This window comes from Pseudogemmobacter sonorensis, assembly GCF_042762395.1.
Lineage (GTDB): Bacteria > Pseudomonadota > Alphaproteobacteria > Rhodobacterales > Rhodobacteraceae > Pseudogemmobacter > Pseudogemmobacter sonorensis.
In genome coordinates this window covers 1-111936 of sequence record NZ_JBEFZE010000010.1, presented here as the reverse complement: position 1 = coordinate 111936, position 111936 = coordinate 1, and the positions used below count along the sequence as shown (strand labels likewise).

At 68.9% G+C, this 111936-nt stretch carries 111 protein-coding genes, 1 tRNA gene and 4 pseudogenes (1 of these 116 only partly in view); 48 read left to right on the top strand and 68 right to left on the bottom strand.

Annotation, left to right across the window (positions count from 1 at the left end; all coding sequences use genetic code 11):
• Positions 1-521: the final stretch of a DNA polymerase I gene (gene polA, locus ABNX41_RS10125; RefSeq protein WP_438669606.1), read on the top strand. It extends 2293 nt beyond the left edge of the window; the window shows 521 of its 2814 coding nt (coding positions 2294-2814); the start codon falls outside the window, past its left edge; its stop codon occupies positions 519-521.
• Between the two features lie 247 nt (positions 522-768).
• A complete protein-coding gene (locus ABNX41_RS10120; protein WP_438669605.1) occupies positions 769-2766 on the top strand; it encodes a methylmalonyl-CoA mutase family protein in 1998 nt (665 codons plus the stop codon).
• A 22-nt stretch (positions 2767-2788) separates the two neighbouring features.
• Here the strand turns inward: ABNX41_RS10120 and ABNX41_RS10115 are convergent, their stop codons facing one another.
• From ABNX41_RS10115 to ABNX41_RS10070, 10 genes are all read right to left on the bottom strand, one after another.
• Positions 2789-3925 (bottom strand): ABC transporter ATP-binding protein, encoded by a 1137-nt coding sequence (locus ABNX41_RS10115; RefSeq protein ID WP_438669604.1) that lies wholly within the window; start codon positions 3923-3925, stop codon positions 2789-2791.
• A 165-nt stretch (positions 3926-4090) separates the two neighbouring features.
• A complete protein-coding gene (locus ABNX41_RS10110) occupies positions 4091-5308 on the bottom strand; it encodes an ABC transporter substrate-binding protein (RefSeq protein WP_438669603.1) in 1218 nt (405 codons plus the stop codon).
• A gap of 48 nt (positions 5309-5356) precedes the next feature.
• On the bottom strand, positions 5357-6229 hold the full coding sequence (locus tag ABNX41_RS10105) for a carbohydrate ABC transporter permease (protein WP_438669602.1): 873 nt from the start codon (positions 6227-6229) through the stop codon (positions 5357-5359).
• A 13-nt stretch (positions 6230-6242) separates the two neighbouring features.
• Positions 6243-7127: a carbohydrate ABC transporter permease gene (locus tag ABNX41_RS10100; RefSeq protein WP_438669601.1), complete on the bottom strand. Its 885-nt coding sequence runs from the start codon at positions 7125-7127 to the stop codon at positions 6243-6245.
• Positions 7128-7130: 3 nt separating this feature from the next.
• Positions 7131-8288: a Gfo/Idh/MocA family protein gene (locus ABNX41_RS10095; RefSeq protein WP_438669600.1), complete on the bottom strand. Its 1158-nt coding sequence runs from the start codon at positions 8286-8288 to the stop codon at positions 7131-7133.
• Between the two features lie 138 nt (positions 8289-8426).
• Positions 8427-9341, bottom strand: a complete 915-nt coding sequence (locus ABNX41_RS10090) for an ROK family protein (protein WP_438669599.1) — start codon at positions 9339-9341, stop codon at positions 8427-8429.
• Positions 9338-10525 (bottom strand): N-acetylglucosamine-6-phosphate deacetylase, encoded by a 1188-nt coding sequence (nagA, locus tag ABNX41_RS10085; protein WP_438669598.1) that lies wholly within the window; start codon positions 10523-10525, stop codon positions 9338-9340. The genes ABNX41_RS10090 and nagA overlap by 4 nt, the downstream gene beginning before the upstream one ends.
• A gap of 10 nt (positions 10526-10535) precedes the next feature.
• Positions 10536-11639, bottom strand: a complete 1104-nt coding sequence (locus ABNX41_RS10080; protein ID WP_438669597.1) for an alanine racemase — start codon at positions 11637-11639, stop codon at positions 10536-10538.
• Positions 11636-13141, bottom strand: coding sequence for a M81 family metallopeptidase (locus ABNX41_RS10075; protein WP_438669596.1), 1506 nt, complete (start codon positions 13139-13141; stop codon positions 11636-11638). Before ABNX41_RS10075 ends, ABNX41_RS10080 begins: the two co-directional genes overlap by 4 nt.
• Positions 13142-13143: 2 nt before the next feature.
• Positions 13144-13650 (bottom strand): M48 family metalloprotease, encoded by a 507-nt coding sequence (locus tag ABNX41_RS10070; protein WP_438669595.1) that lies wholly within the window; start codon positions 13648-13650, stop codon positions 13144-13146.
• 259 nt (positions 13651-13909) lie between these two features.
• On the opposite strand from ABNX41_RS10070, the gene ABNX41_RS10065 reads away from it, so the two are divergent.
• The 6 genes from ABNX41_RS10065 (at position 13910) to ABNX41_RS10040 (ending at position 21254) form a co-directional block, all read left to right on the top strand.
• Positions 13910-14860 (top strand): MurR/RpiR family transcriptional regulator, encoded by a 951-nt coding sequence (locus ABNX41_RS10065; protein WP_438669594.1) that lies wholly within the window; start codon positions 13910-13912, stop codon positions 14858-14860.
• A gap of 66 nt (positions 14861-14926) precedes the next feature.
• Positions 14927-15718 carry an SDR family oxidoreductase gene (locus ABNX41_RS10060; RefSeq protein WP_438669593.1) on the top strand — a complete coding sequence of 264 codons (792 nt, stop codon included), beginning with the start codon at positions 14927-14929 and terminating at the stop codon, positions 15716-15718.
• Positions 15719-15761: 43 nt separating this feature from the next.
• On the top strand, positions 15762-17663 hold the full coding sequence (locus tag ABNX41_RS10055) for a beta-N-acetylhexosaminidase (RefSeq protein ID WP_438669592.1): 1902 nt from the start codon (positions 15762-15764) through the stop codon (positions 17661-17663).
• Between the two features lie 60 nt (positions 17664-17723).
• Positions 17724-19160, top strand: a complete 1437-nt coding sequence (locus ABNX41_RS10050) for a M81 family metallopeptidase (protein ID WP_438669591.1) — start codon at positions 17724-17726, stop codon at positions 19158-19160.
• A gap of 4 nt (positions 19161-19164) precedes the next feature.
• Positions 19165-20505 (top strand): MFS transporter, encoded by a 1341-nt coding sequence (locus tag ABNX41_RS10045; protein ID WP_438669590.1) that lies wholly within the window; start codon positions 19165-19167, stop codon positions 20503-20505.
• Positions 20502-21254: a copper homeostasis protein CutC gene (locus ABNX41_RS10040; protein WP_438669589.1), complete on the top strand. Its 753-nt coding sequence runs from the start codon at positions 20502-20504 to the stop codon at positions 21252-21254. The genes ABNX41_RS10045 and ABNX41_RS10040 overlap by 4 nt, the downstream gene beginning before the upstream one ends.
• On the opposite strand, the gene nagB is transcribed toward ABNX41_RS10040, so the two are convergent.
• Positions 21212-21991, bottom strand: coding sequence for a glucosamine-6-phosphate deaminase (gene nagB, locus ABNX41_RS10035; protein WP_438669588.1), 780 nt, complete (start codon positions 21989-21991; stop codon positions 21212-21214). The genes ABNX41_RS10040 and nagB overlap by 43 nt on opposite strands.
• Positions 21992-21994: 3 nt before the next feature.
• On the bottom strand, positions 21995-22387 hold the full coding sequence (locus tag ABNX41_RS10030; RefSeq protein ID WP_438669587.1) for a RidA family protein: 393 nt from the start codon (positions 22385-22387) through the stop codon (positions 21995-21997).
• 216 nt (positions 22388-22603) lie between these two features.
• Between ABNX41_RS10030 and deoD the strand changes: the two genes are divergently transcribed.
• Together deoD and ABNX41_RS10020 are read left to right on the top strand one after the other, a co-directional pair.
• Entirely contained in the window at positions 22604-23320 is a 717-nt protein-coding gene (gene deoD, locus ABNX41_RS10025) for a purine-nucleoside phosphorylase (protein WP_438669586.1), read from the top strand.
• Positions 23321-23757: 437 nt separating this feature from the next.
• Positions 23758-24186: a VOC family protein gene (locus tag ABNX41_RS10020; RefSeq protein WP_438669585.1), complete on the top strand. Its 429-nt coding sequence runs from the start codon at positions 23758-23760 to the stop codon at positions 24184-24186.
• A 371-nt stretch (positions 24187-24557) separates the two neighbouring features.
• Here ABNX41_RS10020 and ABNX41_RS10015 read toward each other — a convergent pair whose 3' ends face one another.
• The 7 genes and pseudogenes from ABNX41_RS10015 to ABNX41_RS09985 form a co-directional block, all read right to left on the bottom strand.
• The gene (locus ABNX41_RS10015; RefSeq protein WP_438669584.1) at positions 24558-25133 is read right to left on the bottom strand and encodes an iron chelate uptake ABC transporter family permease subunit; all 576 of its coding nucleotides are present in this window, start codon (positions 25131-25133) and stop codon (positions 24558-24560) included.
• Between the two features lie 24 nt (positions 25134-25157).
• Positions 25158-25406 (bottom strand): iron chelate uptake ABC transporter family permease subunit, encoded by a 249-nt coding sequence (locus ABNX41_RS10010; RefSeq protein WP_438669583.1) that lies wholly within the window; start codon positions 25404-25406, stop codon positions 25158-25160.
• On the bottom strand, positions 25376-25804 hold the full coding sequence (locus tag ABNX41_RS10005; RefSeq protein ID WP_438669582.1) for an iron chelate uptake ABC transporter family permease subunit: 429 nt from the start codon (positions 25802-25804) through the stop codon (positions 25376-25378). Before ABNX41_RS10005 ends, ABNX41_RS10010 begins: the two co-directional genes overlap by 31 nt.
• A 242-nt stretch (positions 25805-26046) precedes the next feature.
• Positions 26047-26106 (bottom strand): annotated as a pseudogene (locus tag ABNX41_RS10000) (hypothetical protein); the annotation flags it as partial.
• 367 nt (positions 26107-26473) lie between these two features.
• Positions 26474-26896, bottom strand: a pseudogene (locus tag ABNX41_RS09995) (manganese catalase family protein); the annotation flags it as partial.
• Positions 26872-27135 carry a manganese catalase family protein gene (locus ABNX41_RS09990; protein ID WP_438669628.1) on the bottom strand — a complete coding sequence of 88 codons (264 nt, stop codon included), beginning with the start codon at positions 27133-27135 and terminating at the stop codon, positions 26872-26874. The gene ABNX41_RS09990 and the pseudogene ABNX41_RS09995, both read right to left, overlap by 25 nt.
• 49 nt (positions 27136-27184) lie before the next feature.
• Positions 27185-27376 (bottom strand): annotated as a pseudogene (locus tag ABNX41_RS09985) (manganese catalase family protein); the annotation flags it as partial.
• A gap of 198 nt (positions 27377-27574) precedes the next feature.
• On the opposite strand from ABNX41_RS09985, the gene ABNX41_RS09980 reads away from it, so the two are divergent.
• From ABNX41_RS09980 to phnE (ABNX41_RS09900), 17 genes are all read left to right on the top strand, one after another.
• Positions 27575-28063, top strand: a complete 489-nt coding sequence (locus ABNX41_RS09980) for a LysR family transcriptional regulator (protein WP_438669581.1) — start codon at positions 27575-27577, stop codon at positions 28061-28063.
• Positions 28060-28455, top strand: a complete 396-nt coding sequence (locus ABNX41_RS09975) for a LysR substrate-binding domain-containing protein (RefSeq protein ID WP_438669580.1) — start codon at positions 28060-28062, stop codon at positions 28453-28455. Before ABNX41_RS09980 ends, ABNX41_RS09975 begins: the two co-directional genes overlap by 4 nt.
• Before the next feature lie 75 nt (positions 28456-28530).
• Positions 28531-29250, top strand: coding sequence for an ABC transporter ATP-binding protein (locus ABNX41_RS09970; protein WP_438669579.1), 720 nt, complete (start codon positions 28531-28533; stop codon positions 29248-29250).
• 14 nt (positions 29251-29264) lie between these two features.
• Complete coding sequence (locus tag ABNX41_RS09965; RefSeq protein ID WP_438669578.1) at positions 29265-30374, top strand: SufD family Fe-S cluster assembly protein; 1110 nt, start codon at positions 29265-29267, stop codon at positions 30372-30374.
• Positions 30374-31207 carry an iron uptake transporter permease EfeU gene (gene efeU / locus ABNX41_RS09960; RefSeq protein WP_438669577.1) on the top strand — a complete coding sequence of 278 codons (834 nt, stop codon included), beginning with the start codon at positions 30374-30376 and terminating at the stop codon, positions 31205-31207. Before ABNX41_RS09965 ends, efeU begins: the two co-directional genes overlap by 1 nt.
• Positions 31208-31211: 4 nt before the next feature.
• Positions 31212-32390, top strand: coding sequence for an iron uptake system protein EfeO (gene efeO, locus ABNX41_RS09955; protein WP_438669576.1), 1179 nt, complete (start codon positions 31212-31214; stop codon positions 32388-32390).
• Positions 32391-32396: 6 nt separating this feature from the next.
• The gene (efeB, locus tag ABNX41_RS09950) at positions 32397-33731 is read left to right on the top strand and encodes an iron uptake transporter deferrochelatase/peroxidase subunit (RefSeq protein ID WP_438669575.1); all 1335 of its coding nucleotides are present in this window, start codon (positions 32397-32399) and stop codon (positions 33729-33731) included.
• Position 33732: 1 nt separating this feature from the next.
• The gene (gene efeO, locus ABNX41_RS09945) at positions 33733-34551 is read left to right on the top strand and encodes an iron uptake system protein EfeO (protein WP_438669574.1); all 819 of its coding nucleotides are present in this window, start codon (positions 33733-33735) and stop codon (positions 34549-34551) included.
• A gap of 247 nt (positions 34552-34798) precedes the next feature.
• The gene (locus ABNX41_RS09940; RefSeq protein ID WP_438669573.1) at positions 34799-35008 is read left to right on the top strand and encodes a TOBE domain-containing protein; all 210 of its coding nucleotides are present in this window, start codon (positions 34799-34801) and stop codon (positions 35006-35008) included.
• On the top strand, positions 35001-35462 hold the full coding sequence (locus tag ABNX41_RS09935) for an SAM-dependent methyltransferase (RefSeq protein ID WP_438669572.1): 462 nt from the start codon (positions 35001-35003) through the stop codon (positions 35460-35462). Before ABNX41_RS09940 ends, ABNX41_RS09935 begins: the two co-directional genes overlap by 8 nt.
• Entirely contained in the window at positions 35459-36520 is a 1062-nt protein-coding gene (locus ABNX41_RS09930) for an ABC transporter substrate-binding protein (RefSeq protein ID WP_438669571.1), read from the top strand. Before ABNX41_RS09935 ends, ABNX41_RS09930 begins: the two co-directional genes overlap by 4 nt.
• Positions 36513-37505: a FecCD family ABC transporter permease gene (locus ABNX41_RS09925; RefSeq protein ID WP_438669570.1), complete on the top strand. Its 993-nt coding sequence runs from the start codon at positions 36513-36515 to the stop codon at positions 37503-37505. The genes ABNX41_RS09930 and ABNX41_RS09925 overlap by 8 nt, the downstream gene beginning before the upstream one ends.
• On the top strand, positions 37493-38275 hold the full coding sequence (locus ABNX41_RS09920) for an ABC transporter ATP-binding protein (protein WP_438669569.1): 783 nt from the start codon (positions 37493-37495) through the stop codon (positions 38273-38275). Before ABNX41_RS09925 ends, ABNX41_RS09920 begins: the two co-directional genes overlap by 13 nt.
• Before the next feature lie 155 nt (positions 38276-38430).
• On the top strand, positions 38431-39384 hold the full coding sequence (gene phnD, locus ABNX41_RS09915) for a phosphate/phosphite/phosphonate ABC transporter substrate-binding protein (protein ID WP_438669568.1): 954 nt from the start codon (positions 38431-38433) through the stop codon (positions 39382-39384).
• Between the two features lie 79 nt (positions 39385-39463).
• Positions 39464-40291 (top strand): phosphonate ABC transporter ATP-binding protein, encoded by an 828-nt coding sequence (gene phnC, locus ABNX41_RS09910; protein ID WP_438669567.1) that lies wholly within the window; start codon positions 39464-39466, stop codon positions 40289-40291.
• Positions 40288-41091 carry a phosphonate ABC transporter, permease protein PhnE gene (gene phnE / locus ABNX41_RS09905; protein ID WP_438669566.1) on the top strand — a complete coding sequence of 268 codons (804 nt, stop codon included), beginning with the start codon at positions 40288-40290 and terminating at the stop codon, positions 41089-41091. Before phnC ends, phnE (ABNX41_RS09905) begins: the two co-directional genes overlap by 4 nt.
• A complete protein-coding gene (gene phnE, locus ABNX41_RS09900) occupies positions 41088-41891 on the top strand; it encodes a phosphonate ABC transporter, permease protein PhnE (RefSeq protein ID WP_438669565.1) in 804 nt (267 codons plus the stop codon). The genes phnE (ABNX41_RS09905) and phnE (ABNX41_RS09900) overlap by 4 nt, the downstream gene beginning before the upstream one ends.
• 25 nt (positions 41892-41916) lie before the next feature.
• On the opposite strand, the gene ABNX41_RS09895 is transcribed toward phnE (ABNX41_RS09900), so the two are convergent.
• The 8 genes from ABNX41_RS09895 to cyoA form a co-directional block, all read right to left on the bottom strand.
• Positions 41917-42933 (bottom strand): ChuX/HutX family heme-like substrate-binding protein, encoded by a 1017-nt coding sequence (locus ABNX41_RS09895; protein WP_438669564.1) that lies wholly within the window; start codon positions 42931-42933, stop codon positions 41917-41919.
• A gap of 27 nt (positions 42934-42960) precedes the next feature.
• Positions 42961-44706, bottom strand: a complete 1746-nt coding sequence (locus ABNX41_RS09890; RefSeq protein ID WP_438669563.1) for a sulfite reductase subunit alpha — start codon at positions 44704-44706, stop codon at positions 42961-42963.
• 5 nt (positions 44707-44711) lie between these two features.
• A complete protein-coding gene (locus ABNX41_RS09885; protein WP_438669562.1) occupies positions 44712-50198 on the bottom strand; it encodes a glutamate synthase-related protein in 5487 nt (1828 codons plus the stop codon).
• A gap of 272 nt (positions 50199-50470) precedes the next feature.
• Positions 50471-51226 carry an SURF1 family protein gene (locus ABNX41_RS09880; RefSeq protein WP_438669561.1) on the bottom strand — a complete coding sequence of 252 codons (756 nt, stop codon included), beginning with the start codon at positions 51224-51226 and terminating at the stop codon, positions 50471-50473.
• A 4-nt stretch (positions 51227-51230) separates the two neighbouring features.
• On the bottom strand, positions 51231-51602 hold the full coding sequence (cyoD, locus tag ABNX41_RS09875; protein ID WP_438669560.1) for a cytochrome o ubiquinol oxidase subunit IV: 372 nt from the start codon (positions 51600-51602) through the stop codon (positions 51231-51233).
• Between the two features lie 13 nt (positions 51603-51615).
• Positions 51616-52245 carry a cytochrome o ubiquinol oxidase subunit III gene (gene cyoC, locus ABNX41_RS09870; protein WP_438669559.1) on the bottom strand — a complete coding sequence of 210 codons (630 nt, stop codon included), beginning with the start codon at positions 52243-52245 and terminating at the stop codon, positions 51616-51618.
• 18 nt (positions 52246-52263) lie between these two features.
• Entirely contained in the window at positions 52264-54270 is a 2007-nt protein-coding gene (gene cyoB / locus ABNX41_RS09865; RefSeq protein WP_438669558.1) for a cytochrome o ubiquinol oxidase subunit I, read from the bottom strand.
• Between the two features lie 25 nt (positions 54271-54295).
• Positions 54296-55417: a ubiquinol oxidase subunit II gene (cyoA, locus tag ABNX41_RS09860; protein ID WP_438669627.1), complete on the bottom strand. Its 1122-nt coding sequence runs from the start codon at positions 55415-55417 to the stop codon at positions 54296-54298.
• A gap of 393 nt (positions 55418-55810) precedes the next feature.
• On the opposite strand from cyoA, the gene ABNX41_RS09855 reads away from it, so the two are divergent.
• The gene (locus tag ABNX41_RS09855; protein WP_438669557.1) at positions 55811-57121 is read left to right on the top strand and encodes an MFS transporter; all 1311 of its coding nucleotides are present in this window, start codon (positions 55811-55813) and stop codon (positions 57119-57121) included.
• A gap of 102 nt (positions 57122-57223) precedes the next feature.
• Here the strand turns inward: ABNX41_RS09855 and ABNX41_RS09850 are convergent, their stop codons facing one another.
• From ABNX41_RS09850 to ABNX41_RS09835, 4 genes are all read right to left on the bottom strand, one after another.
• Complete coding sequence (locus ABNX41_RS09850) at positions 57224-59665, bottom strand: pyrroloquinoline quinone-dependent dehydrogenase (RefSeq protein ID WP_438669556.1); 2442 nt, start codon at positions 59663-59665, stop codon at positions 57224-57226.
• Between the two features lie 158 nt (positions 59666-59823).
• Positions 59824-60150 (bottom strand): hypothetical protein, encoded by a 327-nt coding sequence (locus ABNX41_RS09845; RefSeq protein WP_438669555.1) that lies wholly within the window; start codon positions 60148-60150, stop codon positions 59824-59826.
• Positions 60147-62648, bottom strand: a complete 2502-nt coding sequence (gene ctaD, locus ABNX41_RS09840) for a cytochrome c oxidase subunit I (protein ID WP_438669554.1) — start codon at positions 62646-62648, stop codon at positions 60147-60149. Before ctaD ends, ABNX41_RS09845 begins: the two co-directional genes overlap by 4 nt.
• The gene (locus ABNX41_RS09835) at positions 62645-63349 is read right to left on the bottom strand and encodes a cytochrome c oxidase subunit II (RefSeq protein WP_438669553.1); all 705 of its coding nucleotides are present in this window, start codon (positions 63347-63349) and stop codon (positions 62645-62647) included. The genes ctaD and ABNX41_RS09835 overlap by 4 nt, the downstream gene beginning before the upstream one ends.
• Positions 63350-63469: 120 nt before the next feature.
• On the opposite strand from ABNX41_RS09835, the gene ABNX41_RS09830 reads away from it, so the two are divergent.
• Positions 63470-63988 carry a DUF2231 domain-containing protein gene (locus ABNX41_RS09830; protein WP_438669552.1) on the top strand — a complete coding sequence of 173 codons (519 nt, stop codon included), beginning with the start codon at positions 63470-63472 and terminating at the stop codon, positions 63986-63988.
• Here ABNX41_RS09830 and ABNX41_RS09825 read toward each other — a convergent pair.
• From ABNX41_RS09825 to ABNX41_RS09785, 9 genes are all read right to left on the bottom strand, one after another.
• Positions 63970-64533: a CopD family protein gene (locus tag ABNX41_RS09825; protein ID WP_438669551.1), complete on the bottom strand. Its 564-nt coding sequence runs from the start codon at positions 64531-64533 to the stop codon at positions 63970-63972. The genes ABNX41_RS09830 and ABNX41_RS09825 overlap by 19 nt on opposite strands.
• Entirely contained in the window at positions 64530-65264 is a 735-nt protein-coding gene (locus tag ABNX41_RS09820) for a cytochrome c oxidase assembly protein (protein ID WP_438669550.1), read from the bottom strand. The genes ABNX41_RS09825 and ABNX41_RS09820 overlap by 4 nt, the downstream gene beginning before the upstream one ends.
• Positions 65265-65420: 156 nt before the next feature.
• Positions 65421-65642 (bottom strand): hypothetical protein, encoded by a 222-nt coding sequence (locus ABNX41_RS09815; RefSeq protein WP_438669549.1) that lies wholly within the window; start codon positions 65640-65642, stop codon positions 65421-65423.
• 157 nt (positions 65643-65799) lie between these two features.
• Complete coding sequence (locus ABNX41_RS09810; RefSeq protein WP_438669548.1) at positions 65800-66321, bottom strand: MgtC/SapB family protein; 522 nt, start codon at positions 66319-66321, stop codon at positions 65800-65802.
• A gap of 90 nt (positions 66322-66411) precedes the next feature.
• A complete protein-coding gene (locus ABNX41_RS09805) occupies positions 66412-67011 on the bottom strand; it encodes an exopolysaccharide biosynthesis protein (RefSeq protein ID WP_438669547.1) in 600 nt (199 codons plus the stop codon).
• Positions 67012-67256: 245 nt separating this feature from the next.
• Positions 67257-67331: transfer RNA gene (locus ABNX41_RS09800), tRNA-Thr, on the bottom strand.
• A 58-nt stretch (positions 67332-67389) separates the two neighbouring features.
• Positions 67390-67923 carry a molybdenum cofactor biosynthesis protein B gene (gene moaB, locus ABNX41_RS09795; RefSeq protein ID WP_438669546.1) on the bottom strand — a complete coding sequence of 178 codons (534 nt, stop codon included), beginning with the start codon at positions 67921-67923 and terminating at the stop codon, positions 67390-67392.
• Between the two features lie 3 nt (positions 67924-67926).
• The gene (locus ABNX41_RS09790) at positions 67927-68559 is read right to left on the bottom strand and encodes a LysE family translocator (protein ID WP_438669545.1); all 633 of its coding nucleotides are present in this window, start codon (positions 68557-68559) and stop codon (positions 67927-67929) included.
• Positions 68556-69413, bottom strand: a complete 858-nt coding sequence (locus ABNX41_RS09785; protein WP_438669544.1) for a uracil-DNA glycosylase — start codon at positions 69411-69413, stop codon at positions 68556-68558. The genes ABNX41_RS09790 and ABNX41_RS09785 overlap by 4 nt, the downstream gene beginning before the upstream one ends.
• A 117-nt stretch (positions 69414-69530) precedes the next feature.
• On the opposite strand from ABNX41_RS09785, the gene ABNX41_RS09780 reads away from it, so the two are divergent.
• From ABNX41_RS09780 to ABNX41_RS09745, 8 genes are read left to right on the top strand one after another with little or no spacing between them, the layout of a single operon-like run.
• The gene (locus ABNX41_RS09780; RefSeq protein WP_438669543.1) at positions 69531-70493 is read left to right on the top strand and encodes an aspartate carbamoyltransferase catalytic subunit; all 963 of its coding nucleotides are present in this window, start codon (positions 69531-69533) and stop codon (positions 70491-70493) included.
• Entirely contained in the window at positions 70486-70929 is a 444-nt protein-coding gene (locus ABNX41_RS09775) for a hypothetical protein (protein WP_438669542.1), read from the top strand. The genes ABNX41_RS09780 and ABNX41_RS09775 overlap by 8 nt, the downstream gene beginning before the upstream one ends.
• Positions 70926-71051 carry a hypothetical protein gene (locus ABNX41_RS09770; protein WP_438669541.1) on the top strand — a complete coding sequence of 42 codons (126 nt, stop codon included), beginning with the start codon at positions 70926-70928 and terminating at the stop codon, positions 71049-71051. The genes ABNX41_RS09775 and ABNX41_RS09770 overlap by 4 nt, the downstream gene beginning before the upstream one ends.
• Before the next feature lie 4 nt (positions 71052-71055).
• On the top strand, positions 71056-71694 hold the full coding sequence (locus ABNX41_RS09765; protein ID WP_438669540.1) for a hypothetical protein: 639 nt from the start codon (positions 71056-71058) through the stop codon (positions 71692-71694).
• On the top strand, positions 71691-72353 hold the full coding sequence (locus tag ABNX41_RS09760; RefSeq protein WP_438669539.1) for a hypothetical protein: 663 nt from the start codon (positions 71691-71693) through the stop codon (positions 72351-72353). Before ABNX41_RS09765 ends, ABNX41_RS09760 begins: the two co-directional genes overlap by 4 nt.
• The gene (gene pyrC / locus ABNX41_RS09755; protein WP_438669538.1) at positions 72350-73684 is read left to right on the top strand and encodes a dihydroorotase; all 1335 of its coding nucleotides are present in this window, start codon (positions 72350-72352) and stop codon (positions 73682-73684) included. Before ABNX41_RS09760 ends, pyrC begins: the two co-directional genes overlap by 4 nt.
• Position 73685: 1 nt before the next feature.
• Positions 73686-74300 carry a glycerol-3-phosphate 1-O-acyltransferase PlsY gene (gene plsY / locus ABNX41_RS09750; protein ID WP_438669537.1) on the top strand — a complete coding sequence of 205 codons (615 nt, stop codon included), beginning with the start codon at positions 73686-73688 and terminating at the stop codon, positions 74298-74300.
• Positions 74301-74306: 6 nt separating this feature from the next.
• Complete coding sequence (locus ABNX41_RS09745; RefSeq protein ID WP_438669536.1) at positions 74307-74843, top strand: NYN domain-containing protein; 537 nt, start codon at positions 74307-74309, stop codon at positions 74841-74843.
• A 55-nt stretch (positions 74844-74898) separates the two neighbouring features.
• Here the strand turns inward: ABNX41_RS09745 and ABNX41_RS09740 are convergent, their stop codons facing one another.
• From ABNX41_RS09740 to ABNX41_RS09730, 3 genes are all read right to left on the bottom strand, one after another.
• Positions 74899-76245 carry a glutamate--cysteine ligase gene (locus ABNX41_RS09740; RefSeq protein WP_438669535.1) on the bottom strand — a complete coding sequence of 449 codons (1347 nt, stop codon included), beginning with the start codon at positions 76243-76245 and terminating at the stop codon, positions 74899-74901.
• A 120-nt stretch (positions 76246-76365) separates the two neighbouring features.
• Complete coding sequence (locus ABNX41_RS09735) at positions 76366-76932, bottom strand: hypothetical protein (protein WP_438669534.1); 567 nt, start codon at positions 76930-76932, stop codon at positions 76366-76368.
• Positions 76929-77675 (bottom strand): 16S rRNA (uracil(1498)-N(3))-methyltransferase, encoded by a 747-nt coding sequence (locus ABNX41_RS09730; RefSeq protein WP_438669533.1) that lies wholly within the window; start codon positions 77673-77675, stop codon positions 76929-76931. The genes ABNX41_RS09735 and ABNX41_RS09730 overlap by 4 nt, the downstream gene beginning before the upstream one ends.
• Before the next feature lie 182 nt (positions 77676-77857).
• Here ABNX41_RS09730 and ubiA point away from each other — a divergent pair, with 182 nt between their 5' ends.
• The 5 genes from ubiA to ABNX41_RS09705 all read left to right on the top strand — a co-directional run bounded on the left by ubiA (position 77858) and on the right by ABNX41_RS09705 (position 82858).
• Positions 77858-78832 carry a 4-hydroxybenzoate octaprenyltransferase gene (gene ubiA, locus ABNX41_RS09725; RefSeq protein WP_438669626.1) on the top strand — a complete coding sequence of 325 codons (975 nt, stop codon included), beginning with the start codon at positions 77858-77860 and terminating at the stop codon, positions 78830-78832.
• Between the two features lie 87 nt (positions 78833-78919).
• On the top strand, positions 78920-81097 hold the full coding sequence (locus ABNX41_RS09720) for an OmpA family protein (protein ID WP_438669532.1): 2178 nt from the start codon (positions 78920-78922) through the stop codon (positions 81095-81097).
• An 18-nt stretch (positions 81098-81115) separates the two neighbouring features.
• Positions 81116-81445 (top strand): hypothetical protein, encoded by a 330-nt coding sequence (locus ABNX41_RS09715; RefSeq protein WP_438669531.1) that lies wholly within the window; start codon positions 81116-81118, stop codon positions 81443-81445.
• Positions 81446-81493: 48 nt separating this feature from the next.
• Entirely contained in the window at positions 81494-82309 is an 816-nt protein-coding gene (locus tag ABNX41_RS09710; RefSeq protein WP_438669530.1) for a TIGR00282 family metallophosphoesterase, read from the top strand.
• Between the two features lie 147 nt (positions 82310-82456).
• The gene (locus ABNX41_RS09705) at positions 82457-82858 is read left to right on the top strand and encodes a hypothetical protein (RefSeq protein ID WP_438669529.1); all 402 of its coding nucleotides are present in this window, start codon (positions 82457-82459) and stop codon (positions 82856-82858) included.
• Positions 82859-82898: 40 nt separating this feature from the next.
• Here the strand turns inward: ABNX41_RS09705 and folD are convergent, their stop codons facing one another.
• From folD to ABNX41_RS09605, 20 genes are all read right to left on the bottom strand, one after another.
• A complete protein-coding gene (gene folD / locus ABNX41_RS09700) occupies positions 82899-83798 on the bottom strand; it encodes a bifunctional methylenetetrahydrofolate dehydrogenase/methenyltetrahydrofolate cyclohydrolase FolD (protein WP_438669528.1) in 900 nt (299 codons plus the stop codon).
• A gap of 3 nt (positions 83799-83801) precedes the next feature.
• Positions 83802-84125 (bottom strand): chorismate mutase, encoded by a 324-nt coding sequence (locus ABNX41_RS09695; protein ID WP_438669527.1) that lies wholly within the window; start codon positions 84123-84125, stop codon positions 83802-83804.
• 159 nt (positions 84126-84284) lie between these two features.
• Positions 84285-85961, bottom strand: coding sequence for a formate--tetrahydrofolate ligase (locus ABNX41_RS09690; RefSeq protein WP_438669526.1), 1677 nt, complete (start codon positions 85959-85961; stop codon positions 84285-84287).
• A gap of 69 nt (positions 85962-86030) precedes the next feature.
• Positions 86031-86804: a methyltransferase domain-containing protein gene (locus ABNX41_RS09685; RefSeq protein WP_438669525.1), complete on the bottom strand. Its 774-nt coding sequence runs from the start codon at positions 86802-86804 to the stop codon at positions 86031-86033.
• A gap of 272 nt (positions 86805-87076) precedes the next feature.
• Positions 87077-89020: an ATP-dependent zinc metalloprotease FtsH gene (gene ftsH / locus ABNX41_RS09680; RefSeq protein ID WP_438669524.1), complete on the bottom strand. Its 1944-nt coding sequence runs from the start codon at positions 89018-89020 to the stop codon at positions 87077-87079.
• A gap of 76 nt (positions 89021-89096) precedes the next feature.
• A complete protein-coding gene (gene tilS / locus ABNX41_RS09675) occupies positions 89097-90476 on the bottom strand; it encodes a tRNA lysidine(34) synthetase TilS (RefSeq protein WP_438669523.1) in 1380 nt (459 codons plus the stop codon).
• Positions 90467-91402 carry a tetratricopeptide repeat protein gene (locus tag ABNX41_RS09670; RefSeq protein ID WP_438669522.1) on the bottom strand — a complete coding sequence of 312 codons (936 nt, stop codon included), beginning with the start codon at positions 91400-91402 and terminating at the stop codon, positions 90467-90469. The genes tilS and ABNX41_RS09670 overlap by 10 nt, the downstream gene beginning before the upstream one ends.
• Before the next feature lies 1 nt (position 91403).
• Complete coding sequence (gene pal / locus ABNX41_RS09665) at positions 91404-91934, bottom strand: peptidoglycan-associated lipoprotein Pal (protein WP_438669521.1); 531 nt, start codon at positions 91932-91934, stop codon at positions 91404-91406.
• A 148-nt stretch (positions 91935-92082) separates the two neighbouring features.
• Positions 92083-93417, bottom strand: a complete 1335-nt coding sequence (gene tolB / locus ABNX41_RS09660) for a Tol-Pal system beta propeller repeat protein TolB (RefSeq protein ID WP_438669520.1) — start codon at positions 93415-93417, stop codon at positions 92083-92085.
• A 105-nt stretch (positions 93418-93522) separates the two neighbouring features.
• Entirely contained in the window at positions 93523-94692 is a 1170-nt protein-coding gene (gene tolA / locus ABNX41_RS09655) for a cell envelope integrity protein TolA (RefSeq protein WP_438669519.1), read from the bottom strand.
• 7 nt (positions 94693-94699) lie between these two features.
• A complete protein-coding gene (locus tag ABNX41_RS09650) occupies positions 94700-95176 on the bottom strand; it encodes an ExbD/TolR family protein (protein WP_438669518.1) in 477 nt (158 codons plus the stop codon).
• A 3-nt stretch (positions 95177-95179) separates the two neighbouring features.
• Complete coding sequence (gene tolQ / locus ABNX41_RS09645) at positions 95180-95875, bottom strand: protein TolQ (RefSeq protein ID WP_438669517.1); 696 nt, start codon at positions 95873-95875, stop codon at positions 95180-95182.
• Between the two features lie 188 nt (positions 95876-96063).
• Positions 96064-96480, bottom strand: a complete 417-nt coding sequence (gene ybgC / locus ABNX41_RS09640; RefSeq protein WP_438669516.1) for a tol-pal system-associated acyl-CoA thioesterase — start codon at positions 96478-96480, stop codon at positions 96064-96066.
• The gene (locus tag ABNX41_RS09635; protein WP_438669515.1) at positions 96477-97124 is read right to left on the bottom strand and encodes a hypothetical protein; all 648 of its coding nucleotides are present in this window, start codon (positions 97122-97124) and stop codon (positions 96477-96479) included. The genes ybgC and ABNX41_RS09635 overlap by 4 nt, the downstream gene beginning before the upstream one ends.
• A gap of 29 nt (positions 97125-97153) precedes the next feature.
• Positions 97154-97339, bottom strand: a complete 186-nt coding sequence (locus ABNX41_RS09630) for a zinc-finger domain-containing protein (protein WP_438669514.1) — start codon at positions 97337-97339, stop codon at positions 97154-97156.
• 82 nt (positions 97340-97421) lie between these two features.
• The gene (locus ABNX41_RS09625; RefSeq protein ID WP_438669513.1) at positions 97422-98195 is read right to left on the bottom strand and encodes a hydroxypyruvate isomerase family protein; all 774 of its coding nucleotides are present in this window, start codon (positions 98193-98195) and stop codon (positions 97422-97424) included.
• 25 nt (positions 98196-98220) lie between these two features.
• The gene (locus ABNX41_RS09620; RefSeq protein ID WP_438669512.1) at positions 98221-98847 is read right to left on the bottom strand and encodes a DUF1285 domain-containing protein; all 627 of its coding nucleotides are present in this window, start codon (positions 98845-98847) and stop codon (positions 98221-98223) included.
• 56 nt (positions 98848-98903) lie between these two features.
• Positions 98904-100010 (bottom strand): glycosyltransferase family 61 protein, encoded by a 1107-nt coding sequence (locus ABNX41_RS09615; RefSeq protein ID WP_438669511.1) that lies wholly within the window; start codon positions 100008-100010, stop codon positions 98904-98906.
• 6 nt (positions 100011-100016) lie between these two features.
• Entirely contained in the window at positions 100017-100718 is a 702-nt protein-coding gene (locus ABNX41_RS09610; RefSeq protein ID WP_438669510.1) for a DUF599 domain-containing protein, read from the bottom strand.
• Positions 100719-100782: 64 nt separating this feature from the next.
• Positions 100783-101196, bottom strand: a complete 414-nt coding sequence (locus tag ABNX41_RS09605; RefSeq protein ID WP_438669509.1) for a CopD family protein — start codon at positions 101194-101196, stop codon at positions 100783-100785.
• A gap of 429 nt (positions 101197-101625) precedes the next feature.
• On the opposite strand from ABNX41_RS09605, the gene ABNX41_RS09600 reads away from it, so the two are divergent.
• Both ABNX41_RS09600 and ABNX41_RS09595 read left to right on the top strand, forming a co-directional pair.
• Positions 101626-102474, top strand: a complete 849-nt coding sequence (locus tag ABNX41_RS09600) for a trypsin-like serine peptidase (protein ID WP_438669508.1) — start codon at positions 101626-101628, stop codon at positions 102472-102474.
• 307 nt (positions 102475-102781) lie between these two features.
• Entirely contained in the window at positions 102782-103258 is a 477-nt protein-coding gene (locus tag ABNX41_RS09595; RefSeq protein ID WP_438669507.1) for an Hsp20 family protein, read from the top strand.
• Between the two features lie 79 nt (positions 103259-103337).
• On the opposite strand, the gene ABNX41_RS09590 is transcribed toward ABNX41_RS09595, so the two are convergent.
• From ABNX41_RS09590 to ABNX41_RS09570, 5 genes are all read right to left on the bottom strand, one after another.
• Positions 103338-105353, bottom strand: coding sequence for a vWA domain-containing protein (locus ABNX41_RS09590; protein WP_438669506.1), 2016 nt, complete (start codon positions 105351-105353; stop codon positions 103338-103340).
• Positions 105350-105886, bottom strand: a complete 537-nt coding sequence (locus ABNX41_RS09585; protein ID WP_438669625.1) for an RNA polymerase sigma factor — start codon at positions 105884-105886, stop codon at positions 105350-105352. The genes ABNX41_RS09590 and ABNX41_RS09585 overlap by 4 nt, the downstream gene beginning before the upstream one ends.
• A 221-nt stretch (positions 105887-106107) precedes the next feature.
• Positions 106108-106587, bottom strand: a complete 480-nt coding sequence (locus ABNX41_RS09580; protein WP_438669505.1) for a peptidoglycan-binding domain-containing protein — start codon at positions 106585-106587, stop codon at positions 106108-106110.
• A 319-nt stretch (positions 106588-106906) separates the two neighbouring features.
• Positions 106907-108385, bottom strand: coding sequence for an NAD-dependent succinate-semialdehyde dehydrogenase (locus ABNX41_RS09575; RefSeq protein ID WP_438669624.1), 1479 nt, complete (start codon positions 108383-108385; stop codon positions 106907-106909).
• Between the two features lie 157 nt (positions 108386-108542).
• Complete coding sequence (locus tag ABNX41_RS09570) at positions 108543-108929, bottom strand: MerR family transcriptional regulator (protein ID WP_438669504.1); 387 nt, start codon at positions 108927-108929, stop codon at positions 108543-108545.
• 279 nt (positions 108930-109208) lie between these two features.
• On the opposite strand from ABNX41_RS09570, the gene ABNX41_RS09565 reads away from it, so the two are divergent.
• The 4 genes and pseudogenes from ABNX41_RS09565 to ABNX41_RS09550 form a co-directional block, all read left to right on the top strand.
• Positions 109209-109682: a PaaI family thioesterase gene (locus tag ABNX41_RS09565; RefSeq protein ID WP_438669503.1), complete on the top strand. Its 474-nt coding sequence runs from the start codon at positions 109209-109211 to the stop codon at positions 109680-109682.
• Positions 109675-110205 carry a PaaI family thioesterase gene (locus tag ABNX41_RS09560; RefSeq protein WP_438669502.1) on the top strand — a complete coding sequence of 177 codons (531 nt, stop codon included), beginning with the start codon at positions 109675-109677 and terminating at the stop codon, positions 110203-110205. The genes ABNX41_RS09565 and ABNX41_RS09560 overlap by 8 nt, the downstream gene beginning before the upstream one ends.
• 79 nt (positions 110206-110284) lie before the next feature.
• Positions 110285-110740 (top strand): universal stress protein, encoded by a 456-nt coding sequence (locus ABNX41_RS09555; RefSeq protein WP_438669501.1) that lies wholly within the window; start codon positions 110285-110287, stop codon positions 110738-110740.
• A 218-nt stretch (positions 110741-110958) separates the two neighbouring features.
• Positions 110959-111936: pseudogene (locus ABNX41_RS09550) on the top strand (hypothetical protein); the annotation flags it as partial.

The following is a 111936-nucleotide window of genomic DNA, read 5'->3' as shown; positions in this document are numbered from 1 at the left end:
CGAAAGCCATCAACTTCGGGGTGATCTACGGGATCTCCGGCTTCGGCCTGGCGCGCAACCTGCGCATCCCGCGCGCCGAGGCCCAGGGCTTCATCGACCGCTATTTCGAACGCTTCCCCGGGATCCGCAGCTATATGGACGACACCATCGCCTTCGCCAAGGCCAACGGTTTCGTCCAGACCCTGTTCGGCCGCAAGATCCACACGCCCGAGATCAACGCCAGGGGCCCCGGCGCCGGTTTCGCCCGCCGCGCCGCGATCAACGCGCCGATCCAGGGCACCGCCGCCGATGTGATCCGCCGCGCGATGATCCGCATGCCCGCCGCCATCGCGGGGATCGATGCCGACATGCTGTTGCAGGTCCATGACGAACTGCTGTTCGAAGTGGCCGAGGATCAGGTCGACCGGCTGATCGAGACCGCGCGCGCGGTGATGGAGAACGCCCCCGATCCCGCGGTGAAGCTGGATGTGAAGCTGGTGGTCGACGCCGGGCGCGGAGTGAACTGGGCCGCCGCGCATTGATCGCAAGCCCTGGCCCCGGGCAACCGGCCTCCAGACCGCATGCATATCCCTGGCGACAAGGCCCCCCCTCCTTGATCCCCCATCGGCCCCAAGGGCCGGTGAAGGCCCCCGCGCCCTCTCCTTCATCTTGGCAAAAATATCCCCGCCGGAGGCTCCGCCGCTGCAATGCGGCGATCACGATTGACATATACTTTCCAATCGTTAGATATATTCGCAATAATATTTCCTACTCGCCCCAGGGATTCCCATGACGCAGCCCGAGACGCCCCGCCCCCTGCCCGATACCCCGGCGAAAGACGCGCCCTGGCTGTTCCGCACCTATGCCGGCCATTCGACGGCGGCGGCCTCGAATGCGCTCTATCGCGGCAATCTCGCCAAGGGGCAGACCGGGCTCTCGGTCGCCTTCGACCTGCCGACCCAGACCGGCTATGACAGCGACCACGAACTTGCGCGCGGCGAGGTCGGCAAGGTCGGCGTGCCGATCTGCCATCTGGGCGACATGCGGGCGCTGTTCCAGGACATTCCGCTGGAGCGGATGAACACCTCGATGACGATCAATGCCACCGCGCCCTGGCTGCTCGCGCTCTATATCGCGGTGGCCGAGGAACAGGGCGCCGATCTCTCGAAGCTGCAGGGCACGGTGCAGAACGACATCATCAAGGAATATCTCTCGCGCGGGACCTATATCTGCCCGCCCGCGCCCAGCCTGCGGCTGATCACCGATGTCGCGGCCCATACCGTGCGGCATCTGCCGAAATGGAACCCGATGAACGTCTGCTCCTACCACCTGCAGGAGGCAGGCGCGACGCCAGAGCAGGAACTGGCCTTCGCGCTGGCCACCGCCGTCGCGGTGCTCGACGATCTGAAGGGCAAGGTGGCCGAGGCCGATTTCCCGAAAATGGTCGGCCGGATCAGCTTTTTCGTCAATGCGGGCATCCGCTTCGTCACCGAGATCTGCAAGATGCGCGCCTTCGTCGACCTGTGGGAAGAGATCCTGCGCGACCGCTACGCGATCACCGATCCGAAATTCACCCGTTTCCGCTATGGCGTGCAGGTCAACAGCCTTGGCCTGACCGAGCCGCAGCCGGAAAACAACGTCTATCGCATCCTGATCGAGATGCTGGCGGTGACGCTGTCGAAACGCGCCCGCGCCCGCGCCGTGCAGCTTCCGGCCTGGAACGAGGCGCTCGGCCTGCCCCGGCCCTGGGACCAGCAATGGTCGCTGAGGATGCAGCAGATCCTGGCCTATGAGACCGATCTTCTGGAATACGACGATCTCTTCGACGGCAACCCCGCGATCGACCGCAAGGTCGAGGCGCTGAAGGCGGGCGCGCGGCAGGAACTGGCGCAGATCGACGCCATGGGCGGCGCCGTGGCCGCGATCGAATACATGAAATCGCGGCTGGTCGAGGCCAATGCCGAACGCATCGCCCGGATCGAAAGCCAGGAAACAGTGGTCGTCGGCGTGAACCGCTGGCGCGAGACCGAGCCTTCGCCCCTGACCACGGGCGAGGATGCGATCATGGTGGTGGATGCCGCCGCCGAGGCGGACCAGCTTGCCCGCCTGGCCCGATGGCGCGCCGAGCGCGACGAAGCCGCGGTCGCCGCCGCGCTGGCGGCGCTGCGCGAGGACGCGCGCACGGGCCGCAACGTCATGCCCGCTTCGATCGCCGCCGCGAAGGCGGGCGCCACCACCGGCGAATGGGGCGAGGCGGTGCGCAAGACCTTCGGCCAGTATCGCGGCCCGACCGGCGTGTCGAAAAGCCCGTCGAACCGCACCGAGGGGCTGGAGCCGATACGCGAAGCGGTTCAGGCGGTCTCGGGCCGCCTGGGCAGGCAACTCGCCTTCCTTGTCGGCAAGCCCGGGCTCGACGGCCATTCCAACGGCGCCGAGCAGATCGCCTCCCGCGCCCGCGATTGCGGGATGGAGATCCATTACGAAGGGATCCGCCTGACCCCCGCCGAGATCGTCGCGGCGGCGGCAGCGGCCCGGGTCCATGTCGTCGGGCTTTCGATCCTGTCGGGCAGCCACCTGCCGCTGATCCGCGAGGTGATGGAGCGGCTGCGCGCGGCCGATCTGGGGCATCTGCCGGTGGTGGTCGGCGGGATCATCCCCGAAGAGGACGCCGCCCGCCTGCGCGCCATGGGCGTCGCCGCGGTCTATACGCCCAAGGATTTCGAACTGAACCGGATCATGCTCGACATCGTGGCGCTGGTCGATCCGGCCGCGGTGGCCGCCCAATAGCGCCCGGCTGGGTGGGCGCGCCTTAGCCCAGGGCGGGCGCGACCGACATGGCGGCAAGGTCGATCCGGCGCTCCAGCGCCTGGCCGTCGGCATCGAAAAGATGGCCGTCCGAGGCCAGAAAGCCCATGTCGAGCGGCTTGTCGTCCTCGATCACCCGCGTCCCCGGCAGGACGAAGCAGAAGGTCTCTTCCTGCCCGGGCAGGCTGGAATAGCCGATGGTCTGCTGGCCAAGCTGCTCGACCACCGAAGGGGTGACGCGCAGATCGACACCCCCCGCCGCATGGGCCGGGCCAAGCGCGACATGTTCGGGCCGGATGCCCAGGGTCAACGGCGCGCCCTCGATGCCCGGGCGGGGCTCGACCGGCAGGGTCAGGCGCTGGCCCTGGTAATCCACCTCGACCCCGGCGGCCGAAGCCCCGACGCAGGTGACCGGCAGGAAATTCATCCGGGGATTGCCGATGAAAGCCGCGACGAAAGTGTTCTGCGGCTTGTGGTAAAGCTCCAGCGGCGGACCGACCTGGGCGATGAACCCCGCGTTCAGCACCACGATCCGGTCGGCCATGGTCATGGCCTCGATCTGGTCGTGGGTGACATAGATCATCGTCGCGCCCAACTGCTTGTGCAGCCGGGTCAGTTCGATCCGCATATCGGCGCGCAATGCGGCGTCGAGGTTGGAAAGCGGCTCGTCGAACAGAAAGATCTGCGGCTCGCGCACGATGGCGCGGCCGATGGCCACGCGCTGGCGCTGCCCGCCCGAAAGCATCCCGGGCTTTTGTTGCAGGCGCTGGTCCAGATGCAGGATCTCGGCGGCTTTCCTGACCTTGGCCTCGACCACATCGCGGGGCGCCTTTTCGACCCGCAGCGGGAAGGCGATGTTCTCATAGACCGACATATGCGGATAAAGCGCGTAGGACTGGAACACCATGGCGATGCCGCGCTTGACCGGCGGCAGGTCGTTGACCCTTTTGCCGTCGATCACGATATCGCCCGCCGTGGTATGTTCCAGCCCCGCGATCATGCGCAGAAGCGTGGACTTGCCGCAGCCCGAGGGGCCGACGAAGACGACGAATTCGCCATCCGTCACATCCAGCGAGACGCCCTTGACGACCTCGAAATTGCCGAAGGTCTTGACGACATTCTTCAGGGAAAGCTGCCCCAAGGCCAGGGTCTCCTTATCGACGCGGGGTGAAGGCTCGCGGCGGCCCCGGTCCCCCATGGGCCGCCGCGAGGAGGGATCCTGTCCGCGGGAGCGGCGGCGGATCCCCTAAGGGCCGATACCCCCGCCTGTGACGGCGGGGGCCTATACCGGCAGAGGCCGGGCCGCTTACTTGTATTCCTCAAGCGCGGCGGCGGCCTTGGTCAGCGCATCGGCGGGCTCGGCCGCGCCGGTGACGACGGATTGCACCATCTCGATCATCACGTTCTGCAAGCCCTTGTAATCGGTGAACAAGGGCTCGGGCCCGCCGAATTCGATGCCGTCGATGAAGGGCTTCCAATAGGGCGCGCCTTCCAGCATCGCATCCACCGCCGGGCCGGGGCGCAGCGGCGTCAGGCCGGCGGCACCGCCGCCCTCATAGGCCTCCTGCACTTCGGGCGAGGTGATGTAGCGCGCGAATTCCACCGCCTTTTCCTCGACGCCCGAACCCGCGAAGATCGCAAGGCTGTCGGTGATCAGAAGCGTGCCCGGCCCCTGGGCCGAGGGCCCGAGCGGCAGATCCGCGACGCCCCAGTCGATATCGGTATCGGCCAGACGGAAGGCGGCGCCCACGGCGGCCTGGATCATGCCGACCGAACCGTCGAGGAAGACGGCGCGGATCTCGTTCTGCTCATAGGCGGTCGCGCCTTCGACCGACCAGGGCACCAGCGCCTTGTAGGTTTCCAGCGCCGCCAGGTTCTCGGGGCTGTCGAGGGTGATGTTGCCCTCGGCGTCGATCACGGTGCCGCTGTTGGTATAGACCCAGTGCAGGAACTGGTGCATCGTGTTGTCGAAGGTCTTGGCGGGCAGGCCGTAGCCTGCGGTGCCGGTCTTCTCCTTGATGGTCTTGGCGAATTCGATGGTTTCGGCCCAGGTCTTGGGCGGCACTTCGGGGTCGAGGCCCGCCGCCTCGAACAGCCCCTTGTTCCAGTAGAGCGCCTTGGTCGAGAACGCGATCGGGATGCCCCATTGCGTGTCCTCGAAGGTCACGGTGTCGACGATATGGGGGTAATAGGCCGCCTTTTCCTCGTCGCTCATCGGCACTTCGACGATCAGCTCGTTCAGCGCGAATTCCTTCAGCGTGCGCGAGCCGACATAGGCCATGGCGGCGGGCGATCCGGCGACGGCCAGCGTGGTGGCCTTGTCCTGGCACTGGCCCCAGCCGACCACCTCGGGGGTGACGGTCCAGCCCTCGTTCGCGGCCTCCCATTCGGCGATGTATTTCTCGTGCACGGGGTCGATGGAATCGCCGCAGTAGATCCAGCTGATGTCCTGGGCCATGGCGGGCAGCGCCGTGGTCGAGGCAAGCGCCGCGCTGATCAGGCTTTTGCGGAACAGGGTCGTCATGATGGTTACTCCCGGTTGTTGACTGGCGTTATTGGTTGTTGACTGGCGTTATTGTTTCACCGCGCCCGCGGTAAGCCCGCCGACGAGATAGCGTTGCAGGAAGAAGATGATGACCAGCGCGGGCGCGATGCCGATGAAGGCGGCGGCCATCAATTCGTTCCAGATCACCTCCTGCTTGCCGAAGAAGGCGAACAGGCCGATGGGCAGCGGCATGTATTCGGTCTTGGAATTGAAGGTCAGCGCGAAGATGAACTGCTGGCTGTAGGCGCCGATGAAAGTGACGATGGCGACGACGATGATCCCCGGGCTGGCGATCGGCAGGATCACCCGGCGGAAGGTGTAGAACTGGCTGGCGCCGTCCATATAGGCGGCCTCGTTCAACTCGGTCGGGATCCGCATCATATAGGTGCGCAACAGCCAGATCGCCGAAGGGATCAGGAAGGCCGCCCCCGGCACGATCATCGCCCAATAGGTGTTGAGCATGCCAAGCGTCCGCATCAGCCGGAACAGCGGGATCAGCAGCACCGCGCCCGAGAACATCGACACCGCCAGGAACCCCGCCAGCACCAGGCCCATGCCACGAAATTCGAAGCGCGCGAAGGCATAGGCGGCGGGCACCACCAGAAGCAGCACGATCACCGTCGAGACGGTCGAGATCAGGAACGAGTTGAAGACGTAGCGCGCGAAATGCGGCACCCTGTCCCACATCGTCGAATAGGCGGCAAGCGAGCCGTTCTCGGGCCAGAAGGAATAGGGCGTCGAGAAAAGCTGCGACAGCGGTTTCAGGCTGACCAGGAACCCCTCGATGAACGGGGCCAGCATGAAGAAGAGAAAGACGAAAATCCCGGCATAGATGCCGATCACCTCCCACCAGCGGTAGCGGTCGATCATCGGGGTGTCGTCGTTTTTCCAGAACGCCATGGTGCCGCCCCCCTTACGACTTGCCGACATTCTGCAACCGCCGCGTCACGCGGAAATAGGCGATGCAGAAGATCGAAAGGAAAATGCAGATCACCACCGCCCGCGCCGCGCCCTCGCCATAACGCTTGGAGCCGATGGCGGTGTGGTAGGTATCGATGATCATCGTCGTGGTCGAACCCGAGGGCCCGCCCTGGGTCAGGATCCAGATGATGTCGAAACTGTTGAAGGTGGCGATCAGCGACAGCATCGACATGGTGATGACGGCGGGCATCATCAAAGGCAAGGTGATGCGGCGGAACCGGGTCCAGCGTCCGGCGCCATCGGTCCAGGCGGCCTCGTAAAGGTCCTTCGGGATCGACTGGATCGCGGCCAGGAAATAGATCGTCACCATCGGCACGCCGATCCAGACGTCGGTGACGATGGTCGCCCAATAGGCGGTGTTGCCATAGGCTAGGAAGGCCACCGGCCCGTCGACCAGCCCGAAGCGCTGCAGCAGGCCCGAGATCATGCCGAACTGGCCGTTGTACATCCAGCCCCACATGAAGATGCCGATGGCCATCGGCACGATCCAGGGCGGCATGGTCAGGATGCGGAAGACATGCCGCCCGGGCACGGCGGCGTTCAGCAGCACCGCGCCAAAGGTGCCGATGATCATCTTCAGCGCGACCGAGAAAAAGGTCCAGGTGAAGGTGCGCCAGATCACGCCCGCGAAGGTCTCGTTGAAGATCTTGGCGTAATTTTCCCAGCCGACGTAATCCCATGTGCGGCGCAGGCTGGTGTTGGTGAAGGACAGGCGGAAGGTCTCGACCAGCGGCCAGGCCACGATGATCAGCACGTAGATGATGGCGGGGGCCAGAAGCGCCCAGGCAAAGATCAATGCGGATCGTGACTTGATCATGCGTCAGGCAGCCTTTTTCAGCAAAGCGGCGTCGTAGCGGTCCCAGACCGGGCGAAGGTCGATGACCTGGCGGGCGCGGCGGGCCTCGTCGGTGGCAAGGGCCAGGATCCCGGCTTCCAGCGCGTCCAGCGGGCTGACCGGCAGGGGCCCGCCCCGCATGACATGGCTGACGATGCCCGAGGCCATCTCCTCATCCGCGCCGTAGTGCTGCGACAGCGCCGTGGCCTGATAGGTCTTGTCGATCAGGGTCTTCTCGGACAGCACATCCGTCACCTTGAAGAAGGCGCGGATGAAATCACCCTCGGCCTGGCCCTTGGTGCCGAAGACGGCAAAGCGGCGGAACTGGTCGGGGGCGTTGAGATTGGTGTGGAAGTTCATCCCCACGCCATTGGCGTATTCGATGATCGCGACCTGATAGTCGATGATGTCGCCGTCGCTGTCGAACACCTTGTCCGAGCCGTTCCACCCCGAGGGCTTGCGGTGGAAGATGTCCAGATCGTTGACGCCCTCAAGCCTGGGATCGTTTTCCGGCACGAAGGTCTTGCGGCCGCCGAACGAGGCCACCCTTTCGGGCCGCGCGCCGATCAAGCCGTTGTAGAGATCGAGGTCGTGGCAGCATTTCTCAAGCATGAAGCTGCCCGACCATTTCTCGTAGCGCCGCCAGTCGCGCATGAAAAAGGCGCCGTGATAGGGGTAGATGTGCTCGGCCGCCTCGATCGAGACGATCTTGCCCAACTGCCCGCCGTCGCGCGCCGCGAGCAGGTCGCGGTAAAGCGGCGCATAGCGCAGGACAAGGCCGACCATCAGGTTCTCGGGCCCGAATTTCGCCAGAAGAGCGGCAAGCGCATAGGTCTGTTCGATGGTCGAGACGATGGGCTTTTCGGAGAACACCTTCACCCCGGCCTCAAGCCCCAGCCGGATATGATCGAGATGCAGGTGGTTCGGCGAACCGATCATCAGCAGATCGAAGCCCCCGGCCTTCACCAGATCCTCGGCCGAGCCATAGGCGGTTCCGGCGCCGATCCCGTGCTGTTCCAGCACCGCCATCCCCGCGGGCGCGGGGTCGAAATACCCCACGATCTGAAAATCGGGGTCCATCTCGTTGAACACATGGCCGAGATAGCCAAGGCGGAAGCCCAGGCCGATAATGGCGACTCGCATTTCCCTCTCCCAGTGGAGAAATTCTTTTTCTCGATCTTGCGCATCGCATGGTGGATCGTCAAGAATTTTTCATGAGCCGTGAAAAAATATGTAATTCGTTTTCACGTCTTGCCCAATTCCCGGCCAGAAGGGCGCATTTCAGGCCAGCGCCCGCCCCCGGCGCGACAGGCCCAGAAGCGCCGCGCCGACCAGGCCGGGCTCGATGGCGCATTCGGCGGGAACGATCAGCGGGCGCTCAAGTCGGCGCAGGATGCGCGCGCGCAGCGCCCGGTCCAGCGCCGCGATCAGCGGGCGCGAGTTCGAAAGCCCGCCGCCCGCCGCCATGATCCCCGCGCCCAGCATGTTCTGCACCATGGCCAATGGCCCGGCGAGAAGTTCGAGCCACAGGCCGATCGTATGCGAAGGCGCGGGCGCGCCCGCCTCCCACCCCGCGACGATGGCCTGGCTGTCCAGCGCCTCGCCGGTCAGATGCAGGTGCAGCCGCTCCATCCCTCGCGCGGAACAGATCGCGTCGAGGCAGCCGGTCTGGCCGCAGCCGCAGGCAAAGGCGGGCAGGACCTGGTCGCCGATGATCCTTTGCGCCACCGGCCCGTGCCCCCATTCCCCGGCGAATCCCCCGGCGGAGTTGATCAACTCGCCCCGCACCACCAGCCCGCCGCCGACCCCGGTCCCCAGGATCAGGCCGAAGACCACATCATGCCCGCGCCCGGCGCCGATCCCCGCCTCGGCCAGTGCGAAGCAATCGGCGTCATTGGCCAGATCAACCGGCAGGCCCAGTTCGGCGGTCAGATCCGCCACCAGACGCCGCCCGGTCAGGCAGGGGATATTGGCGACGGTAGCCCGCCCGGTGTCGGGGTCGATGACCCCCGCGATCGAGATCGCCACCCGCTCGGGCGCGGTGGAGGCATCCGAGACGGCCCGGCGCAGCACGGCGGCGAAGCGGGCGAAATCCCCGCCCGGCGTCGGCACGCGCGCGCCGGGGCGGATGTCGTCGGCGCAAAAGGCCTCGGCGCTCTTGATCGCGGTGCCGCCGATGTCGAAGCAAAGGATCACGCCCGCACCCCCGCGCCCGCCTGCGCCACATCCGCCTGCGCCACGCCCGCGGCGGGCAGGCCGCCGATCCAGGTGCCCAGGGCCTCGACCCCCGGAGAGATGGCGATGAAATCGGCGCGCGCGCCGGGGGCCAGATGGCCCCGGTCCGACAGCCCCATCGCCCGCGCCGGATGCAGCGCGGCCAGCCGAAGCGCCTCCTCCAGCGGCAGGCCGAGCCCGCGATGCACATGCCGCACCGCGTCGATCAGGGCGATGTCGGCCCCCGCGAGCGTGCCGTCCTGCAGCGTCAGCCGCCCGCCCTCGCGCAGGATCCGCCGCCCGTTCAGGGTGAATTCGCGCTGGTCGCTGCCTATGGTCGACATGGCATCCGAGACGAGGAAGATCCCGCCCGAGCGCCCGGCCCCCGCCTTGGCCCTGAGTGCCACCCGCATCACGGTGTCGTCGACGTGGAACCCGTCGGCGATCAGCCCGGCCCAGATCCTTTCGCCGTCCAGCGCCGCGCCGACCAGACCGGGCGCGCGATGGCCAAGCTGGCTCATCGCGTTGAAAAGATGCGTCACCATCCCCGCGCCCGCCGCGAAAGCCGCCCGGGCCGAGGCAGCGTCGCAATTGCTGTGGCCAAGGCTGACCACCGCCCCCGCCGCCGCCAGGTCGCCGATCTGGAGCGCGCTCGCCGCCTCGGGCGCCAGCGTCACGATCAGGTTCGGCAGCGCCCCGGCGGCCAGCACCAGCGCGGCCAGATCCGCCTCGGCCATCGGGCGGATCAGGGCGGGGTCGTGGGTGCCCTTGCGCGAAACCGCCAGATGCGGGCCCTCAAGATGCAGGCCCAGAAAGCCCGGGGTGGCATCCGCCTGCCCGCCGGCCGAGATCGCGGCCGCAGTCACCTCGGGCCGGTCGGTGATCAGCGTGACCATGGTCGCGGTGGTGCCGAACGCGGCATGCGCCGCGCAGATCCGCGCGATGCCGCCGAGGGTTGGGTCGTTGTTGAAGAGGACCCCGCCGCCGCCATTGACCTGAAGGTCGATCAGGCCGGGCACGATCCAGCCCGGAACCGGCACGGCCAGGGGCGCGCCCTCCGCAGGCCCGATCCCGGCGACGCGCCCGCCGTCGATGCGCAGCGCGGCATCCTCGTGCCATTGCACCCCGTCGAAGATCCGCGCCGCGCGGTAAATCCCCTTCGGCATCGCCGCCCCCTTACCAGACCGTTCCGCGCGCCGCGACATCCTCGACCCGGCTGACGCGGCCCGCGCGGTGAAAGACGATCCGGTCGAACAGGTTGGACACGACGCAGGTGTGGTTCGGGATCACCCGGACCCGATCCCCCACCCCGGGCGCGGGCGCCGTGCAGCCGGTCAGATCCACGACCGCATGCTCTTCGGAAAGCGAGGTTATCCGCGCGCCCGGCAGTTCCTCGATCTCGCCGTAATCGGCAAAGCCCAGAAGGTCCGAGGTCAGCGCCTTCGACCCGCAGTCGAGCACCGCGCGCTGCGGCGTCGGGCGCGAGACCACGGTCGCGAGCACATGCATCGCCAGATCACCACGACCGCATTCGCCCGCCCGCAGCATCGCGCGGTCGTTGTAGACATAGGTGCCCGCCCGGTGTTCGGTGGCCGAGGACACCAGATGCGCCTGCCACAGATCCGGGCTGCCGCCGTTCGAGCGCAAAGGGCAGTCGATCCCCGCCGCCGCCAGAAGCGCCATCGCCTCGCGCAGGAAAGCCTCGACCCGCGCGGCGCCCCCCGGCGCGGGATAGGTCACCAGCCCCGCGAAACGCAGCCCGCCCGCGGCCTGGATCCGCTGCGCCAGCGCGAAGGCCGCCTGCGGGTCCTGCACCCCGCAGCGCCCGCCGCCGGTGTCGCATTCCACCGCCACCGCCAGAGGCTTGCCGCCCGCGAAAGCAGCGGCATAGCCCGCGACGGTCTCGGCGCTGTCGGCGACCACCACCAACCGCGCCACCCGGTCGTTCAGCGCGACCAGCCGCCGCAGCCGCGCGGGCCCGAGGATGTTGTAGGTCACCAGGATGTCGTCGAAGCCCGCCCCGGCGAAGACCTCGGCCTCGGTCAGCTTCTGGCAGTTGATCCCCACCGCCCCGGCATCGACCTGGGCGCGCGCCACCGCCGCGATCTTGTGGGTCTTGATATGCGGGCGAAAGCCCAGCCCATGCGCCGCCATATAGGCCTGCGCCCGGGCGATGTTCGCGGCCAGACGGTCCTCGTCGATCACCGGCATCGGTGTCAGCACCTCCTCCAGCGGGGCGCCCGGTTCGGGCCAGGGGAAATTCGGCGGAAGGGGCATCATCTGTCACCTGCGAAAGGATCGTCCACGCGCGGCCAGATATCGGCGCGGACATGGCGATAAGTGGTCCGGGCCGGATCGTTGGGATAGGGCATCCCGGCCGAACAATAGATTATCCCGGAGGCGATCTTCGAGAAAGCCGCATAGAAATGGTTGGTGGACTTGATCACCAGAACCTTGCAGGCGGTCGGGTCGACGCCAAGCGCCTCGAACAGCGAAGGGTCGTAATTCTGCGCCCGCACGGTGTTGAGGATGACCTCGACCCCGGTCTCGGCCCCCTGCGGATCCAGAAGCGCCAGCCGCGCCGCCGGGCCGAAGGGCACCAGGCTTTCGCCGAAACGCATCTCGGCCCTTGCGTTCAGCCGCTCGATCCGCACCAGCGCATCGACCGGATCGCCGGTGAAGGGCGCCGATTTGCCGCCGAAGCGCAGGGGGATCTCGGCCCCCTCGCCCGCGACGAGGCAAAGCTGCACCGCCATCGGGTCCCAGATCGTGCCGAAGACGACGCCGCGCGCGCCGCGCGCCAGCACCTCCTTCAGGATCACCGTGGAATCCCCCGCCGTGCCGCCGCCGGGATTGTCCCACATATCGGCGATCACCACCGGATGGGCGCGCGCCGCCATGGCCTGCGTCACCGCCTCGGCCTCATCGACCGAGGGCATGATATGGCGGCCGCGATTGGCGTAAAGCCTTTCGCCAAGCCGCCTGGCCAGCGCCGCGCCATGGGCCGCATCGCCATCGGTCACCGCGACCATCTTCGTTCCCATCTCGGGCACGTCGCCCGCCATGAAGCCATGGACGGCGGAAAGCGACAGCACCCTGGGATCGGTCCGCTCGATCTCGATCATCTCGTCGACGAAGCCGCGCATCGGCTCGCGCGAGGTAGGGAAGACGTCGATCATCCGGCAGTCGTAGACCGAGACGACCGGGCGCACCCGCCCCTCAAGCGTATCGACAAGGATGCGCCACAGATCCTCGGCCCGTTCGACGAAATCGGTATGGGGGAATTCCTTGAAGAAGACGTAGAAATCCAGCGCCGCCCGACGCTTCGCGGTCAGATGCGAATGCGGGTCCATCTCGGCGCAGATCACCACCTCGGGACCGACGAGGTCGCGGATGCGGGCGGTGAAATCGCCCTCGGGGTCCAGATAGCCCTGCGCCACCATCGCGCCATGCAGCCCCAGCACCACCGCATCCACCGGCAGCGCGGCGGCAAGCTGGCTGAGGATCTCGTCGCGCAGCCCCTCATAGGCTCCGCGCGAGACCAGCCCCGCCGGATCGGCCCAGGCGGCCGAACCCTCGACCAGTTCCCAGCCCTTTTCGGCGCAGACCCGCCGCCCGACCGGGATCGGCGCGGTGCAAAGCGTCGGCGTCGCCGGATGCTGCCCGGGCGGGGCATAGAGCGAATCCTCGAACCCCTTGCGGTCGATCACGATGGGCGAGAAGGTGTTCGTCTCGGTCGCGAGCGCGGCCACGAAGATGCGTCTGCGGGCCGGATCCGGCATGATCACTCCTTGATATGGGGAAGATAACCGACGAAACCCGCGATCTTCCAGCCACCATCCTCGCGACGGCAGATGTAAAGCGTCTGCCAGTTCATCCGATCCGACGTGCCATCAGCCTTCGGCAGGCGGCCGTCGAACTTCTTGCGCACCAGCGCGGCATCGCCGGTGATCTCGATCTCTTCCAGCCGGGTGGCGGCATAGATCGCGGCGCGCGGATCGCCCGCGAAGACGCCCGCCGCCCGGTCGGCGACGAAGACCTCGGCCTGACGCAACCATTCGGCGCGGTAGGCCTCAAGCGTGGGGAAGGCCAGGGTGAAGCCCTGCGGATCGGGCTGGAAGTTCCCCGAAACCCCGGTGAAGTTCCGCGCGATGAAATCCCCGGCGACCGCCGCCCAGTCGGCGCTGGTCCAGGCATCGATATCGCGCGCGACCAGCATCTGCCAGATCGCGCGGCGATCGGGATCGCCCTTGGGGAACGGATTGAGGAACGGGTCGCGTTCTGCCGTCATCTTGGGCCAGCCTTTCGACAGATCATGAAAATCTTTTCAGCATTCATGTATATTCTCTGGAATAATCGCGATGGATATGGCTAAATGTCAAGGAAGAACGAAAATGAATTTCTGGATTCCTGCCAGTGCTTGACCGGACGATCATCTCGGGGTTGGTGGCGGGCACTCTCTGCCCCGACACCCCCTGCCGAGCGCACCGCATCCGAGGCCGCATCCGGCCGGACCTCATCGGAACGGGCTCCAGCCGAACGGGAAATTCATGACCGATCTGAAAGAAACCGCAAGCGAAACGGCGCCGCCTGCCAACCCCGCCCCCCCCGAGGCCTCGGGGGCCACGATGGGTGCCTCGGGCCTGATCGCGGCGCTGACCGATGAGGAGGGCAGGCTCTCCGCGCTGGAAAGACGGCTGGCGCAATCGGTCCTGGCGGATGTGAACTATGCCACCAATGCCTCGATCACCGAGATCGCGGCGCGGGCGGGCGTCTCGCCCCCCACGGTGACGCGGTTCTGCCGCCGCCTGGGCTGCGCCTCGTTCTCGGATTTCAAGGTGCAACTGGCCAAGAGCGCCTATGTCGGGCTGCGCTACCTGAAACCCGAATCGGTGACCTCGACCGCCGCCGAAGTGGCCGAGGATATCGTCACCAAGGCGCAGAACGCGCTGTTCGAGATGCACCGCAACCTCGACCTCGCGGTGATCGAGCGGGCGGCGGCGCTGCTTGCGGGCGCGGGGATGATCTATGCCTTCGGCGCGGGCGGCAATTCCTCGATGATCGTCAACGAATTGCAGAACCGGCTGTTCCGGTTGGGCGCGCGGGTCTCGGCCTCCAACGACCACGGGATGAACCTGATGCTCTCGGCGGCGGCCGAGCCGGGGACCGTGGTGTTCGGCTCCAGCTTCACCGGGCGCAATGCCGAACTGGTGCGCTGCTTCCAGGTGCTGCGCGACCGCGGCGTGCCGACCATCGCGCTGACGCAGAGCGGCTCTCCGGTGGCGGAGGCGGCGGATCTGGTGATCGCCGTTGACCTGCCCGAGGGGCAGAACATCTTCCGCGCCTCCTCGACCCGATATGCCAGCCTCGCGGTGGTGGATATCCTTGCCAATCTGGTGGCCTATGCCGACCGGGTGCGCTCGGCCCGGATCCTGCGCGGCATCAAGGAACAGCTCATCCGCCACCGCGACGGTGACGACCGCCAGCTTCTGGGCGACTGACCCCCGGCCGGGCGCGAAGCGGCCGCGCCCCCGCCGGTTATCCTGTTGCCGCGCAAGGGGATGCCCATGCGGGATACCGACGAGACCGCCGCGCGCGGTCTGGCCATCGTCACCGGGGCCGCCGGCGATATCGGCCGCGCCATCGCGGCAAGGCTGCGGCGCGACCATGATCTGGTGTTGCTGGCCGACCGCGACCTGCCCGCCGCCGAGCGCGCGGCGGCGGAACTGGGGGCGGGATTCACGCCCGTCCAGGTCGATGTGACCGATGCGCAAAGCTGCCTGGATCTGGCCAGGGCGGCCGAGGATCTTGGCGGCGCGCGGACCCTGGTGAACAACGCGGGCGCCGCCCTCTCGCCCAGCCTGCATGCCACCACCGCCGAAAGCTTCGCCGCCGATAGGGCGCTGAACCTCGACGCGGCCTTTCTGGTCTTCTCGGCACTGGCCGCGCAGTTGACCGCGCATCGCGGGGCGGTGGTCAACATCGTCTCGGTCAATGGGATCTCGGTCTTCGGCCATCCGGCCTATTCGGCCGCCAAGGCGGGGATGATCCATCTGACCCGACTGATCGCGGTGGAATACGGCCGCCACGGCATCCGCGCCAATGCAGTCGCACCCGGCACCGTGCGCACCCAGGCCTGGGAGGCCCGCGCCATCGCCAACCCCGAGGTCTTCACCGAGGCCGCCGCGCATTATCCCCTTGGCCGCATCGTGCGCCCCGAGGATGTGGCCGAGGCGGTAGGCTTCCTCGCCTCGCCCCTGGCCGCCGCGATCACCGGGACGGTGCTGCCGGTGGACTGCGGCCTGACCGCGGGCATCCCCGCGCTGGCGCGCACCTTCAGCCAAAGCGACGACTACTGACACCCACCGACCCACACCGACAAAAAGACGACAGGGAAGCGACATGACCCTTTTTCTGGAAAACGCCTGGGCCCCCGAACCCGCCCCCGAAGGCACATGGGAGATCCGGCTGACCAATCTCTCGGATGAGGTGCTGGAGGATTTCACCCTCGCCCTGACCACCATCACCCGCATCATCGACCGCGAGCGGGTCTCGGGCGGGCGTCTGGTGCGAAGGGTGGCGAACTACCACGAATTCGCCCCGCCCGAAGGGTTGCGGCTGGCGCCGGGTGAAAGCTGGCTGGTCCGGGCCGAGGCGCTGAACCGCTCGCCCTTCCATCGCAATGACGCGGCGAAGACCGCCTGGGTCAATCTCGGCGCGCGCCGCCTGGCCGTCCAGGTGGGCGACCTGATCCAGGCCGACGCGCCCCCCGCCCCGCCGCCGCCGCGCATGCCCGCGGGACGGCTGACGCTGCCCTTCGCGCTGCTGCCCTGGCCGAATGCGATCCGGGCCGAGCCGGGCCCTGCCCCGGTCCTGCTGCATGCCGCCCCCGGCACGGCGATGGCCGACCTGCGGCTGATGCTGTCGGTCGATGCGCTGCACGCCCGCCTGTTCCCGGCCGCGCGCAAGCTGTTCCAGCTTTCGCCCGCCCCCGGCACGCGCGAGATCGCCTTCGCCTATGACGCCTCGATCCCGGCCGAGGGCTACCGGCTGAGATTCGGCCGCGGGATCGAGCTTGCCTCCAGTGCCGAGGCCGGGCGCCGCCACGGGCTGGTCGCGCTGGCCCAGATGCTGCACGGCGCCTTCACCGATCCCGCCTTCCGCTTTCCGGCCGAGGGCGTGATCGAGGATGCCCCGCGCTACGGCTGGCGCGGCAGCCATCTGGACGTCTCGCGCCATTTCTGGCGCTTCGATCAGGTCAAGCGCGTGGTCGATATCCTGGCCTGGCACCGGATGAACCTTTTCCACTGGCATCTCACCGACGACGAGGGCTGGCGGGCCGAGATCCTGGCCTATCCCGAACTGACCCGCGCGGGCGCGCATCGCAGCGCCGACACCCCCGCCATGCTGCCGCAACTGGGCGACGGGCCGGGCGTCTCGGGCGGGTTCTATACCCAGGACCAGATGCGCGAACTGGTCGCCCATGCCGGCGCCCTGGGGATCGAGGTCATGCCCGAGATCGAAACCCCCGGCCATGCCGCCTGCGTCGTCGCGGCCCTGCCCTTCCTGGTCGACCCCGACGAGACGCCCGACAGCTATCACCCGGTCCAGGGCTATCCCAACAACTCCTGGAACCCAGCCATCCCCGAAACCTTCGTGGTGCTGGAGCGCATCATCGACGAGCTTTGCGCCATCTTCCCCTCGCGCCATTTCCACATCGGCGGGGACGAGGTGGCGAAGAACGCCTGGCTGGAAAGCCCGAAGGCCCGCGCCCTGATGCAGCGCGAGGGGCTTTCCGGCACGTTCGAACTGCAAAGCTGGTTCCTGCGCCGCGTCAAGGCGATGCTGGACGCGCGCGGGCGGGTGCTGGTCGGCTGGAACGAGGTCGCCCATGGTGGCGGCGTCGCGCCCGAGAACACCCTGCTGATGGCCTGGGAAAAGCCCGAGGTCGGGATCGAACTGGCGCGCCAGGGCTATGACGTGGTGATGACGCCGGGCCAGGCCTATTACCTCGACATGGTGCAGGGCGCGGACTGGCTGGAAAACGGCGCGGGCTGGGCTGGGCCGGTGCCGCCCCGGCAAAGCTACGATTACGAGGCCGAGGGCGATTTCCCCGAAGAGCTCCGCCCCCGGATGCGCGGCATCCAGGCCTGCATCTGGTGCGAGCATTTCACCTCGGACGCCTGGTTCAACGATCTCGTCTTCCCGCGCCTTTCCGCCGTGGCCGAGGCCGCCTGGACCCGGCGCGAGAACAAGGACTGGCTGCGCTTCGCAGCCCAGACCAGGCTTCACCCCACGCTTTGACCCTTCGGGGGGCGCCGGATCCGCGCGCCCCCCTCATCCCCCTTTCGCAGGACAGATCCCATGCGTATCGCCGTCGGCGGCATCCATACCGAATGCTCAACCTATTCCCCCGTCCTGATGCAGGCGCAGGATTTTCACGTGCTGCGCGGCGCGGAACTGCTGTCGCATGAACATTTCGGCTTTCTCGGCGCCTTCCCGCAAGTGCGCATCGCGCCGCTGCTTCATGCCCGCGCCGTGCCCGGCGGCCCGGTCTCGCGCGCGACATACGAGGCCTTCAAGGCCGAGTTTCTCGACCTGCTGCGCGCCGCCCTGCCCTGCGACGGCGTCTATCTTGCCATGCATGGCGCGATGAAGGTCGAGGGCATGTTCGATGCCGAGGGCGACTGGATCTCCGCCGTCAGGGATCTGGTCGGGCCCGAGATGGTGATCGCGACCTCCTACGACCTGCATGGCAATGTCTCGGCCCGGGTGACCGACCAGATCGACATTTTCGCGGCCTATCGCACCGCGCCGCATATCGACACGCCCGAGACGATGACCGCCGCCTTCGCGATGCTGCTGCGCGCGCTGGAGACGGGCACGCGGTCGGGGGTGGTGCGGGTGCCGGTGCCGCTGCTTCTGCCCGGCGAGCGCTCCTCGACCGAGGACGAGCCCGCCCGCAGCCTCTATGCCGCCCTGCCGGGGCTGGAGGGGCCGCAGGTTTGGCGCACCGATCTGATGATCGGCTATGTCTGGGCGGACGAGCCGCGCGCGACGGCCTGCGCAATGGTCACCGGCACCGACCTGGCCGCCTGCACCCGGGCCGCGCTGCGGATCGGCGCCGATTTCTGGACCGCGCGCGACAGGTTCCGCTTCGGGCCGGTCACCGGGCCGCTGGAAGAGATGCTCGACATCGCCGCCCGCGCCACCACCGCGCCGGTGATCCTGGCCGATTCCGGCGACAATCCCACCGGCGGCGGCGTGGGCGACCGCGCCGACGTGCTGGCCGCGCTGATCGCGCGCGGCTGGCAGGATGCGCTGATCGCCGGGATCACCGATCTTCCCGCGCTTGAGGCCTGTTTCCAGGCCGGGCCCGGCGCGAGCCTGACCCTGCGGATCGGCGGCAGCCTAGATCCCGCGGGCGACACGGTCGAGACGCGGGCCCAGGTGATCCGGCTGGTCCCCGGCACCGCCCCCGCCGAGCGCGAGGCCGTGGTCCGCATCGGCGGCATCACCCTGGTCCTGGCCGCGCGGCGCCGCCCCTATCACAACCTGTCCGATTTCGCCCGGCTGGGGCTCGACCCGCGCGCGGTCGGGCTTCTGGTGGTGAAATCGGGCTATCTCTCGCCCGAACTGGCGCCGATCGCCAATCCCAACCTGATGGCGCTCAGCGAGGGCGTGGTCAGCCAGGACATCGCGCGGCTGGAAAACCTGCACCGCCCGCCCGGCACCCTGCCCTTCGAGGCGCGGGCGGATTTCACCCCGGAAGCCGAGCCCTCGGCCCGGTTCCGGGGCTGATCCGATGCGGGCCTGGATCTCGATCCTGCGCCGCCATCGGGTGGTGCGTGCCTCGGCTGCGGCGATCTTCCTCTACGGCTTTTCCGGGGCCGCCACCTCGCCCTATCAATCCGTGATCGGCATCCGGGAGTTGGGGCTCTCCGACCAGGCCTATGCGATGATCGCGCTGGCGGCTTCGGTGGCCAATGTGGTGCTGGCGATCGGGATCGGGCTCATGTCCGACCGCTTTCACAGCTATCGCCGCCCGCTGGCCTTCGTCGCCGCCTTCGGGGTGATCGGCTACGGGCTGGTCTGGGCCTTCCCCTCGGCCTGGATGTTCGCCTTCGCGACGGTGGGGCCGCTTGCGCTTTACCATGCCACCAATTCCATGCTGTTCGGCAATGTCCGCGCCCATACCGACCGTTTCGACCCCGAAGAGGCCCGGATCGCCAACGCCCTGATGCGGATGATGATTTCGCTGTCCTGGGTGCTGGTGCCCGGCGCGGTGGGGATCGCGCTGGCGGGGCGAACGAGCATGATCGGATCCTATCTGATCGCGGCCCTGGTCGCAGGGGGCTGCCTTGCCACCGTCCTGTTCTGGCTGGAGCCCGACCGCCCTCCCGCCCCCGGCCCCAATCCCGCCGCCGCCCCCGATCCCGAGGCGCCGCCCGAAGGCGGCACCGGCACCGCCCGCGTCGCCCCCACCACCGGCCGCCCCGACCGGCCCGCCCAGGTGCGGCTGCCCGGCCCGCCCGCGCTGTCCGATCTGCGCCTGATCCTGGCGCCCGCAACCCTGCTGCGAATCCTTGGCGTGGCGCTGATCAGCCAGGTCCTGCACGTCAATGCCGCCGTCCTGCCCCTGATCCTGACCGGGCAGGCCATGGGCCGGGCCGAGGACATCGGCTATGTTATCGGCATGGTCGCGGCGCTTGAGGTGGTCTTCATGTTCTTCTGGACCGGGGTGCTGCGCCGGGTGCGGCTGACCTCGGCGCTGCTGACCACGGCGGCGCTGTATCTGGTCTATCTGGGCATCCTCGCGCTGTCGGACGCGGCCTGGCAGGTCTATGCCGCCAGCCTGATCGGGGGCTTTGCCGCCGCCGGGATCATCTCGCTGCCGATCTCCTACCTGCTCGACATGATCCGCGACCGGCCGGGGCTTTCGGCCTCGCTGATCGCGGTGAACATGTTCGCGGGGGGGGCGCTTGGCGCCGGGGTCTTCGCGCTTGGCAGCCTGGCCGCGCACGGCGCGGGGGGCGGCCTGCTTGCCAGTCTGGGCGGCTATCCCCTTGCGGCGCTGATCAGCGGCGTGCTCGGGGTTCTGGGCGGCGCGCTGCTGGTGGCGATGGAACGCAGGAGGCCGGGATGAAGGGCCCCCGCATCCTGCTTGAGGTCTGCGTCGAGGATGCCGCCGGGATCCTGGCCGCGGACAACGGCGCCGACCGGATCGAGCTTTGCGCCGCGCTGGCGCTTGGCGGGCTGACTCCCTCGGCCGGGCTGATGGATCTGGCGGTGGCCTCGCCCCTGCCCACCATGGCGATGATCCGCCCCCGCGCGGGCGATTTCGTCTGGAGCGCGGCCGAGCGCCGCGCCATGCGCGCCGAGATCCGCGCCGCCCGCGCGGCGGGGCTGGCGGGGGTGGTGATCGGGGCCTCGCTTCCCGACGGCCGACTGGACGACGAGACGCTGGCCGAGCTTCTGGCCGAGGCGGCCGGGCTCGACGTAACCCTGCATCGCGCCATCGACCTGTGCCCCGACCCGGCCGAGGCGATGGAGACCTGCGCACGGCTGGGCATCCGCCGGGTGCTGTCCTCGGGCGGGGCGGCCACGGCGGCAGCGGGCGTGGCGCGGCTGAAGGCGATGGCGCGTCCCGGCATCACCGTGATGCCCGGCGCGGGGATCGACGCCGGAAACCTGCGCGACCTGGCCAGGCTGGCCTTGCGCGAGGTCCACGCCTCTTGCAGTTCTCCGCGCTCTGCCCCCGGGCTGGCGGCGGTCGAGACCTTCGGCTTCCAGCCGAAGGGCGCCCGCGCCACCGATCCGGCCCGCGTCGCCGCCCTGCGCGCCGCGCTGGATCAGATCTCGGCGTCGCAGCCCGAGGGGTGGACGGCCTCGTAGTAATCCCGCAGCGAGAGCTTCGCCGCCGCCGTTTCGTCCAGCACCACCGTCGCATGGCGGTGGAGTTGCAGCGCCGAGGCCGGGCAGGCCGCCGACAGCGGCCCCTCGATCATCTGCGCCGCCGCCACCGCCTTGCCGGTGCCATGGGCCAGCAGAAGCACCTCCTGCGCACGCAGGATGGTGCCGATCCCCATGGTGATCGCATGGCGCGGCACGTCGGCGGGATCGTCGAAGAAACGGGCGTTGGCCTCGCGCGTGGAATGGGTCAGCGTCTTGACCCGCGTCAGCGAGGACAGGCTCGACGTCGGCTCGTTGAAGCCGATATGGCCGTTGGCGCCCAGCCCCAGAAGCTGAAGCCCGATGTCGCCCGCGCGGACGATCTCGGCCTCGTAGCGGTCGGCCTCGGCCCGCGCGTCGCCGGTATCGCCGTGCGGCAACAAGGTGGCCCCGGGCGCGAAATCGACATGGTCGAACAGATGCGCCCGCATGTAGCGCCAGTAGGAGGCCGGGTGATCCGGCGACAACCCGACATATTCGTCCAGGTTGAACGAACGCGCGGCGGCGAAACTGACATCGCCCGCGCGGTGATGCGCGATCAGCCGGGCGTAAAGCGCCTCCATCGTGCCGCCGGTGGCAAGGCCGAGGACGGTCCGCGGCTGGCGGCGCAACCTTTCGGCGATCAGCCCCGCCGCGCGCTCCGCCGCGGCCGCCGGATCGGGAAGGATCAGAACCCGCATGGCCTAGATCGGCTTCCAGGCGATGGCGTCGATCTCGACCTTGGCATCGACCATCAGCCGCGATTCCACCGTCGAGCGCGCGGGCGGGTTCGGGCCGAAATGCTTCTCGAAGACGGCGTTGAAGCTGGAAAAGTCGCGCGCGTCGTCCAGCCAGCAGGTGACCTTGATCACATCCTCCAGCCCGCAGCCCGCAAGCGCCAGCACCGCCTTGATGTTCTCGATCACCTGTTCGGTCTGGGCGGTGATGCCGCCGGGGATCACCTCGCCGTCGCGGGTCGGCACCTGGCCCGAGACATGGACGTAATCCCCCGCCCGCACCGCCTTGGCAAAGGGCCTGCGCTGCCCCCCCGCCTGCGGATCGGCGATATCGTATCGGATGAGACGGGAATCGGACATGATCGCGCTCCGGCTGCGATGCGGGGAGTATGGGTAATTCATTTTCATTATATCCGGGAGATGCACCGCCCATCAAGCCTTATGCGGCGAGATCCGGCATATTCGTGTAATTAAATTTCTTTGACGCCTCATCTGTGACCGGCCGAGGTGCCCCCTTGCGCCGTAGCGCCGCTTCGGCATCAATGGGGCGGGGCAGCGGATCAGGACGGAACCGGCATGAGCTTTCACATCGGCGCGAAACCCGGCGAGATCGCCGAGACGGTGCTTCTGCCCGGCGACCCCTATCGCGCCCGCTGGGCGGCGCGGACCTTCCTGGACGGTGCGGTCCTGGTCAACGAGGTGCGCGGGATGCTGGGCTATACCGGCACCTGGCGCGGCCATCGGGTGACGATCCACGGCACCGGCATGGGCATGCCGTCGATGTCGATCTATGCCAACGAGCTGATCCGCGACCACGGCGCACGGGTGCTGATCCGCATCGGATCGGCGGGGGCTATGCAGCCCGATGTCGGGCTGCGCGACGTGGTTCTGGCCATGGCGGCCTCGACCGAGGGCTCGCCCTCGCGGTCGCTGTTCCGCGAGGTGAACTTCGCCCCCACGGCGGATTTCGACCTGCTGACCCGGGCACATGCCAAAGCACATGCCGGAGCTGCGGGCCGGGCGAGGGTGCATGTCGGCATGGTGCACTCATCGGACACGTTCTATGACGAGCGGCAGGATCTGTCGGATCAATTGCGGCGCCATCGCTGCCTTGCAGTCGAGATGGAGACCGCCGAACTCTACACCCTTGCCGCCCGCCACGGCGCCCGCGCGCTTTCTGTCCTGACCATTTCTGACCATGTCCTGACCGGAGAGGCGTTGCCAGCCGAAGAGCGCGAGAAGAGCTTCGGCGCGATGGTGGAGATCGCGCTGGCGGCGGCTTTCGGGGGCTAGGGGGCGCTGCCCCCTCGGCCCGTGCCGGGCCTCACCCCCGGGATATTTCCGCAAAGAAGAAAGAGGCGAAGAAATTCGGTGGTTGTGAGAGGGCGGCGCGTCTGGTTACCCGGCCTGTGGCCCCGGTCGGGCGCGGCGGGCATTATCAGATTTGCGTTTCCCGCCTTGCGGGCATGCTGCGGCACGGTGGCGGGGGGGTATGCCCGTGGTGGGGCGGGCGCCCCCTGTAAGATCTGCGGCGGACCCGGCCTGTGAAAAGCAGGGCGGAACGTGCCCGTGCGGATCGGACGGGAGTGTCGGAGCCGGGTCAGCCCGGCGTCGCGGCAACAGGATGGTTTCCGTTGCCGCCTGCATCTGCCATCGTTCCCGCCTGCGGGCCTTCCGGCCCTTGGCCGGGCCGGAGCCCGGGAACAGGCTGCCTTATCTGGAGAGTGATCGTGGAATCCAATCGATTGCATCGCGGCAGGCTGATCGATCACATCCAGCTTGTGGTGCAGGACCTCGCGGCCAGCCAGGCCTTCTACGAAGTCGTTCTCGCGGTGCCGGAGATCCCGGTCGTCGGCACGTCCGACGATTATTTCTGGGCGGACGAGCTTGTGGTCTCCTCGGCACAGAGCCGGGCGGCATTGGGCGTGCTGACCGGCCGCCATCATCTGGCCTTCCAGGCGCGTGACCGCGAGATGGTCGATGCCTTCCACCGCGCCGCACTGGCCCATGGCGGCCGCGACAATGGCGCGCCCGGCGCGCGAGACTATCACCCCGGCTATTACGCCGCCTTCGTTCGCGACCCCGATGGCAACAATATTGAGGCGGTCTATCATGGCGAGGGGCGGCGCAGCGCGCCTTCGGTGGTGATCGACTTCTAGCGACACGCCGGGCCCGGCGCAGAGGCCCGCGCGTCTGGCGGCAAGGGCGGGCGCGCAGCATCCTGGGGCCGTGGGCAATATGAAATCGTGCCTCTGTCGCGGCGATCCGGCATCATCGCAGGGGGATCTGCGGAGCCCCTGCGGACCGGGCGCGCGGCCTTTCGCCTCCCGGCGGCGCGATGCTCGCGCTGAAAGCCGCCGGAGCGGCTGGCCGCCGAGCAGGACCTCGCCCGCCAGTGGAGGCGCCCCCCGCGAGCGCCCGCAGGAGCGTGGATTTCTCGCTGCCGTTCGGCCCGGCCAGCACGGTGAACCGGCCCTCGGGAATGCCAAGCGGCCCCCCTCGCCCAGGATGTGGTGGCAATGGGCCAAAGTCATCCCCTGTGCCCGCGAGGCCTCCAGGACAGCCAGCCGTAGAAGGGCGCACCGGTCTGTGCCACCGCCAGCCCCGCCGGGATCTGCGTCGGTGCGATCAGCCTCCGCCCGACCAGATCGGCGGCGATCAGCAGGGCCGCCCCGATCAGGCCCGCAAGCGGAAGGATCCGGCGGCGATCGCCGCCCGCCAGGCGCCGGGCCAGATGCGGGGCGATCAGCCCGACGAAGCCGATCGGACCGCTGGCCGCGACCACCGCCGCCGCCAGCGCCGCCCGGGGTAGCCACAAGGCAGACACGGCCGGAAAGCCGACCAGCAGCAGCACCGCCGCAAGGTCGGGTCCGCCGTTGATGCCAATCAGCCCCGGCTCAAGCAGCGGGTTGCGGATCACCGCCTGGCAGATGGTTCCGGCAAGCCCCGGGGCCGCCGTCGCCGCCAGCGCGGTCAGCGCGCGCAGCAGGCGCAATTCGCCCAGGATGAAAAGCTGGTCCGCGGACAGGCCCGCGCCCCCGGCCAGCAGGCGCAGAGCTGCCTGCGGCGGGATGATCCGCTCTTCGACCATCAGCGACAGCAGCAAGAGGCCGGGAAGCCAGAAGCCGCGTCATCGCCCCTCCGCCCCGAGGCGCCTGTGGACCAGCCACAGGAAGGCCGACGCCCCGACCAGCACCAGCGCGATGCCGACCGGAATGTCGCGCCCGAACAGGGCGCGCGGCAGGGCATCGGCGACCAGGACCAGCCCGGCCCCGACCAGCATCCCGCAGGATAGCCCGCGCGCAAAGCCCTCGGCCCGGACGATCAGGCGCAGGGCATGGGGCACGATCAGGCCGACGAAGCCCAGGGAGTCGGCCAACGCAACCGCCACGGCGGCCAGCAGCACAGCCAGCCCGATCCCGATCGTCCACACCAGCGCGCCACCGCGAGCCCAAGGCCCGCCGCCACCTCGGGCCCGAGCGCCAGCAGGCTCAGGCGGGCGCGCAGCAAGAGCGCGAGGCCAAGCGCCGCGCCAAGCCAGGGCAGCGCCGCCGCAAGGCCCGCCCGCCCCTGCCCGACCAAGGATCCCACCGTCCATTGCCGCACGGCATCCAGCATGGCCTCGTCCAAGATCAGCAGCACCGCCGTCGTCAAGGCGAGGAAGTCCGAAACGATGACCCCGGCCAGAACCAGCCGCAGCGGGGCGTTGCCCCGGCGGCCGTTGCCCGCCAGCGCATGGACCAGAAGCGCGGCCAGGATGGCGCCGAGGAAGGCCACCCTGCTCGATGTCGAACAGGCTGCGGCTGCCACGCCGCTCGGCGCGTCCGCTCGGGCACTTCCATCAGCGCCCGCGCCGTGCGCTCCAGCCGCAGGCGGTCATGCAGACGCTGCTCGGGCAGCGGCGCGGGATCGGCGCTTTCCTCCAGATCCGGCATGGCGATCTCGATGCGGCCGCGCAACTGGTCGCGGCGCAACTGGTCGATCATCAGGGTGCGCGCGCTGCGAAACAGCAGGGGGCCGGGGTCGCGCCCGTCGTCGCCCTCGCGCGTCAGAAGCCGCACGAACACATCCTGCGTCATGTCCTCGGCCAGATCGGCGGAGGCGCCCCGATGGGTCAAGGTCAGGCAGCGCGCATGCTGGCGGAACAATCCCTGGACATCCCAAGCGACGCCGTCCCGCTCTCCCTTCGTTTCGTAGGCGCGTTCGAGTGCCCGGTTCCCGGCCGACATCGTCGCTCAGTGGGCAAGCCTGCGGCAAGAATGCAGCATGCGAGGCCGGGAATAGATCACATCGGCGCGGAAAGGTTCAGTGCCCCGGACATGTGACCCCGGGCGTTGCGGGCCCGCAACGGCGCGAGCGGCGCAAAAATGACGGGCCGGGCAATTCCCGCCCGGCCCATCGGCACCGACCGGGACAAGGGCACCCGGTCAACGTGCTTTTGTCGTGTCAGGTCGCCTTGGCGTAAAGCTTGCTGGAGGTTTCCAGGATTTCCTCGGGGTGGTAATCGGGGATGAAGGCCGAGGCGACGCCTTCGGCCTTATATTGCAGGCCGCCGGTGGGCGGGCCGTCCACCACCCCAAGCGGGCCGGAGCCGTCCAGCGCCTCGCCCTCCCAGATCACGCCGATCTCGTGGTAGGCGTCGGGGCTGAAGCGGTAAAGCTTGCGGTGCATCCCGCCGTCGAGGAAGGGCTTGCTCTCGCGGGTCGACACGCCTTCGATGTTCGGGATCGGCAGCATCTTCTTCATGTCCACCCCGGTCAGCTTCTTCAGCGCCAGCGCATAGGCATGCACGCCCCCGCGGGTGAACAGGTAACCCAGCATATGCCGCGCCGCCGGGTTGTCGGTCATCTCGTAGGCCCGCGGCTTGGCCGTCCGCGCGCCGTTCTACAGGAAGACGTTGGCAGGAGGTCGAGAAACAGGTTGCCCGAGTTGAAGATATAGTCCCCCCGCCAGGGCTGGCCCAGGGCATTGGTTGCCATCCCCCCATGCGGGCCACTGATGTGGAAATTCGGCCCCGCGCCCGCCGCGCCGCCGAACAGATCCCCGAAGATCGCGTTGCCCTTTTCCAGATCGCCCTTCGGCTCGGCCCCGTGCAGAAGCCCGTTCACCGCCGCGCCCACGAGCTCGATATGGCCCAGATCCTTTGGTCGCGATATTGGCGATCAGCGTATAGAGCGGGCGCAGCTTCTCGCGCTGACGGAAGTTGAAGCTTTGATACATATAGGTGTTGAGCGCGGTCATCTCGCCAAAGCGGCCGCCCATCAGCCCGTTCACCGCCGCGGCGGCCCAGGGGTCGGGATCCTTGGGCAGGGGCATCTCCACCTGAAGCCTGTCGATACGCAGAAACATCGGAACGCCTCCTTGGCAGTTGAATGTCCAAATTCTGACTGTTATGGTCGAGATATGGAAAGATATTGGGTAAGTCGGGCCGATAAGCCGGATTTATCGGGGAAAGCGCCATGTCCTCTTCTCTGGCTGGGCTTTCGCTTCGCGACCTTGAGTATCTGGAAGCCATAGCGGAACATCGACATTTCGGGCGCGCCGCCGATGCCTGCGGCGTGTCGCGCGCCTGCGCTGTCGATCCAGATCCACAAGCTGGAAAACCTGCTGGATGCGGTCATCTTCAAGCGGACGCCGCGCGGCGTGGTGCTGACCCCGAAGGGCAGCCGGATCCTGACGCTGAGCCAGGTGGTGCTGCGCGAGGCGCGGGTGCTGCTGGCCTCGCGCCTGGCGGCCGAGGAAGAACCCGCCGGGCCCCTGCATGTGGGCGCGCTGCCCACGCTGGGCCCCTATCTGCTGCCGCAGGTGATTCGCCCCTTGCGCGCCCGCTTTCCGAAGCTGCGCTTCGTGCTGTCCGAGGACAGGTCGGAAAAGCTGGCAGGCCAGCTTGCCTCGGGCGAGATCGACGCGGCGTTGGCCTGCGACACCGGCGATGGCGGAGCGCTTGCGCAGGAACCGCTGTTCTTCGAGCCCTTCGTCCCGCCCGGCACGACGGTGCCGCCGCCGCGCCGGACCAGCAGGACAGCGATTCGATGATGGCCATCGAAGAGGGCCATTGCCTGCATGACCAGTTGCGCGCGACCTGCGGCCCGGCCCTGCGCGGGGCGAGCAGGCGGGCGTCGAGCCTTGAGATGCTGCGCCAGATGGTCGCCGCCGGGGAAGGCGTGTCGCTGATGCCGGTGCTGGCCGCCCTGTCCTTCGAGCGCGGCGACGGTCTGACCACGCATCGCCCCCTGAACGATCCGCGCGCGGGCCGCGAGGTGGTGCTGTCGCACCGGCGCTCCGACACCCGCGCGGCCTGGTTCGCCGTGATCGCGCGGACGATCCGCGAGGCCGTGACCGGCCAGCCCGTCCGGCCGATGCAGGCGAACCCCGCCCGGGATATTGCGGCAGATCAAGGCAGGCCGCGGATATCCGGGATATCATAGGCATGTTTCCGGCAGGCCACGTCACTCTCGCAGCGGGTCCGGTTTTTCCAAACCACATGAGCAGGAGGAACGCTCGTGGCCGAGACACTCGAAATCCGCAATCTGGACGTCTCCGCCGGAGAGACGCAGATCCTCTCGGGGATCGACCTGACCATCGGGCCGGGGGAACTGCATGTGCTCTTCGGCCCCAACGGCTCGGGCAAGTCCTCGCTGCTGGCGGCGATCATGGGCCTGCCGCCCTTCCGCGTCACCGGGGGGGAGATCCTGTTCCGGGGCCAGCGCATCGACATGCTGGCGGTGGACGCGCGCGCCCGGCTGGGGATCGGCATGGCCTTCCAGCGCCCGCCCGCGCTCGACGGGGTGACGGTCAGCGGCCTCTCCGAGGCGCTCGGCGCCGGGGACCGGCTGGCGGCCGAGGCCGCCGCGCTTGACCTGGAGCGTTTCACCGGACGGGGCATCAACCAGGGCTTCTCGGGCGGCGAGATCAAGCGGTGGGAAATCCTCAAGCTCTTTCTGCAACGGCCCGACCTTCTGCTGTTCGACGAGCCCGAAAGCGGGGTCGATCTGGAACATATCGCTGCGGTCGGATCCGCCATCGACCGGCTGATGCAGGGTCCGAAGGGCCGCCGCTCGGGGCTGGTGATCACCCATACCGGCTTCATCCTCGACCATCTGACGGCGGATGTCGGCCATATCATGTCGGGCGGCCGGATCGTCCATTCCGGCGATCCCCGCGAGTTGTTCCAGCATATCCGCAACCACGGCTACCGCGCGCCCGCCGCGCAGGTGGCGTGAACAGGAGCGATACCATGACCCTCCATACCCCTCCGCTCTCGGCCGAAGAGGTCGCGCGGCTCGCCCGCCTCGGTTATGCGACGGATAGGGAACGTGCCGGGACCTGCATCCTCGTCGATCAGGGTGTGCGCCACATCTCGGTCCAGGACAATCAGGTCGAGATCCTGCCCATCGCCGAAGCGTTGCGCCGCCACGACTGGGTGCAGGGCCTGATGTTCTCGCTGATCGCGCCGGATCATGACGAACATGTCCGCCAGGCGTCCGAGAGCACCGACCCGCCTCTGGGCCATTTCGTCCGGGTGATGGAGGGGGCGAAGCTGCGCCTGCCGGTGCAGCTTTTCGACATGATCGAGACGCCGCAGCAGCGCCAGTTCTTCCACAACATCACCGTGGTCGAAAAAGGCGCCGAGGTCGAATTCGTCACCGGATCCTCGGTGTCGCCCAATGTGCGCGCGGGTCACCATATCTCGATCTCGGAAAGCTTCCTGCGCGAAGGCGCGACCTGCCGCTCGGTCTCGGTCGAACAATGGGGGCCGGAGATGCAGGTTCATTCCTATGCCCGCAGCCGCATCGACAAGGGCGCGCATTCCGTGGCGACCAGCATCATGATGTCGCCCCTGCGCCATCACTATTCCCACAGCCTGACCGAGATCGCCGAGGACGGGTCGTCCGGCGACCAGGCCATCGTCTTCGCGCCCGAGGGCACGACCCGGATCATGGAAAGCGGGATCCGCCTGGCCGGGCGCGGCGCCACATCCGAAACCACGACGCGGATGGTGGCGGCGGGCGGGCATATCACCAACCGCAACCTTCTGGTAGGCGCCGCGCCCGGCACGCGCGGCTTCCTCGGCTGCGACGGGCTGAAGCTGGGCGCGGCGGGCGAGATCGTCTCGGTCCCCGGCCTGCGCGCCGAAAGCGCGGAATCGCAGCTCTCGCACGAGGCTTCGATCGGCATGATCTCGGCCGAGAAGATGGCCTATCTGATGGCCACGGGCCTGACCGAGGACGCCGCGCGCGACCTGATCCTGCAAGGCTTCCTGCGGCTTGAGGAAAGCAATGTGCCCGAGGCGATGCGGGCCGAAGTGAACGCCATGATCGCGGCGGCGAAATCCGGGTCGATGTGATGCTCGCCCCTTTCCTCATCATGCTGCGCGAGGGGATCGAGGCGGCGCTGATCGTGGGCATCATCGCCAGCTACCTGCGCCAGACCGGGCGCGGGGAATGGCTGCCGGTGATCTGGATCGGTATTTTCCTCGCCGTGGCGCTTTCGCTCTTCGTCGGCGCGGGCCTGCTGCTGGTGGCCTCGGAATTCCCGCAAAAGGCGCAGGAGGCGTTCGAGGCCGCCGTGGGCCTGATCGCGGTGGCCGTGCTGACCTGGATGGTGTTCTGGATGCGCCGCGCCGCGCGCGGGATCCGGGCCGGATTGCAGGCCGATATCGACCGCGCGATGAAGGCCCCCGCCCGGGCCACCTGGGCGCTGATCGGCATGGCCTTCTTCGCCGTCGCGCGCGAGGGGCTGGAATCGGTCTTCTTCCTGCTGGCGATCTTCCAGCAAAGCCCGGGGCCCGCCGCACCCCTCTCGGCCCTGGCCGGGGTCGCAGTGGCGGTGGCGCTCGGCCTTGCGATCTACTGGGGCGGCATCCGCATCGACCTGCGGCGGTTCTTCCGCTGGACCGGGGTGTTCATCCTGCTGATCGCGGCGGGCCTCCTGGCCGGCGTGCTGCGCAACCTGCATGAGGCCGGGCTCTGGAACCACCTGCAGACCCTGGTCTTCGACCTGTCCGGGTCGCTGCCGGTCTCGGGCGTTCCCGGCACGGTGCTCTCCGGGCTTTTCGGCTATCACCATGCGCCGACCCTGGGCGAGGCCCTGGTCTGGGCGCTGTATCTGGCGGTGACTTTGCCGCTGTTCCTGCGGTCGGATCGTCCGGCCGCGGCTCTCGACGCAAGCAAGGCATGACGAGATGACAGATTTCCCGAAACCTTCCCGGCCCTCGCGCCTGGTGCCGCTGGCCGTCGCGGGATCGGCGGCGCTGGCCATGGCCGGGGGCGTGGCCTTCTGGTATGCCACCCAGACCGCGCCCGAGCCCGAGCGCGGCCAGATCCACAAGGTCGTCGTGGGCGACCGCGACTGCGATCCGATGGATTTCACCCTGCCCGCAGGACGCACCACCTTCGAGATCCACAACGCCTCCGCCCGCCCGATCGAATGGGAGATCCTCGATGGCGTGATGGTGGTCGAGGAACGCGAGAACATCGCGCCGGGCTTCCATTCGCTGCTGACGGCGAAGCTGAAACCCGGCACGTTCCAGATCACCTGCGGCCTGCTGTCCAACCCGCGCGGCGCGCTGGTCGTGACGCCGTCCGAGGAATCCGAGGCCGAGCGCGCCGCGCCGCCGGTCACCGCCTTCATCGGGCCATTGTCGGAATACAAGGTCTGGCTCGGCCAGCAATCGGCGGCGCTGGTCGCTGAAACCGCGCGCCTGACCGACGCGATCCGCGCGGGCGACATTGTGGCGGCGCAGGCGCAATATCTGGCCGCACGCCTGCCCTACAAGCGGATCGAGGCGGTGACCGGCCGTATCGCCGATCTGGAAAACGCCATCGACCCGCTGGCCGATTATCTGGAAAACCGCGAGGCGGATCCCGGTTTCACCGGCTTTCACCGCATCGAATACGGCCTCTGGGTCGAGGGCGACACCGCGTCGCTGGTCCCGGTGGCGGACCGGCTTCTGGCCGATGTGACCGTGCTGCAAGAGCGCCTCAAGGCCCTGCGCCTTGCCCCCGAGGATCTGGCGGGCACCGCCGCGCGCCAGGCCGACCGGCTGGCCGAGGGCCAGATCCGCGATGGCGAAAACCGCTACGGCTTCACCGATCCGGCCGAATTCGCCGCCAATCTGGACGGGATGGAAAAGGCGGTGCAGCTTCTGCGCCCGCTGGTGGCCGATGCCGTGCCGGAGGTGGCCGCGGATGTGGATCAGGGCTTCGCCGAGGCCCGCGCCGCGCTGGAGGCGTTGAAGACCCCCGACGGCTGGCCCGCCTATGACGCCGTCCCGCCCGAGGACCGCGAGCGGCTGGCGGGCGCTTTCCGCGCGCTGACCATCGCCATCGCCGCTGTCAACCCCGTCATAGGATTGGAGTGATCCCGCATGACCGACAACAACCGCACCGCGCCCCCCAGTCGCCGCAGCTTTCTGGGCGGGATCGGCCTTGCCGCCGCCTGCCCCTTCGCCGGGCTGGCCACCCGCGCCGAGGCGCGCGCGACGCCCGAGGGCCATGTCCCCGACGCGCCGGTTCTGAACATGGCGTCGCCCGAAGACCGGGTGGAATGGACCGGTCCGCATCAGGCCGGGATCGTGACGCCGCGCCCCGCCAACGGCATGATCGCCAGTTTCGACGTGATCGCCGGCACGCCCGACGAGATGGAGGATCTGTTCCGCCGCCTGACCGCGCGCATCGCCTTCCTGACCCAGGGCGGGCGCCCGCCCGATCTGGACCCCCGCCTGCCGCCTGCCGATTCCGGCATCGTCGGCCCGGACATCCGGCCCGACGCGCTGACGGTGACGGTCTCGCTCGGGGCCTCGCTCTTCGATGCCCGCGACTGGCTGGCGCCGCTGAAACCCCTTCGCCTATCGCGCATGACCCGGTTTCCGAACGACGCGCTCGACGCCACGATCTGTCATGGCGACCTGTCGCTGCAAATCTGCGCCAACACACAGGACACCACGATCCACGCTCTGCGCGATATCATCAAGATGCTGCCCGACCGGCTGGTGCTGAACTGGATCCAGGAGGGCAACGTGCCCGTCATCCCGCCCGGCGAGGGCGGGCTGGCGGAAAGCGCGCGCGACTTCCTCGGTTTCCGCGACGGATCGGCCAATCCCGATGCGGGTGACGCAGGCCTGATGGACCGCCTCGTCTGGGTCGGCCCGCGGCACGGCGAACCGGTCTGGGCCACCGGCGGCAGCTATCAGCTTGTCCGCATCATCCGCAATTTCGTCGAACGCTGGGACCGCACGCCGCTGCGGGAACAGGAGATGATCATGGGCCGTGTGCGTGACACCGGCGCCCCCCTCGACGCCACGCAGACAAGCGAATTCGAGGTGCCGGACTATGCCCGCGACCCCGATGGCGCCATGACCCCGCTCGACGCCCATATCCGCCTTGCCAATCCCCGGACGCCCGAGACCGGGGACAGCCTCATCCTGCGCCGCACGTTCAACTATTCCAACGGGGTGACGAAGGCGGGCCAGCTTGACCAGGGCCTGCTGTTCATCTGCTACCAGGCCGATCTGGAAAAGGGCTTCATCGCCGTCCAGCGCCGATTGGATGGCGAACCCCTTGAAGAATACATCAAGCCCGTCGGCGGCGGCTATTTCTTCACCCTTCCCGGCGCGCGCGACGCCGACGACTTTCTCGGCAGCACCCTGATCGCGGCCCTGCGACCGGACGCCACCTCCAAACCCGAAGATCAGGAGATCTGACATGAAACTGCACTCCCTGCTGGCCGCGACCGCGCTTGCGTTCACCACCGGCGCGGCCCTGGCCGAGGTCGATCCGCTCGACCTCGTGGACCCGATCGCGGAATACAAGGTCTATGTGACCGAGCGCACCGCGAAACTGGTCGAGGGCACCACCGAATTCGTCGCCACGATCAAGGCGGGCGACGCAAAGGCGGCCCGCGCGCTCTACGCCTCGATCCGCGTGCCCTATGAGGAGATCGAGCCGATCGCCGAACTTTTCAGCGATCTCGACGTCTCCATCGACAGCCGCGCCGACGATTACGAACTGCTGGAAAAGGACCCGGAATTCCCCGGCTTCCACCGCATCGAATACAGCCTCTGGGTCGAGAACAGCACCGAGGGGCTGGAGCCCGTCGCCGACAAGCTGCTCGCTGATGTGACCGAGCTGAACGCGCGGATCGAGGCGCTGACCTTCCCGCCCGAAAAGGTAGTGGGCGGCGCGGCGGTGCTGATGGAGGAGGTAGCCTTCACCAAGATCTCGGGCGAGGAGAACCGCTATTCCCGCACCGACCTGTGGGATTTCAAGGCCAATGCCGACGGCTCCTATTACATCGTCAACCTGGTGCGCCCCCTGATCGTCGACAGCGAGGCCGAATTCCTCGCCGCCGTGGACGGCAACTTCAACCGCGTCTTCGACATCCTGAAGCAATATGAGGATGGCGAGGGCGGCTATGTCTCGTATCTCGAACTGACCGACGCCGACCGCAACGTGGTTTCCGCCGCGATCAACACGCTGGCCGAGGATCTGTCCACGCTGCGTGGCAAGCTGGGTCTCGACTGACGCAACCTTCGGGGCGGGCGCCCGGCGCCCGTCCCGCGCAGCGGACCAGGCATCGGGGGGGGCCTTGCCTCACCGATGCCGCTCGCGGGCCGAAGCGGCCACCACGGCGCTGCCCCTTCGGCACCCATCGGTGTCCCCCCTGCCGCCCCGGGCGCAAAGACCGCCCTGTCCGCCCTCAGCCGTCCTTGACGGACACCCGCATTCCCGACGATATTCCCGAATGGATATATCGAGCGATGGGGTTACCATGAAGCTGAGCGCGCGCAACGTCCTGCCGGGCAGGGTGGTCGAAATCGTCACCGGGGCGGTGACCAGCCATGTGCGGATCGACGTGGGCGGCAGCATCGTCACCACCTCGATCACCAACGACGCCGTGCGAGAGCTGGGATTGAAGGTCGGCGCCAGGGCCTCGGCCGTGATCAAGGCTTCCGACGTGATGGTGGGCGTGGATGACTGAGTCCTTCGCCGATCCGCTGCGCCCGCATGAGGCGGCGGTGGAACTGCCGGCCCGCTTCGACGCCGGGCTGTGGTTCATCGGCCGCATCCGCACCCCCTGGACCCGGCGCGAGGACTGTCCCAAGCGCGGCGATGCCGAGGCCGGGCCCGAGTGCCGGATCGAGGTCGCCGAGACCTGGGCCGCCGCCCTGAAGGGGGTGGAGCGGCAGGAACGGCTTCAGATCCTTTACTGGATGCATCTCTCGCGCCGCGACGCCGTGCGCCAGAACCCCGATTTCGGCGACAGCTCCACCGGGACCTTCGCCCTGCGCTCGCCGTTGCGGCCCAATCCCGTCGCCTCTTCCATCGTCCGGCTCGTGGGCGTGGAGGGGGCGGTGCTGACCGTGCGGGGGCTGGATTGCCTTGACGGCACGCCGCTGATCGACATCAAACCCGAATTCGGAGCACTCGCATGAAACATGTCTTCCCGCGCTCGCTGACCGGCGGCGCGCTGGTCCTGGCCCTTGCGCTTCCGGCGCTGACCCTTCCGGCGCTGGCCCCGCCCGCACTGGCCTTCGACGGTCGCACCGTCACCGATTCCACCGGGCGCGAGGTGCAGGTGCCCGTCGATCCGGCCAGGGTCTTCGCCGCGGGCCCGCCCGCAGCGACGCTGCTCTACACCCTCAAGCCCGAGGCGATGGTGGGCTGGGTCAATCCCCTGCGCCCCGACAGCCTGCCCTATCTGGCCCCCGAGGTTCACGACCTGCCCGCGCTTGGCCGCCTGACCGGGCGCGGCGACACCCTGAACCTTGAGGTGCTGCTGGCCGCCGGGCCGGATCTGATCGTCGATTACGGCACGGTCAGCGACACCTATGTCGACCTTGCCAATCGGGTGCAGGAGCAGGCGAACCTGCCCTATGTGCTGATCGACGGCTCTTTCGCCAGCCTGCCGCAGGGCATCCGCGCCATGGCCGATGTGCTGGCCGTGCCCGAACGCGGCGAGGAACTGGCCGCCCATGCCGAGGCCACGCTGGCGGGCGTCGACGCGCTTTTGGCGAATGTCCCCGAGGCCGATCGCCCCACCGTCTATTTCGCCCGCGGCCCCGAGGGGCTGGAGACGCCCGCGCGCGGCTCGATCAACGCCGAGATCATCGAGCGGGTCGGCGGCATCAACGTGGTCGTGGCCGAGACGCGCGGCCTTGCCACCGTCTCGCCCGAGCAGGTGCAGGCCTGGGCACCCGAGGTGATCATCACCATCGACCGCGATTTCGCCGCCAATGTCGGCACCATGCCCGAATGGCAGGACATTCCGGCGGTGGCGAACGGGCGCGTCTATCTGGCGCCCTCGGCCCCCTTCGGCTTCATCGACAGCCCGCCCTCGGTCAACCGGCTGGCGGGGCTGATCTGGCTGTCGCACATCCTTTATCCCGACCATGCCGAGGGGGACCTGCGCAGCGGGATCGCCGATTTCCACGAGGTCTTCTACGGGGTGCGCCCGGATGACACGGCAATGGCGGCACTTCTGGGTGAATGAACGTGCCCGCCTTGCGGCGCTGACATCGGGGCTGCTCGTGGCGCTGCTTGCGGGCGCAATGATCGGCCCCTATCCGCTTTCGGTCGCGCAGATCCTGGCGGTGCTGGCCGGAGAGGCCTCGGATCCGCAGGCGGCGACCGTGTTCTTCAACATCCGCCTGCCCCGGGTGCTGGCTGCGGCGCTGGTGGGGGCGGCGCTGGCGGCGGCGGGGGCGGCCTATCAGACGGTGTTCAGAAATCCGCTGGTGTCGCCCGACATCCTGGGGGTTTCGGCCGGAGCGGGGTTCGGGGCGGTGCTGGGCATCCTGCTGGGACTGCCGGTGATGGCGATCCAGATGCTGGGCTTCGGCTTCGGCCTTGGCACGGTGGCGCTGGTCCTCGGCCTGACGCTGGCCCTGCGCGGCGCTGGCCATGTGCTGGTCATGGTGCTGTGCGGCATCGCCATCGGCGCGCTGGCGGGGGCCGGGATCTCGCTGGTGAAGCTGCTGGCCGATCCCGAGCAGCAACTGCCCGCGATCACCTTCTGGCTGATGGGCAGCCTTGCGGGCGCCAAGCGTGCCGATGTCGCCGCCGCGCTGCCCGCCGTCGTGATCGGCCTTGCGCCGCTGGTCCTGCTGCGCTGGCGGATCGGCCTTCTGGCCATGGGGGATGAGGAGGCCCGCACCATGGGCGTCGAGGCCGAGCGGCTGCGCCTCTTCGTCATCGCCTGCGCCACGCTGATGACGGCGGCGGCGGTGGCCATGGCGGGGGTCATCGGCTGGGTCGGGCTGATGGTGCCGCATATGGCCCGGCTGATCACCGGGCCGCGCTTCGACCGGATGCTGCCCGCCGCCATACTGATCGGCGCGGGCTTCATGGTGCTGGTGGACACCGCCGCGCGCTCGATCGCCACGCTGGAGGTGCCCCTGGGCATCCTGACGGCGGTCCTCGGCGCGCCGGTCTTCGTCTGGCTGCTGGCGCGGGGGGCACAGGCATGGCGCGCGTGACCCCGCCGCTGGTCGAGGCCCGCGAACTGGCCGTGGGCCATGGCCGCCGCGCGCTTGTGTCCGGGATCGGGCTGGAGCTTCGCGCGGGCGAGGTCCTTTGCCTCCTGGGCCCCAACGGCGCCGGGAAGACCACGCTTTTCCGCACCCTTCTCGGCCTCATCCCGCCGCTGGCGGGCGAGGTCCGGCTGGGCGGCGCGGCGCTTTCCGGCCTGGCGCGGCGCGAGGTGGCGGCGCGTCTCGCCCATGTGCCGCAGGCGCTGGCCACGCCCTTCGCCTGGACCGCGCTCGACATCGTGCTGATGGGTGCCGCGGCCCGGCTCGGCCCCTTCGCCCGGCCGGGCCGGGCCGAGACCCTCCGCGCCATGGCCGCGCTGGAGACCATCGGCATCGCCGATCTCGGCGGGGCCGATGTCACCCGGCTGTCGGGCGGGCAGCGCCAGTTGGTCCTGATCGCGCGGGCCCTGGCGCAGGAGGCCGCCGCCATCGTGATGGACGAGCCGACCGCGAGCCTCGACTTCGCCAACCGCCTGCATGTCGGCCGCGCCATCCGGCAACTGGCCGCACGCGGCACCGGGGTGATCCTTTCGACCCACGACCCCGATCAGGCGGCGGCGCTTGGCGACCGCGCGCTGCTTCTGGGCCGGGGCGAGGTGATCGCCAGCGGCCCCGTGGCCAAGGCGATGAGCGCCGAATCGTTGAGCCGTCTCTACGCCGTCCCCGTGCGCCGCGACACCGGGCCGGACGGGCGGCTACGGTTCTGGGGGGCCTGACCCGGGTGGCCCGACGGCCTGCGCGGACCGGCTTGCGCGGGCAAGCGCCCGAAGCCGGGACGGCCCGGGCAGCATTGCGCGTTCTTCACACGACTGACGAAAATCTGTAACCCAGCTCCCTTAACGATGGCCGCCGAACCATTTCGGAGGATCAGATGTCCCATCGCATGCTTGCCGCCGCCGCCGTCGCGCTGATGACCGCGCTGCCCGCCACCGCCGAGGAATTCAAGCTCGACGCGCGCTACACCGATGCGGATGGCGATTTCGTCGCCGACATCCCCACCGATCCGGCGCAACTGGTCGATCCCGCCACGCTGATCTTCGCCTATACCCCGGTCGAGGATCCCTCGGTCTATGTCGATGTCTGGAAGGAGTTCCTCGACCATCTGGCCGCCACCACCGGCAAGACCGTCGAATTCTTCCCGGTCCAGTCGAATGCCGCGCAATACGAGGCGCTGCGCGCCGGCCGCCTGCATATCGCGGGCGTCAACACCGGCGGCAACCCGATCGCGGTGGCCTGCTCGGGCTTCCGTCCCTTCGCCATGATGGCGCGCGAGGACGGCTCGTTCGGCTATGAGATGGAGATCATCACCTATCCCGACAGCGGCATCTCGAAAATCGAGGACCTGAAGGGCCGCCAGCTCGCCTTCACCTCGGAAACCTCGAATTCGGGCTTCAAGGCCCCGCAGGCGCTGCTGGAATCGGAATTCAGCCTGAAGGCGGGCGAAGACTACACCCCGGCCTTCTCGGGCGCGCATGACAATTCGATCCTGGGCGTCGCCAACAAGGATTACGATGCGGCGGCCATCGCCAATTCGGTTCTCAAGCGCATGGTCGCCCGCGACGCGGTCAGCGAAGATGCCCTGGTCTCGATCTACGAATCCGCGACCTTCCCGACCACCGGCTACGGCATGGCCCACAACCTGACGCCGGAACTGCAAGAGAAGATCAAGGAAGCCTTCTTCACCTTCGACTGGACCGGCACCGCGCTGGAGGCCGAATTCGCCGCCCAGGGCGAATCGAAATTCGTCCCGATCACCTTCAAGGACGACTGGGCGGTGATCCGTCAGATCGATGCCGCGCTCGGCGTCGAATATACCTGCAACTGATCCGGTCGCAGACCCTCTCCGAGGCGGGGCCCCACAAGGCCTCGCCTCTCCCGTTTCCAGACAAGCGATGCGAGGTTTGATGCTCGACGTCACCGGACTGACCAAGACCTATGCCACCGGCGACAAGGCCCTGTCGGATGTTAGTTTTTCGCTGCCCGAGGGCCAGGTCGTCGGGCTGATCGGCCCTTCGGGCGCGGGGAAGTCGACGCTGATCCGCTGCATCAACCGCCTGGTCGAACCGACATCGGGCACGGTCCGGCTGAACGGGCAGGAGCTGACCCGGCTGGGCGCGCGGGACCTGCGCCGGGCGCGGAGGCGGATCGGGATGATCTTCCAGGAATACGCCCTGGTCGAGCGGCTGACGGTGATGGAGAACGTGCTGTCCGGGCGCCTGGGCTATGTGCCGTTCTGGCGCAGCTTCACCCGCCGCTTTCCGGGGCCCGACATCGCCCGCGCCTTCCAGCTTCTGGACCGCGTCGGCCTCTCCGCCCATGTCGACAAGCGCGCCGATGCGCTTTCAGGCGGCCAGCGCCAGCGCGTCGGCATCGCCCGCGCCTTGGAGCAGGAGCCGGAACTGCTGCTGGTCGATGAGCCGACCGCCAGCCTCGACCCGCGCACCTCGCGCCAGATCATGCGGCTTCTGACCGAGGTCTGCCGCGAAAACCGCCTGCCCGCCATCGTCAACATCCATGACGTGGTGCTGGCGCAGCAATTCACCGACCGCATCATCGGGCTGCGCGCGGGCCGCATGGTGTTCGACGGCCGCCCCGAGCAACTGACGCAATCGGTGCTGACCGAGATCTACGGCGAGGAAGACTGGAACGCGATGAAGAAGGGCGCGGCCGAACAGGACGAGGCCGAAGCCGAGGCGCTGGACGCCGCCCGCAGACTGGCGGCCGAGGCATGAGCGCCGCCTATCCCACGACCTGGAGGCGCCCGCCGCAACTGATCCGCTCACGCGGCTGGCGGATCGCATTCTATGTGCTGGCCGTCGCCTATCTGGTGGTCGGCATCGGCTCGGTCGAGGTGAACTGGACCCGCGTCGCCGAAGGGATGGAGCGCGGCGGCCGCTTCATCGGCGGCTTTCTGGTCCCCGATTTCACCACCCGCTGGCGCGACATCTCGCTGGGGCTGGTGGAAAGCCTGACCATGACCTTCACGTCCACCGTGGCGGGGGTGCTGATCTCGATCCCGATCGGGATCGGCGCGGCCCGCAACATCTCGCCCCTCTGGGCGGTCGGCTTCTGCCGCAGCCTGATCGCGGTCTCGCGGTCGCTGCAGGAGATCATCGTCGCGATCCTTCTGGTGGCCTTCTTCGGCTTCGGCGCCTTCGCGGGTTTCCTGACCCTGGCCTTCGCCACCATCGGCTTCATCGGCAAGCTGATCGCCGACGATATCGAGGAATGCGACCCGAAACAGATCGAAGCCGTGCGCGCCACGGGCGCCTCCTGGTGGCAGGTGGTGCATTACGCCGTCCAGCCCCAGGTGATGCCCCGGCTGATCGGGCTTTCGGTCTACCGGCTGGACATCAACTTCCGCGAAAGCGCGGTGATCGGCATCGTCGGCGCGGGCGGGATCGGCGGCACTCTGGATACCGCGCTCTCGCGCTACGAATACGACAGCGCGGGGGCGATCCTGCTGATCATCATCGCCATCGTGATGGTGTCGGAATACGTATCCTCGCAGATGCGGGGGTGGCTGAAATGACCGCATATCCCGAAAGCTGGGCGCATCGCAGCCCCCGCGCCCGCCTTGGCCTCTGGGCCCTGTGGCTGGGCATCGTCGCGCTGTTCGTCTGGTGCTGGGAGGTGATGACAAAGCGCACCATCTGGGCCTTCGTCTGGGATGCGCCACGCGCGGCCTCGGACATCGCCAGCCGCGCCTGGCCGCCGCGCTGGTCCTATATGGAGCAACTTTGGGCGCCCCTGTGGGACACGCTGAACATCGCGACCCTGGGCACGCTGATCGGGACCGCGCTGGCGGTGCCGCTGGCCTTCCTCGCGGCCTCGAACACCACGCCGTCGAAGCTGATTGCCCGGCCGGTGGCGCTTCTGTTGATCGTGGCCTCGCGCTCGATCAACTCGCTGATCTGGGCGCTCTTGCTGGTCTCGATCCTGGGGCCGGGGCTGCTCGCGGGGATCATCGCCATCGCCTTCCGCTCGGTCGGTTTCGTGGGCAAGCTGCTTTACGAGGCCATCGAGGAGACCGACGCCAGACAGGTCGAGGCGATCACCGCGACCGGCGCCAGCCAGGCCCAGATCCTGAGCTACGGCATCTGGCCGCAGGTGATGCCCGCCTTCGTGGGCATCTCGGTCTTTCGCTGGGACATCAACATCCGCGAAAGCACCATTCTGGGACTGGTCGGCGCGGGCGGCATCGGCATGCAGTTGCAATCGAGCCTGAACATGCTCGCATGGCCGCAGGTCCTGCTGATCGTGCTGGTGATCCTTGCCACCGTGATCGTCAGCGAGGGGATCTCGTCCAGGGTGCGCAAGGCCATCATCTGAGGCCCGGCAGGGAAGCGGCCCGGGCCTAGCCGGGCAGGGTTTCCGCCAGCCGCTCCCAGGCCCTGCGCCCGGCCGTGCAACCCGCCGTATCCGGGCCCAGCAGCGCAAGGCACATGCCCCCGGCATCATAGAGTTCCAGCATGGTCCTGCACCCGCCCCCGTCGGCCCAGCGGGTCCGCCAGCAGGCGGCGACCGCCGAAAGCTCCAGCGCCATCAGGCTGGGGCCGGAATGCAGCAGCAAAAGCGTGCCCTCGGGCGACAGAAGCTCGACCGGGCCCGCATGGGTCTGCAGGCAACCCGGACGGGGCACGGCGCGCGAGAACGGCAGCGCCATCCGCGCCAGATGGCCTGCGAAGGCGCGCAGGCCGCGCGGATCGACGCGCCGCGCGGCCCCGCCGCCCAGATGCGGCAGGCAATGGGCGCGGCGGGGGCCGCCATCGGCCATCAGCGCGTCCAGATGCTGGTGCGGCGCGGTCTTCCACCAGCCCGCCCTGGCCTGCCGGATCGCCGGAAGCGAGGGGACGGGCACCCGGCGCGGAACCTCGGGCAGGGGCGCCGTCAGGGGTGCCATCCGGGGGCCGAGCTGGGCCGTCACCGCCTCAAGCACCGCCAGGTCCTCGGGCGCGGCCAGTTCGGCACGGTGAACCAACTCGCCCGCCACATCGAAAAGATGCAGCGCCGCGGGCTGGCGCAGCGCCGGGACGGCCCCGGTCCCGACCAGCGTCTCGCCCTGCCCCGCCGCCAGGCGCAGACAGATCCGCCCGCCATGGCCGCGCGGCGGGCGCCCGGCCAGTTGCGCCGGACCATAGCCGCCGCGCTGGTTGATCAGCGCATGCGGCCCGATGGTCGAAGCCGAGGCGCGCTCGAACAAGGGCAGGAACAGCGCCAGCGTCTCGGCATCGGCGTCAAGCGACCGCGCATCCGGGCGGGCCCGCATCAGCGCCGCCAGGCTCGGCTCCGGGGCGCTGCCGCGCAGGGCCTGCCAGCCCGGCGCGCCGCGGCAGCAGGTGGGCCGGGCCAGTCCCGGCTGCGTAAGGGTCATTCGAACGTCCCCGATGGGGGCCTGCCGTCAGTAGACGTCGCGCAGATAGCGTTTCTCGCGCTTGAGGCCGTTGACATATTCGGTCGCGGCCTCGGGCGTCAGCCCGGCATGGGTGGCGATGATCTCATGCAGGGCGCCGTCCACATCCCGCGCCATGCGGCTGGCATCGCCGCAGACGTAGAAATGCCCGCCCTCTTCCAGCCAGGCGAACAGCGCCTTGCCGTTCTCGCGCATGCGGGTCTGGACATAGACCTTGGCCGCCTGATCGCGCGAGAAGGCCAAGTCCAGCCGGGTCAGCAGGCCCGAGCGGCTCATCCCGGACAATTCGTCGTCATAGATGAAATCCGTCGCCCGGTGCTGGTCGCCGAAAAAGAGCCAGTTGCGCCCCGTGGCGCCGCGCGCCTGCCGCTCTTCCAGAAAGGCGCGGAAGGGGGCGATGCCGGTGCCGGGGCCGACCATGATCACCGGCGCGGCATCGTCGGCGGGCAGGCGGAACCCCCTGTTGGGCGAGACGAAGATCCCCGCGCTTTCCCCCGCCCTGTCGGCAAGGAAGGTCGAGCAGACCCCGCCATGGGCCCGGCCATGGCTTTCGTAGCGGACCGAGGCCACGGTCAGATGCACCGCGCCGGGATGCGCCTTCGGACTGGAGGAAATCGAATAGGCCCGGTGCTGCAGCGGCTTGACCAGCCCCATGAAGCTGCCCGCGTCGATCCCGCCCGGGGGCAGCAGCCGCAACAGGTCCAGCGTGTCGCGCCCCCACAGCCAGGCGTCCAGCGCCTCGCGGTCGCCGTTGTGCAGGACATGGGACAATTCGTCATGGCCCGCCCGCGCCTCGACGGCGGCGATCAGGTCGCGCCCGGGGGTGACGATCTCGAACCCTTCGGCCAGAAGCTGGCCGAGCGGGCGGTCGTGACCGGCCACCAGCGTCTCGGGCGTGGCGCCAAGCTGGGCCAGAAGCTGGGCCACCAGCGCGGGGTCGTTGCGCGGCATGACGCCCAGGGCGTCGCCCGCCTCATAGGCAAGGCCGGACCCGGCCAGGTCGAATTCGTAATGCCGGATCTCCTTGGCCGAGCCCTTGCCCGACAGCAGCCGGTTCACCGCGATCCGCGCCGGGAACGGGTTCTTGCGGCTGAAGCCCGATTTCTCGGAGACGGCGGCGGGGGCCTGCGCGGGGGCGACAGCGCCGCTGTCCGAGGCCAGCGGCAGCGTGGCCGCCAGCCATTCCCCGGCGGGCGCCTCGAAATCCAGATCGCAGTCGATCCGCGCGGCCAGCCGCTTGGCGCCCAGTTGCTCAAGCCGGGTGTCGAGCAGCTTGCCCGCCCTGCAAAAGCCGTCATAGCCGGTGTCGCCAAGCGCGAGCACGGCGAACTGCATCTCCTCCAGCCGGGGCGCGGTGGTGGCGGAAAGCGCCTCCCAGAAGAGTTGCGCATTGTCGGGCATCTCGCCCTCGCCATAGGTCGAACAGACAAGGATCACCCGGCGCATGGCGGCAAGGGCATCCATGCCCACCTCGTCCATGGGTTTCACCTTCGCGTCGAAGCCCATGGCGCGGGCCTGTTTCGCCGCATCCTCGGCCAGGGCCTCGGCATTGCCGGTCTGGGTGCCGTAAAGCAGATGCAGCACCGTCGCCGGGCGGGCGTCGGGCGCGGGCGCCGCCACCGGCGCGGCAAGGCCCATCGCCTGGCGCGAATGCAGCCCGGCCAGAAAGCCCGAAAGCCAGGCGCGCTGGTCGCCGCTGAAGGGAGCGTCCTCGGGGATATAGGGGATACGCATGGGGCTCAGGCTCCGCTCAGGTCTTGCAGCGCATTGGCGGCGAAAAGGGCATCGAAAGACGGGATCGCGCCCAGGATCGCGCGGTTCTTGCGGTCCTGGTGCAGGATCCAGCCATAGGTGCCGGGGCTGTCCATCGACAGGATGTTGCGCAAGCTCAGCGCCTCCTTGTAGTCGGCCAGCCGCTTGGCGGCGACCATGGCGGCGAGTTCAGGGTCGGCGTAGCCCGAGACGGCCTCGCGCGCATGCCGCAAAAGCCGCGACATCAGCCCGAAATCCTCGGTCAGGATCAGATTGCGGGCGGCCTTGCGGGCGGCGGGGCTCTCGGCCGCCGCGCCGGTCCTTTGCACCGCGATGGCCTGCGCGGCCTCAAGCACGGTCCATTGGTTCACAAGCGCGAACATCGCCTCGGTATCGGTCTCGCCGTAATCCGGGACATGGCCGCGCAGCACGGGAATGCCCCGCCGCCAGGCCTTCTTGAGCTTGCGGATCTGGTGTCCCACCAGCGCGGTCGCAAGCTCTTCCAGCAATTCCTTGCGCGGCCGGGCCTTCAGGATCTCGTCCGCGTCCTGATACTGAAGCAGCGCGCGCGGCAGCGCCCAGGCGAAATGTGAAACCTCGCGCGCCCAGTTCGCCAGCAGCCATTCGGCCTTGGCCGATCCGGTGGCGGAATGATGCCATTCCAGAAGCTGGCGCACCGCCTGGGCGTGGATCTGCGCCGCCTCGCCGCCGTCCAGCCGCCCGATCACCACCGAATCGTGGCTGGCCTTGTGCGGCAGCGCGTCATAGGGGTCGTATTGATAGGCGAAGCCCCCCGACATGCCGTTGGCAAAGCCCTTGCCGAAGGCGCCGAGGTTCAGCACCGCGCCATTGGTCATGTATTCGACGCAGAAATCGCCCACGCCCTCGACCACCGCCGTCGCGCCCGAGTTGCGGACCGCGAAACGGTCGCCCGCCTGGCCCTCGACGAAGCAACGCCCGCCGGTGGCGCCGAACAGCGCGAAATTGCCGATCAGCACGTTGCCCTCGGCCTCGTCCGAGCCGCCGCCGGGCGAGCGCACCACGATCTCGCCGCCGCATTGCGACTTGCCGACACCGTCGTTGCAGGTGCCGGTATGGGTCAGCACCATGCCATCGTTGCAAAAGGCGCCGTAGCTTTGCCCGGCCGAGCCCTGGGTGGTGATCCGCACCGTGCCGGGGCGCAGGAAGCGCCTCCCCCGGTCGTCGGTCAGCGCGGCGGCGGGCGCCATGCCCTGATGGTTCAGCATCCGCTCGATATCGATGGCCAGTTGCCCGCCCACCGATTTGTTGCGGTTGTTCAGATGCAGGTTGCCGCCCAGGTCGACCTGCATCGCGCCGCCTTCAAGCGCCGGGCGCAGAAGGTCGATGAAGGCGTCGTCCACCGCGAAATCGCGCGGCATGTAGACGGGATCCTCGATATGGACCTCGGGCACCTCGGTCAGCATGGCGCGCAGGTCAAGCTGGCCGACGCTCGCCGGGTGGTCCAGCAGGTGCAAGAGCTCGGCCCGCCCGCGCGCCTCGCGCAGGCTGCGCAGGCCAAGCCCGGCCAGAACCTCGCGCACCTCATGGGCGAGGTTCAGCAGATATTGCGCAAGCGCGCGCGGATCGCCGTCGAAGACCTCGGGGTTGGTGGTCAGCCCCGCCGGGCATTTGATGTTGCAGTTCTTGGCCATGACGCATTTCAGCATCATCAGCGCCGTAGTGCCGAATTCGAAACTGTCGCCGCCCATCAGCGCGGCCTTCACCACGTCCGAGGCAAGCTGATAAGCGCCCGAGCACCGCAGGATCACCTTGTCGCGCAACCCATTGGCGCATAGCGCCTGATGCACCTCGGCGATGCCGATCTCGGCCGCGCGCCCGGTGTATTTCAGCGAGGTGACCGAGGCCGCGCCGGTGCCGCCGGTGCTGCCCGCGACATTGATCACATCGGCCCCCGCCTTGGCCACGCCGACCGCGATGGTGCCGATCCCCTCGGAGGACACCAGCTTCACCACCACCTTGACCCGCGCCGCCTTGGCGTCGTGGATCAGTTGCGCCAGATCCTCGATCGAATAGGTGTCGTGATGCGGCGGGGGCGAGACCAGTTCCACCCCCGGCGTGCCGCCGCGCGCGGCGGCGATCTCGACCGTCACCTTGGGGGCGGGAAGCTGGCCGCCCTCGCCCGGCTTGGCGCCCTGGCCGATCTTGATCTCGACCTGCTCCAGCATCGGGTCGGCCAGATAGCCCGCCCAGACCCCGAACCGGCCCGAGGCAAATTGCTTGATGCGGCTGGCGCGGATGGTGCCGTAGCGGGTCAGATGCTCGCCCCCCTCGCCGCAGTTCGACATGCCGCCGACCATGTTGGTGCCATGCGCCACCGCCTCATGCGCGGTGGCCACCAGCGCGCCATGCGACATCGCGCCCGAGGCCAGCGTCGGCGTGATCTGATGCGCGGGCTGCACCTGGTCGAGCGGGATTGACGCGGGCGCGGGCCGGACGCGGCCAAGCCAGGACCGCGCCTGACCGGCGGCATGGACCATCAGCGCGCCCCCCTCCAGCCAGTGGCCCAGGATCTCGGCCCCGAAACGCTGGACCAGCGACTGGCCCAGGGCGTCGAGCCGGGCAAGATCCGCCGCCAGCGGGCCGGTCAGTTCCAGCCGGAAGTGATCGCCGGGAAGCGCGCGGCATTCCAGCCCCCGGGTCAGGAAGCTGTTGTTGCCGCGCCGGTTGAACCGCTTCATCTCGCGCCGGAATTCCTCGGGCTCGGTCAGGAAGCCGACATCGGCCGGAAAGGCCAGGATGTCGCGCAGGGCGGCGGGGCGGCGGGCGCGCTCTTCGGCCATGCTGCGCGAGAAGGCGCGGTAGCCCGGCGTGATCTCGAAAGCGTCGATCCTTTCGGGCGTCAGCCGATCGAAACTGGTGTTGCTGTAGCCCTCGTCCGAGATGCCGAAAGCGTCCTCCAGCCGGTTGAGCGTCATCAGCCGCAGGGGATCCGGCTCTTCGCCCTCTTCGGGGAAGGTGATCGCCTCTTCCGTCATGTCGACGAAGCCCCGGACGGCGGTGGTGCCGTAGCTGTGGCCCGCGCCCTCGGCCCGTTCCTTGAACAGGCCCAGAAGCGGAATGTCCGCCTCGGCCTCGACGCTCAGCGCGCGTTCGTGCCAGTCGGCCACCGCCTGCGCCACCACGTCGAAGGTCACGCCCCCCACCGGGGTCTTCACATTGGGGAAGTAGCGGCGGAACACCGGATCGCCGGTATCGAGGAAATTGGGCTCGAAGAATTCGCCGCCCGAATAGCTCTCGACCGTGCAGAGCCCGACCTTGCCCATGGTCTTCATCAGCGCCTTCTCGGCCGCCTTGGCGAATTTGCGGAAGGCCTTGTCGGCGTCGGCGCCGAATTTCTCCTCGGCCCGGAACTGGACGCCCAGCGGATAGACCGCCGCCGCCCCGAAGCCGAGCGCGCAGGCGACGTGATGCGAGGACGAGATTTGCCCCGATTCCACGATCAGCGAGACGCGCAGCCGCAGCCCTTCCTCGATCAGCTTCTGGTTGATCGCGGACACCATCAGCGTCATCGGAATGGCGGCGCGGGCGCGCGACACATGGCGGTCGGTGATCACCGCGATGCCGCCGCCCTCGGCGCCCGCAAAGGCGGCGACATCGGCGGCGATGGCATCGATGGCGGCGATCAGCGCGTCGCGATTGGCGGGCGGATTGCCGAAGACCGGCTCGTAGAGCATTTCGAACCGCTTCACCGGGGTTTCCGCCTGTTCGCGAATCTTCAGCATGTCGAGATGGCTCAGCACCGGGCTGTCCACCACGATCTGCCTGGCCGCCGTCGCGCCGATATTGGGCTTGGCCCCAAGCGTCACCCGCAGCGTCATGCCGTCGGCCTCGCGGATGCTGTCGAGCGGCGGGTTGGTCACCTGCGCGAAACGCTGGCTGAAATATTTCGCCACGCCGCCTTCCTGGTCCGACAGCGCGTTGATCGCATTGCCGTAACCCATGGCCGAAACCTTCTCGGATCCCGTGGCCAGCATCGGGTCCATCAGGAAGCGGAAGCTTTCCTGGTTGTGGCTGTAGGCGACATAGCGGGCATGGCGGTTGAGATCGCCGGAGTAGCGCGAGGGCGAGCCCTGCTGCTCGGGCGGGATCTGCGGCAGGTCGGAAAGCCGGACGCGGGCGGCCTCCAGAAGCGCGGGATAGTCGCGCCGCGCGGCCAGGATCTCCAGCGCCTCGGTGGTGGCGAAACCGCGCCGCGCCGCATGGTCGTAGTAAAGCATGCCCCCGGCCTCGATCCGGCCACGACGGATCACCGTTTCCGGCGCGAAGGCGATCTGGCCCGCCTCGGACATGACCGCCAGGTAATCGGCGGTCTCGACCGTGCGCAAGGGGCGCAGGCCCAGCCGGTCCAGCCGGGCGCCGATGATGGTGCCGTCGCCGAAGATCAGCGCGGCGGGGCCGTCGTTCTTTTCCTCGTAGAGCGAGAAATATTCCAGCATCGCCCGGACCGGGGCCGAGAGCGTGTCGTCGTTCTCCCAGGCGGGCGGCATCATCGAGACCACCGCCGTCACCAGGTCCAGCCCGTCCTCGACCACCCGGGCCTGAAGCGTCTGGTCGAGCCTGCACGAATCCGACTGGCCGCGCGGGCGGATGATGTTGTTGTTCCTGGCGCGGGCGATGGCCGCCTCGGACAGCCGGTTCTTCTTGTCGGTGTTCAGCTCTCCGTTATGGGCCATCAGGCGGAAGGGCTGGGCCATCGACGGATGCGGGTCGGTATTGGTCGAGAAACGGGTATGGAAATACATGGTATGGACGCCATGCGCCGGATCCGCGAGGTCGCGGAAATAGGGGATGATCTCGTCCGAGTTCAGCCGCCCCTTGAAGACCTGCGTCCGCGCCGAAAGCGACAGCGGGTAAAGCCCCTCCAGCGTCGGGCGGGTATAGGCCTGGGCCTCGATCTCAAGCAGCGCACGGTGGATGCGCAGATCCAGCGCCGGGCCACGCAGGGATTCGGGCGCGGCGAAGACCCATTGCCGGATCGGCTGCTGGCAACGCACCGCCGCCGGGCGCAAGACGCCGTTGTCGACCGGCACCTCACGCACCAGAAGCACCTCAAGCCCCTGCCCCGCCAGCGCCGCGTCGATCAGCGCCGCCGCCTCGTCATGGCGGGCGGGATCGACGGGCAGGAAGAAGTTCCCCACCCCGAAGGCCCCCGCCTCCAGCGCCCGCCCGGCAAGGCCCGAGAAGAAGCCGATCGACAGATCGACCGAGACCCCCGCCCCGTCGCCCACCCCTTCGGCCGACATGCCGCCGCGATGGGGCACGGCGGAAAGCGCCTCATGGCCCAGCCGCAGGATCTCATGGGTCTGCACGCCATCCTTTCGGGTGAGGAATCCGACACCACAGCTGCTTTTCTCGAAAGCCGCGTCATAAAGGCCGAATGCGGTCTCATCCCTGTTCAATGGCGTATCCTCCTTGGCCGCTGGAAAGCGCATGGCTTCCCGCATGGCCGCCTGGGTGGTGAGAAACTCGAAAGGCGGGTGGCCTGGCTGAGGACCCTTTCAAGGGCCCGCTGCGGGCTGGAGGATGGCCGGACGGCTTGGCCGTGCGCGCTGTCTGGACGGGCGGTCGTTTCCGCAAGGCGGAAGGAGGCCAACCCGACGTGCATTACCTAAAACGGATCCGCCGGGCAACAGGATATCGACGGGCGGCCCCGCCTTGGCCGGGCGGCGCCGCGCAGACATCGGAATTCGGGCATCGCGCCCGCTCAGGCCTGCTTCTGGGGCCGACGGCGCATCCGCCATTCGTCCCGCAAGACGTAAATCGCCGCCGCGACCGTGCCCAGGGCCAGCGCGAACCAGGTCAGCGCATAGCTCAGATGGTTGTTGGAAAACCGGACCACCGTCAGCCCGCCGCGCGGCATCTCGCCCGCCTCGGCATCCAGGAACCAAGGCGCCACCCGCTCAAGGCCGCGCGCCTGCGCGATCGCCGCCACATCGCGCGAGAACCAGCGGTCCGCGCCGGGGTCGTTCTCGCGCAGGAAGCCGCCACCGGGCTCGGTCATGCGCAGCAGGCCGGTGATTTCAACCGGGTCGGCGGGCGCGCTTTCGGGACGGCTGGCCGGGTCGCGCCGCTCGGGCGGCACGAAACCGCGATTGACCAGGATCACCCCGCCATCGGCCATGTCGAGGGGGGTCAGCACCCAGAAGCCCCCGCCCTCTTCGGTCAGCGCCTGCACCAGGGTTTCCAGGTCGTGGCGGAACACGCCCCGCACGGCGACGCGGCGGTATTCGTCGCGCTCGGCCGAAGCCGCGCCCCAGTCCGGGGGCGGGGGCAAAGCGGCGGGCGCGGCATGGACCCGCGCCTCGATCCGGTCGATCAGGGCAAGCTTCCAGCCCAGGCGCTGGACCTGCCAGATCCCCAGCCCCGTCAGCGCGACGCTCGCCGCCAGCGCGCCCCCCCCCAGCACCGCCAGCAGCCACAGCGGGCGCGGCCGGGGCGGCGCTTCGGCCTCGGCGGACATCGGCTCAGCCCTCCGGCAGGTGATGCGGCATCATGTTGCTGTTCATGTGATACATCACCCAGAGCGTCCCCGAGATGGCGATCACCACCAGGATCAGGGTGAAGATCAAGGCCAGCATGGTCCAGCCGCCCTCGGAACGCGGGTTCATGTGCAGGAAGAACACCATATGCACCATGATCTGCGCCACCGCGAAGGCCGAGACCAGCGCCACCGCCATCATCCGGCTGTCGAACCAGCCCTGCATGACGGCGGCGAAGGGGATGATGGTCAACACGATCGAAAGGCCGAATCCGGTCAGATACGAGCGGTAGCTGCCGTGATCGGCGCCGCCCTCGTCATGGTGGTGATCGTGCGAATGCGAGGTGTGAGGGGTCATCGGATCGCTCCCGTCAGATCATTGGAATCAGGTAGACGAAGGTAAAGACCCCGATCCAGATCACGTCGAGGAAGTGCCAGAACAGGCTCAGGCAGCCCAGACGGCGCATGTTCGGCCCGTCGAGCCCCCATTTCGCCACCTGCACCATCATCGTGACCAGCCACAGGATCCCGAAGACCATGTGCAGCCCGTGGGTGCCGACCAGGGTGAAGAAGGCCGACAGGAAAGCCGATCTCTGCGGCGTCGCGCCCAGGAGGATCAGGTGCCAGAACTCGTAGATCTCGATCGAGAGGAAGGCCGCGCCGAAGACCCCGGTGATACCCAGCCACATAAGGGTGAGGTTCACCTTCCCCTTGTGGGCCTCAAGCATGGCGAAACCGTAGGTGATCGACGAGAACAGCAGCATCGCCGTGTTCAGCGCGACCAGGTTCAGGTCGAACAGCGCCTTCGGCCCCGGCCCGCCCGCATAATTGCCCCCCAGCACGCCCCAGGTGGCGAAGAGGCAGGCGAAGATGAGACAATCGCTCATCAGGTAGATCCAGAAGCCCAGCATGGTCGAGCCGCCCTCGGGGTGATGCGGCTCTTCGGGCATGTGATAGGCGGGCAGGATGCCCTCGGCGGCATCGCGGGAGATCGTGGTCATTTTGTCAGCCCCCCTTTCTCAGCGCCCGGTGGCGAGCAATTGGCTGCGCGCGGCCTCGGTCCGCATCACGGCCTCGGCCGGGATGTGGAAGTCGCGGTTGCGGTTGAAGGTATGGGCCAGCCCCACGGCGACGATGGCAAGCATGGCCGCGGCCGCCAGCCACCAGACATACCAGACCATGGCAAAGCCCGAGATCAGGCTGAGCGCCGAGATCACCACGCCGGTTCCGGTGTTCCTTGGCATGTGGATGGGGCGGAAGCCCTCGGCCGGGCGGCTGTAGCCGCGCGCCTTCATGTCGTCCCAGGCGTCGATGCTGTGAACGACGGGGGTGAAGGCGAAATTGTAGTCCGGCGGCGGCGAGGAGGTCGCCCATTCCAGCGTGCGCCCGTTCCAGGGATCACCTGTGGTGTCGCGCAGCTCCTCGCGCTTCCAGATCGAGACGGCGATCTGGATCACGAAAGCCCCGATCCCGATGGCGATGATGAAGGCGCCGACGGCCGCGATCTGGAACCAGATCTGAAGCGAAGGATCGTCGAAGACGCGCATCCGCCGCGTGACGCCCATCAGCCCCAGCACGTAAAGCGGCGTGAAGGCGACCCAATAGCCGATCACCCAGCTCCAGAACGAGATCTTGCCCCAGAACGGGTCGAGCCGGAAGCCGAAGGCCTTGGGGAACCAGTAGACCATGGCCGCGAACAGGCCATAGACCACGCCGCCGATGATGACGTTATGGAAATGCGCCACCAGGAAAAGCGAGTTGTGCAGCACGAAATCGGCGGGCGGCACCGCCAGCAGCACCCCGGTCATGCCGCCCGGCACGAAGGTCAGCATGAAGGCCACCACCCACATCATCGGCACGTCGTAGCGCACGCGGCCGCGATACATGGTGAAGAGCCAGTTGAAGATCTTGGCCCCCGTCGGGATCGAGATCACCATGGTGGTGATCCCGAAGAACGAGTTCACGCTCGCCCCCGAGCCCATGGTGAAGAAGTGGTGCAGCCAGACGATATAGCTCAGGATGGTGATGCAGACCGTGGCATAGACCATCGAGGTATAGCCGAAGAGCCGTTTCCCCGAGAAGGTGGCGGTGATTTCCGAGAAGACCCCGAAGATCGGCAGGATCAGGATATAGACCTCGGGATGGCCCCAGATCCAGATCAGGTTGATGTAAAGCATCGGGTTGCCGCCAAGTTCCGGCACGAAGAAGGCGGTGCCCAGATAGCGGTCCAGCGTCAGCAGCGTCAGCACCGCCGTCAGCACCGGGAAGGTGGCGACGATCAGGATGTTGGTGCAAAGCGAGGTCCAGGTGAAGACCGGCATCTGCATCATCTGCATCCCCGGCGCGCGCATCTTGATGATGGTCACGACAAGGTTGATGCCCGAAAGCGTCGTCCCCACCCCGGCGATCTGCAGGGCCCAGAGATAATAGTCCACCCCCGAGGCCGGACTGGCCCCCAGCCCCGAAAGCGGCGGAAAGGCCAGCCAGCCGGTGGTCGAGAACTCGCCGATGAAAAGCGAGATCATCACCAGGATGGCGCCCGCCGTGGTCATCCAGAAGCTGAGGTTGTTCAGGAACGGAAACGACACGTCCCGCGCCCCGATCTGCAGGGGCACGACATAGTTCATCAGCCCCGTCACCAGCGGCATGGCCACGAAGAAGATCATGATCGTGCCGTGGGCGGTGAAGATCTGGTCGTAGTGGTGGGCGTTCAGATAGCCCTCGGATCCGTTGAAGGCCATGGCCTGCTGAAGCCGCATCATGATGGCGTCGGCGAAGCCGCGCAGCAGCATGACGATGCCCAGGATCATATACATGATCCCGATCCGCTTGTGGTCCACCGTGGTGAACCACTCGCGCCACAGCCAGCCCCACAGCCGGAACCAGGTCAGCGCGCCAAGGACCGCGATCCCGCCGAGGGCGACCACGGCGAAGGTGGCGACGATGATCGGTTCGTGAAGCGGAAGCACGTCGAGCGAGAGGCGCCCGAAGATCGGATGCGCCGGAGAGAGAGAGGGTTCGGTCACGTCTGCCGTTCCTATGGTTTTCTTGTCAGAGTTGCGGCGCGACGAAGCCCGCCACGGGCGCGCCATCGGCGATGCCGCGGGCGCGCGGCATGGAGAACGGGCTGATGCCGTGACCGCGCAGCGGCCTGGGGTCGTGGATCCGCAATTGCGCCATCGTTCCGGCGTCGCGCGCCTCCTCGACGGTGCAGAAGCCGGTGACGACGAAAGGCGCGGGCCCCAGCACCGGGCGGCGCAGCGCCGTGGCATCCTGAGGCGCGGGCACGGTGTTCATCACCCCGGCCAGGCCGATGCCGCCCTGGGCGTCGTAGGCCATCATCTCGTTCATGCACATCCGGCCCTCGGCCACGCATATGTTGATCACCCGGCGGAAAAGCTCGGGGTCGACGGAGGAGAAATGCCGCGGCGCGACGTTTTCCGAGGGGCGCTCCAGCTCCAGATAGCCGGGGCGGTCCAGCGTCTCGGCGCTGGCGCGGACCTCCTCGACCCAGGCCGCATAGCCTGCCTCATCCAGCGCATGGGCCTTGAAGCGCATCCCCGAGAAGCCCGCCCCGCTGTAATGCGACGAAAACCCGTCATAGACGCCCTCGCGGTTCATCACCCCGTTCAGCCGGGTCTCCATCGCGGGCATGGTATAGATCATCCCGGCCATGGCGGGGATGTAGAAGGCATTCATCACATTCGACGAGGTCAGGTGGAAGCGCACCGGGCGGTCCACCGGCACGGCCATCACATTGACGGTGGCGATGCCCTCTTCGGGATAGATGAAAAGCCATTTCCAGTCGAGCGAGACGACCTGGATCTCAAGCGGCTGCACATCCGCGGGCACCGGGCGATCCGCGGCGATCCGGTCGAGCGGGCGATAAGGGTCCACCAGATGGGTGCCGACCCAGGTGATCGCGCCCAGGCAGATGATGATCAGCAAGGGCGCCGTCCAGATCGCCAGCTCCAAGAGCGTGGAATGGTGCCAATGCGGCGCGTATTCCGCCTTGCGGTTCGAGGCGCGGTATTTCCACGCGAACCAGGCGGTCGCCACCATCACCGGCACGATGATCAGAAGCATCAGCCAGGTCGAGACCAGAAGGATGTCGCGCTGGCGCGCGGCGATGTCGCCCGAGGGGGCGAGAACCACCGCTTCGCATCCCGACACGGCTGCTGCGACAAGGCAGAACGCGCCGATTCTGCTGGCGGTCCCGCGGGCGGTTTTCAATATTTTCATTGCGTCTTCCAAGGCCTGGCGGTGCAATGCCCTAGGCTGCCATCTGCGGGTTTCGATACGGGGATCGGGCCGGGCAGGACGGGGGCAGGGTCATCTGGACGGCCCCAAGTAATAAGTTGAGACCAGGATACAACATATGACAATTTGTCTCATTCCGCCGTGCCGGATCAGGCGGCATGACTTTGGCGTCATGGGCGGCCCCGCCGCCCGCTTCCGCCGTTGCATTCGTCCCGCGTTCCGCCCCCAGCCGACCCGCCGGGTCCGCCCGGTCGAGAGGGATGCCGCCCCCTGTTCCGCCGCCCCTTCGAGACCTTCGAGGCCCCCTTGACCACCACCACCTTGCCCCCCTCGCAGACCACCGAAACGCCCGAGCACGAAATCTCGCCCAGCGAGATCTCGGTCGGCGTGGTGATCGGCCGCACCGCCGAATTCTTCGACTTCTTCGTCTATTCGATCGCCTCGGTGATCGTCTTTCCGTCGCATGTGTTTCCTTTCGTGGATCCGCTGACCGGCACGCTGCTGTCCTTCCTGGTCTTTGCGCTGGCCTTCGTGGCGCGGCCCCTGGGGACGCTGCTGTTTTCCTGGATCGACGGCCAATACGGGCGGGTCACCCGGCTGACGATCGCGCTTTTCGGGCTGGGCGGCGCCACCGCCGCGATCGCGCTCCTGCCGGGATACGAGACCGTGGGCATGGCCTCGGTGGCGATCCTCGCCTCGTTCCGGCTGGCGCAGGGGCTGGCGCTTGGCGGCACATGGGACGGCCTGCCCTCGCTGCTGGCGATGAGCGCGCCGCCCGGTCGGCGCGGGCTTTACGCGATGGTGCCGCAGCTTGGCGCGCCCTTCGGGCTGATCGTGGCGGCGGCGCTGTTCATCTATCTGCTGACCTCGCTTTCGGCGCAGGATTTCCTGGCCTGGGGCTGGCGCTATCCGTTCTTCGTGGCGCTGGCGATCAATGTGGTGGCGCTTTTCGCGCGGCTCAGGATCGTGGCGACGCCGGAATACGACCTGCTGTTCCGGTCGCGCGAATTGCAGCCCACGCCGGTCCTTGAAACCATCCGGGCCGAGGGGCGCAACATCGTCATCGGGGCTTTCGCGCCGCTTGCCAGCTTTGCCATGTTCCACATGGTCACGGTCTATCCGCTGTCCTGGATCTTCCTGTTCACCGAGGCCGATCCGGCGCGCTTCCTGATCATCACGGTCATCGCGGCACTGTTCGGCGCGGTGGCCGTCGTGGTCTCGGGCCTGCTGTCGGACGCTTTCGGGCGCACGGCCGTCCTGGCCTGGGGCGCGGGGATGATCGGCATGTTCAGCCTGTTCGCCCCGGTGCTGCTGGACGGCGGCGGCGCGGGCGAGACGGTCTACATGATCGCGGGCTTCGTCATTCTCGGCCTGTCCTTCGGGCAGGCCTCGGGGGCGGTCGCGGCCAATCTGGCGCCGGGGCACCGCTATACCGCCTCGGCCCTGACCTCGGACCTGGCCTGGCTGTTCGGCGCGGGCTTCGCCCCGGCGGCCGCGCTCTTGCTGTCGTCCTGGGCGGGGCTCTGGACCGGCGGCGCCTATCTGCTGTCCGGCGCGCTGGCCACGCTGCTCGCGCTCTGGCTGGGCCGGTTCCGGGCCGATCACTGGAAAGCCTGAAGCGGGGGCCGGTGAGGCCCCTCCCGGAAGCCTCACCGCAATCACCCCGGACACCCGCCGCCGGATCGGACGCATGGCCGATCCGGCAGCGCGGTCTTGCGCCTACATCGGCAGGGCCCAGGCCACGATGTAATCGCCGGGGGTAGAGCCGATCCGGTCATGCCCCGCCGCGTTCAGCACGACATACTGGCGCCCCTCATGGACATAGCTCATGGCCGAGGCCTGTCCCCCGGCGGGCAGGCGCGCGCTCCAGACCAGGCGGCCGGTCTCGGTCTCATAGGCGCGGATCCAGTCGTCCTGCGCCGCCCCGATGAAGGTCAGCCCGGTCGCCGTCACCACCGGCCCGCCCAGCGTCACCGTTCCCAGCGGGATGCGCAGGAAGGTCGGCAGGCCCATCGGGCCGGTGTCGAAGCCGGTGCCGATCGGCTGGGACCAGAGCAATTCCCCCGTCGCCAGGTCCGAGGCCGAGAGATAGCCCCAGGGCGGCGCGATGCAGGGCGTTTCCAGCACCGAGAGCCACATCGGGCGGCTGACCCCATAGGGCGACAGCCAATGCGGCGCCACCACCTGGTCGGGGCGCGCGCCACCCTCGCCCACCGGCAGGTCGTCGACCTCTTCGCGCGGGATCATCCTCACGACATTGGGCAGGCGCGAATGGTTCGCGATCACGATGCCGCGCGCAAGGTCGAGGCCGACCCCGCCCCAGTTCATGCCGCCGACCGTGCCGGGATGCAGCAGCATGCCGTTCGGGTTCTCGGAGGGGGGCGTGTAGATGCCCTGGTAATCCATCCGCATGAAATCGCGGCGGCAGAGCGCGGCGTCGATCATGGCGACACCCCAGGCATGGCTCGGGTCCAGCACTTCGGGGTCGGGTCCGGGATGGCCCGCGAAATTCCGGAAGGCCACGGCCTGCGGCTGCGCCTCGGCGGTCCAGTCTCCGGGCAGCGCGCCCTGCGGGCCGGGGCGCATCTCGACCGGATACAGGCTTTCGCCGGTCGCGGCGTCGAGCACATGGATCGAGCCCTGCTTGGTGGCCTGGACCAGCGCCCGGCGGGTCTCGCCGCCGATCTCAAGGTCGATCAACGCGGGCTGAGCGCCCAGGTCGTAGTCCCAGAGGTCATGGCGCAGGGTGGCGAAATCCCAGACCGTCTCGCCGGTGGCGATGTCGATGGCGACCACGGCGGCGGTGAAGCGGTCCTCTTCCGGGGCGCGGTCGCCGCCCCAATGGTCGTTCGCGGGATTGCCGGTGGCGATGTAGACCAGCCCGGCCCCGGCATCGCCCGAGATCACGTTCCAGACGTTCGGCGTGCCGCGCGGATAGACCTCGCCCTCGGCCAGCGGCTCGGCCGCGATGCCCTGGCGCTTGGCGTCCCAGGCCCAAAGCAGCGCGCCGCTGTCGGGATCATAGGCCCGCACCACGCCCGAGGGCGCGTCGCGGCGCTGGTTGTCGCTGACCTGCTGGCCCAGGACCAGCACGTCGCCGACCACCGCCGGACCCGAGGAGGAGGAGGCGAAGCCCACCTCCTGCATCCCCATCCCCTCGGCCAGATCGACGGTGCCCCCGGCGCCGAAGCCCGAACAGACCGCGCCCGTCGCCGCATCCAGCGCGGTCAGGCGGCTGTCGGCGGTGGCGACATAGACCCGGGCCGCGCACAGGCCCTCGGCGTCCGCCGTGGCGCCCTCGTAATAGCCGACCGAGCGGCAGGCGACCGAGAACATCGATTCCATCGCCGAAGCGGGAACACCCGCCTCGTAACGCCAGATCTCGGCCCCCGTCGCCGGATCCAGCGCATGGACCTGCGCGGCGGGGGTGCAGGTAAACAGCCGCCCGCCCGCATAGACCGGGGTGTTCTGCGCCGAATAGAAGACGCGGCCGTCCTGGGGGCCCATGTCGCCGGTGCGGAACCGCCAGGCCTCGGCCAGGTCGCCGACGTTCTCGGGCGTGATCTGCGTGGCGGGGGTGAAGCGCGCGCCAAGGGGCGAGCCGCCGAAGCCGGTCCATTCGCCCTCGGCGTTATGGCCCGCGCCGGGGGTCAGGCTCGCCGCCCCCGCCGGGTTGCCGGGGGCGCTGCGCTCCCAGACCAGGGCGATCAGGATCGCGGGCAGGGCGACGGCCGCCGCGATCCCGCCCCAGCCGAGCGGGCGGAACCACCCCGGCGCCAGCGCGCGCGGCGTGCCGAAAAGCGCGGTCAGCAGCAAAAGGCCGAAAAGCCCGACCGGCACGCCCGCGCGCCCGGCAAGATCGAACCCCCATGAGGGCATGAAGCCCTTGGCCCCGATCTCGGCCAGCGACCAAAGCACGGTCACGCCCGCGACCAGCCCCGATAGCGCCACCGCGGGCCAATGCCGCAGCAGCAGGCCCAGCCCCCCCGCCAGCGCGAGGCCAAGACCCGCCAGCGCGTAATACCATGTGCCTCCCATGATCGCGATCTCGCCGCCGATCCACAAAAGCCCGAGCCCCAACCCCAGATGGATCAGCGAAAGCGCGATCAGGCAGAAAAGGGCGATGCCGGTCAGCCGGAACGGGTCTATGGGTCGGGGCATATGGGGCTCCTTGGGGCGAGGGGCGGAAGGGCAGAGGGCGAACGGCCTGCGGAATTGCCCCCGGGGGCGCGGGGACCTGCCCGGGACAGGCGACGGATTCGCTTCGCCGGGGGCGAGGCGTCAGGATAAGAACCTCTGACGCGGCAAAGGGTTCCGCCTCAGCCGCAGCTTGTCAGGCCCAGGACCGGAAACAGCGTCAGCAGGGTGGAGCCGAACCCGATCCAGCCCCCTGCGAGGATCGCCGTCCGCTCCACCCCCGCCGCGCCGCGCGGCACCCAGAGCAGCGCCGCCAGCGTGGCCAGCAGCGTCAGCAGAAAGGCCGCGACCAGCACAAGGCCCTGCAGCCCGCCGAAGGGGGCGGCAACCAGCGGCCAGCCGCGCGCGCAGCCGATCCCGTGCAGGCCATAGGTCAGCGCGAAGCCCAGGGCCCAGAGGCCGGGGCCGATCAGGGCGCGCAGGGGCCAGTCCATCCGCGAAAGCTTCATGCGGTGACCTCCTGCAACACGACCAGCGCCGCAAGGGCCAGGGCGATGAGGTTGGTGTATTCCTGCCAGAGCCGCCAGCAGCCCTGCGCGCCCGGGCGCCGGGCCGAGATCCGGCCGTCGCGGCGCTGGACCCAGGTCTGCGCCGCCAGCATCGCGCCAACAAGCGCATGCAGCGCCACCAGCCCCAGGCCCGCCGCGATCAGCGCGGGACGGGCATGCGCGCGCGGATCGTCCAGCCCGAAGGCCAGCACGGCGATCAGGCCAAGCGCCAGCGCCCCGGCAATGGTGCCGGTGGCCGCGCCCCGCCCCTCGTCCAGCCGCGCGGCCAGCGCGGCCAGCGACAGCAGGCACTGGATCCCCACGGCGACCAGCAATTGCCAGGCGCCCAGCCCGCCCTGCGGCGCGGGCCAGTTCGGCGCCACCACCGCCAGAAAGCCGATCCCGAAGAGGAAACTGCCGAAAAGCGAGGCATCCGCGATCAAGAGGCACACCATCCCGCTGTGCGACAGCGGCCGCGCCACCTGCCAATGCGGCGGAAGGTTCAGCCCCGGCGCGACCGGCACGGCGGCATGGTCGCGCGTCGTGCCCGCGCCCCGCCCCCAGAGCCAGCACATCCAGGCCACCGGCACCAGCATCAGCCCCGCGACCGGATAAAGCCCGAACAGCATCAGCAGGACGAAGGCGCAGATCGTCAATGCGGTCGCCAGGGGCAGGAAGGTGTTCCCCGGCAGAACGGCGACGTGATCGGGCACGCCGCTCACCCCCTCGACCACCAGGACCTCGCGCCGCCCGCGCGGCGCGCCCGGCAATGCGCCCTCACCCCGCGCCAGCGCCGTCGGGCGCATCTCCCCCGCGGGGGGCAACGAGGCGAAGTTGTAGCTTGGCCCGAAGCGGGGCGTCAGCCATTCGAATGTGTCGGCCACCCAGGGATTGCGGCGGCTGATACGGCCGAAAAAGCCCTGAAGGATCACATCAAGCGCGAAAAGCGCGAAACCCGCCGCCATCACGAAGCCGAAGAACGAGGAGATCAGGTTCAGCCATTCCCATTCCGGGTTCATCTCATAGGTGGCGATGCGGCGCGGCATGCCCAGAAGCCCGGTCAGATGCATCAGGAAGAAGGTGCCGTGAAAGCCGATGAAGATCAGCCAGAAGGCGGCGGTGCCGGGCCCGCGCAGCCCCTCGCGCCCCGAGATCAGCGGCAGCCAGTAGGTGATCGCCGCCATCATCGGAAAGACGAAGCCGCCGATCAGCACATAATGCAAATGCGCGGTGACGAAGGCCGTGTCATGCGCCTGCCAGTTGAAGGGCACGATGGCCAGCATGACGCCGGTCAGCCCGCCCATCACGAAAGTCGCGAAGAAGCCCATCAGATGCAGCATCGGAAGCTTCATCTGCGGTCGGCCCTTCCAGAGCGTCCCGATCCAGGCGAAGATCTGCACCGCCGTCGGCACCGCGACCAGCGCGGACGCCGCCGAGAAGAAGGCCAAAGCCATATGGGGAATGCCCACGGTGAACATGTGGTGGACCCATAGCCCGAAGGACAGGAACACCAGCCCCAGGATCGCCGCGACGATGGCTCCGTAGCCAAGGATCTTCGTGCGCGACAGCACCGGCAGGATGGTCGAGATCGCGCCCGCGGCAGGCAGGAAGATGATATAGACCTCCGGGTGGCCGAAAAGCCAGAAGAGGTGCTGCCACAAAAGCGGATCGCCGCCCCGGTTCACATCGAAGAACGGCCAGTCGAAGGCGCGCTCCAGCTCCAGGAGCACCGAGCCGAGGATCAGCGGCGGAAAGCCCACCAGCATCATCGCCGCCGTGCCCAGCATATACCAGGCGAACAAGGGCATCTCGGTCAGCTTCATCCCCGGGGCGCGCAGCCGCAGGATGGTCACGGTGATCTCGACGGCGGCCGAGAGCGCCGAAATCTCGACGAAGGTGATGCCCAGCAGCCAGACATCGGCATTGATCCCCGGCGAATACTCGCGCGACGACAGCGGCGCATACATGAACCAGCCGCCATCGGGCGCCACCCCCGCGATCAGCGCCGCAAGGATGATGCCGCCGCCCAGAAGATAGCACCACCAGCCCAGCGCCGAGAGGCGGGGAAACGCCAGATCGCGCGAGCCGAGCATCCGGGGCAAGAGATACATCGCCAGCCCCTCCAGCATCGGGATGGCGAACAGAAACATCATCATGCTGCCATGCATGGTGAAGATCTGGTTGTAATGCGCGACATCGAGGAAATCGCCGCCGCGCGTGGCAAGCTGTGCGCGGATCAGCATCGACAGCACCCCCGCCACCGCGAAAAAGAAAAACGCGGTCAGCATGAAGCGCAGGCCGATCTCGGTATGGTTCACCGACATGAACCAGCCGCGCCAACCGGGCGGGCGGGACCAGACGGCCTCAAGCTCGCGGTGAAGACGCAGCGCATTTTGCGGCGGGTGCGGGGCATCGTCCCGGGGCCGGGGGTGGGTGCCCGGATGCGGAGAGGTGGTCATTCTTCCGCTCCTTCGACAGGCATGGCGGGCGTGGGTTCGGTGGCTGCGGCGCCCGGAAGGCCGGGCGTGTCGACGAAGGCGGGCGGATCCTCCGGCGGATAGGCGATGACCTGAAAGCGCATCCCGCCATAGCCCGGGCCCGAGAATTCGGCCGAAAGCCCCTCGTAGATGCCGGGCGCGCGCGCCTCGATACGCAGGATGTTGGTCCGGCCGGGGATCGCGTCCATCTTCCCCGCCAGGCGGGGCACCCAGAAGCTGTGGATCACATCGGCCGAAGAGACATGCACGTCGACGGGCCGCCCGGCGGGGATGAAGAGCCTGCCCTCGGTCTCGACCATGGCGCCCGTCGCATCGGGCTGGCGGAAGCTCCAGGCCCATTGGCGGCCCCGAGCCTCGACACTGACCACATCGGGGTCGGCATGGGGTTGCAGCCGCTCGCCCGTCCAGATCCCGGCACCGACCACCACGGCCAGGATCGCCAGCGAGAAGCCCACGCCCATGCCATGCGTCCAGAAGCCCGCCCGGGGCTGGCGCCCGGCCATGGCGGCGGGCGCACGGAACCCCAGCGCCACAAGCGCCAGCACCATGAGCGTCAGCCCCCCCGCCCCGATCAGCATCCCCCACCAGAGCCCGCCGATGGCCTCGGCCGCGGGGCCCGCGGGGGCAAGCGTCGAAAGCGGCGTGTCGCACCCCGCAAGCAACAGCGCCGCCGCCCCGACGAAGGGCCCCCTCGGGGAATGACCCGGCCCGGCAGGAACCCGCTCGCGCCGGTTGCGTTCCCCCCCGGGGCCGCGACGGCCCGACAGCGACAGGGAGAAAAGATGAAACCGACCCGCAAGCGGCCAAGGCTGCGCGACCCGATCCACGAGCACCGCGACTTTCACCTGACCGAATCCCGGGTCGCCATCGCGGGCCATCCGCTGCATGCGATGCTGGTGGCCTTCCCCATCGCGCTTTGCGTCTGCACCCTGGGCGCGGATGCGATGTTCTGGCTGACCGGCGACGATTTCTGGCCGCGCGTCGCGATCTGGGCCGCCGCCATCAGCTTTCTCATGGGGGTGCTGGCCGGGATCGCGGGCACGGTCGAGTTGCTCGCCGTGCCGGGGATCCGCATCCGGGCGGCAAGCTGGACGCATTTCATTCTGGCGGTGATGCTGCTGTCCATCCTGGGCGCGAACTGGGGCATCCGCTGGGGCGATGCGGCGGGCGCGGTGCTGCCCTGGGGCATCCTGACCTCGGCCCTGGCGGCGGGGATGACGGGGATCACCGGCTGGCACGGCGGCAAGCTGGTCTTCGACTACGGGATCGGCACGCAGGATGATCATGGCACCGCCCCCTGAGCGGGCGCCCCGGGCATGACCCCGTCCGGCAGCAACCCTTCGGGCAGCAACTCTTCCGGCGCGATTCCCCGGGGCTCAAGCGCCCAGAGGGGAAGCGCCGCCTCAAGCGCGGAAAGCTGGGGCTTGGCGAGCACCAGCCACAGCACCGCCGCCATCAGCGGCAGTGCCAGCAGAAGTGCGATCACCGGCGGCGGCATGGCCCAGTCCGGCCCCTTCTCGCCCGAAAGCAGCACCAGATGGCCAAGCCAGGCATGGACCAGCACCATGCCCGACACGAAAGCAAGCTTCAGAAGAAGCCAGGGCTCGAAGACCTGATCCAGGAAGATCAGCCCGGTGCCCGCCGCCACTGCGATCACCGCCGCAGGCGTGGCGACCAGGGTATATCCGGCATGGCTGAGAAGCCGCATCCGGGTGAAGGCGCTCTGGCTCACCGGACCATCGGTGGCACGGCCATGCAGGCGCAGCAGGAACGGCAGCAGGACCAGCGCGGCGCACCAGACCAACAGCGCGGCGATATGAAGGAACGTCACCAGCGCGAGGATCATGCGCCCGGCCTTTCCGCACCGCTGGCCCGCGCCCATGCGCCGCGCAGCATGAGGCCTCCGATCAGCCCCAGCGGCAAAAGCCCAGGCGCCCACATCAGAAGACCGGCAAGCTGCTGGTCGCGCAGCGGATCCAGCCCGAAACCGATGGGCGCAAGCCCATGCTGCGGGAAAAGCACGCGCGGCGCAAAGGTCAGGACGGCGCCGATGAACCCCATCAGCCCCGCCAGCCCCGCAAGCTGCCCCGAGGCGGCGATGATGTCGCGCCGCGCCAGCGCCCAAAGCCCCGACCAGAACGCCACCGCCGGAAGCAGCAGCGCGCCCTGCAACAGCCAGTAGACGAAGGGCGAGTGCCAGGCCGCGTCATAGACCGGCGGCAGATGCCACAGGATCAGCGCGATCGAGGTCAGCGCCAGTGCGATGCCCGGGGGCAACCGCCGCGCCAGGCCGGGCAGTGCCAGCGCCAGCAGCGGCGCGGCCAAGGTCACGATCAGCAGGTGATGCAGCGCCCGGGCCGAGAAAAGCGCGACCGTCAGCGCGCAAAGCGGCGAGACGAAAGCCACCACCAGCGCCGCCCAGCCCAGCAGCCAGGCGCCCCGATAGGCCCGGACCAGCGGCAGCCCCAGCAGCAGCACGCCAAGCGCCACAAGAAGCGGAGGATCGAAATTCCACGAGGTCCAGATGTTTCCCGCCTCGGGCGCAGGCCCGCAATAGGGAATGACGGCGTTCGACATCCTCTCCCCTTCCCTGTTTTTCAACGAACATGTCGACACAACGCACCGGGGCGGGATCGGGTTTCCTATCCCGGTCCGAGATACCCCGACCGGGCCGCCCCCGATCCGGCGCAGGCGAAAGGCGAAGGCGCGCCAAGGGGGTGCGGCGCATGGGCCTCAGACCGCCAGCAGCGCCACCGGCTCGGTCGGGCGCAGCACCCGGCCCCTGCCCTCAAGCACGAAGACGCCGGTGCGGCCGCACCACTCGGCCCGGACCCCGCCGCAGGCGATATGGATCACGCCCTTCACCGGATGTCCGCCGTCCAACCGATAGCTCGAGATGGTGACCAGGCTGCCATCCTCGGCGCGGCACTCGCAGGTCGAAATGAATTCCCTCATGTGACGAACCATGGCAGCCTGCTCCGTAACCTTCTTTTGCCAGTCAAACGAGGAAGGTCGCATCCGGGTTCCATGCCTTTGACGAGGTTCGGAAAAAGCCCTGCGCCGTCACGGTGCGGACCAGCCCTTCCGGCCGCCGTGCGCTGCGGTTCGGGCTTCAGTCGCCGCGCGCCTCTTGCGTGTCACCGCTTTCGGCGATCCGTCGCGACAGGCGCCGCAGCACCCACAGCACCAGAACCGTCAGCATCGTCGCCATGACGGCGAGCGGTATCAGCCCGGTTCCGCAGGCAAGGCCGATCGCACCCGCCATCCACATTCCGGCGCCGGTCGTCAGGCCCGTGATCTTGCCGCCCGAGGTGATGATCGACCCCGCCGCAAGAAAGGCCACGCCCGCCGTGACCGCCTCGATCAGGCGAAGGGGGTCGCTTGTCAACTGCTCGGACCCGTCCAGATCCCGCGCGACGATTTCCGCCGCGATCAGGGCAAACAGACAGGCCGCCATGGCAAGGATGATATGGGTTCGCAATCCCGCCGCGCTGGAGTGGATCTCGCGCTCGAAACCGATGGCCGCGCCAAGAAAGGCGGCGAAGAACACCCTCAGGAAGGCGATCTCGGCACTGACCGAAAGGAACGGATCTCGGAATTCGTCGGCGACGAGTCCGGCAATTTCTTGAAGCATCGGATAACCCCGACATGTCATCGCCTGATGGCGCCCTGGACGAATGCGCAGCCTGGCCGCCCGGTTCCGAAGGCCGGAGGCGATCACGGGTCAGAACAGCGAAAGAATCCAGCCCGACACGCTGCCGAACAGAAAAAGGAAGGCCCCCGCGAACAGTGCGGCGAACAGGATCAGCAGCCCGTCGCGGGTCAGGATCGCCGCTGCCACCAGCGCGATGCAGGTCGCGGCGATGGTGCCCGCACCGGGGATCACCTCCATGAAGGGCATGACGACGGTCAGCGCCATCACCATGCCGAGCCAGAGGAAAATCCAGGGACCGCCCAAGAGGAAGGACAGGCGCGGGCCGATGAAACGGCTGACCCACCGGACCGGGCGCCGCAGCCATTCGACCGCCGCCGCCAGCCGCGCCCCCTCGATGCCGCGCCGCGCGATGAACGGGGGCAGCCACAGATATTTGCGCCCCAGCATCATCTGCCCGACCAGCAGAAACTCCACCACGGCCACCGCGCTGGTCACGCCCGGCACCACGCTGGCAGGCGATACCGCGATCAGGGCGAAGACCAGCATCAGGCCCGCGAACGAACGTGCGCCGATCATCTCGGAAAGGGTGGCCACGGTGACCTCCTCTTCCCGGCCCGCGGCTTCCAGCCGGTCCAGCAGGTCCGACAGCGCGTCTTCATGTCCCGGCATCGGCCGCATCCCTTCCAGTTTCCCGTCCCTGTCCGGGAAACCCGCCGCACGGCCCTTGCGTTCCCTGATGCCCCGGCCGCCGGAAGTCGACGGCCTGCGAGATCGCGCGCCGGGACGGGATCGCCCTCCACACCCCCTGCCGGGCGAAGCGGCAGATCCGGGATCGAAAGACGCCATCCCGGCCCCGAGAAGCTGGGGGCGGAGATGACGAAACACCCTTTAAACACCGGGATCTTGCCTGGAAATGGTGCCCCCAGAGAGATTCGAACTCCCGACCTTCGGTTTACAAAACCGCTGCACTACCGCTGTGCTATAGGGGCGCGGATTTCCTCTAGCATTCCCGCCTGCGCCGCGCAATCGGCGCGCGGGCGGGGCCGCTTACTTGCGGCGCAGATGCTCGTCCAGCCGGGGCAGGATCTCGACGAAATTGCAGGGCCGGTGGCGGTAGTCGAGCTGGGCGGCGAGGATGCCGTCCCAGGCGTCGCGGCAAGCCCCGGGGCTGCCGGGCAGCGCGAACAGATAGGTGCCGCCCGCGACCCCGCCGGTGGCGCGGCTCTGGACCGCCGAGGTGCCGATCTTCTGCATCGAGACGATGGTGAAGACCGTGCCGAAGGCGTCGATCTCTTTTTCATAGACGTCGCGATGCGCCTCGACCGTCACGTCGCGCCCGGTCAGGCCGGTGCCGCCGGTCGACAGGACGACATCCACGCCGGGATCGGCGATCCAGTCGCGCAGCCGCCCGGCGATGGCGGCGCGGTCGTCGGGCAAGAGATCGCGCGCGGCCAGCATATGGCCCGCCGCCGTCAGCCGCCCGACCAGCGTGTCGCCCGAGCGGTCCTCGGCCAGGCCGCGGCTGTCCGAGACGGTCAGGACGGCGATCCGCAGCGGGATGAAGGCGCGTTCGTCGGCCATGGTTCAGCCCCTTTCCATGACGGCAAGCCGCAGCGCCAGCGCGGCGAAGACCCCGGCGCTGATCCGGTTCAGGCCGCGGGCGACCCGCTCGGATCCGGCGAGCCATCCGCCGATGCGGCCCGAGAAGGCCGCCACGGCGCCGTTGATGAGTAGCCCGCCCAGGCAGAAGACCAGCCCCAGGATCGCGAATTGCGCCATGACAGGGCGCGCGGGCTGGATGAATTGCGGCAGGAAGGCCAGGATGAACAGCGCGACCTTGGGGTTCAGCAGATTGACCAGCAAAGCCTCGCGGAAGATGCGCAGGGGCGCCACGGCGGCGCCGACCCGCACCATCTGCGGCGCGCCCGCGCGCCAGGCCTTGAAGGCCAGCCACAAAAGCCAGGCCACCCCCGCCCACCGGACCAGTTCGAAAGCGGCGGGATGGGCGCGCAGCAGCGCCGCCAGGCCAAGCGCCGCCACCAGCACATGGACAAGGCAGCCCGCCGCGATGCCCAGATTGGCCGCCATCCCGGCCCGCGGACCGCCGCGCAGCCCTTGGGCCAGCACGAACATCATGTCCGCCCCCGGCGTCAGGTTCAGCGCCAGCCCCGCCGGAACGAAGGCCGCAAGGGTCATCAGATCGACCGGGAAATTCATCCCGCCCCCCCGTCGAGCCGCGCCTTCAGCGACAGCAGGTCCGACCAGGCGTCGCGCTTGGCCAGGGGGTTGCGCAGCAGATAGGCCGGATGTGTCATCGGCAGGACCGGCTTTCCAAGCGCCTCGACCCAGTTGCCGCGCGCGCGCAGGATGCCGCGCCGCCCGCAAAGCGCATCCAGCGGCGTGTTCCCCATCACCACCACCGCCTCGGGGTCGGCCAGTTCGATATGGCGCGCGACAAAGGGGCGCATCATCGCGATCTCCTCGGGCGAGGGATCGCGGTTCCCCGGCGGGCGCCAGAACATGACATTGGTGATGTAGAGCGCGCGCTCGGCATCCGGGCTGGTGCGCGACAGGCCGATCGCCGCGAACATCCGGTCCAGAAGCCGCCCGGCCTCGCCCACGAAGGGGCGGCCCTCCAGATCCTCCTCGCGCCCGGGCGCCTCGCCCAGGACCAGCACCCGCGCGCGGGGATTGCCGTCGCAAAAGACGGTGTTGCGCGCGCCCTTCTTCAACTCGCACAGGTCGAAGCCATGGACCGCCTCGCGCAGGTCGTCGAGCGTGGCCGCCCGCGCCGCCATCCCGCGCGCGACCGCCACCGCATCGACGGCGGCGGGAGCGGGAGCGTAAGCGGGGGCGGCCTGCCGATCCCCCGGCCGATCCCCCGACGGGCCGCCCTGGGGCGCGGCGCGGGCAGGGCGCGCCTCAGGCAACGGCGGCGGCGGCGCGGCCTCGTAGCGGTTCACCGGCAGGTCCGACAAAGCCTCGGTCACGCCGCAATCGAGCTGCCAGGCCAGCGCGGCCAGCGCGGCCTCCCACCCGTCGGGGCCAGCAATGTCTTCGGCGATTCCCATGGCGCAAAGGTTAGGCCCGGGCCGGGATGCGGTAAAGGGCCCCCGCCCCCGGAAGGCGATGCTTGCCCCCCCTTCGCGGCTTTGCCATAAGCGGGTGAAACCGAGGGGATCACGCCCATGGCCTTCCGCGCCCGCCACCTGCTGGGGATCGAGCCGCTTTCGCCGCTTGAGATCACCACAATCCTTGATCTCGCCGACCGCTATGTCGACCTGAACCGCCGCACGGTGAAACAGTCCGACGCGCTGGCGGGGATGACCCAGATCAACATGTTCTTCGAGAACTCGACCCGCACGCAATCGAGCTTCGAGATCGCGGGAAAGCGCCTTGGCGCCGATGTGATGAACATGAATGTCGCGCAATCCAGCGTGAAGAAGGGCGAGACGCTGATCGACACCGCCATGACGCTGAACGCGATGCATCCCGATCTTCTGGTGGTGCGCCACCAGAATTCGGGCGCGGTCAACCTGCTGGCGCAGAAGGTCGATTGCGCGGTGCTGAACGCGGGCGACGGGCGGCACGAACATCCGACCCAGGCGCTGCTGGATGCGCTGACCATCCGCCGCGCCAAGGGCCGTCTGCAACGGCTGACCATCGCGATCTGCGGCGATGTGGCCCACAGCCGGGTGGCGCGCTCGAACCTGATCCTGCTGGGCAAGATGGAGAACCGGCTGCGCCTTGTCGGGCCGCCCACGCTGATGCCGCCGGGCTTTGCCGATCTGGGCGTCGAGGTGCATGAGGACATGCGTGAGGGGCTGAAGGACGCCGATGTGGTGATGATGCTGCGGCTTCAGAAAGAGCGGATGGACGGCGGGTTCATCCCCTCGATGCGCGAATATTACCACCGCTACGGGCTGGATGCGGAAAAGCTGTCCTTTGCCCGGCCCGACGCCATCGTGATGCACCCCGGCCCGATGAACCGGGGCGTCGAGATCGACGGCGAGATCGCCGACGACATCAACCGCTCGGTGATCCAGGACCAGGTCGAGATGGGCGTCGCCGTCCGCATGGCCTGCATGGATCTTCTGGCCCGAAACCTTCGCGCCGAACGCGGGCGCAAGATCGTGGAATCCTATGTCTGACAGCCGCAAATCCCGCAAGGCCGCCATCCCGGACCCCGCCTCGGACGGCCCGCGCGTCCTGGCCCGCTGGATGCCCGACCGGCGCAGCTTCTGGCAACGCACGTTCTATATGGCGGTGATCTTCGGCTTCGTCGCGGTCTGGACGCTGTATCTTCTGGACAATCCCTATCTGTGGACCGCGCCCCTTGCCGCCTTCATCGCCGTCTTCGGCCGCGCGGCCTATCTGAAGTCCGAGATCCTGGCCCAGGGCTGGGTCATGACCGAAACCACGCTGAACGGGCCGCAGGGGCGCATCGTGCCGCTGGCCTCGGTGGCCGAGGTCAAAAGCTTTCTGGGCGATGTGGTGATCGTGACCCGGGCGGGCGAAAAGCACCTGATCAAATATCCCGCCGACCCAGAGCCGGTCGTCCGGCGCATCAAGGCCGCGCTGCCATGACCGCGCCCGATCCCGACCGCAAGCCCTCGCGGGCCGAGATGCGCCAGGGCGGCATGGTCGCGACCGCCGTCCTGCTGGTGATGGCGGTCCTGACCGTGGTCTTCGTCGTGATCGGAGGCTAGGACGATGGAGGATCCCGCGATCCCCGCCGGATGGGAAGGCATCCTCGACCCGGGCGAGCGGATCCTGTGGCAGGGCCGCCCCGAGGCCGGGTTCGACTGGAGCGCGCTGATCTCGACCCGCACGCCCTTCGGGCTGGCCTTCGCGGGTTTCGCGATCTTCTGGATGTCGATGACCCGGATCACCGGCGGCGCGGCGGTCAGCCCTTTCTTCATGGGTGTGCTCTTTCCGCTTTTCGGCCTGCCCTTCCTGTTTGCCGGGCTCAATATCGCCTTCGGCAAGCCCCTGCGCGATTTCCTGCGCCAGCGCGGCAGCCATTACACCCTGACTAACCGCCATGCCTTCATCGCGACCGACATCCTGGGAAAGCGCACGCTTTCGCGCCATCCGATCGGGGCGGGATTCCGGCCCGCGCTGGAAGAGGGCGATCCCGGCTCGGTCTGGTTCGGGACAAGGGCGGCGGTGGTCGGCCATGTGCCCTACAAGGACGAAACCACGGGTTTCGGCCAATGGCTGACCCGCACCGACCGGATCGGGTTCGAGCGCATCCGCGAAGCGCGCCGGGCCTGGCGCATGATGCTGGACCAGGCCACGGCGAATGCCGCCCGGCAGGGTGCGGAGACCGAAGGCGGGACGGCGCGATGACCCCCCGCCCGCAAGACCCGGGACTTGCGCCCGAAGACTGGCGGGCCTTCCTCGACCCCGGCGAGGCGCTGCTGTGGTCCGGGCGGCCCCGGGCCGGGCTGCGCTACGACCGCCAGGTGGCGGCGCGCAGTTCGCCCGGCCTTTTCATCCTCGCCTTCGCGCTCCTCTGGACGGGGGGGGCCGGGGCCGTCGCCATCGCGATGGTCGCCCAGGGCGGCAGCGCCTGGCGCTTCGTGATCCTGGGCTTCCCCGCCTTCGGGCTGATCTTCGTGTGGTTCGGGCTTGAGATGCTGGTGCTGCACTGGTTCCGCGATGCGGCGCTGCGGGCGCGGACCTCCTACGCGCTGACCTCGCGCCGCGCGCTGATCCATGAGGGCGGACACGCGCCCAGACTGCGCAGTTGGCCGATCCTGCCCGGCACGGTGATCGACTACAGCCCCTATACACGACACCCGCCCGAGGTCCGCATCCTCTTCGCCACCGAGGAAAAGGTGGACGCCGATGGCGACAGGACCTACACCCGCACCGGCTTTGACCGCATCACCGAAGGCGCGCGCGTCATGCATCTGCTGCGCCAGGTCCAGACCGCCCAAAGCCCGCCGCGTTTCGACCCGCATCCCGACCCGTCCCAGGACGCCAGCCCACCGGAAGAACCATGACCGCGCTTCATTTCACCAATGCCCGCCTGATCGACCCCGAGGCCGGAACCGACGTGCCGGGCAGCCTGACCGCCGACCGGGGCCGGATACTTGGCCGCGACCAGGCCCCGCCGAAGGGCGCCCGGGTGATCGACTGCGGCGGTGCCTGCCTGGCCCCCGGACTGGTCGACTGGGGCGTAAAGATCGGCGAGCCGGGCGAGCGGCACCGCGAAAGCTTCCGCTCGGCCGGCCTTGCGGCGGCGGCGGGGGGGGTGACAACCATCATCGCCCGCCCCGACACCAGCCCCGCCATCGACACGCCCGAGACGCTGGAATTCGTCACCCGCCGCGCCGCCGAGGCCAGCCCCGTGCGCATCCGCCACATGGCCGCCCTGACCAAGGGCCGCGAAGGCCGCGAGATGACCGAGATCGGCTTTCTGCTGGATGCGGGCGCGGTGGCCTTCACCGACGGCTTCCACGTCAGCCCCGACACCAAGGCGCTGTCGCGGGCGCTGACCTATGCCCGCGCGCTTGGCGCTCTGGTCATCGGCCATCCGCAGGAACCGGGCCTTTCGGCGGGCGCGGCGGCGACCAGCGGCAAGTTCGCCTCGTTCCGGGGCCTGCCCTCGGTCTCGCCCATGGCCGAGCGGATCGGGCTGGAGCGCGACCTCGCGCTGGTCGAGATGACGGGCGCGCGCTATCACGCCGACCAGATCACCACCGCCCGCAGCCTGCCCGCACTGCGCCGCGCCAAGGAGGCCGGGCTGGATGTCACCGCCGGGACCTCGATCCACCACCTGACGCTGAACGAATTCGACCTGGGCGATTACCGCACCTTCTTCAAGCTGGTGCCGCCGCTGCGCTCCGAGGACGACCGCCAGGCGATCATCGCCGCCCTGGCCGAGGGGCTGATCGACGTGGTGGCCTCGTTCCACACCCCCGCCGACGAGGAATCGAAGCGCCTGCCCTATGAAGAGGCCGCCGCCGGGGCCGTCGGCCTGCAAACGCTGCTTCCCGCCGCGATGCGGCTTTACCACGGCGGGCACCTGAGCCTGCCGCAGCTTTTCCGCGCCATGGCGCTGAACCCGGCGAACCGTCTGGGCCTGCCGCAGGGCCGTCTGGCCGAGGGCGCCCCGGCCGATCTGGTGCTTTTCGACCCCGACGCGCCCTTCCTGATGGACAGGTTCACCCTGCTGTCGAAATCCAAGAACACCCCTTTCGACGGCGCGCGGCTGGAGGGCAAGGTGCTGGGAACCTGGGTCGGCGGGCGCGAGGTGTTCCGCGATGCGCCGGGCGCGGCGCCCGACACCGCAACCGGCCCCTCGACCGACGCCACCAGGACCGAGGATTGACATGCCCGAGATCGTGACCCCCGGCCAGACCATGATCCTGGTCGCGCTGCTCTCCTACCTCGTGGGCTCGATCCCCTTCGGCGTCCTGGTGACGCGGGCGATGGGGCTGGGCGACCTGCGCCGGATCGGCTCGGGCAATATCGGCGCGACCAATGTGCTGCGCACCGGAAACCGGGGCGCGGCGCTGGCGACGCTGCTTCTGGACGGCGCCAAGGGCGCGGTGGCGGTGCTGGTCGCCCGGGCGGCAATCGGGGCCGAGGATGCGGCGCAGCTTGCGGCTTTCGCGGCTTTCGTCGGCCATCTCTGGCCGGTCTGGCTGGGCTTCAAGGGCGGCAAGGGCGTGGCCACCTTCCTTGGCACGCTGATCGCACTAAGCTGGCCGGTGGGGCTTGCCGCCTGCGCGACCTGGGCCCTGGGCGCGGCGCTGACGCGGATTTCCTCGGCGGCGGCGCTGATCGCGGCGGCGACGGTGCCGATCTGGCTCTGGACCTTCGACAACGGGCGGATGCTGCTGCTGACGCTGGTGCTGACCATCCTGATCTATATCCGCCACGCCGCCAATCTGGCCCGGATCAGGGCCGGGACCGAGCCGAAGATCGGCGCGAAGAAGGGCTGAGGCGGGATGGAAGGCGCGGACTGGCTTGCCATCGGCCTTCTCGCGGCGCTGCTGGCGCTCGCCTTCGTCCTCTTGCGCCTGCGCAGCGCTCGGCGCGGCGAAGGCGATCCTGCCGGGAGGCTGCCGCTCGCGGTGATCGACGGATCGAACGTTATGCACTGGCGGGACGGCACCCCGGCGCTGGCCACGGTCAGAGCGGTGGTCGAGACCCTGCGCGCGCAAGGCTACAAGCCCGGCGTGATCTTCGACGCCAATGCGGGATACAAGCTGATGGGCCGCTATCAGGACGACGCCGATCTGGCCCGGGCCATCGGCATGCCCGCCCGGGACGTTCTCGTGGTGCCGAAGGGCCAGCAGGCCGACCCGTTCCTTCTGGACTTCGCCCGCGACACCGGCGCGGTGCTGATCAGCAACGACCGTTTCCGTGATCGAATCGAGGATTATCCCGCGCTGGCCACGCCGGGCCGGATCCGGCGCGGCGGCTGGCGCGACGGCAGGATCTGGCTGGAGCGCCCCAGGAGTCCTGAGCGGGAGCAGCCCTGAGCCCCAAGCCGTTCCGAGCCCCAAAACCCTGAGCAGAGAGCCCCCCGAACCGGGCTCAGAGGCTTGCCGCCTCATAGATCGGGCGCAAGGATCCGCCCCATTCGCCCTGATACAGCGACAGCCAGCGGTCGGCCTGCACCCGGCCCTCGCCCAGGCTTTCGCGCAAAGGCGCGAGGTAGATCTCTTCGCCCCGGCCGCGCGCGGCAAGGCCCGCGGCGGAAAGCGCCACCGCCGCCCGCGCCAGATCCAGAAGCCGCACCCCGCCCGCCTCGCCCTGAAGGCCCGAGACCGAGGCCGCGACCCGCAGCCCCTCGCGCGTTTGCGCATCCAGCCCCTTGACCAGATCCCAGGCCGCATCCAGCGCGGCGCCGTCATACATCAACCCGGTCCAGAACGCCGGCAGCGCCAGAAGATGCGCCCGGTCCCCGGCATCGGCGCCGCGCATCTCGATGTATTTCTTCACCCGCGCCTCGGGGAAGACGGTGGTCAGATGGTCGGCCCAGTCCGAAAGCGTGGGCTTCTCGCCCGGCAGCGCGGGCAGTTCGCCGCGCAGAAAGTCGCGGAACGACTGGCCGAGCGCGTCGATATAGACCCCGTCGCGATAGACGAAATACATCGGCACATCGAGAACCCAGTCCACATAGCCCTGGAATCCCATGCCCTCCTCGAAGGCGAAGCCCAGCATCCCGGTGCGCGAGGCATCCAGGTCGCGCCAGATGCGCGAGCGCCAGCTTTTATGGCCGTTCGGCGCGCCGTCGAAGAACGGGGACGAGGCGAAAAGCGCCGTCGCCACCGGCTGAAGCGCCAGCGCCACGCGCAGCTTGCGCACCATGTCCGCCTCGGAGCCGAAATCCAGATTCACCTGCACGGTCGAGGTGCGATACATCATCTGCGTGCCATGGGTGCCGACGCGGCCCATGTAATCCGTCATCAGCCGATAGCGCCCCTTGGGCATCACCGGCATCTGCGCATGGCTCCATTCCGGGGCGGCGCCCAGGCTCATGAACCGGATGCCAAGCGGCTCGGCGATCTGGCGCAGTTCGTCGAGGTGATTGTCCAGTTCCGCCTCGGTCTCGGCGATGCTTTGCAGCGGCGCGCCTGAAAGCTCGAACTGTCCGCCCGGCTCAAGGCTGATATTGGCGCAGTTGCGCGTCAGGCCGATCATGTGCTCGCCCTCGCGCACCGGCTGCCAGCCGAAACGGTCCGAGAGCGCGTCGAACAGCGCCGAGATCGACCTTTCGCCGCCATAGGGCAGCGGCAGGCGGGTGTCGGTCAGCCAGCCGAATTTCTCATGCTCAGTGCCGATGCGCCACTCGGCGGCCGGTTTGCAGCCGCTTTCCATCAGACCGGCGAGTTGGTCGTAATTCTCGATCAGGCCACCGCCGGACTGGGGAATGGACATGGCTAAACGGCTCCGCAGGTCTGGGTCGGGCCCTTGCGTCCATGGGGCGCGGGCAGGCCCTCACCTGTCCTGCCGGGGCGGGAAGTGTCAATACCCCCGCGCGAGCGTTCCATTGTGCGATCAGAGCGGGCGCAGCCCCTGCCCGCCCCGCCGCCACACCAGCTTTGACGAGACCGAAAGCGCCGGAAGTGTGCCGCCCTCCCCGTCACTGGCTCCAAGCGCCGCGATCAGGTCATGCGAGGCAAGGCCCGGCAGGCTGGCGAAGGCGTCGAAAAGATCGCCCGCCCCGGCGCTGTCGAGCGGCACGAGAAGCGCGCGCCCGTGAAGGTCGGCCAGATGCCAGACCCGCCGCCCCTTCAGGGTGACCAGCCGCAGCTCCGCCAGGTCATGCAGGGCGATCTCGCCGCCCATGGTGGGGTGAAGGTAGGTCAGCCGCCCCTCGTCGATCTCGACCAGGCCGGGGGCGGCCGGGTCGCCCTGGAACCGCGCCCGCCGCGCCGCCAGCAACGCCCAGGCCGCGCCAAGAAGCGCGATCGCCCCCCCGATCAGGGCAAGGATCCAGCCGCCGCCAAGCGCGACCCGGATGCCGCCAAGGGCCAGCGCCAGCCCGATGGCGGTTTCCCCCCATCTGTGGAACAGCCGCGCCACCGGGGCCCGAAGGAACGGCGGCGGGGCCCGGCCGGTCACCGCCAGTCCCCGAACCGGCTTTGCCACAGCACCAGCGCCGCCAGCACGGCGGTTTCCGCGCGCAGGATGCGCGGCCCCAGGGAGACCGGCGTGACGGCGGGCAGGGCCTGAAGCCGCGCGCGCTCTTCCGGGGCGAAGCCGCCCTCGGGCCCGATCAGGATGGCCGCCGGTTCGCCCGCGCGACCGGCGGCCCAGCCCGTATCGCCGCCCGCCTCCGCCCGCGCCTCATCCGCCCAGAAGATCCGGCGCACCGGCCCCCCGGCCGTGGCCCAACCGTCCAGAAGCCGGTCGAGCGGCTGCAACTCCTCGACCCCGGGCACCCAGGTCGCGCCGCATTGCTCGGCGGCCTCGACGGCATGCAGGACCTGCTTGTCGGCGCGGATCCGCTCGGCGTTCATCCGGCGGGTCGAGACCGGCAGGATACGCGCCACGCCAAGCTCCACTGCCTTTTCGACGATGAAATTGGTCCGCTCCTTCTTCACAGGCGCGAAAAGAAGCCACAGGTCCGGCGGCGCGCCCTGGGGGCGCGAAAGCGCCTGACAGACCAGGATGCCCCGCCGCTTTCCGGCCTCGGCCACCTCGGCCAGCCATTCGCCGTCGCGCCCGTTGAAAAGCGCGACCCGATCCCCCGGGCCAAGCCGCATCACCTGGAAAAGGTAATTCGCCTGCCCCTCGGCCACGGCCACGGCTTGCCCCGCCCCGAGCGGCTGATCTACATGAAGTCTGACCTTGGTCCCTGCCATGGGGGAAATCTATGAGCCATCCGCGCGGAATGCCAGAGGAAGCCGCCGAGGGCGCCGCGCCCACGGACGACGCAGGTCCCGGTGCCGCGCAGGCGAGCCCGGGCGAGGGTTCGGGCATGCACAACGGTCCTGGCATGGGCGACAGTTCGGGCATGGGCGAAAATGCGGGCGCGGGCGACAGCATGGGCGCGGACGACAACGCGGACATGGGCGACGGCACGGGCACGGTGGCCGATTCGGTCGCGGGCAACTGGGTGGATCGCCACGCTCCCGCCGCGACCCGCCCCTATCTGCGACTGAGCCGCGCCGACCGGCCGATCGGAACATGGCTGCTCTACATCCCCTGCCTGTGGGGGGTGGCTTTGGCGGCCAATGCGGGCGGCGGCTTCGGCGCGAAAGATCTGTGGCTGGTGATCTCGTCGGGGATCGGCGCCTTCCTGATGCGCGGCGCGGGCTGCACCTGGAACGACATCACCGACCGCGACATCGACGCGCGGGTCGCGCGCACACGGTCGCGCCCGCTGCCCTCGGGCCAGGTGAGCGCGCGGCAGGCCGCCCTTTGGATGGTGGCGCAGGCGCTGGTCTCGGCCTTGATCCTGCTCAGCTACGACCGGCTGGCGATCGGGCTGGGCCTGCTGTCGCTGCTGCCCGTGGCGGTCTATCCTTTCGCCAAACGCTTCACCTGGTGGCCGCAGGTGTTCCTGGGCATCGCCTTCAACTGGGGCGCGCTTCTGATGTGGGCCGCGCAATCGGGGGAACTGGCCCCGGGCGCGGTGCTGCTTTACGCCGCCGGGATAAGCTGGACGCTCTACTACGACACGATCTACGCCCATCAGGACAAGGAGGACGACGCGCTGATCGGCGTGAAATCCACCGCCCGGCTGTTCGGCGCGCAAAGCGGGCGCTGGCTTGCCGGGTTTCTGGTCGGCGCGGTGATCCTGTTCGCCGCCGCCGTGATCGTGACCATACCGGCCGCGCGCGGGCCTGTGCCGATGCTGGTCGCGCTGGCCGGGGTCTGGGCCTTCGGCGCGCATATGGTCTGGCAGATGCGCGGGCTGAACCTCGACGACCCGGCCGCCTGCCTGCGCGCCTTCCGCGCCAACCGCGACGCCGGGCTGGCGGTTGTGCCATTTCTTGCCGGTGCGGCGCTGCTTTGATTGAACCCGGGACGGGGAAGCCATAGGAAGCCAGGGCGCGCGCGCCGTCCCTTGCCGCCATCCCCTCAGCAGACCCCAGAGCAGCCCTTGCCAAAACGTCTTCTCCGCCTGCCCCCCACCGCGCTTGGCGCCATCGCCTTCGCCCTTGCCGGGCTGGTGATGCTGGGGATCTCGTTCCTCTCCGTCCTGGTGATCGAGAGCCGCTCGCGCAGCGTGATCGCCTCGCATCTCGAACAGGCCCCGATGCAATGGGCCGAGGTCAGGACCGACGGGATGCAGGTCCACCTGGGCGGCACCGCCCCCAACGAGGCCGCGCGGTTCCGCGCGCTGAACCTTGTCGGCTCGGTGGTGGATTCCTCGCGCATCCGCGACGGGATCGAGGTCACCCCCGCCTCGGCCCTGACCCCGCCGCGCTTCTCGGTCGAGATGCTCAGGAACGACGACGGCATCCAGTTGATCGGCCTGGTGCCCGAGACCCCGGACGAGGGCGGGCTGACCGCCCAGGCCCTGACCGAGGCCGCCGGAGCCGTCGCCCAGGGCAATGCCCCCACCGACATGCTGCAATCGGCGGCCTGGCCCGCGCCTGCGGGCTGGGATGCCTCGCTCCAGCTTGGCCTTTCGGCGCTAGAGCTCTTGAAACGCTCGAAGATCTCGGTCTCGGCGGGGCGGGTCGAGATCACCGCCATCGCCGAAAGCGCCCCCGAAAAGCGCAGTTTCGAGGCCGAGTTGAACCGCCGCAAGCCCGATGGCGTGGCGCTGGTCATGGATATATCGGCGCCGCGCCCGGTGATCACCCCCTTCACCCTGCGCTTCATCAAGGATGCGCAGGGCGCGCGGTTCGATGCCTGCTCCGCCGATACCGACCGCGCCCGCGCCATGATCCTTGCCGCCGCGACCGAGGCCGGGCTGGTCGGCAGCGCCACCTGCACCGTGGGCCTTGGCACACCCACCCCGCGCTGGTCCGAGGGCGTGGCGGCCGCGATCCGCGCCGTGGGCCAGATGCAGGCCGGGACCGTCACCTTCTCGGATGCCGATATCACGCTTTTGGCCGGAGAAGGCGTCAGCCAGGCCGATTTCGACCTGGCCCTTGGCGAATTGCGCGCCGCCTTGCCCGATGTCTTCTCGCTCGAAGCCATTCCGCCGCGGGTCGAGATGGCCGCGCTCGGCCCGGCGGAATTCACCGCCCGGCTGCGCCCCGAGGGCCGGATCGAATTGCGCGGGCGGCTTCTGGACGAGCCGCAGCAGGCCGCGGTAGAGGCCTTCGCGCGCGCCTCGTTCAACCGGGCGACGGTGCATGTCGCCACCCGGCTTGACCCGGAACTGCCCGACGGCTGGCCGATCCGGGTGCTGGCGGGCCTTGAATCGCTGTCGCTTCTGGCCGAGGGCGCGCTTCTGGTGCGGGCCGATCTGGTGCAGGTCTCGGGCGTGACCGGCAACGGCGAGGCCCGCGCCCGGATCACCCAGATCCTGTCGTCGCGCCTTGGTCAGGGCCAGACCTTCCGCGTCGACGTGCGCTATGACGAAAGGCTCGACCCGCTGGCCGGGCTGCCCACCCCTGCCGAATGCGCCGCCGAGGTGGCCGCGATCATGGCGGCCGGGCGGATCACCTTCACCCCCGGCTCGGCCGAGATCGCGCCGGATGCGGTTCCGGTGATCGACCAACTGGCCGAGGCGCTGGCCTTCTGCCCCGGTATCACCATGGAGATCGGCGGCTATACCGATTCGCAGGGCTCGGACGCGGGCAATCTCGCGCTGTCCCAGGCCCGGGCCGAGGCGGTGCTGATGGCGCTTCTGGGACGTCGGGTGGACACTTCGGGCATGGTGGCGACCGGCTATGGCGAGGCCAATCCGATCGCCGACAATGCCACCGAGGAAGGGCGCGAGGCCAACCGCCGGATCGAATTCGTGCTGATCGGCGATGGCGCCCCCGCCGGCGCGGCAGGGCCCGAGGGCGAACATGCGGGCGAACCCGGGGCCGGGCCCGAGCCGGAAGATGGGCCAGACGCCGGACCCGACATTGCCGAAGAAGCCCCTGACGATGCCGGAACCGCCCCCGAGGCCCTCACCGCGGCCGCGCCCGAGGCAAAGGCAGAGTCCGCAAAAGAGGACGAAGCCCCGGCCGCCCCGCAGCCCGCCCTTGCCGAAGCTGGCCCTTCCGAAGAAAGCCCCACCGACGAGGGCCCCGATTTCTCGCATGATACCAGCCCCTCGGTCGCGCCGACCGAGATCACCATTCGCCCCCGGCCCCGCCCCGAGCGGGACTGACCGGCGCCAGGACCAGACATGAATCGCACCGAATTCGTCATCGCCACCGCCGTCATCCTGCTTCTGGCCTTCGCCATGGGCTGGTTCACCCATTGGCTTTTGCACCGTTTCGGCCGCAACACCGGCACCGACCTGTCAGAGATGGACCGGCTGGCGCAATCGCTGCACGAGGCCGAGGAGATGCGCGACCAGGCCATCATCTACCTTGAGAACCGCGAGGCCGAGCTGACCAACCAGATCCACCAGACCGAGGCCGAATTGCGCGCCGCGATGGAGGGGCTGCGCGACGCGCGGCAGGAGGCCGAGGAGATGCGCTCCTACATCGAGCGGATGCACGCCAATGGCTGAAACCACGGCACTTGCAGGCCGGGCCCGCCCGGCGTAAGGGCGGAACCCATGCGGATACTCTTTCTTGGCGATGTGATGGGGCGCAGCGGGCGCGCGGCCGTGGCGGGGCAACTGGCGCGGCTGCGCGCGGACTGGGGCCTCGATTTCGTCGTGGTGAACGGCGAGAACGCGACCGGCGGCATGGGGCTTTCGGCCGAACATGCCCGCGGCCTGCTGGCGGCGGGGGCCGATGTGGTGACGCTTGGCGACCACGCCTTCGACCAGAAGGACATGGCCCAGGCGCTTGAGACCGAATCCCGGATCCTGCGCCCGATCAACTATTCCAGGATCGCCCCCGGCAGGGGCTGGCGGATCTACGACGCCCCCGGCGGCCGAAAGGTGCTGGTCGCGCAGGTGCTGGGCCGGGTCTTCATGAAACAGCCCTTCGACGATCCGTTCTCGGCCATCGAGCCGGTGCTGAAGGCGCATCCGCTGGGCAAGACCGTACAGGCCGCCGTGGTCGATGTCCATGCCGAGGCCACCAGCGAGAAGATGGGCATGGGCCATTGGTGCGACGGCCAGGCCAGCCTTGTGGTCGGCACCCATACCCATGTGCCCACGGGCGACGCGCAGATCCTGAAAGGCGGGACCGCCTATCTGACCGATGCGGGGATGTGCGGCGATTACGACAGCGTGATCGGGATGGAAAAGCTGGAGCCGATGCGCCGCTTCGTCACCGGCCTGTCGAAATCGCGGTTCGAGCCCGCGGGCGGCGAGGCCACGCTCTCGGGCGTCTATGTCGAGACCGACGACCGCACCGGCCTTGCCACAAGGGTCGAGATGGTGCGCCAAGGCGGGCGGCTTTCGCCCTCGGGCCCGGCCTGAGAGCGGCTTTGCCGATGCGCGCGGCGGTCGCTGGCGCATCGCCACGCGCGGCGCTAGTCTGGGCGCGGCCGCCAGTCCGCGCCCGCCAGTCCGCAACCGGCATTCACGGCGTCGGCGCGAATTCCCCTCCGCCCGAAAGGTCCAGACATGCCCCGCAGCCCGCAGATCGCCGCCGTTCTTCTTCCCCTCGGCCTTGCGGCCTGCGCCGCGCTGGCCCGGCCCACGCCGCAGGACCTGCGGCTGGATCACGAGATGCTGGTGGTGCAGATGTCGGATGGCAGCACCTGCCGCGCCGCCTGGGCCGAGGCCTTGCGCGCGGCGCCCTCGGAAACGGTGGTCGGAGGCGATCTGGCGGGATGCCCGGCGGGCTATCGCTACAGCATCACGGTGGAGAACAATCCCAACCTTCTGCGCCAGATGGTCGAGGGGCTGGAGCAGGCCATCGACGGCGCGATGCTGGCACCGATGGCCGAGGTGCGGGTGACCACGCCTTCGGGCCGGGTGCATGCGTTCAAGTCGCCGGTCAAGGTCGACGCCTTCGACGACTGAGGCGCCAGTTCGACGACTGAGGCGCCGGAGGCCGGACCTGTCAGACCGTCAGGCCCTCCGGCTCGGGCAAGCCGTTGGCGCGGCAGCAGGCTGTCAGCGTATTGGCCAGAAGGCAGGCGATCGTCATCGGCCCGACGCCGCCCGGAACCGGGGTGATCGCCCCGGCCGCAAGGCTGGCGGAGGCGAAATCGACATCGCCCACCAGCCGCATCCGGCCCTCGCGCTCGACGCGGTTGATGCCCACGTCGATCACCACCGCGCCGGGCTTGATCCAGTCGCCCGGGATCATCTCGGGGCGACCCACGGCGGCGACGAGAATATCGGCGCCCCGGCAGACCGAAGCCAGATCGCGGGTGCGGCTGTGCGCGATGGTCACCGTGCAGCTTTCGCCCAGCAGAAGCTGCGCCATCGGCTTGCCGACGATGTTCGAGCGCCCGACCACCACGGCGTTCAGCCCCGCCAGATCGCCCAGATGGTCGCGCAGCATCATCAGGCAGCCAAGCGGCGTGCAGGGCACCATCGCCTTCTGCCCCGTTCCCAGCAGCCCCACGTTCAGGATATGGAACCCGTCCACATCCTTCGCGGGCGCGATGGCATTGATCACCGGATCGGCGTTCAGATGGGGCGGCAGCGGCAGTTGGACCAGGATGCCGTGCACCGCCGGATCGGCATTCAACCGGGCGATCAGCGCCAGAAGGTCCGCCTCCGAAGTGGTCTCGGGCAACCTGTGTTCGAACGAGGCCATGCCCGCCTCAAGGGTCTGGATCCCCTTGTTCCTGACGTAGACCGCCGAGGCCGGATCCTCGCCCACCAGGACCACGGCAAGCCCGGGGGTGATGCCGTGCTCCTCGCGCAGGCGCGCCACGCGCGCGGCGACCTTTCCCCGCACCCCCGCCGCGAAGGCCTTGCCGTCGATCCGAACCGCAGGGGAATGGGTCATCCGCTATCCTTTCGAAACGGGGGGACGGGCGCTGTCGGGGCCCAGATGGCCCTCTTCGCGCGCGATCGACCAGTCGATCAGCGCGCGCCACAGGCTTTCGACCAGGTCGGGGGCAAGGCCCCGGGCCTCGGCATGGCGGCGCACATTCGCAACCACTTCCTCGACCCTGGGCTCGATCCGGGCGGGCAGGTCCACGCCGGCCTTGATCCGCGCGGCGGCGTCGATATAGCCCGAGCGTTCGGCCAGAAGCGCGACCAGGGCGGCGTCGATCCGGTCGATCTCGGCCCGCACATGGGCCATGGTCTGGCAATCCTGCGCCTTGCGCATCGCTTTCCCCGCGATTGGCCGGGGGGCCATCCCCCGCGCGACCCGACATAATCCGGGCGGGCGGGAAGGGCAACGCTGCGATTGCGAAAGAGCCCGCCCCGGATCGGAACAGCCCCCCCGGAACAGGCCCTTGGGGACAGGCCCCCGCGGGACAGCCCCTCAGAACAGACCTTCGATCTCGCCCGCGGGATTGAGGCGGATGGTCTCGGCCGCCGGATGGCGCGGCAGGCCGGGCATGGTCATGATCTCGCCGCAGATCGCCACGACGAATCCCGCCCCGGCCGCCAGGCGCAATTCCCGCACCGGGATCTTGTGGCCCTCGGGCGCGCCGAGAAGGCCGGGGTCGGTCGAAAAGCTGTATTGGGTCTTGGCCATGCAGACCGGCAGTTGGCCATGACCCCCCGCCTCGATGGCGCGAAGCTGGTCCCGGGCGGCGGGTTCCAGCACCACCTCGCCCGCGCGGTAGATGCGGCGTGCGATGGTCTCGATCTTTTCGGCGATGCCCATCTCGTCGGGGTAGAGCGGCGCGAAATCCGCCACCCCCGAATCGGCCAGATCGGCGACCTTGCGCGCCAGCTCCTCGGCGCCGCGCCCGCCCTCGGCCCAGTGGCGGCACAGCACCGCCTGGGTGCCAAGGCCCGCGACATGATCCTGCACGGCGCGGATCTCGGCCTCGGTGTCAGAATGGAAATGGTTGATCGCCACCACCACTGGCACGCCGAAGCCGGTCACATTCTCGATATGGCGGGCCAGATTGGCGCAGCCCGTCCGCACCGCGTCGACATTCTCGGCGGCCAGATCCTCGCGCGCAACGCCGCCGTTCATCTTCAGCGCCCTGACCGTCGCAACGATCACCGCCGCCGCAGGCTTCAACCCCGCCTTGCGACATTTGATGTCGAAGAACTTCTCGGCCCCCAGATCGGCGCCGAACCCGGCCTCGGTCACGACGTAATCGGCCAGTTTCAGCGCCGTCCGGGTGGCGATCACCGAATTGCAGCCATGGGCGATATTGGCGAAGGGCCCGCCATGGACGAAGGCGGGGTTGTTCTCAAGCGTCTGCACCAGATTGGGCTGCATCGCATCGCGCAACAGCACCGTCATCGCCCCGTCGGCCTTGAGGTCGCGGGCGTGGACCGGGCGGCGGTCGCGGGTCCAGCCGATCACGATCGCGCCAAGCCGCCGCTCCAGATCGGCAAGGTCCGAGGCAAGGCACAGGATCGCCATCACCTCGGAGGCCACGGTGATGTCGAAGCCACTTTCGCGGGCAAAACCGTTGGCCGGGCCGCCCAGACCGATCACGCAATCGCGAAGCGCACGGTCGTTCATGTCCATCACCCGGCGCCAACTGACGCGGCGGGTGTCGATCTCAAGCGCATTGCCCCAGTGGATATGGTTGTCGATCATCGCCGAGAGCAGGTTGTGCGCCGCCGTGATGGCGTGGAAATCGCCGGTGAAATGAAGGTTCATATCCTCCATCGGCACGATCTGGGCATGGCCCCCGCCCGCGGCCCCCCCCTTCATGCCGAAGTTCGGGCCCAGCGAGGCCTCGCGCAGGCAGATCGCGGTCTTGCGCCCGATCCGGTTCAGCGCATCGCCAAGGCCCACGGTGGTCGTGGTCTTGCCCTCGCCCGCAGGCGTCGGGTTGATCGCGGTGACAAGGATCAGGCGGCCGTCGGGGCGGTCCTCAAGGCCGCGGATGAAATCCTGGCCCAGCTTGGCCTTGTCATGGCCATAGGGCAGCAGGGCCTCGGGCGGGATGCCAAGGCGTGCGCCGATCTCCTGGATCGGTTTCTTGCGCGCGGCGCGGGCGATCTCGATGTCGGACGGCTGGCTCATGGATTTCCTTCCCGGGTCCGGGCGCGTCCGCACGCGCGCCCGTCCTGACGCAATGGCAAGGGCCGGGCCTCAGCCCGGACGCTCGTGAACGAAGAACAGACGGCGGAACGGGAAAAGCGCGCCGCCGTCCGGCAACAGCGGATAGGCCTCGGCCAGGGCCGCGTCATAGGCTCGGATCAGGGCCTCGCCCTCGGCCTCGGAGAGCCGGGCGAGATAGGGCAGCATGGCGGTGGAGCGGGTGAAATGCCGCACCGGATGACCCGAGTCCACGGGGCCAAGCTCTTGCAGATATTCGGTCTGCCAGACCCGGACCGCGCCCAGAGGGGCGAGCATATCGCGATAGGCCCGCATGGGCGCGACCGGACGGAGAAATTCCTCCGCCGCAAAACGCTCGGGGAAAAGCCGAGGCGCAAGGCCGCGCAGCAGCGCATGCGAGGGCGCGTCGAAATTGTCCGGCATCTGCACCGCCAGAACGCCCCGGGGCGCCAGAAACCCGGCAAGGCGCGGGATCAGCACGGCGTGATCCGAAAGCCAGTGCAGCGCGGCATTGGAAAAGATCAGCACAGGCGGCGCGGCCGGTTGCCAGCGAGCGATATCGGCAAGCTCGGTCCGCCCGTAGCCAAGCGCCTTCGACAGCATCGCCGCGCTGGCGTCCACGCCGACCAGATCCTGCCCCGGAAACCGCGTCAGCAGCGCCCCCGCCACCGCGCCCGCGCCGCAGCCCAGATCGACGATCTCGCCCGCGGGCAGCAGCGGCACATGCGACAGCAGGTCCAGCGCCGGACGCAGCCGCAGGTCGCGATAGGCCGCGTAGAGATCGGGGTTCCAGCTTTCAAGCGTCATCGCGACCTACCCTTGAAGACCGGCCGAGGCGGCTTGCCCGCCGGGCGTGTCGGTCGACCGGACCCTCCCGGGACGGAGGATCGGCCCGGCCGGGGCAAGCGCCACGCCACGCCGCCGCGACGGCAGGGCCTGGAGTTGCCCGTTGCCCGGCCCGGGGTGCATGGCGCAGACAAAAGTGACCGCCCGGCCCTTCGACCGAGCGGCACCGGGCGGCGCATCCTCGCCGCCCCTCAGGTGGCCCAAAACTTCCCTGCCCCGCCATCCCTGCCCCGTCAGAGCGGCGAGGGTTCGGCATCGCCTTCGCCCGCGCCCTTGCCGCCATCCGATCCGGCATCGGGATTGCGCGGCTTCTTGGTCTTCGGGATCGCCAGGACCGAGGCGACGGGCACGTCCTGCCCGCCCGAGGCGCCGTCGTCGTCGCCGCCAAGCTTTTCGCCCGCCATGACCTTGCGGATCTCTTCGCCGGTCAGGGTCTCGTATTCCAGAAGCCCCTGGGCGAGGCGCTCGAACTCTTCCTCGTTCTCGTCGAGGATCTTCATCGCGCGTTCGAAACCCTCGTCGATGATCGACTTCACCTCGGCCTCGATCAGCCGCTTGGTCTCGGCCGAGACCGAGAAGCCGCCCGCATTGCCCTCATAACCGGCATGGGCCTCGCCATAGTCGATATTGCCGACCGCATCCGACATGCCCCAGCGCATCACCATGGCCCGCGCCACGGCCGAAACGCTCTGGATATCGCCCGAGGCACCCGAGGAGACCCGGTCCTCGCCCCATTTCTTGATCTCGGCGGCCTTCCCGGCCATGCCCATGGCGATGCGGTCCTTCATCTGGTCCTTGTGCCAGGAATGGCGGTCCATTTCCGGCAGGCTCATCACCATGCCAAGCGCGCCGCCGCGCGGCATGATCGTGGCCTTGTAGACCGGATCGCATTTCGGCAGCTTCAGCCCGACGATGGCGTGGCCGGCCTCGTGATAGGCGGTCATTTCCTTGTCCTCGGGCGACATGACCATCGAGCGCCGCTCGACCCCCATCAGCACCTTGTCCTTGGCATTCTCGAAATCCGCCATGGCGACGAAGCGCCGACCGATCCGCGCCGCCAGCAGCGCCGCCTCGTTGACCAGATTGGCCAGATCCGCGCCGGAAAACCCGGGCGTGCCGCGCGCGATCAGCCGCAGGTCCACATCCGGGCCCAGCGGGATCTTGCGGGCGTGGACGTTCAGGATCTTCTCACGGCCCTTGATGTCGGGATTGCCGACAGTGATCTGGCGGTCGAACCGGCCCGGACGCAGCAGCGCGGGGTCGAGCACGTCCTTGCGGTTGGTGGCCGCGACGATGATCACGCCCTCGTTGGCCTCGAACCCGTCCATCTCGACCAGAAGCTGGTTGAGCGTCTGCTCGCGCTCATCATTGCCGCCGCCCATGCCGACGCCGCGCGCGCGGCCCACCGCGTCGATTTCATCTATGAAGACGATGCAGGGCGCGTTCTTCTTGGCCTGTTCGAACATGTCGCGCACCCGGCTTGCGCCGACGCCGACGAACATCTCCACGAAATCCGAGCCCGAGATGGTGAAGAAGGGCACGCCCGCCTCGCCCGCGATGGCGCGCGCGAGCAGCGTCTTGCCGGTGCCGGGCGGACCGACCAGCAGCGCGCCCTTGGGGATCTTGCCGCCCAGGCGGCTGAATTTCTGCGGGTTGCGCAGGAATTCGACGATCTCTTCCAGCTCTTCCTTGGCCTCGTCGATCCCGGCCACGTCGTCGAAGGTCACGCGGCCGTGCTTTTCGGTCAGAAGCTTCGCCCGGCTCTTGCCGAAGCCCATGGCCCCGCCCTTGCCGCCGCCCTGCATCCGGTTCATGAAGAAGATCCACACCCCGATCAGCAGCAGGATCGGCAGGAAGGACATCAGGAACGTGCCGAAGAAGCTTTGTTCCTGCGGCGTCGCCTCGACCTTGATGCCCCTCGACAGCAGGCGTTCGGTGATCTGCTCGCCCTCGGGCTTGACGGTGGTATAGGTGCCGCCGTCATTGGTGCGCACCGTGACGCGCTCGCCGTTCAGGGTGACCTCGGCCACCCGGCCCGCCTCGACCTGCGCCATGAATTCCGAATAGGACCAGGGCCGCGCCGCCAGGGTGTTCTGCCCGCCCGAGAAAAGCTGGAAGAGCGCGATGACCAGAAGCAGCAGGACGGCCCAGAAGGCGATGTTGCGCGCGTTGTTCACGTAAGACTCCCGTAGTCCCGCCGCCCCCATGCGGGACGCGGTGTTCGCGCCCAAGATAGTCATTGGGCGGCGGGGTTCAATGCGATATGATGAAGCTGGCCAGATCCGGCACGATCCTTGCCCTCCAGGGCGCGTCTTTTCGGGCATTTTCCGGCAGGGCGAGCGGCGCGGCCAGAAGCGCATCCCCCCGCCAGAGCGCGGGCGAGACCTCCAGCAAGCCGCGCGGCAGGCCGGTTTCGCGCCAGTCCGGCAGGCAGGCAAGGCCCCCGGCCCCCAAGGCGCGGATCTCGGCGCCCCGGCTGTCGGCCGCGGCGTCGGCATCGGCATCGGCGGACTCCAGGCGCCAGCGATGGTCCCAAAGCGCATCGGGCGCCACGGCGCCCTGTTGCGCGCGGGGTTCGCGCAGCGCAAGGATGCGGCCGTCGCGAATCGCGAAGCGCACGCCCGAGAGGGTCGCCGCCCGCCCCTCCAAGAGCGCAAGCTCAAGCCGGGCCAGAGCCTCGGCGCGCGGCGGATGGCGCGCGCCCGAGAACCATTGCAGCGCCCCGACCAGCAGGCGGCGGCGGATCTCGGGGAAAAGCCCGGCCAGGCCCGTGGGGTCGAGCCAGAGCCCCCCCGCCTCCTCGCGCGCCACCCGGGCCAGCGCCTCGGCGGTGGCGGCGCGGGCCATCGACCGGACATCGGCCAGATTGCCGATGGTGCCGTTCAACTGCGCCACCGTGATCCCCAGCGGCGCCAGCGTGGCCAGCGCCTTGCGGGCACGGGCGCGCAGATAGCGCGGGTTCTCGTTCGAGGGATCGTCGCGCCAGCCAAGGCCCCGGCGCAGAAGATAATCGCGCAGCGCCGCACGCTCGACCCCAAGCAGCGGGCGGATGAAGCGCATGCCGCATTCCATGCGCGATGGCGCCATGCCGGCCAGCCCCTCCAGCCCCGAGCGGCGCGAAAGCCCCATCAGGAAGGTCTCGGCCTGGTCGGTCGCGGTATGGCCCAGGCAGACCGCCGCCAGATCGCGCCCCCGCGCCCAATCGGACAGCAGGCGGTGGCGGGCGCGGCTGGCCTCCTGCATCAGATTGCCGGTGGCGGGGCGGTCGCGCCAGACCAGCAGGTCATGGCCAAGGCCGAGGCGGGCGCAGATCCGCGCGACGAAGGCGGCCTCCTCGGCGGATTCGGGGCGAAGCCGGTGATCGACGCTGGCGACCGAAAGCCGCCAGCCCGCCGCCCCCGCCAGACCGGCCATCAGATGCAGCATCGCCATGGAATCGCCGCCGCCCGAGACGGCAAGGCCAAGGCGAATCCCGGCTCCGTCCCCGGGCCGTCCCCCCGAAAAGAACCCGCGCATGGCCGCAAGAAGATGCGCCTCGATCCGCCGGTCGTCCTCTCCGGCCGTCGGGCCCGCGCCGCCGCCTGTGGGCTGCGACCCATGCTGCGACCCGTCCTCGGGCCCGCTCAGAGGCACCCCAGGCCCTGAAGCGCGATCGGCGCTCGCGTCGCCGCCATCGAGCCGGGATATTCGATCCCAACCTGCTGCAGCGTGGTGCAGGCCTCGTATTGCAGGCCCAGCATGCCCAGCGATTCGCCCAGCTTCAGCAGCGCATCCGACGCGAACGCGCCCTGCGGATTGGTCGAATAGGCGGCAAGATAGGCCCGCGCCGCATCCGCCACCGCCTGGTTCCCGGTCGTGGCCAGATACGAGGCCGCGCCCTCGGCCGATTGCGCAAGCTGCGACAGCGCCTCGCCGCGCAGGTAATGCGCCTCCTGGATCAGCGGCCCGCCAGGATAGGATTGGGCATAGGCCTCAAAGAGCGATGCAGCACCGGGAAAGTCACCTTGACCGAGCACCTCCCGGGCCCGGTCGAAATCCGCCTGTTCGCTGACGGCAAGCTCTGGCTGACCCGTGCCGCCCGTGGCGGCGGGCGGCGGCGGCGACACCGGCGCCGAGGTTGCGCCCCCCCCCGCCCCGCCAAGGGTCGCGGTCTGGCCCATGTTCAGGGGATCGCAGCCCGGCGTCGCCTCGCACAGCCGGAATTCGATGTCGCCGATGCGGTTGGTGCCGTCCGAGACCACGCGGTTCAGCCGCAATTCGATCTCTTCGGCGCGGGCGGTCAGCCGCATCAGCTCGGATTCGATGGTGTCCATCCGCGCCAACGCATCGACGCCGCCCAGGCGGGCAGAGGCGCCGGTGGTCACCAGCTCGTTCTTCAGCGCGTTGAACTCGGCCGCGAGCTGGCCAAGCTCGACCCGGATGTCGGCCAGGGTCTCGGCCCCCGCCGGGGCGGCGAAGGGCGCGGCAAGGGACAGCGCCAGCAGGGGCAGCGCGAACCGGATCCCGGCCCGGCGCCGCCCGGCGGCGGGGGCTGCGGGCGCCCGGCCCGCCCCTTGCATCTCAGACCCCCGAGCCGACCGACAGCACCGTGACGGCGCGGCGGTTCTGCGAATAGCAGGCCTCGGTCGAGCAGACCTCGATCGGGCGCTCTTTCCCGTAGGAGATGGTGCGCATCCGGGTGCCCGACACGCCCTGGCTCAGCAGGAACTGCTGCACCGAGGCCGCACGCCGCGCGCCGAGGGCGAGGTTGTATTCGCGCGTCCCCTGTTCGTCGGCATGGCCTTCGATGATGATCGCATAGCCCGGGTTCTGGTTCAGCCAGCCCGCCTGGGCGGTCAGCACCTGGCGCGCCTCGGGCGACAGGGTGGACTGGTCAATGGCGAACAGGACCCGGTCGCCCACCCTCTGGTTGAAATAGGCGATCGAGCGCGGATCGTTCGGATCGCCCAGCCCGGTGGTGTCGATATAGCCGCCACCGGCACCGCCCGCGCCACCGGCGCCACCCGCGCCCGCGCCGTAACGGTCGGGATTCTGGCAGGCCGCCAGTACCAGGCCGGCCATCAGGATCAGGGCCTTGGAAGTCAGGGTCATGTCGGACTGTCCTCTCGTCTTTTCAGGAAACGGCGCTTGGGCCATCTGGTTTCTTCGCAACCTATCAGCTTCGCGCGCGCCGGGAAATCGGCGAAAGCGCCTATGGCGGGCCGCCGCGATCAAATCGCGGTCAGGCCGGGGCCGGGCCTCAGGGCAAAAGCGGCGACCAGGCCGGGTCCGAGGCCGCGCTTTCGGTCACGATCTGCTTGAGGTTGCGCCCGGTGATGTCGACCGACCACAGGCTGGCCTGCCCGCCCGCGCCCGAGGTTTCGCGCGTGAACATGATAACCCGCCCGTTCGGTGCCCAGGTCGGGCCCTCGTCCAGGAAGGACGAGGTCAGAAGCCGCTCCTCGGTCCCGTCCGAGCGCATGACGCCGATATGGAACCGGCCCGCATTCTGCTTGGTGAAGGCGATCAGGTCGCCCCGGGGCGACCAGACCGGGGTGCCGTAGCGCCCCTCGCCGCCCGAGATGCGCCGCGCCTCGCCGCCGTTGGCGCCCATGACATAGATCTGCGAGCCGCCGGTGCGGTCGCTTTCGAAGACGATCCGGCTGCCGTCCGGGCTGAACGAGGGCGCGGTCTCGATCGAGGGGGCGTTGGTCAGCTGCGCGGTCTGGTTCGAGCGCAGGTTCATCAGGAAGATGTCGGTGTTGCCGCCACGCTCAAGACTGTAGACGACCGAGCCGCCGTCGGGCGAAAAGCGCGGCGCGAAGGTCATGGTGCCGGGCTGTTCGGCCAGCGTCTGGCGGCGCAGCGTCGCCACATCCATCAGGGTGATGCGGGGAAAGCCGGTCTCGTAGCTGGTGTAGAGGATGCGGTCGCCGGTGGGCGAAAAGCGCGGCGCCAGCACGATGGAGCTGGAATCGGTAAGATATTGCACATTGGCGCCGTCGTAATCCATCACCGCCAGCCGCTTGAGCCGCGCGTTCTTCGGCCCGGTCTCGGAGACGAAGACGACGCGGCTGTCGAAATAGCCGCCCTCGCCGGTGATCTTGGAATAGACCACATCCGCGACCTTGTGCGACATGCGCCGCCAACCTGCGGTGGTGCCCGCGAATTGCAGCGCCGCGCCGTCGATCTGGCGGCCGTTCAGGATGTCATAGGCGCGGAACTTCACCGTGATCCGGTCGCCCGCGACCGAGACCGCGCCGGTGATCAGCACCTGGGCATTGACCGCGCGCCAGTCCTCATAGGCAATGCCCGCCTCGAAAGAGGTCACGCGCCCGATATGCGCGGCCTGGGGGATCTCGCGGAAAAAGCCGGTGCCGACCAGGTCCGAGACCACGACCCGCGACAGATCGGCGGCATAGCGGCCCGCGCCGCCTTCGTCGACGAAGGCCGGGACGGCGATCGGCATCGGCTCGATCACGCCCGAATCGATGACGATACGCGGCGGCGCGCCTTGCGCGCGGGCGAAAGTCGCGGGGCCGAGCGCGGCGCCAAGGGCCAGACCGGCCATGAAATTCCTGCGGGCGAGATTCATGCGTCCCTTACTCCGTTCCTGCCGTCATGGCCCGGGATGGCCCCGGGAGGTTTGCGTGTTCAGGGGAAAAAGGCCCAACGCCTCCCCCCGGGTGATGGTTCCGCCTCAACGCATCCGCATCCCGTTCGCGTCGAAGACGATTTCAAGCACTTTCCAGGTCTCGTATTTCTCGGGCGGCAGCGGGATGCCGCCCTCGACATAGGCGCGCTGGATCGCGCGGCGCGCGGCGGCGAAGGCCACTTCGGCGGCCTGCGGCGTGGGCGCGTCGCTTTCGATCATGCGGATGTCGATGGGCCGCCCCGAAGGATCGAACTCGACCCGCACCACGATCACCGTGCGCATCACATCCGAAGAGACATTGCCCAGGTTCCACTTGCCGCCGATGGCCGAGCGGATGTTGCCCATGTCCGAGGCGGTCAGCGGCGGGCCCGAGGCCGCGCTGCCGCTGCCGCCGGTTCCGGTCGGGCCAGGGGGCGGGGCGGGGGTCTGGGCAGGCGCCTCGCGCGCGGCCTCGGCCACGGCGGCGGCAATCGCATCCGCCTCGGCATCCGCGGCGGCGGGCGGTGTCGGGCGCGGCGTCTCGGCCACGGGGGCAGGTGTCGGCGGGGCGGCCGGGCGCGCCCTGGGGCGGGGCGAGGTGGTCATGCCAAGCGCCTCGTCCTGCTCCTGCGTCGCCTCGGTGCGCAGGACATCGCCGGATTCCTCGGGGACGGTCTCGGCCTGCGCCTCGGGTTCGGGCTGGGGCGAGGGCTCGGGCGTCTCACTGACCGCCTCTTGTGGGGCTTCGCTGCTCACGGCCTCCTCGGGCAGGCTGACCGGATCGGGCGCCACGCGGTCGGCGGGCTTCGGCCTTGGCCGCATCGAGGCGGACATCGACGGCAGGGGCTGTTCCTCCTCGGCCACCACGACATCCATGGGCTGCGGCAGCGCCGGGACCGGATCGGGATCGGGCTGCACCGGATCGGGCGCGACCACGGGCGGGGGTTCGGTGGGCGACGGTTCGGCGGGTGTCGGTTCGGGCGGCGCGGGTTCGGCGGGCGCCGGATCGGCCGGGGTCTCGGCGGCGGGTTCGGCCGGGGTCTCGACCCGCGCGGGCGCCGCCGCCTCAAGTGCCGCGAATTCGCTCGACGACATGGTGGAGACCGTCATCGGCACCACTTCGATGTTCGAACGCGGCCGGTAGAACCAGTCGCCCACGACGATCCACAGGATGGCCACCCCATGTCCCGCCCCGGACCAGAAGGTGCCCGTCTTGAGACGTGCCTCCCACTCCATGGCGGCCTCAGTTCCCGGCGCCGAAATCCGGCCCCTGCGTATCGGTCACGAAGCCGATGTTGTTGAACCCGGCGTTCGAAAGCGCGCCCATGACCTGGGCCACCCGCTCATAGGGCAGGTTGCCGTCGGCCAGCAGATAGACCTTGTCCGAGGCGCGCTCGGCCGCGACGCCGCGCAGCATCGGGATGAATTCGCTCTCGGCCACCTCGGTCGACATCACCATGAGGCCGCCATCGGCGCGCAAGGTGATCTTGAGCGGCTCCTCCTGCTCCGAGGGCAGCGCGCTGGCCGCCGTGCGCGGCAGTTGCACATCGACGCCCGGCGTCATCATCGGCGCAGCGACCATGAAGATGATCAAGAGCACCAGCATCACGTCCACGAAGGGCGTGACGTTGATCTCGCTCATCGCGGCCGAGGAACCGCGCCGCCTGCGCCCGCGCCGTCCACCGCCCCCGCCCGACTTCCTGATGACACCCGCGCCCATGGCTCAGGCATCCAACTGGCGCGACAGGATGGTCGCGAATTCGTCGGCGAAGGCCTCGTGGCCGCCGATGACATGCTCGGCATCGGAATTGAGCTTGTTGTAGAAGACCACCGCCGGAATGGCCGCGATAAGGCCCATGCCGGTCGCAAGCAGCGCCTCGGCGATGCCCGGCGCCACCACGGCGAGCGAGGTGTTCTGGCTGATCGCGATCTGCTCGAAGGAATATTTGATGCCCCAGACCGTGCCGAACAGCCCGATGAAAGGCGCGGTCGAGCCGGTGGTGGCGAGGAAGGACAGCCGCGCGTTCAGCTTTTCGCTTTCGCGCGAGATCGCGACATCCATCGCCCGGTCGATCCGCTGCGAGGCATTGGCGATCAGCCCTCCGTCCGCGCGGTGGCTGCGGCGCCATTCCAGCATGCCGGCGGCAAAGACCTTCTCCGGCGCGCTGGCGGGCTCGGGTCCGATACGCTCGTATAGCTCGTCCAGCGGCTCGCCCGACCAGAAGGCGCGGTCGAAGGCATCCGCCTCGGCCCGGGCGCGGCGGAACAGGATGTGCTTCTGGATGATGATCGCCCAGGACCAGAACGACATGACCAGAAGGCCGATCATGACCAGCTTGACCACGAAAGTGGCCTTGGCAAAAAGCGCGAGAAGCGAGAAGTCAAGCTCCTGCGCCATCGAAAGGGCTTCGGTTTCCATTACGCCTGCTCGTTTGTCGTTGCTCGGACCGTTTCCCCGGACCGTTACCCGCGATTCTATCAAGGATACAGGGGGAAAGCCAACACAGATTGGCGAGCGGCGAGGCTTCGCCACAGGCTGAAACATTATATGTGCCCCGAAGGGCCGCCCCGTCTTCGGTCCGCCCCGCGTTCGGTCGGCCCCCGCGCTCAGCCGACACCGCTCTCAGCCGACACCGCGCTCAGCCGTGCCCGCACGGGCCCGGGCAACCGCGCGGGCCTGCCCTGGGCATTCATGCAGACCAGCGTGACCAGGGCGCGAAACAGCGTGACGCCGTCGCGCCGCACCTCCTGCGCCAGTTCGATCCGGGCGCCGCCGATCTGGAGAAGGCGGGTCGCGACCTCCAGTTCCTCGCCGAAACGGGCGGGGGAAAGATAGTCGGCCTCGACCCGGCGCACGGCGAAGACGATGCCCTCGGCCTCTTTCAAAGCCATCTGGTCGACGCCCTGCCCCCGCACCCATTCCGAGCGCCCGCGCTCGATGAATTTCAGATAGTTGGCGTAATAGACGATGCCCGCCAGATCGGTGTCCTCGTAATAGACGCGGACCGGGAAAGAGTGGCTCATGCCCCCGCCCCCGCCTGCCCCAGCCGGGCGGCAAGGCGCAGGGCATGGGCCGGGTCGCGGCTGGCGGCGGGCAGGACCGGGTCGTAGGCGGCGCGGATCAGCCCGGCGATCTCGGGGCGCAGGACCACGGTCCCGCCCATGCGGGCCAGGGGCGGCCGCGCGGCGAAGGCGCCGTCGCCCCAGCTCAGCATGACCCCCGCCGCCTGCGCCAGCGCAAGATCGGCGGCGGGCATCGCGGCCAGATCGCGGTCCATGCGCAGGAAGACGAAGACCGCCCGGATCGCGCCATCGGGGTCGAAGCGGAACACGCGATATTGATTGGCGCCCTGCGCCTCCAGCCGGGCGCAGAGCGGGCCCAGATCCGGCAGCAGCCGATCGAGGTTGGGAACCTCGGGCAATTCGGCCCAGTCGCGGAAGAAGAACACCATCAGATTCGCGCCAAGCTCGGGATCGGTCTCGGCCATGCGGTGCCCCGCCAGCGCCACCACCGCCTCGATCGCCCCCTTGATCGTGGCGAGCGTGGCCTCGTCGACGCCGAAGACCACCGGCACGATCGGCCGCCCCCAGCGGGCGCAGAGGAAATCCCCGCCTGCAGAGGTCGAGTCGGCGCGGGTGAACAGGGCCTGAACCTGGTCTGGCGTCATCTGGTCGGTCCCGGCCCCCCGTGCCCGGATCAGTGGTCGTCGTGGGCGTGTTCGCGGTCGATCTCGAACCGGCGGTCGCAATAGCCGCATTCGACAAAGCCGGTGTCGCGCGGGATGGTCAGCCAGACCCGGGGATGGCCGAGCGCGCCCTCGCCGCCGTCGCAGGCCACTTTCCAGGTGGTGACGCGCTTGGTTTCCGGTGCGGGAATGGTCATGGCTTCAAATCCTGCGGATGGCTGCTGGCACCATATTAGATAGCGCGCGCGCAGGGGGCAAGCGGGCGCAGCCACCCACGGTTCAGGCCCCGATCAGCCCGCCGCGCGATTTAAGCGCGTTGAGCCAGAAAAGCCCCTGCGCCGTGCCCTTGGCCGGGCGGTATTCGGCGCCGATCCAGACATTCTCCATCCCATCCACCGCATCGCAAAGCGCGGGCAGGGAAAACCCGCCGCCGCCCGGCTCGTGCCGCGCGGGAAAGCCCGCGATCTGGACATGGTTGACGCGGTGGCGATGCGTCCGCCAGACCGCATCGGCATCGCCATGCAGCCGCGCCGCATGCCACAGGTCGAATTGCAGCCCCAGGCGCGGCGCCCCCAGATCGTCGAGGATCCGCGCCGCCTGGTCGAAATCGTTCAGGAAATAGCCCGGCATGTCCTCGGGGTTCAGCGGCTCCAGCGTCAGGCGCAGATCCGGCGCCTGCGCCAGCGCCCAGGCCAGATTCTCGACCAGCGTGGCCTCGGCCTGGGGGCCGCGCGCGACGCCGGTCATGACATGGACGCTTTCGGCCCCCAGCCTTGCGGCATATTCCGCCGCGCGCAGGAACCCCTCGCGGAAGGTGTCCTCCTGCCCCGGCCGGGCGGCGAAGCCCCGGTCGCCCGAGCGCCAGTCCCCCGGCGGGGTGTTGATCAGGGCGACCGGCATCCCGTCCAGCGCCCGCTCCCATTCGGCGATGGGTTGGTCGTAGGGAAACAGCAGCTCGACCCCGTCAAAGCCGGTGCGCCGCGCCCATTCAGGGCGGTCGAACATCGGCACCTCGTTGAAGAGATAGGTCAGGTTGGCGGCGAAACGGGGCATCTGGGGGCAAGGCTCGGGCGTCGGATCAGGAAAGTTCGGAAGAGAGGATCATCGGAAAGAACCGCCCCGAAGACCAGAGGCCGAACCAGCTACGCCCGTCCACCGCCTCATGGCAAGCCAGATCCGCCAGACGGTAGAAGGATTTCCGGTCGATCCGCGCCCACAGGTCGTCCCGGATCAGGACATAGGGCGATGGCTCGGCGGTCTCGGCGTCGCGCTCGAAGCGCAGGGGATGCGCCGCCCCTGCGGCCGCGCTGTCGCCGGTCCGGGTGGCGAAGGTCAGGACCTGGTCGCGGCCCGCGCCCCGAAGGGTGAAGTCATCGGCCAGGAACGGCGCGTCGTCGACAATGATCCCCACCTTTTCGACCGGGGTCACCAGGAAGTAGCGGTCCTCCTCGCGCTTGAGGATGGTCGAGAACAGCCGCACCAGCGCCGGGCGCCCGATCGGCGTGCCAAGGTAGTGCCAGCTTCCGTCCCTTGCGATCCGCATGTCGATATCGCCGCAAAAGGGCGGATCCCACAGATGGACCGGCGGCAAGCCCCGGCTGTCGGCGCCCCCCGCCCGGGCCGCCCGGGCCAAAGCATCGGCATCGGGCGCGGCAGGCGGCTTACGCGCCGCCCCGGCAGGGGCCTTCCCGCTGTCATCCGTCATCCTGAGGCCCTCCTCCGCCCGGGACTGTGCCGCAACCGGAAGCGGGGGGCAAGGCGTCACGCTTCCCGGCCCGGGGCCGCCGGGTCGAAGGCGGCGGCGGCGATCGCCTCGGGGTCGGCGACGAAGGCGGTGTGGTAGCGCCCGGCCAGCCGACGCGGCAATTGCGCGATCCGCGCCGCCAAGGGCAGCGCCCCGGGCGGCAGCCCCTCGGCCGAAACGATGACATGGTCGAGCCCGAACCGCGCCGCCGTCAGCCCGGTCCAGGCGCCCTCCATCCCCGGGGGGCGGATCTCGACCACCCGCGCGCCCTCGGGCAGGAAAGGGATGTTCGCAAGCGCCGCGCCCGAGGCCGCGATCACCACCCGCGCCCGCCCGAAGGCGGCGATCTGCTCGGCCGGTTCCATCCGGCCAGGATCGATCACCCGCACACCGCGCGCGGCCAGACCGCGCTCCAGCGCCGCCTCGTCCAGAAAGATCCGCGCCGAGCGCCCACGGCGCGAGAGATAGAGGCTCTCCCCCGCACCGGACAGGGGCGCCCCGGACAAGGACGGCCGCCGCCCCCCCAGCCGCGCGAAGCTGCGCAGCAAAAGTGCGCCGCTGCGCTGAAGGTAATGATCAAGCGTGGTGGCATAGACCAATTGGTCGAATTCGATCACCGGATCCGGGGGGAAGCGCAGCCGATGTTCCAGCCCCGCCAGCCGCGCGAGCGCCGCCTGCCAGGGCCGCAGCGCAGGCGAGACCGGCGGGTAAAGCGAAGAGAGGCCGGTTTCCTCCAGCGCGGTCAGGCCGGGCAATGCGTCGAACAGGAAATGGCCGTAATTCGCCTGCGCGCCCATCGGCAGCCACAGCGCGCCGCGCCCCATGCGCCGCGGCCGCAGCCGGTGCAGCATGCGCCGCGACCGGGCCAGCGCGGGGGGCGGGATCTCGGCGGCGGGGGCGGCGGGCAGGCGGCCGTCCCGCGTCATCACCAGCCCGGTGTCGCGATGCCAGAGCGCGCCGCGCAGCACCACCAGCCGCAGGGGGCCGACCGGATAGCCCGCGAACCAGCCCTCGGTCTCAAGCAGATCCTGCCCGTCGCCGCAGCTTTCGCCCCGGGCAAGGCGCCCGGCCAGCCCGGCGATCCGGGGCAGGAACCGGCCCTCGTCGACAGGATGGCGGGCCATCCCCCCTCAATCCGTCGAGAAGTCGCGCAACAGGACCGAGCGCGAATGCGACCGGAACTCACGCCGGATCAGCACGGCAACCGTGGCGAATGTCGCCAGCGCCAGCGCCAGCGCGCCGAACAGCCAGCCAAGCGCGGCCAGCGCGAAATAGATCGAGCGCAGGCCCCGATTGTAGCTGCGCGCGGCGGTGATGTTCAACTCGGCCGCCTGGGTGGCGCGGAAATAGGCCAGCGGGTTGTCGCGCTCGTTCGGGACGGCGGCCATCAGCACCGCGCAATAGCCGAACAGCCGATGCGCCCAGATGAATTTCAAAAGCGCATTGGCCATGAACCCCATGGGCAACAGCAGCTTGAGCGCGAAATCCACCCGCTCGGCGTCCAGCGGCAGGTCGGCGGCCAGTTCGCGCATCGCGGCGGAATTGCCGATCAGCGCCGCGCCACCGCCGATGGCGATCATCGAGGCCGAGACGAAGAAGGTCGTCCCCTGCCGCAACGACCCGATCAGCGAAACGTCGAACAGCCTTGGCACCCGGGTCACGAAGACCCGCATCCAGTCGCGCCGATGCTCCTCCATCAGGATCGAGACCGAGACCCGCCACTTTGGCGGATTCTCGATCAGCCAGCCGGTAGCGATCCAGGCGATCACGATGAAGCCGACCGAGAGAAGGTCGGGAAGGGGCACGGTTGATATGGCGTCGATCAGTTTCATGGCATGCGGAATGGCGGAAGGAATACGGGAAGCAGAGGGCCCTGGCCGCGGAACGGCGCCGGTCTCAGAACGGCTTTACCACCACGGCCCAGAGAATGGCGATGGTGAATATCACGCTGATCTCGTTGAATATCCGCAGGAAACGGTCGGATTCGCGGAACTCGCCCCTGCGGGCGCGAAGCACCAGCCGCCCGGTCCAGATGTAGTGAACGCCCAGGCAGGCGACGAGCGTGATCTTCAGATGCAGCCAGGGGTCGAACCCCCAGAGCCCGAAGGCGAGCCAAAGCCCGGTCGCGATGGCGACGACGGCAAGCCCGGCGGAAAAGCGGTAGAGCCGGATGGTCAGATCGCCCAAGGGGCCGAATTCCCCCAGCCGCGCCCATTCGCGCTTCCAGTAGATCAGCGCGCGCGGCACCGCGAAGATCGAGGTCATCCACCCCATGACCGCAAGGATATGTATGATCTTGACCCAGTCCATGCCCCGACAGGTGCCAGATCGGCGCGGGCGGGCGCAAGGGAAAAGCGTGGGTGGGAGTTGTGCTCCTTGCGCTCCTTGCGCTCCTTGCGCTCCTTGCGCTCCTTGCGCAGAGGCGGTGACGCCCTGTTGCCCTCAAGGCAAGAGGCCAGCGCCCCGACGCCGCCCCCAGATCGGCACATTCACCGGGGCGCGCTTCGGGTTGCGGTCCGGGCGGGCGCGGACGCCCCTGTCCTGGACCTGCGCCGGGATGGGGCGGGGTCCAAGGACCGGGCGATCAGGGGCCGGGCTCTAGCAATGGCGGGCGTCAAGCCGGTTGCTTTTGCCACAAATCTGCCCGATTCTTGCACCATGCCGGGGGTCGCCCCCAACCGCCGACTCCCGACCGCTGCCCCCCGGACCCGCGCGCACGCCCCCCCGAACGGACCACAGATGCCGCCTGCCCTTCGCCTTGCCATGATCGCGCTGGCCCCCGTCCTGCTGGCCCTTTTCGCGGGCCCATCGCGCGCCGAGACGCCCGGGTCCCGGGCCGGCGCGCTGACCGGCATGCAGACCGCGGACGAGGCCCGGGGCTGGGGCGGCGTCGGCAAGCTGCTTCTCGGCGAGAGGGGCTTTTGCACCGGCGTTCTTATCGGGCCCCGGATGGTGCTGACCGCCGCGCATTGCCTTTTCGACAAGGAGACCGGCGCGCGCACGCCCGACGGGCTGATCACCTTCCAGGCCGGATGGCGCAACGGCCGCGCCGAAGCCTATCGCGGCATCCGCCGCTCGCTCGCCCATCCCGACTACATCTATTCGGGCGAGGACGAGCTGGAGCGGGTGGGCTACGATCTAGCCCTTCTGGAGCTTGACCAGCCGATCCTGCTGCCACAGCTTCCGCCCTTCGACATCGGGACGCGGCCCGGCACGGGCGCTGCGGTCTCGGTGGTCTCCTACGCCCGCGACCGCGCCGAAATCCCCTCGATCGAGCGCGACTGCCGGGTGATCTCGGGCCTGGACCCGACGCTGGTGCTAAGCTGCGACATCGACTTCGGCTCTTCCGGCGCGCCGGTCTTCGCGGTCGAGGCCGGGGTGGCAAGGGTGGTCTCGGTGATCTCGGCCAAGGCCGAATACGGCGGGCGCAAGGTGGCGCTGGCGGTGCCGATCGACGCGCCGCTGGCGCTGCTGCAAGCCGAGTTCGCAGCCGGGGCCGAGGAACGCGCGCCCACGGTGCGGGTGATCTCGGGCGGCGGCGCGGGTCGGCCGGAAAGCGGCGGCGGGGCGAAATTCGTCAGGCCCTGAGGCGCCGACCGTGGAATATCGGCCCCGATACCTGCGCTGAGGTCCCCTGACATGCCTTGCGGGTGCCCGGGATGCCCCCGAACCGAAGCCGCCGGGCCCGCGCCCGAAACCCGCTCGCAAGCCACCCAATCGCCGGACCGGCCACGGCACCGCCGCCGGGGTTCCATGGCCAGCGACGCCTCTTGAAACCCGATCCCGCGCTTCCCAGATCAATCCCGTGCCGGATGCCAAGGACGGGTCCGGCCCGACCCCCTGCCCGCAAGGGAGGGCCCAACCATACGCATCGCTTCCCAAGGAGGATGACCCCATGCGCAGCTTCGATTTCGCGCCCCTCTACCGTGCCACCGTCGGCTTCGACCGCGTGGCCGACCTGATGGACCGTGTGCTTTCGGCCGATGTGGCCCAGCCTGGCTATCCGCCCTACAATATCGAAAAGACCGACGACAACGCCTATCGCATCTCGATCGCGGTCGCCGGTTTCACCCCCGACGAGCTTTCGGTCGAGGTGAAGGACGGCAGCCTGCTTGTCACCGCCCGCAAGCCCACCGACGAAACCCCTCGCAACTTCCTGCATCGCGGCATCGCCACCCGGGCCTTCGAGCGGCGCTTCGCGCTGGCCGATCACGTCCGCGTCTCGGGCGCGAGCCATGAGCATGGCATGCTGCATATCGACCTCGTGCGCGAACTGCCCGAGGCGATGAAGCCGCGCCGGATCGCGATTTCCAGCGCCGCAACCCCGGAGGCCCCCGCCGAGATCGAGGCCCGGGCCGAAGCGATCAACTGACCGCCGCCGGGCGGGCCCGAAAAAAGGAAAGGCGCGCCGGATCACCGGCGCGCCTTTTTCTTCCGTGCCGGATCGCGGGTCAGCGCGCCAGGGTCTGCGCCAGCCGCATCAGGTTGACCGCCTCGATCCGGTAGCCGAAGGCATCCTCGCCCCGGTTCTCCAGCGCCAGCGCAATCGCCTCGTCGTAGCCCCAGCCGCCCAGATAGGTCCCGCCGGTCAGAAGCTGGCCGAAGCCCGCGATGGCGGCGGCGAAGCGGGCCTCGGTCCCGGCGGACTCGGTCCCGATGATCGCCACCTCGGCAAGCTGCGAGCGATCCTCGCCCGGGGTTTTCCAGCGCAGGCGCAGGAAGCCGAGCTCCCCCAGCGGATCGCCCGCGGCCTCGGCCCCCGGGCCATAGCGCAGGGGCTCGTTCAGCAGCGCAGGCGAGCCGGGCGCGGTCACCTCGTAGATCGCCGTGACCTGAAGGCCCGCGCCGATCTCTCCGGCGTCGATCTTGTCGTTCGAGAAATCCTCGCGCCGCAGGGCCCGGGTCTCATAGCCGATCAGCCGGTATTCCGCGACCGTGGCGGGGTTCCATTCCACCTGGACCTTCACATCGTCGGCGATGGGGAAAAGCGCGCCCGTCAACTGGTCGACCAGCACCTTGCGCGCCTCGGACAGCGTGTCGATATAGGCGGCCGTGCCGTTGCCGTTCTGCGCCAGCGCCTGCATCACCGCATCGTCGAGATTGCCGCGCCCGAAGCCCAGCACCGACAGATAGCTGCCGCTGTCGCGCTTGGCGGCGACATAATCGGTCAGCCCCGCCGGATCGGACAGGCCAAGGTTGAAATCGCCATCCGTCGCCAGAAGGATACGGCTGACCTCGCCCTCGCCCGCCATGCGCTCGGCGGTCAGATAGGCCAGTTCCAGCCCCGCCGCGCCCGCCGTGCCGCCGCCCGCCGTCAGATTGTCCAGCGCGGCCAGGATCGTCGCGCGGTCCGAGGCCGCCGTCGGCTCCAGCGCCACGCCCGCCGATCCGGCATAGGTCACGATGGCGACCTGATCCTCGGGGCGCAGCTCCGGCAGCATCAGCGCCAGCGACTGACGCAGCAGCGGCAGCTTGTTCGCCGCCTCCATCGAGCCCGAAGTGTCGATGAGGAACACCAGATTCAGGGGCGGGCGCGCCGCCACCTCGGGCAAGGCGCCCTGAAGCGCGACGGTGACCAGCCGGGTATCGGCGTTCCAGGGAGTCGGCATCACCGAGAGGCTGGCGCGGAAGGCCGCGCCGTCTTCGGGGGCGGGCAGGTCATAGGGGAAATAATTCACCATTTCCTCGATCCGCACCTGTTCGGGCGCGGGCAGGACGCCAAGCCCGAGGGTCGAGCGGATCACCGCCCAGGAGGCGGTATCGACATCAGCCGAGAAGGTCGAGACTGGCTCTTCGGCGGTGATCCGCACCGGATTGGGCGCGGCTTCGGGATAGGCCTCGTCCCCAGGATCGGGCAGATAGGCCGGGGCCGCCTCGGCCATGGGCGGCATGGCGGGGACGGGCGGCGCATATATGGGGGGCGCAAGCGCGGGCGCGGCCTCTCGCGCCAGGGCGGGCGCGGCCTGATCCGCGGCCACCGCCAGTTCCATCGGCGCCGTTTCCGCAAGCCCGGGTTCCGCAGGCAGGAGCTCAGCGGTCGCCAGTTCCGCCACCTCGGCCTCAGGCATGGCGGCTTCGGTCCGGGCGGCTTCGGTCAGGGCGGCACCGCCCGCCCCCGCAGTGCCCGATCCAGCATCGCCCGCAGCGGCCACCGGATCGGCGGCGGGAGTGGGCGCCATCAGCCGCCCGCCCTGCGGCAGGAAGACCGCAAGCCCGACGACAAGCGCCGCGACCGAGGTGGTGGCGGCAAGCGCCGGTTTGCGCGACAGGAATTCCAGCATGTTCAAAACTCCGTTCCAAAGCCCCGCCCGGCCTGGGCGGTCTTCCTTGGGACGTGTCTCGGGGGCCAGGGCTTGGAGCCGGTCGAAATTTTCCATCGCCTGCGCCAGGGCGCGGTCGCGCGCGGCGGCATCCGGCGCGGGCGCGGCCCTCAGGACGGAACGGAGTGCTTCGAATTCGTCGGTCATCTCGCCTCCTCGGCGGCCAGGGCGCGCAGCCTTTTCCTCACTTCGGACATGCGCCAGGCGATCGTGCCCTCGCTGACGCCCAGCACCATGCCCGCCTCGGCCTGGCTCATCTCCTCGCCCAGGACCAGCGCGCAGGTGTCGCGCAATTCGGGCGAAAGCCGGGTCATCGCGGCGGTCAGCCAGGCCCCGGCCTCGTTCGCGGCCAGGATCTCCGCCTGGCGGGCGATCTCCCAATCGCCCCAGCCGTCGGCGGCGCGGGCGCGGGTGGCCTGGCGGCGGCGCAGGTCATGGGCGGCATTGACCACGACGCGGTAAAGCCAGGTGGTGAAGCGCGCCTCGCCCCGCCAGCGCGACAGCTTGACCGGAAGCGCGGCGCAGATCTCCTGCGCCAGATCCTCGGCATCGGCATGAGAGCCGCTCAGCCGCCAGGCCAGGGCGAAGATGCGGTCGTAATGGCGCGAAACCAGCGTGGCGAAGGCCACGCGGTCGCCGCCTGCGGCGGCCTGGGCAAGGGTCTCGTCCGGGGTATCCATCAGCATGACACCTATTCAGACGCGGACGCCGGGGCAATCCTTGGCGCGCGCGGCGCTTTTTGTGCGTTCTTCCCATCCGACATGAAAAACCCCTCGTGCCCGCAGGGGCACGAGGGGGGGGGAGACGGGCCCGGCCCGTCAACCCCGGGGATCCGAGCCCGGGGACCCGGGGCGTCAGGGGCCGGACTGGGGACAGATGCGGGCGGATCCTGCCCCGGCGATCAGAACAGCAGCCCGTCATAGACCGCGAAGGCCCCACCGGTCGTGCGCAGGCTGGAGCCGTGACCGGTGTCGCGGGCATAGGCCGTGATCGCATTGTAGGTGCCCTGGCCGAACACGCCGTCGACCCCGCCACGATAATAGCCATGCGCCTTCAGGCGGCGCTGGATCGCGCGGCGCTCGGCGACCGAATAGCTTTTGAACGCCTGGGCCGCCGGGGTGGCATGGATCGAGGTCGTATGGACCGGCCGCGAGGGCGCGACATGGACCGGCGGCCTGGGGGCGACATAGACCGGCGCGGGGGGCGTGGCCTTGCGGTGGCGTTTGCTCTCGATGATCTCGTCGATGATGATCGCGGCGGCGACGCCGGCGACGAAACCCTGCTCCTTCTTGCCCCAGGCCAGCGCGGGCGAGGCGGCGGCCGTGGCCATGGTCACGGCGGCAAGGGCGGCGATCGAGGTGTTTTTCAGCATGGGCAGCATGTCCGGTGTCCTTTCCAGGTCTGAACCAGCCCTCCAGCAGCGGGGGGTGATGGAATCAGAATGGGACGCCGGGCCATGCCAGGCAAAATCACCGCGCCGATAGCGGGGAACAGGCGATTGATATCGGATAGCACCCATGTTTCCAAAGGGTTGCGATAGGCGTTCGGGCGGGGATCCGCCCCGAATGCGAAACGGGGCCCGAAGGCCCCGTCCCCGTCCGCGCGGAAAACGATTCCCCGCCGCCCGGTTCGCAGCCCGGATCCGGCGCCGGAAACCCGGACCTCGGGAAAATCCGCGCCGCCGACAGGCCCTGCCGCGATCAGACCGAGAGGCAGATATATTTCATCTCAAGGTAATCCTCGGTGCCGTGATGGCTGCCCTCACGCCCGAGGCCCGATTGCTTGACGCCGCCGAAGGGCGCCACCTCGGTCGAGATGATGCCGGTGTTCACGCCGACGATGCCGTATTCCAGCGCCTCCTGCACGCGCGTCACCCGGCCGATGTCGCGGGCGAAGAAATAGGCGGCAAGGCCGAAGATGGTGGCATTGGCCTTTTCGACCACCTCTTCCTCGGTCTCGAAACGGAACAGCGGGGCGAGCGGGCCGAAGGTCTCTTCGGTGGTGACCAGCATCTCGTCGGTGACGCCGGTCAGGATGGTGGGCTGGAAGAACGAGCCGCCCAGGTCATGCCGCGCGCCCCCCAGCGAGACCTCGGCCCCCTTGGCTTTCGCGTCGGCGACATGTTCCTCGACCTTCTCGACCGCCTTTACGTTGATCAAGGGGCCGAACTGGACGCCATCGGCCAGCCCGTCGCCGACCCTGGCCCCCGCCACCGCCTCTTTCAGCTTGGCCGCGAAGGCGTCGTAGACACCCGCCTGCACATAGATCCGGTTGGCGCAGACGCAGGTCTGGCCGTTGTTGCGGAACTTCGACACCATGGCGCCAGCCACCGCCGCATCCAGATCGGCATCGTCGAAGACGATGAAGGGGGCGTTGCCGCCAAGCTCCATCGAGCATTTCATCACCTGGTCGGCGGCCTGGCGCAGCAGGATCCGCCCCACCTCGGTCGAGCCGGTGAAGGTCAGCTTGCGCACCGCGGGATTTTCGCAGAATTCCTTGCCAATGTCCGAGGAGCGGCTGGAGGTCACCACCGAGAACAGCCCCGCAGGCAGGCCCGCGCGTTCCGCGAGAACCGCGATGGCCAGCGCCGACAGCGGCGTCTCGGCCGCCGGGCGGGCGACGAAGGCGCAGCCCACGGCCAGCGCCGGGCCGCATTTGCGGGTAATCATCGCATTGGGGAAGTTCCAGGGCGTGATCGAGGCCACGACCCCGATCGGCTGCTTGATCACGGTGATGCGCTTGTCGCGCTGATGGCCGGGGATGGTCTCGCCATAGACGCGCTTGGCCTCTTCGGCGAACCATTCGATAAAGCTGGCGCCATAGGCGATCTCGCCCTTGGCCTCGGCCAGGGGCTTGCCCATCTCGGCGGTCAGGATCAGGCCCAGGTCGTCCTGGTTCGCCATCATCAGGTCGAACCAGGCGCGCAGGACGGCCGCGCGTTCCTTGCCGGTGCGCGCGGCCCATTCCTTCTGCGCCTTGACGGCCGCGGCGATGGCGCGGGCGGTCTCGGCCCGCGACAGGTCGGCCACGCGCGCGATCACGTCGCCGCGCGCGGGGTTGGTGACCTCGAATGTCGCGCCATCGTCGGCGTCGATCCATTCGCCGGCGACGTAGGCCTTGCCGACCAGAAGCGAGGGATCTTTCAGAAGCGAGCGAAGATCGGTGACGGAATCGAGCATGACGGCCTCCGGCGGGTTCAGGGATGCACCAAGCGTTAGGGTGTCGGGGGGTCGCTTGTCCAGTTCAACCGCCATGATAAGTCCAGTTGCGGGCGCAAGTCGCGCCGGGCTGGCGGCATCGCCGCCGGACGCGCGGCGGCCGCAGGGGCCGGGGCCGTCAATCCTCGGGCAGTTTGCGCATCTCTTCCGCCGCCGTCTCGCGCAGCGCGTGCAGATCCTGGATCGAGCTTTCCAGCTCGTCCTTCTGGCGCTTGAGCTCGACAAGCTGGCGGTCGGCCATCTGGAGCCAGGCCTCAAGCTGGCGCCGCTCGCCCTTCTTGCCGTAGATCAGAAGCCATTGGCGGATTTCCTCAAGGCTGAAGCCGAAGCGGCGGCCGCGCAGGATCAGCTTCATCCGCGCCACCTCGCGCGGGCCGTAGAAACGCGACCGGCCCTCGCGCTCGGGCGCGATAAGTTCGATATATTCGTAATAGCGCAGGGTGCGGGGGGTCACCTCGAACCTTGCGCACATTTCCTTGAAGTTCAGACGGGCGGGTTCGGTCATGCGGGCCTCCGAGGGAAACCTAGGACGAAGGGCAAGGCAATGGCAAGGATGGCCGCAGGGCCGCGAGGGGCGGCGCCGACCGGCCCCGGGACGAAAGCGCCGCGAGGTCACGCCGCGCGTGGGCTTGCGCCTGCCGGGGCGGCGCGGTTTGATGGCGGCACCGCGCCCGCGAGGGGTGCGGGTGACGCGGCGGCAAATGGCCGAGAGCCGGGCCATTCGGGCGGGCGGAACAGACAGGCCGAACGGACAGGCCGGGGGAACGGGGCGGACGGATCCGCGATGGATGATATCCTCACTCAGGCGCGGCGTTTCATCACGGCGCTGCCCCATGCCAAGGCGCTCGGGATGACGCTTGAGGAACTGGGCGCGGGCCGCGCGGTCATCTCGATGCCCTGGGACGAAAGGCTCGTCGGCGATCCTTCGACCGGGGTGATCCATGGCGGCGCGGTCTCGACGCTGATGGACACCGCCTCGGGGACGGCGGTGATGAGCCATCCGGCAGGCCCCGCCTCGACCGCGACGCTGGATCTGCGCATCGACTACATGCGGCCCGCCGTGCCCGGCCAGCGCATCCGCGCCCGGGCGGAATGCCATCACATCACCCGCTCGGTCGCCTTCGTGCGCGTGGTGGCGACGGACGACAACGAGGCCCGCCCCGTCGCCATGGGCAATGGCGCCTTCATCGTCGAGCCCCATGGCAAGCCCGAAGCGAAGGCCTTCGGCAAGGGCCGGAAGGAAGCGCCGCATGACTGACGCCCCCTCAGGCGATCCCCGCGCCGAGACGCTGGAGCGGCTTGTCGGTGCGCTGCCCTATCTGCGCTTCCTGGGCATCCGCTTCGACCGTGCGGGGGATGAGCTGACCGCCGTCCTGCCCTTCCAGCCGATGCTGATCGGCAATCCCCTGATTCCCGCGATCCACGGTGGCGTGACGGCGGCGTTTCTTGAGGTGACCGCCATCGTCGGCCTGGTCTGGGCGGGGCTGGAAAGCGGGTCGCAGCCCGCCCCGGCCGCCGGGCCGCCAGGCGTCGGAGCCGCCCCCGCGACGCCCGCGCACCTGGCATTGCCCCCGCAATCGCTGCCCAAAACCATCGACATCACGGTGGATTACCTTCGCCCCGGCCATCCGCGCGACAGTTTCGCCCGCGCCCGCATCAACCGGCAGGGCCGCCGCTACGCCAGCGTCCATGTCGAGGCCTGGCAGGACAGCCCCGACCGGCTTTTCGCCCAATGCACCGGCCATTTCCTGATGCCCGACCCCTTGATGCCCACGCCCTGATCCCGCCCGCCCGCGACGCTTGCCTTTTGCCACCCGGTCGTTCCAAACTCTGGCGGCAAACAAGGGAAGGGCCCGGGACATGCGAAAGTTTCTGGTCGTGCTGGACGACAGCCGCGAATGCCTGAACGCGATGCGCTACGCCGCGCTGCGCGCCGCGCATACCGGCGGGGGCGTGCAGATCCTGTCGATCATCCCGCCCGAGGAATTCCAGCACTGGATGGGGGTCGCCGACCTGATACGGGCCGAGGCGCGCGAAAGGATCGAGGCGCATTTCGAGGTCTTCGCCAAATGGATGCGCGACCGCCAGGGCGTGAACCCCGAACTCGTGGTGCGCGAGGGCGACGCGGTGGCGGAGATCCTCGCCCAGGTCAGCGCCGATCCCGAGATCGGCGTCCTGGTCCTGGGGGCGGGCAGCGACAAGCACGGCCCCGGCCCGCTCGTCTCGGCGATGAGCCGAAGCTCGGGCAGCCTGCCGATTCCCGTCACCATCGTGCCAGGCGACATGTCGAAGGAACGGCTTGAGCGGATCACCTGATCCAGTGCGCCCGGGTAGCCCCGCCCCCGCCGGAACCGGGCCCGGACCGCGGGTGATCGCGCCACATGCGGATCACCCGACCCCTGCGGGTGCAAGATTCTCTTTTCAAGCCGGGCAAAGCCGGGCAGCATGGCGCCCATCCCGGGGTCGGGTTTTGGACCGGGATTGAAACTTGGCCGGGGCGGACCTGGCCGGAATGACATTCGGAGACTGCCGATATGCGCGCGACCGTTTCGGTTTTCGCCTCTATCATGATGGCCTTGGGCCTGCTGCTTGCCCTCGGGCCCCAGAAAGCGGCGGCGCAAGCCTGGATCGACCAGCCCTTCGACCCCTCCATGGCCAGCCGCGAGGATATCGCGACGATCCAGGCGGCGCTGGCGTTCTCCGGCGATTACTACGGCTTCCTCGACGGCAGCTGGAACCGCGAATCCGATGCCGCGCTGGTCGCCTATGTCCAGCGCAGCCGTGGCGCGCGCGTGCCGGTGTTTCGCGACCTGACCGATCTGGTCCGCCCGCTGGAGGAAGAACGGGTCCGCCACAACTGGCAGCTTTTCTACGACGAGGTGGGCAATACCTCCTACCTGCACCCGTTCGAACTGCTCAAGCAGATCGACAATCCGAACGAACTCGAATTCCTCTCGACGGACGAGGAATTCTCGATGATCATCCGCTATGAAAAGCTTGCGGGCGTGCAGGCCGGCCACGACTGGTTCCTGAACAAGGCCAAGGCGGGCACCGAGCCCTACCGATTCTCGGACGACACGCTCTGGATCACCTCGGCCACGATCGACGGCGATTTCACCGCCTATGCGCGTTCCGATTTCTGGGACGGCGAATGGACCACGATGTCGATCGTGGTCACGCCGAAATACTTCTACCACCTGAACCTGCTGGCCGCTTCGGCGACGCCCGGCGGAAGCCCCGCCTCGCTGATGTGGACCCAGGGCGGCGTTCTGGACCTGCTGTTCAACGGCGGGCCGGGGTCGGCGCCGCCCTCGACCGCCTCGGCCGGGGTCGGCGGCGACCCCAAGGACCAGGTGCGCCGCCCGATGCCGCCCGGCGTGGCCGAGGCGCCGCCCCCCGCCACCATTCCCGGCGCGCCCGGAGGCTCGGGCCCGATCGAGGCGCGGGTGCCCGATCCCACGCCGACCCCGACCCCCACGCCCACACCGACGCCCACACCGCCGCCCTCGGAC

Bases quoted from the DNA above. Each gene is read 5' to 3' on its own strand.
- ABNX41_RS10105 (WP_438669602.1), bottom strand. From the start codon at position 6,229: ATGGCGTTCTGGAAAAACGACGACACCCCGATGATCGACCGCTACCGC.
- ABNX41_RS10045 (WP_438669590.1), top strand. From the start codon at position 19,165: ATGCGGGCCTGGATCTCGATCCTGCGCCGCCATCGGGTGGTGCGTGCC.
- ABNX41_RS09630 (WP_438669514.1), bottom strand. From the start codon at position 97,339: ATGACCATTCCCGCACCGGAAACCAAGCGCGTCACCACCTGGAAAGTG.
- ABNX41_RS09585 (WP_438669625.1), bottom strand. From the start codon at position 105,886: ATGGATACCCCGGACGAGACCCTTGCCCAGGCCGCCGCAGGCGGCGAC.
- efeO (WP_438669576.1), top strand. From the start codon at position 31,212: ATGACAGATTTCCCGAAACCTTCCCGGCCCTCGCGCCTGGTGCCGCTG.
- ctaD (WP_438669554.1), bottom strand. From the start codon at position 62,648: ATGACCACCTCTCCGCATCCGGGCACCCACCCCCGGCCCCGGGACGAT.
- tolA (WP_438669519.1), bottom strand. From the start codon at position 94,692: ATGGAGTGGGAGGCACGTCTCAAGACGGGCACCTTCTGGTCCGGGGCG.
- ABNX41_RS09770 (WP_438669541.1), top strand. From the start codon at position 70,926: ATGACCGCGCCCGATCCCGACCGCAAGCCCTCGCGGGCCGAGATGCGC.
- phnE (WP_438669566.1), top strand. From the start codon at position 40,288: ATGAGCGCCGCCTATCCCACGACCTGGAGGCGCCCGCCGCAACTGATC.
- ABNX41_RS09935 (WP_438669572.1), top strand. From the start codon at position 35,001: ATGACTGAGTCCTTCGCCGATCCGCTGCGCCCGCATGAGGCGGCGGTG.
- ABNX41_RS09650 (WP_438669518.1), bottom strand. From the start codon at position 95,176: ATGGGCGCGGGTGTCATCAGGAAGTCGGGCGGGGGCGGTGGACGGCGC.
- nagA (WP_438669598.1), bottom strand. From the start codon at position 10,525: ATGCCGAAGGGGATTTACCGCGCGGCGCGGATCTTCGACGGGGTGCAA.
- ABNX41_RS09785 (WP_438669544.1), bottom strand. From the start codon at position 69,413: ATGGGAATCGCCGAAGACATTGCTGGCCCCGACGGGTGGGAGGCCGCG.
- ABNX41_RS09715 (WP_438669531.1), top strand. From the start codon at position 81,116: ATGAATCGCACCGAATTCGTCATCGCCACCGCCGTCATCCTGCTTCTG.
- ABNX41_RS09605 (WP_438669509.1), bottom strand. From the start codon at position 101,196: ATGGACTGGGTCAAGATCATACATATCCTTGCGGTCATGGGGTGGATG.
- ABNX41_RS10120 (WP_438669605.1), top strand. From the start codon at position 769: ATGACGCAGCCCGAGACGCCCCGCCCCCTGCCCGATACCCCGGCGAAA.
- efeU (WP_438669577.1), top strand. From the start codon at position 30,374: ATGCTCGCCCCTTTCCTCATCATGCTGCGCGAGGGGATCGAGGCGGCG.
- ABNX41_RS10080 (WP_438669597.1), bottom strand. From the start codon at position 11,639: ATGATGCCCCTTCCGCCGAATTTCCCCTGGCCCGAACCGGGCGCCCCG.
- moaB (WP_438669546.1), bottom strand. From the start codon at position 67,923: ATGGCCGACGAACGCGCCTTCATCCCGCTGCGGATCGCCGTCCTGACC.
- ABNX41_RS09765 (WP_438669540.1), top strand. From the start codon at position 71,056: ATGGAGGATCCCGCGATCCCCGCCGGATGGGAAGGCATCCTCGACCCG.
- ybgC (WP_438669516.1), bottom strand. From the start codon at position 96,480: ATGAGCCACTCTTTCCCGGTCCGCGTCTATTACGAGGACACCGATCTG.
- ABNX41_RS09760 (WP_438669539.1), top strand. From the start codon at position 71,691: ATGACCCCCCGCCCGCAAGACCCGGGACTTGCGCCCGAAGACTGGCGG.
- ABNX41_RS09635 (WP_438669515.1), bottom strand. From the start codon at position 97,124: ATGACGCCAGACCAGGTTCAGGCCCTGTTCACCCGCGCCGACTCGACC.
- ABNX41_RS10110 (WP_438669603.1), bottom strand. From the start codon at position 5,308: ATGACGACCCTGTTCCGCAAAAGCCTGATCAGCGCGGCGCTTGCCTCG.
- ubiA (WP_438669626.1), top strand. From the start codon at position 77,858: ATGGGCGCGGACGACAACGCGGACATGGGCGACGGCACGGGCACGGTG.
- ABNX41_RS10030 (WP_438669587.1), bottom strand. From the start codon at position 22,387: ATGTCCGATTCCCGTCTCATCCGATACGATATCGCCGATCCGCAGGCG.
- ABNX41_RS09555 (WP_438669501.1), top strand. From the start codon at position 110,285: ATGCGAAAGTTTCTGGTCGTGCTGGACGACAGCCGCGAATGCCTGAAC.
- ABNX41_RS09590 (WP_438669506.1), bottom strand. From the start codon at position 105,353: ATGACCGACGAATTCGAAGCACTCCGTTCCGTCCTGAGGGCCGCGCCC.
- ABNX41_RS09560 (WP_438669502.1), top strand. From the start codon at position 109,675: ATGACTGACGCCCCCTCAGGCGATCCCCGCGCCGAGACGCTGGAGCGG.
- ABNX41_RS10065 (WP_438669594.1), top strand. From the start codon at position 13,910: ATGACCGATCTGAAAGAAACCGCAAGCGAAACGGCGCCGCCTGCCAAC.
- ABNX41_RS09595 (WP_438669507.1), top strand. From the start codon at position 102,782: ATGCGCAGCTTCGATTTCGCGCCCCTCTACCGTGCCACCGTCGGCTTC.
- ABNX41_RS09880 (WP_438669561.1), bottom strand. From the start codon at position 51,226: ATGTCCGCCGAGGCCGAAGCGCCGCCCCGGCCGCGCCCGCTGTGGCTG.
- ABNX41_RS09705 (WP_438669529.1), top strand. From the start codon at position 82,457: ATGCCCCGCAGCCCGCAGATCGCCGCCGTTCTTCTTCCCCTCGGCCTT.
- ABNX41_RS10070 (WP_438669595.1), bottom strand. From the start codon at position 13,650: ATGACGGCAGAACGCGACCCGTTCCTCAATCCGTTCCCCAAGGGCGAT.
- pyrC (WP_438669538.1), top strand. From the start codon at position 72,350: ATGACCGCGCTTCATTTCACCAATGCCCGCCTGATCGACCCCGAGGCC.
- ABNX41_RS09930 (WP_438669571.1), top strand. From the start codon at position 35,459: ATGAAACATGTCTTCCCGCGCTCGCTGACCGGCGGCGCGCTGGTCCTG.
- ABNX41_RS09695 (WP_438669527.1), bottom strand. From the start codon at position 84,125: ATGCGCAAGGCGCAGGATTGCCAGACCATGGCCCATGTGCGGGCCGAG.
- ABNX41_RS09820 (WP_438669550.1), bottom strand. From the start codon at position 65,264: ATGTCGAACGCCGTCATTCCCTATTGCGGGCCTGCGCCCGAGGCGGGA.
- nagB (WP_438669588.1), bottom strand. From the start codon at position 21,991: ATGCGGGTTCTGATCCTTCCCGATCCGGCGGCCGCGGCGGAGCGCGCG.
- ABNX41_RS09830 (WP_438669552.1), top strand. From the start codon at position 63,470: ATGAAACCGACCCGCAAGCGGCCAAGGCTGCGCGACCCGATCCACGAG.
- ABNX41_RS09805 (WP_438669547.1), bottom strand. From the start codon at position 67,011: ATGCCGGGACATGAAGACGCGCTGTCGGACCTGCTGGACCGGCTGGAA.
- folD (WP_438669528.1), bottom strand. From the start codon at position 83,798: ATGACCCATTCCCCTGCGGTTCGGATCGACGGCAAGGCCTTCGCGGCG.
- ABNX41_RS09600 (WP_438669508.1), top strand. From the start codon at position 101,626: ATGCCGCCTGCCCTTCGCCTTGCCATGATCGCGCTGGCCCCCGTCCTG.
- efeB (WP_438669575.1), top strand. From the start codon at position 32,397: ATGACCGACAACAACCGCACCGCGCCCCCCAGTCGCCGCAGCTTTCTG.
- cyoC (WP_438669559.1), bottom strand. From the start codon at position 52,245: ATGACCACGATCTCCCGCGATGCCGCCGAGGGCATCCTGCCCGCCTAT.
- ABNX41_RS09690 (WP_438669526.1), bottom strand. From the start codon at position 85,961: ATGAGCCAGCCGTCCGACATCGAGATCGCCCGCGCCGCGCGCAAGAAA.
- ABNX41_RS09745 (WP_438669536.1), top strand. From the start codon at position 74,307: ATGGAAGGCGCGGACTGGCTTGCCATCGGCCTTCTCGCGGCGCTGCTG.
- ABNX41_RS10100 (WP_438669601.1), bottom strand. From the start codon at position 7,127: ATGATCAAGTCACGATCCGCATTGATCTTTGCCTGGGCGCTTCTGGCC.
- ABNX41_RS09825 (WP_438669551.1), bottom strand. From the start codon at position 64,533: ATGATCCTCGCGCTGGTGACGTTCCTTCATATCGCCGCGCTGTTGGTC.
- ABNX41_RS09570 (WP_438669504.1), bottom strand. From the start codon at position 108,929: ATGACCGAACCCGCCCGTCTGAACTTCAAGGAAATGTGCGCAAGGTTC.
- ABNX41_RS09620 (WP_438669512.1), bottom strand. From the start codon at position 98,847: ATGACGGATGACAGCGGGAAGGCCCCTGCCGGGGCGGCGCGTAAGCCG.
- ABNX41_RS09710 (WP_438669530.1), top strand. From the start codon at position 81,494: ATGCGGATACTCTTTCTTGGCGATGTGATGGGGCGCAGCGGGCGCGCG.
- tolB (WP_438669520.1), bottom strand. From the start codon at position 93,417: ATGAATCTCGCCCGCAGGAATTTCATGGCCGGTCTGGCCCTTGGCGCC.
- ABNX41_RS09575 (WP_438669624.1), bottom strand. From the start codon at position 108,385: ATGCTCGATTCCGTCACCGATCTTCGCTCGCTTCTGAAAGATCCCTCG.
- ABNX41_RS10055 (WP_438669592.1), top strand. From the start codon at position 15,762: ATGACCCTTTTTCTGGAAAACGCCTGGGCCCCCGAACCCGCCCCCGAA.
- ABNX41_RS09845 (WP_438669555.1), bottom strand. From the start codon at position 60,150: ATGAAGCTTTCGCGGATGGACTGGCCCCTGCGCGCCCTGATCGGCCCC.
- efeO (WP_438669574.1), top strand. From the start codon at position 33,733: ATGAAACTGCACTCCCTGCTGGCCGCGACCGCGCTTGCGTTCACCACC.
- ABNX41_RS09780 (WP_438669543.1), top strand. From the start codon at position 69,531: ATGGCCTTCCGCGCCCGCCACCTGCTGGGGATCGAGCCGCTTTCGCCG.
- tolQ (WP_438669517.1), bottom strand. From the start codon at position 95,875: ATGGAAACCGAAGCCCTTTCGATGGCGCAGGAGCTTGACTTCTCGCTT.
- ABNX41_RS10095 (WP_438669600.1), bottom strand. From the start codon at position 8,288: ATGCGAGTCGCCATTATCGGCCTGGGCTTCCGCCTTGGCTATCTCGGC.
- phnC (WP_438669567.1), top strand. From the start codon at position 39,464: ATGCTCGACGTCACCGGACTGACCAAGACCTATGCCACCGGCGACAAG.
- ABNX41_RS09615 (WP_438669511.1), bottom strand. From the start codon at position 100,010: ATGGCCCGCCATCCTGTCGACGAGGGCCGGTTCCTGCCCCGGATCGCC.
- cyoD (WP_438669560.1), bottom strand. From the start codon at position 51,602: ATGACCCCTCACACCTCGCATTCGCACGATCACCACCATGACGAGGGC.
- ABNX41_RS10075 (WP_438669596.1), bottom strand. From the start codon at position 13,141: ATGCCGGATCCGGCCCGCAGACGCATCTTCGTGGCCGCGCTCGCGACC.
- phnD (WP_438669568.1), top strand. From the start codon at position 38,431: ATGTCCCATCGCATGCTTGCCGCCGCCGCCGTCGCGCTGATGACCGCG.
- ABNX41_RS09775 (WP_438669542.1), top strand. From the start codon at position 70,486: ATGTCTGACAGCCGCAAATCCCGCAAGGCCGCCATCCCGGACCCCGCC.
- phnE (WP_438669565.1), top strand. From the start codon at position 41,088: ATGACCGCATATCCCGAAAGCTGGGCGCATCGCAGCCCCCGCGCCCGC.
- ABNX41_RS09670 (WP_438669522.1), bottom strand. From the start codon at position 91,402: ATGCAAGGGGCGGGCCGGGCGCCCGCAGCCCCCGCCGCCGGGCGGCGC.
- ABNX41_RS09790 (WP_438669545.1), bottom strand. From the start codon at position 68,559: ATGAATTTCCCGGTCGATCTGATGACCCTTGCGGCCTTCGTTCCGGCG.
- ABNX41_RS09580 (WP_438669505.1), bottom strand. From the start codon at position 106,587: ATGCTGCCCATGCTGAAAAACACCTCGATCGCCGCCCTTGCCGCCGTG.
- ABNX41_RS09685 (WP_438669525.1), bottom strand. From the start codon at position 86,804: ATGACGCTTGAAAGCTGGAACCCCGATCTCTACGCGGCCTATCGCGAC.
- ABNX41_RS09895 (WP_438669564.1), bottom strand. From the start codon at position 42,933: ATGACCCTTACGCAGCCGGGACTGGCCCGGCCCACCTGCTGCCGCGGC.
- deoD (WP_438669586.1), top strand. From the start codon at position 22,604: ATGAGCTTTCACATCGGCGCGAAACCCGGCGAGATCGCCGAGACGGTG.
- ABNX41_RS09975 (WP_438669580.1), top strand. From the start codon at position 28,060: ATGATGGCCATCGAAGAGGGCCATTGCCTGCATGACCAGTTGCGCGCG.
- ABNX41_RS09885 (WP_438669562.1), bottom strand. From the start codon at position 50,198: ATGCGCTTTCCAGCGGCCAAGGAGGATACGCCATTGAACAGGGATGAG.
- pal (WP_438669521.1), bottom strand. From the start codon at position 91,934: ATGACCCTGACTTCCAAGGCCCTGATCCTGATGGCCGGCCTGGTACTG.
- ABNX41_RS09940 (WP_438669573.1), top strand. From the start codon at position 34,799: ATGAAGCTGAGCGCGCGCAACGTCCTGCCGGGCAGGGTGGTCGAAATC.
- ABNX41_RS09625 (WP_438669513.1), bottom strand. From the start codon at position 98,195: ATGCCCCGTTTCGCCGCCAACCTGACCTATCTCTTCAACGAGGTGCCG.
- ABNX41_RS10040 (WP_438669589.1), top strand. From the start codon at position 20,502: ATGAAGGGCCCCCGCATCCTGCTTGAGGTCTGCGTCGAGGATGCCGCC.
- ABNX41_RS09980 (WP_438669581.1), top strand. From the start codon at position 27,575: ATGCCTGCGGCGTGTCGCGCGCCTGCGCTGTCGATCCAGATCCACAAG.
- ABNX41_RS09815 (WP_438669549.1), bottom strand. From the start codon at position 65,642: ATGAGGGAATTCATTTCGACCTGCGAGTGCCGCGCCGAGGATGGCAGC.
- ABNX41_RS09810 (WP_438669548.1), bottom strand. From the start codon at position 66,321: ATGCTTCAAGAAATTGCCGGACTCGTCGCCGACGAATTCCGAGATCCG.
- ABNX41_RS09730 (WP_438669533.1), bottom strand. From the start codon at position 77,675: ATGGCAGGGACCAAGGTCAGACTTCATGTAGATCAGCCGCTCGGGGCG.
- ABNX41_RS09890 (WP_438669563.1), bottom strand. From the start codon at position 44,706: ATGCGTATCCCCTATATCCCCGAGGACGCTCCCTTCAGCGGCGACCAG.
- ABNX41_RS09920 (WP_438669569.1), top strand. From the start codon at position 37,493: ATGGCGCGCGTGACCCCGCCGCTGGTCGAGGCCCGCGAACTGGCCGTG.
- ABNX41_RS09965 (WP_438669578.1), top strand. From the start codon at position 29,265: ATGACCCTCCATACCCCTCCGCTCTCGGCCGAAGAGGTCGCGCGGCTC.
- ABNX41_RS09850 (WP_438669556.1), bottom strand. From the start codon at position 59,665: ATGCCCCGACCCATAGACCCGTTCCGGCTGACCGGCATCGCCCTTTTC.
- ABNX41_RS09610 (WP_438669510.1), bottom strand. From the start codon at position 100,718: ATGAAACTGATCGACGCCATATCAACCGTGCCCCTTCCCGACCTTCTC.
- ABNX41_RS09565 (WP_438669503.1), top strand. From the start codon at position 109,209: ATGGATGATATCCTCACTCAGGCGCGGCGTTTCATCACGGCGCTGCCC.
- plsY (WP_438669537.1), top strand. From the start codon at position 73,686: ATGCCCGAGATCGTGACCCCCGGCCAGACCATGATCCTGGTCGCGCTG.
- ABNX41_RS10050 (WP_438669591.1), top strand. From the start codon at position 17,724: ATGCGTATCGCCGTCGGCGGCATCCATACCGAATGCTCAACCTATTCC.
- ABNX41_RS10060 (WP_438669593.1), top strand. From the start codon at position 14,927: ATGCGGGATACCGACGAGACCGCCGCGCGCGGTCTGGCCATCGTCACC.
- ABNX41_RS09740 (WP_438669535.1), bottom strand. From the start codon at position 76,245: ATGTCCATTCCCCAGTCCGGCGGTGGCCTGATCGAGAATTACGACCAA.